Origin of the sequence: Amycolatopsis sp. MJM2582 (genome assembly GCF_000754115.1) — a bacterium.
GTDB classification, from domain to species: domain Bacteria; phylum Actinomycetota; class Actinomycetes; order Mycobacteriales; family Pseudonocardiaceae; genus Amycolatopsis; species Amycolatopsis japonica.
On the sequence record NZ_JPLW01000008.1, the window covers coordinates 115,344 to 201,550 of the forward strand.

General features: G+C 68.0%; 70 protein-coding genes and 2 CRISPR repeat arrays (1 of these 72 only partly in view). Of the genes, 38 read left to right on the top strand and 32 right to left on the bottom strand.

Features of this window, described 5'->3' with window-relative positions:
* The 3 genes in view from ED92_RS37950 to ED92_RS37960 are tightly spaced (at most 45 nt apart) and all read left to right on the top strand, a layout consistent with a single transcriptional unit that may run on beyond the window.
* A protein-coding gene (locus tag ED92_RS37950; protein ID WP_037347195.1) for a class I adenylate-forming enzyme family protein crosses the window boundary here: on the top strand, positions 1-544 show its final stretch. The gene continues 944 nt to the left of window position 1, outside the view; the window shows 544 of its 1,488 coding nt (coding positions 945-1,488); the start codon falls outside the window, past its left edge; the stop codon is at positions 542-544.
* The gene (locus tag ED92_RS37955; protein WP_037347196.1) at positions 541-1,332 is read left to right on the top strand and encodes an SDR family oxidoreductase; all 792 of its coding nucleotides are present in this window, start codon (positions 541-543) and stop codon (positions 1,330-1,332) included. The genes ED92_RS37950 and ED92_RS37955 overlap by 4 nt, the downstream gene beginning before the upstream one ends.
* Before the next feature lie 45 nt (positions 1,333-1,377).
* Positions 1,378-2,166: an LLM class flavin-dependent oxidoreductase gene (locus ED92_RS37960; RefSeq protein WP_037347198.1), complete on the top strand. Its 789-nt coding sequence runs from the start codon at positions 1,378-1,380 to the stop codon at positions 2,164-2,166.
* Positions 2,167-2,218: 52 nt separating this feature from the next.
* On the opposite strand, the gene ED92_RS37965 is transcribed toward ED92_RS37960, so the two are convergent.
* Together ED92_RS37965 and ED92_RS37970 are read right to left on the bottom strand one after the other, a co-directional pair.
* Positions 2,219-3,142, bottom strand: coding sequence for an alpha/beta hydrolase (locus ED92_RS37965; protein ID WP_037347200.1), 924 nt, complete (start codon positions 3,140-3,142; stop codon positions 2,219-2,221).
* Positions 3,143-3,157: 15 nt separating this feature from the next.
* Complete coding sequence (locus ED92_RS37970) at positions 3,158-4,072, bottom strand: alpha/beta hydrolase (protein ID WP_037347464.1); 915 nt, start codon at positions 4,070-4,072, stop codon at positions 3,158-3,160.
* A 174-nt stretch (positions 4,073-4,246) separates the two neighbouring features.
* Between ED92_RS37970 and ED92_RS37975 the strand changes: the two genes are divergently transcribed.
* Complete coding sequence (locus ED92_RS37975) at positions 4,247-5,110, top strand: helix-turn-helix domain-containing protein (protein WP_037347202.1); 864 nt, start codon at positions 4,247-4,249, stop codon at positions 5,108-5,110.
* Positions 5,111-5,117: 7 nt separating this feature from the next.
* On the opposite strand, the gene ED92_RS37980 is transcribed toward ED92_RS37975, so the two are convergent.
* Genes ED92_RS37980 through ED92_RS38030 form a run of 11 tightly spaced genes read right to left on the bottom strand, consistent with a single transcriptional unit; the run spans position 5,118 to position 16,485 of the window.
* On the bottom strand, positions 5,118-6,257 hold the full coding sequence (locus ED92_RS37980) for a CoA transferase (RefSeq protein WP_037347203.1): 1,140 nt from the start codon (positions 6,255-6,257) through the stop codon (positions 5,118-5,120).
* The gene (locus ED92_RS37985; protein WP_037347205.1) at positions 6,250-7,071 is read right to left on the bottom strand and encodes an enoyl-CoA hydratase/isomerase family protein; all 822 of its coding nucleotides are present in this window, start codon (positions 7,069-7,071) and stop codon (positions 6,250-6,252) included. Before ED92_RS37985 ends, ED92_RS37980 begins: the two co-directional genes overlap by 8 nt.
* Positions 7,068-8,762: a CoA-transferase gene (locus ED92_RS37990; RefSeq protein ID WP_037347206.1), complete on the bottom strand. Its 1,695-nt coding sequence runs from the start codon at positions 8,760-8,762 to the stop codon at positions 7,068-7,070. Before ED92_RS37990 ends, ED92_RS37985 begins: the two co-directional genes overlap by 4 nt.
* A complete protein-coding gene (locus ED92_RS37995) occupies positions 8,759-10,081 on the bottom strand; it encodes a phenylacetate--CoA ligase family protein (protein WP_037347208.1) in 1,323 nt (440 codons plus the stop codon). Before ED92_RS37995 ends, ED92_RS37990 begins: the two co-directional genes overlap by 4 nt.
* An 11-nt stretch (positions 10,082-10,092) precedes the next feature.
* Positions 10,093-10,545, bottom strand: coding sequence for a MaoC family dehydratase (locus ED92_RS38000; protein WP_037347209.1), 453 nt, complete (start codon positions 10,543-10,545; stop codon positions 10,093-10,095).
* Complete coding sequence (locus tag ED92_RS38005; RefSeq protein ID WP_037347210.1) at positions 10,542-11,756, bottom strand: acetyl-CoA C-acetyltransferase; 1,215 nt, start codon at positions 11,754-11,756, stop codon at positions 10,542-10,544. The genes ED92_RS38000 and ED92_RS38005 overlap by 4 nt, the downstream gene beginning before the upstream one ends.
* Positions 11,749-12,612 (bottom strand): MaoC family dehydratase N-terminal domain-containing protein, encoded by an 864-nt coding sequence (locus tag ED92_RS38010; protein WP_037347212.1) that lies wholly within the window; start codon positions 12,610-12,612, stop codon positions 11,749-11,751. Before ED92_RS38010 ends, ED92_RS38005 begins: the two co-directional genes overlap by 8 nt.
* Entirely contained in the window at positions 12,612-13,340 is a 729-nt protein-coding gene (gene fabG, locus ED92_RS38015) for a 3-oxoacyl-ACP reductase FabG (RefSeq protein WP_037347213.1), read from the bottom strand. The genes ED92_RS38010 and fabG overlap by 1 nt, the downstream gene beginning before the upstream one ends.
* A 9-nt stretch (positions 13,341-13,349) precedes the next feature.
* Positions 13,350-14,498 (bottom strand): acyl-CoA dehydrogenase family protein, encoded by a 1,149-nt coding sequence (locus ED92_RS38020; protein WP_037347214.1) that lies wholly within the window; start codon positions 14,496-14,498, stop codon positions 13,350-13,352.
* On the bottom strand, positions 14,495-15,331 hold the full coding sequence (locus ED92_RS38025) for a CoA ester lyase (RefSeq protein WP_037347215.1): 837 nt from the start codon (positions 15,329-15,331) through the stop codon (positions 14,495-14,497). The genes ED92_RS38020 and ED92_RS38025 overlap by 4 nt, the downstream gene beginning before the upstream one ends.
* Entirely contained in the window at positions 15,328-16,485 is a 1,158-nt protein-coding gene (locus ED92_RS38030) for an acyl-CoA dehydrogenase family protein (RefSeq protein ID WP_037347217.1), read from the bottom strand. Before ED92_RS38030 ends, ED92_RS38025 begins: the two co-directional genes overlap by 4 nt.
* A 10-nt stretch (positions 16,486-16,495) precedes the next feature.
* Between ED92_RS38030 and ED92_RS38035 the strand changes: the two genes are divergently transcribed.
* Together ED92_RS38035 and ED92_RS38040 are read left to right on the top strand one after the other, a co-directional pair.
* Positions 16,496-17,257: a GntR family transcriptional regulator gene (locus tag ED92_RS38035; protein WP_081976060.1), complete on the top strand. Its 762-nt coding sequence runs from the start codon at positions 16,496-16,498 to the stop codon at positions 17,255-17,257.
* A 29-nt stretch (positions 17,258-17,286) separates the two neighbouring features.
* Positions 17,287-17,547 carry a hypothetical protein gene (locus ED92_RS38040; RefSeq protein WP_037347219.1) on the top strand — a complete coding sequence of 87 codons (261 nt, stop codon included), beginning with the start codon at positions 17,287-17,289 and terminating at the stop codon, positions 17,545-17,547.
* 68 nt (positions 17,548-17,615) lie between these two features.
* On the opposite strand, the gene ED92_RS38045 is transcribed toward ED92_RS38040, so the two are convergent.
* The gene (locus ED92_RS38045) at positions 17,616-18,308 is read right to left on the bottom strand and encodes a GntR family transcriptional regulator (RefSeq protein ID WP_200882801.1); all 693 of its coding nucleotides are present in this window, start codon (positions 18,306-18,308) and stop codon (positions 17,616-17,618) included.
* A gap of 114 nt (positions 18,309-18,422) precedes the next feature.
* On the opposite strand from ED92_RS38045, the gene ED92_RS38050 reads away from it, so the two are divergent.
* Positions 18,423-19,610, top strand: coding sequence for a CaiB/BaiF CoA-transferase family protein (locus ED92_RS38050; RefSeq protein WP_037347221.1), 1,188 nt, complete (start codon positions 18,423-18,425; stop codon positions 19,608-19,610).
* Here the strand turns inward: ED92_RS38050 and ED92_RS38055 are convergent.
* The gene (locus tag ED92_RS38055) at positions 19,565-20,422 is read right to left on the bottom strand and encodes an alpha/beta fold hydrolase (protein ID WP_037347470.1); all 858 of its coding nucleotides are present in this window, start codon (positions 20,420-20,422) and stop codon (positions 19,565-19,567) included. The genes ED92_RS38050 and ED92_RS38055 overlap by 46 nt on opposite strands.
* A gap of 91 nt (positions 20,423-20,513) precedes the next feature.
* On the opposite strand from ED92_RS38055, the gene ED92_RS38060 reads away from it, so the two are divergent.
* From ED92_RS38060 to ED92_RS38075, 4 genes are read left to right on the top strand one after another with little or no spacing between them, the layout of a single operon-like run.
* Complete coding sequence (locus ED92_RS38060) at positions 20,514-21,407, top strand: CoA ester lyase (protein WP_037347222.1); 894 nt, start codon at positions 20,514-20,516, stop codon at positions 21,405-21,407.
* 37 nt (positions 21,408-21,444) lie between these two features.
* Entirely contained in the window at positions 21,445-21,906 is a 462-nt protein-coding gene (locus ED92_RS38065) for a MaoC family dehydratase (RefSeq protein WP_037347224.1), read from the top strand.
* A gap of 2 nt (positions 21,907-21,908) precedes the next feature.
* The gene (locus tag ED92_RS38070; protein ID WP_037347227.1) at positions 21,909-23,819 is read left to right on the top strand and encodes an AMP-binding protein; all 1,911 of its coding nucleotides are present in this window, start codon (positions 21,909-21,911) and stop codon (positions 23,817-23,819) included.
* 10 nt (positions 23,820-23,829) lie between these two features.
* A complete protein-coding gene (locus ED92_RS38075) occupies positions 23,830-24,990 on the top strand; it encodes an acyl-CoA dehydrogenase family protein (RefSeq protein ID WP_037347230.1) in 1,161 nt (386 codons plus the stop codon).
* A gap of 90 nt (positions 24,991-25,080) precedes the next feature.
* Here ED92_RS38075 and ED92_RS42630 read toward each other — a convergent pair whose 3' ends face one another.
* From ED92_RS42630 to ED92_RS38080, 3 genes are all read right to left on the bottom strand, one after another.
* Complete coding sequence (locus ED92_RS42630) at positions 25,081-25,533, bottom strand: hypothetical protein (RefSeq protein WP_152611134.1); 453 nt, start codon at positions 25,531-25,533, stop codon at positions 25,081-25,083.
* Positions 25,534-25,545: 12 nt separating this feature from the next.
* Positions 25,546-25,932, bottom strand: a complete 387-nt coding sequence (locus ED92_RS42635) for a hypothetical protein (protein WP_152611135.1) — start codon at positions 25,930-25,932, stop codon at positions 25,546-25,548.
* Between the two features lie 179 nt (positions 25,933-26,111).
* A complete protein-coding gene (locus ED92_RS38080) occupies positions 26,112-26,999 on the bottom strand; it encodes a helix-turn-helix domain-containing protein (protein WP_037347231.1) in 888 nt (295 codons plus the stop codon).
* 145 nt (positions 27,000-27,144) lie between these two features.
* Here ED92_RS38080 and ED92_RS38085 point away from each other — a divergent pair, with 145 nt between their 5' ends.
* The 10 genes from ED92_RS38085 to ED92_RS38130 all read left to right on the top strand — a co-directional run bounded on the left by ED92_RS38085 (position 27,145) and on the right by ED92_RS38130 (position 40,180).
* Positions 27,145-28,062, top strand: coding sequence for an alpha/beta hydrolase (locus ED92_RS38085; protein WP_037347233.1), 918 nt, complete (start codon positions 27,145-27,147; stop codon positions 28,060-28,062).
* A gap of 71 nt (positions 28,063-28,133) precedes the next feature.
* Entirely contained in the window at positions 28,134-29,237 is a 1,104-nt protein-coding gene (locus ED92_RS43570) for a LuxR C-terminal-related transcriptional regulator (RefSeq protein WP_052121186.1), read from the top strand.
* A gap of 166 nt (positions 29,238-29,403) precedes the next feature.
* Complete coding sequence (locus ED92_RS38095; protein WP_037347236.1) at positions 29,404-30,831, top strand: MmgE/PrpD family protein; 1,428 nt, start codon at positions 29,404-29,406, stop codon at positions 30,829-30,831.
* Positions 30,832-30,848: 17 nt separating this feature from the next.
* The gene (locus ED92_RS38100) at positions 30,849-31,859 is read left to right on the top strand and encodes an ABC transporter permease (protein ID WP_081976044.1); all 1,011 of its coding nucleotides are present in this window, start codon (positions 30,849-30,851) and stop codon (positions 31,857-31,859) included.
* A gap of 14 nt (positions 31,860-31,873) precedes the next feature.
* Complete coding sequence (locus ED92_RS38105) at positions 31,874-32,947, top strand: substrate-binding domain-containing protein (protein ID WP_152611136.1); 1,074 nt, start codon at positions 31,874-31,876, stop codon at positions 32,945-32,947.
* A 12-nt stretch (positions 32,948-32,959) separates the two neighbouring features.
* Positions 32,960-35,152, top strand: coding sequence for an SMP-30/gluconolactonase/LRE family protein (locus ED92_RS38110; RefSeq protein ID WP_081976045.1), 2,193 nt, complete (start codon positions 32,960-32,962; stop codon positions 35,150-35,152).
* A complete protein-coding gene (locus ED92_RS43575; protein ID WP_037347240.1) occupies positions 35,149-36,189 on the top strand; it encodes a hypothetical protein in 1,041 nt (346 codons plus the stop codon). Before ED92_RS38110 ends, ED92_RS43575 begins: the two co-directional genes overlap by 4 nt.
* Positions 36,186-37,673, top strand: coding sequence for a sugar ABC transporter ATP-binding protein (locus ED92_RS38120; RefSeq protein WP_037347241.1), 1,488 nt, complete (start codon positions 36,186-36,188; stop codon positions 37,671-37,673). Before ED92_RS43575 ends, ED92_RS38120 begins: the two co-directional genes overlap by 4 nt.
* 24 nt (positions 37,674-37,697) lie before the next feature.
* Entirely contained in the window at positions 37,698-38,747 is a 1,050-nt protein-coding gene (locus ED92_RS38125; protein WP_037347242.1) for a zinc-binding dehydrogenase, read from the top strand.
* Positions 38,748-38,764: 17 nt separating this feature from the next.
* Positions 38,765-40,180 (top strand): aldehyde dehydrogenase, encoded by a 1,416-nt coding sequence (locus ED92_RS38130; protein WP_037347244.1) that lies wholly within the window; start codon positions 38,765-38,767, stop codon positions 40,178-40,180.
* A 51-nt stretch (positions 40,181-40,231) separates the two neighbouring features.
* Here the strand turns inward: ED92_RS38130 and ED92_RS38135 are convergent, their stop codons facing one another.
* Together ED92_RS38135 and ED92_RS38140 are read right to left on the bottom strand one after the other, a co-directional pair.
* The gene (locus ED92_RS38135) at positions 40,232-41,611 is read right to left on the bottom strand and encodes an MmgE/PrpD family protein (RefSeq protein ID WP_037347246.1); all 1,380 of its coding nucleotides are present in this window, start codon (positions 41,609-41,611) and stop codon (positions 40,232-40,234) included.
* Positions 41,612-41,623: 12 nt separating this feature from the next.
* Positions 41,624-43,084, bottom strand: a complete 1,461-nt coding sequence (locus tag ED92_RS38140; protein ID WP_037347249.1) for an aldehyde dehydrogenase — start codon at positions 43,082-43,084, stop codon at positions 41,624-41,626.
* A gap of 88 nt (positions 43,085-43,172) precedes the next feature.
* On the opposite strand from ED92_RS38140, the gene ED92_RS38145 reads away from it, so the two are divergent.
* The 3 genes from ED92_RS38145 to ED92_RS38155 all read left to right on the top strand — a co-directional run bounded on the left by ED92_RS38145 (position 43,173) and on the right by ED92_RS38155 (position 45,588).
* Positions 43,173-44,348: a CaiB/BaiF CoA-transferase family protein gene (locus ED92_RS38145; protein WP_037347251.1), complete on the top strand. Its 1,176-nt coding sequence runs from the start codon at positions 43,173-43,175 to the stop codon at positions 44,346-44,348.
* An 86-nt stretch (positions 44,349-44,434) separates the two neighbouring features.
* Positions 44,435-44,797, top strand: coding sequence for a hypothetical protein (locus ED92_RS38150; RefSeq protein WP_052121192.1), 363 nt, complete (start codon positions 44,435-44,437; stop codon positions 44,795-44,797).
* 32 nt (positions 44,798-44,829) lie between these two features.
* Complete coding sequence (locus ED92_RS38155; protein ID WP_037347254.1) at positions 44,830-45,588, top strand: SDR family NAD(P)-dependent oxidoreductase; 759 nt, start codon at positions 44,830-44,832, stop codon at positions 45,586-45,588.
* Positions 45,589-45,805: 217 nt separating this feature from the next.
* Here ED92_RS38155 and ED92_RS38160 read toward each other — a convergent pair whose 3' ends face one another.
* Together ED92_RS38160 and ED92_RS38165 are read right to left on the bottom strand one after the other, a co-directional pair.
* Complete coding sequence (locus ED92_RS38160) at positions 45,806-47,290, bottom strand: helix-turn-helix domain-containing protein (RefSeq protein ID WP_052121194.1); 1,485 nt, start codon at positions 47,288-47,290, stop codon at positions 45,806-45,808.
* Positions 47,291-47,649: 359 nt separating this feature from the next.
* Positions 47,650-49,080: a beta-propeller fold lactonase family protein gene (locus tag ED92_RS38165; protein WP_081976046.1), complete on the bottom strand. Its 1,431-nt coding sequence runs from the start codon at positions 49,078-49,080 to the stop codon at positions 47,650-47,652.
* Positions 49,081-49,269: 189 nt separating this feature from the next.
* Here ED92_RS38165 and ED92_RS38170 point away from each other — a divergent pair, with 189 nt between their 5' ends.
* The 11 genes from ED92_RS38170 (at position 49,270) to ED92_RS38220 (ending at position 67,942) form a co-directional block, all read left to right on the top strand.
* A complete protein-coding gene (locus ED92_RS38170) occupies positions 49,270-50,496 on the top strand; it encodes an MFS transporter (RefSeq protein ID WP_063777649.1) in 1,227 nt (408 codons plus the stop codon).
* Positions 50,493-52,217 carry a fatty acyl-AMP ligase gene (locus ED92_RS38175; RefSeq protein WP_037347258.1) on the top strand — a complete coding sequence of 575 codons (1,725 nt, stop codon included), beginning with the start codon at positions 50,493-50,495 and terminating at the stop codon, positions 52,215-52,217. The genes ED92_RS38170 and ED92_RS38175 overlap by 4 nt, the downstream gene beginning before the upstream one ends.
* Complete coding sequence (locus ED92_RS38180) at positions 52,214-58,363, top strand: type I polyketide synthase (protein WP_037347260.1); 6,150 nt, start codon at positions 52,214-52,216, stop codon at positions 58,361-58,363. The genes ED92_RS38175 and ED92_RS38180 overlap by 4 nt, the downstream gene beginning before the upstream one ends.
* Positions 58,360-59,319, top strand: coding sequence for an alpha/beta hydrolase family protein (locus ED92_RS38185; RefSeq protein WP_037347262.1), 960 nt, complete (start codon positions 58,360-58,362; stop codon positions 59,317-59,319). Before ED92_RS38180 ends, ED92_RS38185 begins: the two co-directional genes overlap by 4 nt.
* A gap of 43 nt (positions 59,320-59,362) precedes the next feature.
* A complete protein-coding gene (locus ED92_RS38190) occupies positions 59,363-60,445 on the top strand; it encodes a LuxR C-terminal-related transcriptional regulator (RefSeq protein WP_052121198.1) in 1,083 nt (360 codons plus the stop codon).
* A gap of 95 nt (positions 60,446-60,540) precedes the next feature.
* On the top strand, positions 60,541-62,607 hold the full coding sequence (locus ED92_RS38195; protein ID WP_037347264.1) for a hydantoinase/oxoprolinase family protein: 2,067 nt from the start codon (positions 60,541-60,543) through the stop codon (positions 62,605-62,607).
* Positions 62,608-62,619: 12 nt separating this feature from the next.
* On the top strand, positions 62,620-64,536 hold the full coding sequence (locus tag ED92_RS38200; protein WP_037347267.1) for a hydantoinase B/oxoprolinase family protein: 1,917 nt from the start codon (positions 62,620-62,622) through the stop codon (positions 64,534-64,536).
* Positions 64,537-64,549: 13 nt separating this feature from the next.
* The gene (locus ED92_RS38205; RefSeq protein WP_037347269.1) at positions 64,550-64,810 is read left to right on the top strand and encodes a hypothetical protein; all 261 of its coding nucleotides are present in this window, start codon (positions 64,550-64,552) and stop codon (positions 64,808-64,810) included.
* A gap of 5 nt (positions 64,811-64,815) precedes the next feature.
* On the top strand, positions 64,816-66,384 hold the full coding sequence (locus ED92_RS38210) for a class I adenylate-forming enzyme family protein (protein ID WP_152611137.1): 1,569 nt from the start codon (positions 64,816-64,818) through the stop codon (positions 66,382-66,384).
* A 38-nt stretch (positions 66,385-66,422) separates the two neighbouring features.
* Complete coding sequence (locus tag ED92_RS38215) at positions 66,423-67,145, top strand: hypothetical protein (RefSeq protein WP_037347271.1); 723 nt, start codon at positions 66,423-66,425, stop codon at positions 67,143-67,145.
* A complete protein-coding gene (locus ED92_RS38220) occupies positions 67,145-67,942 on the top strand; it encodes an SDR family NAD(P)-dependent oxidoreductase (protein ID WP_037347273.1) in 798 nt (265 codons plus the stop codon). Before ED92_RS38215 ends, ED92_RS38220 begins: the two co-directional genes overlap by 1 nt.
* 41 nt (positions 67,943-67,983) lie before the next feature.
* Here ED92_RS38220 and ED92_RS38225 read toward each other — a convergent pair whose 3' ends face one another.
* A complete protein-coding gene (locus ED92_RS38225; RefSeq protein WP_037347274.1) occupies positions 67,984-69,297 on the bottom strand; it encodes an MFS transporter in 1,314 nt (437 codons plus the stop codon).
* Between the two features lie 238 nt (positions 69,298-69,535).
* Here ED92_RS38225 and ED92_RS38230 point away from each other — a divergent pair, with 238 nt between their 5' ends.
* On the top strand, positions 69,536-70,240 hold the full coding sequence (locus ED92_RS38230) for a DUF6218 family protein (protein WP_152611138.1): 705 nt from the start codon (positions 69,536-69,538) through the stop codon (positions 70,238-70,240).
* Complete coding sequence (locus ED92_RS38235; RefSeq protein ID WP_037347276.1) at positions 70,237-71,487, top strand: exonuclease domain-containing protein; 1,251 nt, start codon at positions 70,237-70,239, stop codon at positions 71,485-71,487. The genes ED92_RS38230 and ED92_RS38235 overlap by 4 nt, the downstream gene beginning before the upstream one ends.
* A gap of 74 nt (positions 71,488-71,561) precedes the next feature.
* Here the strand turns inward: ED92_RS38235 and ED92_RS38240 are convergent, their stop codons facing one another.
* Positions 71,562-71,960 (bottom strand): hypothetical protein, encoded by a 399-nt coding sequence (locus tag ED92_RS38240; RefSeq protein ID WP_052121202.1) that lies wholly within the window; start codon positions 71,958-71,960, stop codon positions 71,562-71,564.
* A 182-nt stretch (positions 71,961-72,142) separates the two neighbouring features.
* Here ED92_RS38240 and ED92_RS38245 point away from each other — a divergent pair, with 182 nt between their 5' ends.
* Positions 72,143-74,239: a UvrD-helicase domain-containing protein gene (locus ED92_RS38245; RefSeq protein WP_052121204.1), complete on the top strand. Its 2,097-nt coding sequence runs from the start codon at positions 72,143-72,145 to the stop codon at positions 74,237-74,239.
* Between the two features lie 455 nt (positions 74,240-74,694).
* Positions 74,695-76,002: direct repeats of the CRISPR family, unit length 28 nt; unit sequence GGACCAGCCCCGCTCGCGCGGGGAGAAC.
* A 60-nt stretch (positions 76,003-76,062) separates the two neighbouring features.
* Here the strand turns inward: ED92_RS38245 and cas2e are convergent.
* From cas2e to ED92_RS38285, 8 genes are read right to left on the bottom strand one after another with little or no spacing between them, the layout of a single operon-like run.
* Positions 76,063-76,413, bottom strand: a complete 351-nt coding sequence (cas2e, locus tag ED92_RS38250) for a type I-E CRISPR-associated endoribonuclease Cas2e (RefSeq protein ID WP_037347281.1) — start codon at positions 76,411-76,413, stop codon at positions 76,063-76,065.
* Positions 76,410-77,381, bottom strand: coding sequence for a type I-E CRISPR-associated endonuclease Cas1e (gene cas1e, locus ED92_RS38255; RefSeq protein WP_037347282.1), 972 nt, complete (start codon positions 77,379-77,381; stop codon positions 76,410-76,412). The genes cas2e and cas1e overlap by 4 nt, the downstream gene beginning before the upstream one ends.
* 1 nt (position 77,382) lies before the next feature.
* On the bottom strand, positions 77,383-78,042 hold the full coding sequence (cas6e, locus tag ED92_RS38260; RefSeq protein WP_037347284.1) for a type I-E CRISPR-associated protein Cas6/Cse3/CasE: 660 nt from the start codon (positions 78,040-78,042) through the stop codon (positions 77,383-77,385).
* Complete coding sequence (gene cas5e, locus ED92_RS38265; protein WP_037347285.1) at positions 78,042-78,752, bottom strand: type I-E CRISPR-associated protein Cas5/CasD; 711 nt, start codon at positions 78,750-78,752, stop codon at positions 78,042-78,044. The genes cas6e and cas5e overlap by 1 nt, the downstream gene beginning before the upstream one ends.
* Positions 78,749-79,882 (bottom strand): type I-E CRISPR-associated protein Cas7/Cse4/CasC, encoded by a 1,134-nt coding sequence (gene cas7e / locus ED92_RS38270; RefSeq protein ID WP_037347287.1) that lies wholly within the window; start codon positions 79,880-79,882, stop codon positions 78,749-78,751. Before cas7e ends, cas5e begins: the two co-directional genes overlap by 4 nt.
* Before the next feature lie 21 nt (positions 79,883-79,903).
* Positions 79,904-80,491, bottom strand: coding sequence for a type I-E CRISPR-associated protein Cse2/CasB (gene casB / locus ED92_RS38275; RefSeq protein ID WP_037347288.1), 588 nt, complete (start codon positions 80,489-80,491; stop codon positions 79,904-79,906).
* Entirely contained in the window at positions 80,488-82,116 is a 1,629-nt protein-coding gene (gene casA / locus ED92_RS38280) for a type I-E CRISPR-associated protein Cse1/CasA (RefSeq protein ID WP_037347290.1), read from the bottom strand. The genes casB and casA overlap by 4 nt, the downstream gene beginning before the upstream one ends.
* Positions 82,103-84,874: a CRISPR-associated helicase/endonuclease Cas3 gene (locus ED92_RS38285; RefSeq protein WP_037347292.1), complete on the bottom strand. Its 2,772-nt coding sequence runs from the start codon at positions 84,872-84,874 to the stop codon at positions 82,103-82,105. Before ED92_RS38285 ends, casA begins: the two co-directional genes overlap by 14 nt.
* A gap of 189 nt (positions 84,875-85,063) precedes the next feature.
* Positions 85,064-85,216: a CRISPR direct-repeat array (repeat unit 28 nt; unit sequence GGACCAGCCCCGCCTGCGCAGGGACGAC).
* The last annotated feature ends 991 nt before the right edge of the window (positions 85,217-86,207 follow it).

The following is an 86,207-nucleotide window of genomic DNA, read 5'->3' on the forward strand; positions in this document are numbered from 1 at the left end:
GATCACCCTGCCCGGTCAGGAAGTCGCCGTCGTTTCCCCCGACGGGGAACGGCTCCCGCCGGGACAGCGCGGCGAAGTCGTCATCCGGGGAGCGAACGTGATGCGCGGCTACCTCGGCAGGCCCGAGGAGACGGCGAGAGTGGTACGCGACGGCTGGTTGCACACCGGCGACGTCGGGATCCTCGACGACGAGGGCTACTTGATCCTCGTCGACCGGATCAAGGACATGATCATCCGTGGTGGCGAGAACATCTATCCCAAGGAGATCGAGGAGCGCCTCTACGGCCACCCGGCCGTTCTCGAAGCCGCTGTCGTCGGAAGGCCGGACGACGTCTACGGCGAGGTCCCGGTCGCCTTCGTCGCGACCAAACCCGGATTGACCGTGACCGCGGAAGAACTCGCCGAGCACTGCTCCCGTTCGCTCGCGCGGTACAAGACGCCCGCCGAGATCCACGTCAGGACCGAACTCCCCAGGAACTCCGTGGGCAAGCTCGTCAAAGGGCTTCTCCGCGAGCAGATCGACCGGAAGAGGACGAATCCGTGAGCCGCACCCTGGTGATGTCCGGCGGAAGCCGCGGGATCGGCCTGGCCACCGCCTTGGCCTTCGCGCGCCGCGGCGGTAACGTGGCGCTCCTTGCCAAGACCGATGTGCCCCAACCGAATCTGCCCGGCACGATCCACACCGCCATCGAGGCGATCCGGCGGGCCGGCGGCCGCGCGGTGGGGGTGGTCGGCGACGTCCGATCCGAAGAGGACACCGCCAAGCTGATCGCGACCGCCGTGGCGGAGTTCGGTGGCGTCGACGTCGTCGTCAACAACGCCAGCGCGATCCACACCGCGGGCACCCTGGAGACTCCGGCGAAGAAGTTCACGTTGATGCACGAGGTCAACATCCGCGGCACCTGGCTGCTCACCACGGCCGCCCTGCCCTATTTGCGTGAGTCCCGAGGCTCGATCATCACGCTCTCGCCGCCGTTGAACCTCGCGCCGCGCTGGCTGGGGATCCATCCGGCCTACACGACCTCGAAGTACGGCATGACCTTGCTGACCCTGGGCTGGGCCGCGGAGTTCGCCGCTGACGGGGTGTCGGCGTCCTGCCTGTGGCCGGAGACCCTGATCGACACCGCCGCCGTCCGCAACGTGGTGGGCGGTGCCGACCACGCCCGATCACCCGAGATCATGGCCGATGCCGCCCTCGCCCTTCTCGACCTGCCGCACGAGCGCAAGAACGGCCGCGCGTTCATCGATGCCGACGTCCTGCGCGAGACCGGCGTCACGGACCTGAGCCGATACGGCGATGCCAACGCGCACAAGGACATCTTCGTCGATTAGACGTGCGCCGGGCCGGCGATCTTGGACGGGACTAGCGTAGAGACCATGGCTCAGGTTCGTGTTGGTGTGGTGTTCCGTCCGCAATCGCCGCCAGAGGAGCTGAGGGAGACCGTCATCGCGGCCGATAAGGCCGGTATCGACGAGTTGTGGCTATGGGAGGACTGCTTTCTCGAAGGTGGTCTCACCAGTGCGGCGGCCGCGCTGGCGTGGAGCGAGCGGCTCACCGTCGGGATCGGCCTGATGCCGGTGCCGCTGCGCAACCCGGCTGTCGCCGCCATGGAGATCGCGACGCTGGCGCGGATGTTCCCCGGCCGGTTCGTCCCGACAGTCGGGCACGGGGTGCTCGACTGGATGGCGCAGGTCGGCGCCCGGGTCGCGTCGCCGATGACGTTGCTGCGCGAGCACGCCGACGCCGTCCGGCGGCTGCTGCACGGCGAGACCGTCAGCGTGACCGGACGCTATGTGAACCTCGACGCGGTGGCACTGGACTGGCCGCCGGTGCAGGTCCCGCCCCTGATCATCGGCGGGCGGGGGCCGAAGACCATCGCGCTGGCCGGCGAGGTGGGCGACGGCGTGCTCCTCGACTCCCTGCTGGCCACCCCGGACTACGTCGCTTCCGAGGCCACCCGTGCCGCCGAGGCCGCGCAGGCCGCGGGCCGACCAGCACCGCAGGTCATCGTTTTCGCGGAGATCGAGCCGGACGTCCCCGCCCTCGGCGATCGTGCTCGTGCTCTGATCGACGAGCTGGCCGCCGCCGGTGCCACCTCCGTCATCCTGCAAGGCACGTCGCAGCACCCGGACCCTGGTCCGCTCATGGCCGCACTTTCCCGCTGACAGCGACCGAAGGGGCGACCGCTTCGGCAGCCGCCCCTCCCGCACTGTCTGCTCAGAGGTTTTCCTCGAAGAAGGCGCCCAGCTTTGCCAAAGCCTGGTCGACATACTTCGGCTGGTCGTACAGGTCGTAGTGGCTCGCACCCTGGACGACGAAGATGTCCTTCTTCTCCGAGCGGGCCCGGTCGAACAGTTCGAAACCGTCCCGGTAGGACCCGAAGCCGCCCGGCACGTCGCCGACGATGACCTGCAACGGCTGCGTCAGCAACACCTCGGCCAGGTGGAAGGCGTCGAAGCCGACCGCCGCTTCGAGACCGGAGAAGCGCAGCTTGTTGGGAGATCCGGCGCTCTGGCCCCTGGGGGTGGTGTAGTACTCGACGGCGTTGACGATGTCGATGTCGGTGATTCCGGCCTTTTCCCGCTCCTCGACCGAGGTGGGGATGTAGGTGGTGATGTGCGGCTCCGCGCCGCGGGCCTCGGCGGTGCGCTGCTTGCCGATCGCCTCGAGCGTCGCGACCGCGGCGTTGGCGCTCATGTCGCCTTCGCGCAGGAGCCGTCCGTAGTTCGCGGCGACGACGGTGCCCAGCGCCTTGATCCGGTGGTCGGTCATCGTGGCGTTCGCGGCGTAGCCACCGCCACCGCAGATCCCGACCAGGCCGATGCGGTCCTCGTCGACGTAGTCCTGCGTCACGAGGTAGTCGATGGCGCAGCGGAAGTCCTCGACGCGGGTGGCGGGGTCTTCGAGGTAGCGTGGCTCGCCACCGCTCGCACCCTGGTGTGAGGCGTCGAACGCCAGCGTCACGTAGCCCAGTTCGGTCAGTCGCTCGGCGTAGATGCTGCCGGACGTCTGCTCCTTGCAGCTGCTGATCGGGTGGGCGCAGATGATCGCCGGGTACTTCTTGGCAGGGTCGAAGCCCTCCGGGAAGCGGACGTCGGCGGCGACGTCCCAGGTGCGGTTCTTGAAGGTCACGGATTCCATGGGATTTCCTCTCGTTCAGGCGGTCAGGTGCTCGCCGAAGAAGCCGGTGAGCTTGGTGACCGCGGGGGTGACGTGCTCGTCCTGGTCGTAGAGGGCGACGTGGGTGGCGCCGTCGATGACGAACAGTTCCTTGGGCTCGTCGGCCTTTTCGATGGCCTCGCGGCTGAAGTAGCCGGTGTCGGCGTCGGAGCCGATGATCATCAGCAGCGGCCGGGGCGCGATCAGCTTGATCATCGCGTAGGAGTCGTACTGGGCGATCTGGTCGATGCTGCGCAGCGGCCACTCGTTGGTGGAGTTGGTGTGCCCGCCGCGCGGGGTGCGGTAGTAGTCCTGAGCCTCGCGGTACAGGGTCGGAGCTTCCTCCAACCCTTCCGGGCTCTCCGGCGCCCAGTTCTGCAGAGCCGGAGCCTCGCCCCGCGCCTCGGCGGTGCGCAGCGCGCCCGCCTGGTCCAGCATTGCCTGCAGGACCTCGGGACCCTGAGTGCGGCCGAGGCCTTCGACCAGCAGGCTCCGGATGTCCACGGCGCTGACCGTGGCGACCGCCTTGATCCGGTGGTCGGTCTGCGCGGCGAACGGGACGTAGCCACCGGACGCGCAGATGCCCAGCGCGCCGATCCTGGCCGGGTCGATGTCGTCACGGGTGGTCAGGTAGGTGACCGCGGCCCGGACGTCCTCGGCGCGCTGGAAGGGGTTCTCCAGGCCACGAGGCAAGCCCTCGCTGTCACCCTGGTAGGCGGCGTCGAACACCAGGGTGGCGTAACCCTCGCGGGCCAGACGCTCGGCGTAGATCGACGCGGTCTGTTCCTTCACGCCGCCGCCGGGGTGGGACACGACGACGGCGGGAAGCGGGGCGCCGGTGTGGTCGTCCGGGGTGAACAGGAGACCGGCCAGCGCGAGCCCGGCGCTCGGGAAGGTGACGTTCGTCTTCATCTTCGGGATCTTTCTTTCGGCTTCTCTTCGGCCGGGGTATTTCATTCGGCCTCGTATTCGAGACTCACACGCGTCGCGTGCTCCTACAATGGGACGGTTCCAGCCCCGCACATCACTGTCCAGGGACACAATTGGCCCAGGCTCCCGAGTTGCACCTCTTGCGACAATGGCGTCATGAGCAGTGACGACCACGCCAATGAACTGGGGGAGTTCCTCAAGGCCCGGCGGTCCGAGGTGAGCCCCCGGACGGTCGGGCTGCCCGAGACCGGCGCCAAACGACGGGTCAAGGGGCTGCGCCGCGAGGAGGTCGCGCTTCTGGCCTCGATCAGTCCCGACTACTACACCCGCATCGAACAGGGCCGCAGGCAGGCGTCCGCGCCGGTGCTCGACGTCCTGGCGCGAGTGTTGCATCTGGACGACGACGAACGTGAATACCTATTCGAGCTCGCTGGAAAGGACGCCGAACGGCCACGTCGGCAATCCGCGCAGAAGGTGTCACCACAGTTGCTGCGGGTGCTGGACGAACTGACCACGAGCCCCGCGCTCGTGCTGGGCAGGCGAATGGACATTCTCGGCTGGAACCGAATGGCCTCCGCGCTGCTGGTCGATTTCTCGGCGATCCCGGAAAAGAAGCGGAATTACGTGTGGCTGATGTTCTCCGACCCTGCTTTCCGGGCCTTGCACGTGGAGTGGGAGGCCATGGCCCGCACCGCTGTGGCGATGCTGCGGATGGAGGCCGGCCGCAACCCGCACGACCAGCGGATGGCCGCCCTGGTCGGTGAATTGTCGGTGAAGGACGACGACTTCCGCACGTGGTGGGGTGACCATCGCGTCACCGCCCGCGAGCGGGGGAGCAAGACGCTCCGTCACCCCGTCGCGGGCGAGCTGACGCTCGATTGGGACGCGCTCACCTGTACGAGTGACCCCGAGCAGCAGCTCATCGTCTGGACCGCCGAGCCCGGCACCGCCGCCCACGACGGGCTTCGTTTCCTGTCGTCATGGGCGGCGAGCGAGGACCGCTCAGCTGCGGATCGCTGAGATCGAGCTACAGCAGTTCGGCGTTGTGCTGGCCGACAGACGGCGCCACGAGGGGAGCGAGGCGGCCGCCGTCGACGACGATCGGCGACTTCGGCGCGAGGTGGGGGCCGACACCGGGTTGGTCGATTTCGCCGAACAGGTCGAGGTCCCGCAGGGCGCCGCGGCCGAGTTCCTCGAAGGTGCGGTAGCGCTGCCACAGGATGCGATGGCGATCCAGCGCCGCGGCGGCCTCGTCGAACGTCGTGCTCCGGAACCAGCGGGCCAGCAGCGTCGAGATCACGTCGCGGTGTTCGAAGCGGGCGGATTCCCGCGAGAAGTCGATGCCCAGGGATTCGCTCAGTGCGGTGAACGCGGCGGTGAGGCCGGTGGCTGTCAGCAACTTCGTCCAGTGGCGCTCCGTCAGCACCACGAGCATGACGCGAACCCCGTCGGCGGTGAGGAAGTCGCGGCCGTACGTGCCGTAGACGTCGTTGCCGGATTTGGTGCGGTCGTGGTCGGTGACCTGTGCTTCCGCCAGGTAGCCGAGATTGCCCGCGGTCGCTAGAGCGACATCCTCGAGGGCGACGCGGATCGCGCGGCCCTGACCGGTCTCCTGCCGGTGCCGTTCCGCGGCGAGCAGGCCGATCGCGAGGTAAAGACCGGCGGCGACATCCCAGGCGGGCAGCACGTGGTTGACCGGTGCGGGGGCTTCGGCGGAGCCGGTGATCAACGGGAAACCACTGCCCGCCTGGACTGTGTAGTCCACCGCGGCGCCACCGCCGGGGCGTCCTTCGAGGAGCACGTGGATCACGTCGGGACGACGAGCGGCCAGTTCCGCGTAGCCGAGGTCGGAATGCCGTTCGGTGTTGCTGACGACGACGCACGGTCCACCGTGGACGATCAGATCCACGACCCGTTTCCGGTCCACTTCGGACTCCAGGTCGACGGCGACGGCGCGCTTTCCCTTGTTCAGCCCCGACCAGTAGAGACTGGTGCCGGAGTCGGCCAGCGGCCACCGCGTCCGATCTGCCGCGCCACCGAGCGGTTCGACCCGGACGACGTCTGCGCCGAGCTGGGCCAAAGTGAGGCCGCACAACGGAGTCGCGACGTAGCTCGAGATCTCGACCACTCGCAAACCCGTGAGCAGCGCCGGATTCGGGTCAGGCATCGCCGTCCTCCCGCCGCCGGGTGAAGTCGGGCTTGCGGCGCTCGCGGTGGGAGGCCAGACCTTCGCGGACTTCCGGCCCGCCGAAGCCGTAGAACTCCAGCGCCAGCGAGGAATCGAAGATCGCGCCCGCGACCTGCCGGTACCACGCGTTCAGGCTCTGCTTGGTCCAGCGGATGGCGTTCGGGGCGCCGAGTGCCAGCTCGCGCGCGACTTCCCGCGCGGTCGGCAGCAGGTCGGCGTCCTCGTCGACACAGAGGGAGACCAGGCCGATCCGTTCGGCTTCCTCGCCGGTCAGCGGACGGCAGGTCATCAGGTAGTACTTCGCCTTCGCCATGCCGCACAGCAACGGCCAGCACACTGCGGCGTGGTCACCGGCCGCGACGCCGAGGCGCGTGTGCCCATCGATGATCTTGGCGGTCTTCGTGACCACCGAGACGTCGGCCAGTACACCGGCGACGAGCCCGGCACCGACCGCGGGACCGTGGATCGCCGACACGATCGGCTTCGAGCAGTCGATGACGTTGTAGACCAGGTCTCGCGCCTCCCGCATCGTGCGGGTGCGCGTCTCGTAGTCGTTCGACAGCTTCTCGACCAGGTCGAACGAGCCACCGGCGGAGAATCCCTTGCCCTCGCCGCGCAGGAGGACCGCGTTCACGTCCGGATCCCGGTCGAACTCCCGCCAGATGTCGGCCAGATCGGCGTGCGCGGCCTCGCTGACCGCGTTGAGGTTCGGTGCGTCCAGGACGAGTTCGACGACGCCCGCGTCGTCTGGGCCGTCCACCCGGAGGTTCTCGAAACGTGCGTAGCGGCTCATGCGCTTCCCTTCTTGCTCTGACCGAGGAACAGGCCTTCGCCGTCGTACTTGCGCAGCTGGGCCAGGTCGTCGGCGCTCACCTCGGGCAGTTCCTTCAGATCGTCCGCCACCTTGAGCTCCCAGCCACAGCGTGAACGGGCGTATTCGACGCGATCGGTGAGCGGTTCGGGACCTGGTGCGATGTGGGTGAGAACGAGTTCGCCGTCGCGCCGGGTCAGGATCCCGACGTCGGTCACCACGGCACGTACGCGCGCGCCGGGGCTCGTGACGTAGTCGCAGCGCTCGACGAACCTGCGCGGGCTCATCGTCCCGACGACCAGCGTCTCGTCGGCGTTGGTGACCACGTCGTTCGCGCCACCCGATCCGACGAGGTGGGGGCCGCCGGTGATCCGGGTCGTGTTGATGTTGCCCAGCCGGTCGATCTCGGCCGCGCCGACGCAGGCGATCGACCGCGTGAACGGCCCGTTGACCACCGTGCCGAGCACCTGCTCGGTGTCGAGCAGCATCGACGACGTCGGGAAGTTCGCGAAGCTGAAGATGAACGGGTCGCCCGGCGTCGGCGTGTAGTCCCAGAGCCCCAGTTCGGCGGCGAGCGCGACACGGTGGCCCTCAGTCTTGGCCGTCTCGACGCCCACCCAGGCCGCGAGGTTCGCCAGACCCGCGCCGGCGAGGACGGCGTCAGCGCCGGTCTCCGCGATCCGCGTCCGGACGAGGCCGGCCAGCCAGGTGGCCGCGCGTTCGGCCGGCGTCGCGGGGCCGCTGTGCTCGCCCCGGCCGGTGAGTGGCGTCGGCTTACCCATGGAGCGGACCAGGGCGTCGAGCCGTGCCTTGCCGAGCTTCTCGAGGTATGCGTCGTGGTCGGCGGGATCGAGGATCCACTCACGGATCCAGTCGTCGAACTCCGGCGATCGGCTCGCTTCGCGTGCAGAGATCCAAAAAGTGACGTCTTCGGCGTATCCCTCCACTGGCAGCCGCGTCCCCACGGGCCCAGCGAAGACCCCGCCGGGATGCGCTCCGAACGGCGCCTCCACGACGGCGAGCACCCGGTGTGCCGGGACGCGGACCAGCGACGACCAGGGACGGAGATCGTCGACGACCTTCTCCACCGTGGCGAGGACGCCCCGACGGGCGGCGAACGCGCCGATCGAACCCTCGAACATCGGGGGAGCGATCGCGAGATTGCCCTGCCGGTCGGCGACCGCGGCGTGCACCAGCGCGACGTCCGGCACCAGCGGCGAGACCAGGCCCACCCGGCCGAACCGGGTATCGATCTCCTCGTAGCCCTCGTTCCCTGCCATCGAGGAGTCCCGCACAGACCCGGTGACGACGGCGGGCACACCGGTCGCCGCGGCCCGCAAACGCTGGATGTAGCTCAGGAACGACCAGTTCTCGACCTCGACGGAACCGTCTGCGTAGGCCTTCTGGAACACGGGGTTCGGTGTGAACACCGGGAACGAGTCGCCGGAGTAGACGGTGACGACCTTCTCGACGCAGCCGGAGCGGAACAGGACCGCGCCGAGCGACGACAGGCTCGCCATGATCAGGGTGAACTTCGATGGTTTTCCCCAGTGTTGCCGGGCCAGTTCTCGGACCAGCGCGCTCCAGCGGCTGTGGCCCATCATCACGTGCACGGCGTCACCTGGGCGGACGTGCCGCGCGATCGCCTCGTCCAGGCGGCAGAAGTCGGTCATGCGTGCACCCGCTCGACGAGGTTCACCTTGACGTGATCAGGACGCTTCAACGTGCCCTGGGGGACGAAGTCGACAACGGTTTTGACGTTGAGCGCGGAGCGGATCCGTTGTTCGATGCTCTCGCGGAGCCCGGTCTGCTGTTCTGGGGTCAGACCGGTGTCCTCCACGACGACCGGGAGTGGACGCTGCGTCGAGTGCCCCTCGAAGTCGGCGCGGATCCGCATCTCGCCAGGGGTCAATTCGGCGACGAGTTGCTTGATCGCCGAGGGGAAGACGTTGATACCGCGCACGATCAGCATGTCGTCGGTGCGGCCGATGCACCGGACCTTGTAGCCGGTACGGCCGCAGGAACACCCGGTCCCGGTGACGACGACGTGATCGCGGGTGCGGAACCGCAGCAACGGGGACGCCTGACGCCGCAACGCGGTGTAGACGAGTTCGCCTTGCGCGCCTTCGACCGGGGCGATCTGTTCGCCGGTGTCGGGGTCGATGAGTTCGGCGATCATCAAGTCGGGGGAGAGGAAGTGCATCCCGTCGGCGGCTTCGCATTCACCCCAGTACGTGCAGGCGATGTCCGTGCCACCCAGCATCTCCCGCGACGTTGCACCCCACAGCGATTCGAGCTTCTCTCGGACGGCGGGAAGCCCGCCGCCGCCGACGCTGATCGCGCGGACACCGAGGTCCCGTGCCGGACGGCCGACGATCTTCGGTGCCTGTTCGGCGAGGTGGGCGAGGAAGTACGGAGTACCGATCAAGGCGTTGGGGCGCTGATCGGCTTGGACGCGCAGGAGCCTTTCCGCGCCGGCCTCCGCCCCGACCGGGATGTCGACGATCCCCATGTACTGCAGGATCTGCACGATCGGCAGCCCGCCCACGAATCCCTTGCTCATGCCGAAGGCGTGCAGCAACCGGTCACCCGGACGGAATCCGTTGGCATACAACGCTCGCGCGCCGAGTTCACACCAGGTGGTGATGTCGCTCGTCGTCAGTCCGACGTAGGACGGGCTGCCCGTGGTGCCGGACGACGCCTGGATCTGCACGACCTCGGAGATCTCCGCGGCGACGTGTGTGCCCAGTGGCGGGGCGGCGGCGAGGCTGTCACGCAGTTCCTGCTTCTCGGTGAAGGGTAGCCCGGCGAGATCCTCGACGGTCCGGATCTTCGCCAGGTCGGCACCGAGCTTCGCTTGGTAGAACGCGCTGTGCGTGGCCAGGTACGAGACCTGCTCGCGCAGGCGTTCGTCCTGGACCGCACGGGCGGCGGCGGGGGAGAGGGTTTCGACCGCACTCCAGTGTCGTGCGGAAAAAGGTGCGACTGCCATTGTGATCACCTTCAGCTGACGACGACGAGGGTTTCGGCGACACAGGCCGGTTTGGCCGCGCCGTCGAGTTCGACGACGTAGCGGGTCGTCACCGTCACCCCGGCCGTTCCGGGCTGGAGGTCGGTGAAGGTCGCGCTGGCGCGCAGCCGGGAGCCGACAGGGACCGGAGCAGGGAAACGGACCTTGCCGAGTCCGTAGTTGATCCGCGCCGTGCCGAAGTCCAGCCGGTACAGCTCTTTCGCGAACCGTGGGATCAGCGACAGCGTCAAGAAGCCGTGCGCGATGGTCGCCCCGAACGGGCCTGAGGCGGCTTTCGCCGGGTCGGTGTGGATCCATTGGTCGTCTTCGGTGGTTGCTGCGAAGGCGTCGATCCGGAGCTGGTTGATGGTCAGCCATTCGGTGGGGCCGATCTCCTGACCGAGCGCTGCTTGGACTTCTTCGGCGGATGCGAAAACCCGGGTCACGATGTCACCTTCTCGAACACCGCGGCCAGTCCCTGACCGCCGCCGATGCACATGGTCTCCAGTGCGTAGCGCGCGTCGCGGCGGTGGAGTTCACGTGCCAGCGTGGCGAGGATCCGGGTGCCCGTGGCGCCGACGGGGTGACCCAGCGAGATACCGGAGCCGTGTACGTTGAGCCGCTCGAAGTCGGACTCACCGAAGCCCCATTCCCGCGTGCAGGCCAGGACCTGAGCGGCGAACGCCTCGTTCAGTTCGACGAGGTCCAGGTCCGCGAACTTCAGGTCGGCCTTCGCGAGCGCGGCCGCGGTGGCGGGAACGGGGCCGATGCCCATGATCTTCGGGGCGACCCCGGCGACGCCGTAGGAGACGAGCCGTACCAACGGGCGCAGGCCGAGCTCGGCAGCCCGCTCGGGATGGGTGACGACGCAGACGGCCGCCGCGTCGTTCTGGCCGCTGGCGTTGCCGGCGGTCACCGTCGCTTCGGGATCCTGCTTGCCCAGAACGGGGCGCAGCGTGGCGAGGGTCTCGGGGGTGGTGTCGGCACGCGGGTGTTCGTCGGTGTCGACGACGACGGTGCCCTTCTTGGTCTCCACCGGGACCGGGATGATCTCCTCGGCGAACACCCCGGACTTCTGCGCGGCGACCGCGCGCTGGTGCGAGGTGAAGGCGAGCCGGTCCTGTTCTTCGCGGGTGATCCCGTAGTCGCGCCGGAGATTCTCGGCGGTTTCCAGCATTCCTCCCGCGACCGGGTAGTGCTTGCCACCGGGTGTGGCGCGGCCGCGGTTGAGCGCGTCATGCAGCATCACCCCGCCGCCCTTGGCGCCCCAGCGCAGGTCGGTGGCGTAGAAGATGACGTTGCTCATGCTCTCCGCGCCGCCCGCCACGATCACGTCGCTGACCCCGGCCTGCACCTGGAGGGCGGCCTGGACCACGGATTGCAGCCCGGAGCCGCACCGCCGGTCGACCTGCATGCCCGGCACGGTCACCGGCAGCCCGGCGTCGAGTGCGGCCACGCGGCCGATAGCGGGCGCTTCCGCGCTGGGATAGCAGTGGCCGAGGATGACGTCGTCGATGGCTTCGGGGTCGATCCCGGTGCGCTCGAGCAGTCCGGTGAGCGCGATGGTGGCGAGGTCGGCGGCCGGGACACTCTTCAGCGAGCCGCCGAAGCGGCCGATCGGGGTCCTGACGGGTTCGCAGATGACGGCGTCACGCATGGGGAGTGCCTTCCTCGTACAGTTCGACTTCCAGGCTGGTCCGTGGGCCTGCGGGGACGCCGCCAGGACCGAAGAGACCGAGCTGCCCCGCTTCCGCCCGGAGCTGAGCGGGTTCACCGCAGAACAGCGGCGCGTTGTTGCGGTGACTCAAGCGCTTCACCCGGGCGCCGGGGTGGTCCAGGCGCAGGGTCTCGGCGAGGGCGAGGGACATCAGCGGGCCGTGCACGACCAGACCGGGGTAGCCCTCGGCGCGGGTGGCGTAGGGCCAGTCGTAGTGGATGCGGTGCGGGTTGGCGGTGGCCGCCGAGAACCGCATCAGCAGTGTCGGATCCGTGGCGAAGTCCCATGTGCCCGCCTCGGCGCGGCGGAACGGTGCGCCGACGGGGTCGAAGTCGGCCGGTTTCGGCTCGGCGGACGTGCCGCGGTCTCGGTAGATCAGGTCCTGCCGCTCTTCCACGCACAACGCGCCATCCTCCGTGGACAGACGAGTACGCACGACGACGATCACCAGACGACCCGATCGTCCCGACTTCTCCGTCACGGAGTCCACTGTGGATTCGCGACGCACGGTGGCGCCGATCTTCAGCGGGGCGTGGAAGGTCACCTCGCCGCCGGCGAACATCCGCCGCGGCAGGTCCACCGGCGGCAGGAACGTGCCGCGCGCCGGATGCCCGTCGTTGCCCAGCTCCGAGGAGACGGGCCAGCGGGGGAGAGCGACCCAGTGCCATAGCGGCGGCAGGTCGTCGCCGGGCAGCGGGGCGGGCAGCCCGTCGTCGAACAGGGCGGCGAGCGCCGCGACCGGCGCCGGATCGACCAGCTCGCGGGTGGTGACGGTGTGCGGAGCCCACTGCTCCATCACATGAACCTTCCGCCGGTCACTTCCAGCACCGTGCCGGTCATGTAGGACGACAGGTCCGAGGCCAGGAACAGGGCCACCGAGGCGATCTCGCCGACCTCACCGGCCCGGCCCATCGGGATCTCGGCCATCTTCTGGTCCCACACCTTGGCGGGCATCGCCTCGGTCATCGCGGTGCGGATCAGCCCGGGCTGGATGGCGTTGACGCGGACGCCGTGGTGGGCGAGTTCCTTCGCCGCGGCCTTGGTCAGTCCGACGATGCCCGCCTTGGCCGCGGAATAGTTCGTCTGGCCGACCATGCCGACTTTGCCCGAGAGCGACGAGATGTTCACGATCGAGCCGCGGCTGCGTTCGCGCATGATCGCCGCGGCCTTGCGGACGCCGTTCCAGCTGCCCTTGAGGTGCACGTTGATCACTTGGTCGAACTGGTCTTCGGTCATCTTGCGCAGCGTCGCGTCGCGGGTGATCCCGGCGTTGTTGACCAGGATGTCCACAGGAGAGAAGGTGTCTTCGGCGGCGGCCAGCAATGCGTCGACGTCGTCGGCTTTGGTCACGTCGCAGCGGACACCGATGCCGCCGAGTTTCTCGGCGGCGCGTGCGGCGGCGTCGCCGTCGAGGTCGCCGAGCACCACACGGGCGCCTTCGGCGGCGAACAGTTCGGCGATGGCGAGCCCGATTCCTTGGGCTCCGCCGGTGACGACCGCGGTCCGATCGGTCAGCAAGGACATTGTCGTTCCTCAGATCTTGTGGCGGGCGATGAGCTGGGCGGCGATGACGTTGCGCTGGATCTCGTTGGTGCCCTCACCGACGATCATCAGCGGCGCGTCACGGAAGTAGCGCTCGACGTCGTATTCCTTGGAGTAGCCGTAACCGCCGTGCACACGGATGGCATCGAGAGCGACCTGCATCGCCGATTCCGACGCGAAGAGCTTGGCCATCCCGGCTTCCATGTCGGCGCGCTCGCCCGCGTCGAGTTTCTCGGCGGCGTCCAAGGTGAGCAGGCGCGCGGCACGCATCTTGGTGGCCATGTCGGCGAGCAGGTTCCCGACCGACTGGTGCTTCCAGATCGGCTTGCCGAACGATTCCCGCTCCTGCGCGTACCGGACGGCGTCGTTCAACGCGGCCTGTCCGACGCCGAGCGCGCGGGAGGCGACCTGGATCCGGCCGACCTCCAGTCCACGCATCATCTGAGCCCAGCCCTGGTTCGGTGTCCCGCCGAGCACGGCGTCCGCGCCGACCTTGCGGCCGTCGAAGACGATCTCGCACGCCTCGACGCCGCGATAGCCGAGCTTCGGCAGCTTCTTCGAGATCGTCAGCCCATCTCCAGGCTCGACGAGGAGGACGCTCATGCCGCGATGGCTGGGGGAGGCGTCGCGATCGGTGATGCACAGCAGCCCGATGAGCCCGGAGTGGGCGGCGTTGGAGATCCACGTCTTGGAGCCGGTGATCGAGTATCCGTCGCCGTCGGGGGCGGCGTGGGTGCGCATCGCCTGCAGGTCGCTGCCGCCTGCGGGTTCGGTGAGCGCCATGGTGGCGCGGATCGTGCCTTCGGCCATCGCGGGCAGGTATTTCTCCCGCTGTTCCGGCGTGCCGAAGGTCTTGATCAGGTAGGTGATGACGGAATGGCCGCCGATCGCACCGGCCAGGCTCATCCAGCCTCGGGCGAGTTCCTCGGTGACCCGCGCGAAACAGGCAGTGCTGACGTCGACACCGCCGTACTCAGCTGGGGCGAGGAGTCCGAAGAAGCCGAGCTTCTTCATCTCGTCGATGAACTCGGCCGGGTAGACGTCGTCCTCTTCGAACTCGCGGACGCGCGGGCGGACCCGTTCGTCGACGAACTCCGCCACCAGGGCCACCATCTGTTTTTCGTCGTCGGACAGCGTCATCGCCGCAACCCTTCCCTTTCCTGCCGGAGGACGCGCCGCGCGCGATCCAGCACCGGCTTGTCGACCAACTGCCCCTCCACCGCGACCGCACCGTCCCCGGCCGTGGTGACCACCGAATGAGCCCAGCGGATTTCTTCCCGAGACGGGCGAAGCGCCGCCGCGGCCGCCGATACCTGCAGGGGATGCACACACAACTTCCCGGTGAACCCCAGTTGGCGGGCATAGCGGACGTCACCGGTGAGCCGTTCGGTGTTGCGCAGGTCGCCGGTCACCCCGTCCACCGGACCCGGAAGGCCGCCCGCCGCCGACGCGAGAACGAGCGCCCCGCGCGCCGGGGCGAGCGCGTCGACGTCCGCAGGATCGACTCCGAGTTCCGCCGCCAGGTCGAATGTGCCCAGCGCCAGCCGGTGCACATTCGGCACTGACGCGATCTCCCGCGCGTCGAGTACTCCTCGGGCGGTTTCGATCAAGGCAATGAGGACAGGCAACACGCCCAGCTCGCCCGCAGCGGTACGGGCGCTGACCGGGTCGGCTTTGGGCAGCATGACCACGCACCGGAACCGGGCCAGCGCGGCGAGGTCTTCGTCGTGCCACGGAGTGCCGGCCGCGTTGACCCGCACCGCGCAGTGCGGGTGCTCGCCCAGCCAGGCGACAACCTGCTCCCGCGCGTACACCTTGCGATCGGGTGCGACAGCGTCTTCGAGGTCCAGGATGACGAGGTCTGCTTCGGCGCGCTCCGCCTTGGCGAACCGCTCCGGACGATCACCGGGAACGAACAGCAGCGTGGCCGCGTCCCGCACCCGATTCACCAGGCGTTCGGCCCGAGTGGTCATCGCCGGGCTCCGCGCACCAGACCGCCGCCGATGATCAGCCGCTGGATCTCGCTGGTGCCTTCGTAAAGCCGCAGCAACCGGACGTCGCGATAGATCCTTTCGACGGGCATCTCGCGCATGTAACCGCTGCCGCCGTGGATCTGCACGGCGAGGTCGGCGACCTTCCCGGCCATTTCGGTGCAGTACAGCTTCGCCGCGGACGGCCCGATCCGCCGGTCCTCCCCGGACACGTACCGCTTCGCCGTTTCGCGCACCAGCGCGCGCCCTGCCAGCACTCCGGTCTGCTGGTCGGCGAGCATCGCCTGCACCAGCTGGAAGTCACCGATCGCGGTCCCGCCCTGGGTGGCCGTCGCGGCGTGGGCGACCGATTCGTCCAGGGCGCGCTGCGCGGTGCCGACCGCCAGCGCGGCGATGTGCACGCGCCCGCGGGCCAGCGACGTCATCGCGGCGCGATAGCCGGTGTCTTCGTCACCCCCGACCAGGCTTGAGCCAGGCACCCGGACGCCGGTGAACGAGACGTTCGCGGTCCAGGCGCCTTCCTGGCCCATCTTCTTGTCTTTGGCGGCGACTTCGACGCCGGGAGTGTCCGCCGGGACCAGGAAGACCGCGATGCCCGTCCCGGACGCGTCGGCGGGACGGGTGCGGGCGAACACGACGAACAATCCGGCGATGGGCGCGTTGGTGATGAAGCACTTCTCGCCGTCGATCACCCAGTCGTCACCGTCGCGGACCGCCTTGGTGCGCAGTCCCGCGGGGTTCGACCCGGCGCCCGGTTCGGTCAGCGCGAACGAGGCCACGACCTCGCCCGAGGCGATGCGTTCCAGCCACTCCGCTTTCTGCTCGTCGGTGCCGAAGTTCACCAGTACCTGCCCGGCGATGCCGTTGTTGGTGCCGAACATCGACCGCAAGGCCAGCGCGGTGTAGCCGAACTCCATGGCGAGCTCGACGTCTTGGGTCAGGTCGAGCCCGAGTCCGCCCCATTCCTCGGGGATCGCGTAGCCGAACAGTCCCATCTCGGCCACCTGCTCGCGCAGATCGTCGGGGATCGCGTCGGCGTCCATGATCTCCCGCTCGCGCGGCACGACCTTCGCGCGGACGAAGTCGCGAACGAGGGTCAGGATCGGCTTGAAGTCCTCGGGGGTCACGGCTGACATGCTCCACACTATGCATCATCCCGGCGACGAGTACAAAATATATTTTATCAAGTTCTGGTGTCAGAGTGTGCTCCCGAGCTATGTTCACAACGTGAGTCGAGGCAACCTGAACGCCCTAGCCGCCCAGGAGATCAGGCGGCGGATCTTCGCCGGGGAACTCCGGCCTGGTGTCAAGATCGACCAAGGTGCCGTCGCTGAAGCGCTGGGAATCAGCAAGCTGCCGGTTCGCGAGGCGCTGATCGCGCTCGGCCAGGAAGGTGTCGTCGAGCACATCGCCCGGCGAGGGGCATTCGTCGCCAAACTGGCCCGCGACGACATCCGGGATCAGTATCAGGCTTTCGGGCTCGTCTCCGGTTTGGCCGCCGAGCGGGCCGCGGAGAAACTTTGCCAGGAGGACCTTCAGGCACTGACTGATATCACCGACCGGGCGGACTCGGGTGTCGGCCCCGCAGAGCAGGAACGGCTCAACTTCGAGTTCCACCGGCGGATCAACCACGGTTCGGGCTCACGCAGGCTCATCTCGATCCTCGGGGTCCTTGCCAAGACGGTCTCGCACGGGTTTTACGAAGCCCACGAGGACTGGCCCGGGAAGGCGGGGGAAGATCACCGCCGGATCCTGGACGCGTTGTCGGCCCGCTCTGGCCCGCGAGTGCGGGAGGAAGTGGAGAAGCACTTCTCCGACGGCGCCGAGCGGGCTGTCGCCCTGCTGGAAGCGCGGGGATTCTGGGAGGAGGGCGACCTTGACCGCAAGGTAAGTACACGCATAATATAAAATATTATCCAGCAACGCGGGAGGCCCTCATGACCCCGGATCACGAACTGAGTTTCCGGGAGTTGGCGATCCTCCGTGCCGTCGCCGCCGGAAGAGCGGAGATCACCAACAGCAGCGAGCCGGACCTGTTCATCGACGGGCTGCCCTGCTGTGATCAGTACACAGCGCACGGATTAGCTCATCGCATGCTTATTGCGCAGGATCGGCCGGGGCCGGTCGGACGGCGTGTGAGCGCCCGGCTGACGGCGTCGGGGTTCGTGGCGATCGGCGTCCTGGACGAAGTGGCGTGAATTCGAGGGGAGGCGGCGTGCGGGGCGGCGGCCGAAGAGGTTGTCGTCCCGCACGCGACCAGCGACGTCTAGTCCTCGTCGGACCAGAGGCCGCGTTCCTCGAGCATCTTGATGACGCTGTCAGCGCCTTCGAGGATGTGTTGTTCGGCGATGGTCCTGGCCTTGCGGACGTGACGGCCGCGCAGCGCCTGGACCAGTTCCGCGTGGTCGTTGCGGGTGGCCGTGACATGCTCCTCGATCGAAGCGTAGAAGCGGTTCGGCAGATGCTTGACCACTGAACTGAGCAGCAGTGTCAGGCGGTGCGAGTCGGCCGCGAGGTTGATCTGCCGGTGGAAGTCGTGACCGAGGCGGACGAGGGTCTCCTGGTCGCCGGCCTCGACAGCTTTCTCGAAGTCTTCGTTGATGGCTTCGAGGCGGGCGATCTGCTCGGGGGTGATCTTCTTGGCGGCCCGCGCGGCCAGCTCGGAGGAGAACTGTGCCTGCGCCCAGAAGAGGTCACGGATGTCCTGGCGTGAAACCGGAGCGACGACGAAACCGCGGCGCGGCACCAGATCGACGAAGCCTTCGCTGCGTAAGGAGAGCAGGCCTTCACGGACGGGGGTGTTGCTGACGCCCACCGCTTCGGCGATCGGCTCCGTGCGCAGGAACTCACCAGGCTTCACTTGACCGGACATGATGAGTTCGCGCACGTAGGTGGCGACTTCTTCAGGCAGCTGCTGCCGTCCTTCGCCGCTCCGCAGCCTGATCGAGTGGTCGGCCACCCGGCACCTCCCCAAATCGGATGCGAACATCATATACAACGTTCTGTCGATTATGGCACGGCGCCAGTGCCTGGCACGCAGTAACAAACATAATATTTCACCAGGAGGAGTGCGATGACGACCGAGGTGAGCGGGCCGTTGAGCGGGGTGCGTGTGGTCGCGCTCGCCGGAATGGGGCCGACACCGTTCGCGAGCATGCTGTTGGCGGATATGGGGGCCGAGGTCGTGCGGGTGGCGCGTCCGGCGAACCGGCGAGGACGCGCGCTCGGGCAGACCGAAGGGCTGGCGCCGGAGCACGACCTCGCGAACCGCGGTGTCGGAACGATCGAAGCCGATCTCAAAAGTCCCGCCGGAGTCGAATCGGTGCGACGCCTCGTCGAGGTCGGCGACGTGTTCATCGAGGGATACCGACCTGGCGTGGCCGAACGTCTCGGCCTCGGACCGGAAGTACTGACCAGGTGTAATCCCGCGCTCGTGTATGCCCGGTTGACCGGCTACGGCCAGACCGGCCCGCTCGCTCAGCAGGCAGGCCATGACATCAACTACGTCGCACAGTCCGGTGTCCTGCACGCGATGGCCAGAGCGGGGGAGCCACCCCGGCCGCCGATCAACCTGCTCGGCGACTACGCGGGGGGTGCGTTGGTGGCGGCCTACGGCATCGTGTGCGCCCTCCTGGAAGCTCGTATGTCAGGTCGTGGCCAGGTCATCGACGCGGCGATGCTCGACGGTGTCGCGTTGCTGACAGCCAAGTTGCAGGGGTTGCGGGCCGCGGGCCGCTTCAGTGATGAGCCCGGCACCAATTACCTCGACTCCGGCGCGCCGTTCTACGACACCTACCAGTGCGCGGACAGGCGCTTCGTGGCGGTCGGGGCGTTGGAGCCCGACTTCTACCGCGAGTTCGTCACGCGACTCGACGTCGACCTGGTGGAATGGCCTGAGCAGGATGACCGAACAGAATGGCCGCGCCTGCGAAGGCTGATCGCCGAGGCCTTTTCCGCGAAGAGCCGTGACGAGTGGGCCCGGATCTATGAGGGCACCGATGCCTGCGTCACGCCGGTGCTCACGTTCGACGAGGCCGCGGAGCATTCGCACAACGCCGAGCGGGAGGTCTTCCGCCGCGTCGGTGGCGTGTTACATCCGAACCCCGCGCCCCGGCTGGGACGGACACCCGCCCGCGAACCGCAGGCGCCGGCGCCGCGCGCGCTGGATGTGCAAGAGCTGATCAGTGCATGGACGGGCGCGCCGTCTCCGGACAGTCAGGCGCTTTCCACGATATCCGTGGCCAGGAACTCGCGCAGATGAGCGGTGAAAGCGTCGTTGTCGTCCCCGGTGATCATGTGGTCGGCGGGGACGACGACCTGCCGCGCCGTCGGGACCAGGCCGAGGAATTCCGTGGCCGACTCGGCTGTCACGACGTCGGAGTGCAGGCCGCGCACCAGGAGGGTCGGCACTCCGATGCCGTGGGCGGCGCGGTCGAGCCGTTCGGGGGAGTAGTACCCGGCGTCGGCGGTCGGGCCGAGGAACCGCGGATCCCAGTGCCAATACCAGCGGCCGTCCTCACGGCGGCGCAGGTTGCGTTTGAGGCCGTCGAGAGTGCGCGGCCGGGGTCGTCCCGGCCGGTAGGCGGCGATGGCGTCGGCGGCTTCGGCGAGGCTGGCGAAGCCGTGCGGGGCGCCGGTCATGAATCGCTTGACGCGGGACTGGCCGGAGTGCTCGGTGCGGTGGGTGATGTCGACCAGCACGAGCCCGGCCAAGGTGCCAGGTCGTTCGCCCTCGGCGGTGAGCGCGGTGCGCCCGCCCAATGATGCCCCGACCACCACCGGCTTCGTGTCCAGTTGCGAAACGACCGCGTAGAGGTCGGCGGTGAAGTCGTCGAGGGTGTAACGGCCGTCCGGGGACCATTCGCTGTCGCCGTGGCCCCGGGTGTCGAGCGTCCAAGCCTGCCAGCCATCTTCGGCAAGCGAGCGCGCGGTGCGGTTCCAGGAGTGCCGGGTCTGCCCGCCGCCGTGCAGCAACAGCACGGTGCCGCGTCGTGATCCGGATCGTTCCCATCGGTCGGCGCTGAGCCGGAGGTCGTGAGCGCCACGGAAAGTGGTCGCCTCGCGGTGGAGCATGACGGTCACCTCTCGCTTCAGGGCAGGGCCGTAGTATATATTTTATATTTAACGACGGCGAACTGCTCGAGGAAGTCAAGGGAGACGCACGATGAAACCGTATCGCTCGATGCTCTTCGTCCCCGGCCACAAGGCGGCCTGGGCGGACAAGGGCATCGCCTCGGGGGCGGACGCCTTGATCCTCGACCTCGAGGACTCGGTCCCGGCCGCGGAGAAGGATCAGGCGCGTAAGACCGTCGCCGGCACCATCGAACGGCTGACCGCGGACGGGGTGCGCCCCGACCTCTGGGTGCGGGCCAACCCCGAGGTGAGTGGCCTGCTGAGCGCCGACCTCGAAGCCATCGTTCGTCCCGGTCTGGCGGGGCTGTTCCTCGCGAAGGTGTTCACCGCGCGGGAGATCGTTCGCCTCGACGGCGTCCTGACCCATCTCGAGCAGCGGGACGGACTCGAACCCGGTTCGGTGAAGCTGATCCTGAGCTTCGAGACGGCCACGTCGATGGCGCACTGCGAAGAGATCGCTGCCGCCAGCCCGCGGGTGGCGTCGTTGCTGGGTGCCACGGGGCCGAACGCCGACGTCGGACGTGAGCTCGGTTTCGAGTTCACCCCGGCCGGCTTGGAGACGCTCTACCTGCGCAGCAGGCTGGTGCTCGCGGCCCGGTCGAATGGCCTGCACCATCCGGTGGCCGGCGTGTGGCAGGACATCAAGGATCTAGACGGCTGCCGCCGGTTCTGCCTGGACAACCGCGGGCTCGGCTACCGGGGCCTGGTTGCGATCCACCCGTCGCACGTCGCGGTGGCGAACGAGGTGTTCGCGCCGTCGCCGGAGCAGGTCGAGCAGTCACGTCGGATGATCGCCGCGTTCCGCGAGGCGGAGGCCGCGGGCAGCGCGGCAGTCGACTTCGAGGGGCAGCACATCGACATCGCGCACGTGAAGACGGCCGAAGGTGTCATCGAGTTGGCGGATGCCTTGTCGATCCACGCGTGACGCCAGACATATATAATATTTTTGAAAGGATCATCCAATGGCAGGCCTGTACTTCGAGGAGTTCGAACCCGGGATGGTCATCGACCACCCGACCCGCCGCACCGTCACGGAGGCGGACAACACCCTGTTCAGCGTGATGACGCTGAATCTCGCGCCACTGCACCTGGACGCCGAGTACAGCAAGAACTCGATCTACGGTCAGCGGCTGGTCAACAGCCTGTTCATCCTCGGGCTGGTGTCCGGGGTGACCGTGCCGGAGACGACGCAGGGGACCACGCTCGGCAACCTCGGGTTCGAGCAGATCAAGTTCCCCAAACCGGTGTTCCACGGCGACACCATCCACGTGCGCACCGAGATCGTCAGCAAGCGCGAGTCCAAGAGCCGCGACGACTCCGGCATCGTGATGTTCCGGCACTTCGGGATCAACCAGCGCGACGAGATCGTCTGTGACGCGCTGCGCGCCGGGCTCATGATGAAGCGCCCCGTGAAGCAGGACTGACCATGCCTGACATCGCTTGGGTCCCGGACGACGCGGTCCGGGAACGCAGCCGCCTGCTGGCCGCGCTGCGCCGATGGGGCTTCGCCGGGGTGGAGGACCTGAATCGCCGGGCCATCGCGGACCCGGAGTGGTTCTGGCGCGAGGTGGTCGACGACCTTGGTGTCGAGTTCGCCGAGCCGTTCACCCGGGTGCTGGACGAATCCGCAGGCAAATCGTTCCCTCGGTGGTTCCCCGACGGCCGGATCAATGTCGCGACCTTGGCAGCCCATCGTCACGCGCACTCCGAGAAGCTAGCCGTGGTGTACGAAGGCGACTCGGGACAGCGTCGGACGTTGACCTTCGCCGAGCTGGACGAGCAGGTGCGCCGGTTCGCCGCGAACCTGGCCGCGCTCGGGGTGTCCCGAGGTGATCGGGTCGTGCTGTTCATGCCCGTCGTCCCGGAAGCCGTCGTCGCCTTCCTGGCGATCGCGATGCTCGGCGCGGTGTCGGTCCCGGCCTTCAGCGGCTACGCGTCCGACGCGCTGGCCACCCGGATGCAGGACTCCGAAGCCGTCGCGCTGATCACCGCGGACGGCACCACCCGGCGCGGCAAGCAGATCGGGCTGAAGGCCACCGCCGACGCCGCGGTCGCCGACGCGCCGTCCGTCCGCGCGGTCGTCGTCCTCCGGCACCTGGGCATCGACGTGCCGATGAGCCTCGGGCGCGACGTCTACTACGACGAACTGGACACCGATCCCGCGCCGGTCGAGACCGCGGCCACGGAGTCGAATGACCCGCTCACCATCGTCTACACGTCCGGGACGACCGGGCGGCCGAAAGGCATCGTGCACTCGCACGGCGGGTTCGCGGTCAAGACCGCCACCGACTTCGCTTATGGCTTCGACGTGCATGCCGACGACGTCGTCTGCTGGATCACCGACCTCGGTTGGCTGGTCGGCCCGATGCTGATCGCCGGACCGCTGCAGCTCGGCGCGACGATCGTCATGATCGAGGGGCTGCCCACCCATCCGACGGCGGACCGGCTGTGGGACGTCGTCGAGCGCAACGGCGTGACCGTGCAGGGCATCGCCCCGACAGCAGCGCGCGCCCTGCGGTCCGCGGAGGAGCGGCCCGCGCACGCTCTTGCGACGCTGAGGTCGTTCGTCTCCACCGGTGAAGCGTGGGACGAACCGACCTGGTGGTGGCTGTTCGACCAGGTCGGGAAGCGGCGTATCCCGATCGTCAACTACAGCGGCGGCACCGAGGTCGGCGGCGGCATCCTGATCGGCTATCCGTTCCTGCCCGCCGCGCCGGCGGCGTTCACCGGGCCGCTGCCCGGCGTCGACGCGGCGGTGCTCGACGACGACGGGAAACCGGTCGTGGACGCGATCGGCGAACTGGCGGTCCGCAACACCTTCCCGGGGATGACGCACGCGTTCTGGCAGGACCGGGAGCGCTACCTCGACGCCTACTGGGCGCGGTTCGACGGCGTGTGGGTCCACGGTGACCTGGCGAGTGTGGACGATGAGGGTTCGTGGGTGATCCACGGCCGCTCGGACGACACGCTGAAACTGGCGGGGCGCCGGGTCGGTCCGGCCGAGATCGAGGCCGCGCTGCTGAAGGACGGGCGAGTCGCGGAGGTCGCGGTCATCGGTGCCCCCGACGAACGCCGCGGTCAGCGCGCGGTGGCCTTCGTCGTGCTCCGGGACCAGGACGTCGACCGCGACGACCTGCGCGCGACGGCGCTGGCAAACGCGGGCAAGTCGTTCGCGCCGGCCGTGTACGTCGTGAAGACGTTGCCCAAGACCAAGAACGGCAAGATCATGCGCCGCGCGATTCGATCACGGTTCACCGGCACGCCAGTCGGCGACCTGTCCTCTTTGGACCCGGCGACGCCGTTGGAAGACATCCCCGTCCTCGCGGACGAAGACTAGGAGAGCAGCAATGGCGGAAACCGAGAACACCGTCGAAATCGTCCGGACGGCCACCCGGGAACTGGCCCGGAAGTTCGACAACGACTACTGGCTGGACAAGGACCGCAAGCACGAGTACCCGTGGGACTTCATCAAGGCGTTCGCCGCAGGCGGCTGGCTCGGCGCGATGATCCCTGAGGAGTATGGCGGCATCGGTCTCGGTCTCCGTGAGGCCGCTGTGATGATGAACGAGATCTCGTCCTCGGGTGCGGGGATGAGCGGCGGTTCGGCCATCCATTTCTACGTCTTCCCGCCCGCACCGGTCGTCAAGTACGGCTCGGAGGAGATGAAGCGCGAGTTCCTGCCTCAGCTGGCCTCCGGCGAACTGCTGATGGCGTTCGGCGTCACCGAGCCCGACGCCGGCGTCGACACCTCGCGGATCAAGACCAAGGCCGTGAAGGTGAACGGCGGCTGGAAGGTCAACGGCCAGAAGGTCTTCATCACCAACGCCCAGAACGCGCAGAAGATCCTCCTGCTCGCGCGGACGTCGCCCCGCCGCGACGACAAACCGCTCTGGGGGATGTCGCTGTTCCTCGCCGACATGGATCGTGAGCACATCGCGGTGCGGGAGATCGACAAGCTGGGCCGTGCCGCCATCGACACCAACGAGCTGTTCATCGACGACCTGTTCGTGCCCGAGGAGCGGCTGGTCGGTGAGGTCGACAAGGGGTTCTACTACCTGCTCGACGGCTTGAACCCCGAGCGCATCGTGGTGGGCATGGAGGGCATAGGTCTTGGCCGGGCCGCTTTGGAGCTCGCATCGGAGTACGCGAAGAACCGGGTGGTGTTCGATCGGCCGATCGGGCAGAACCAGGCGGTCGCCCACCCGCTGGCCGACTCGTGGATCCGGTTGGAAGCGGCCGAGGGCATGGCGATGCGCGCGGCGGAGTTGTTCGACGAGGGGAAGCCGTGCGGCCCGGAGGCCGCTGCCGCGAAGTACCTCGGAGCGGAGGCCGGTTTCGAGGCGTGTGACCGGGCGTTCTCGACCCTCGGCGGTTACGCGTACGCCAGGGAGTACCACATCGAGCGGCTGTGGCGGGAGGTCCGTTTGCTGCGCAACGCGCCGTTCTCACAGGAGATGGTGCGCAACTACATCTCGCAGCAGGTGCTCGGCCTGCCGCGTTCGTACTGACTGGTCACCTGAGTTCGGGAGTGGGCGATCTCATCTATCGAGGATCGCCGCTCCCGACCTCGACGGATGGGCGTGGTCCACATCGTGACGTCAATCAGTCAATGTGGTCGCTCCTGCGGTTATGTCTTTGTCCCACACCCTCGGAGAGCTGTAAAGAGCGTCGATGTGGTTGTCGTTGAGGGCGGTTGCGCTCTGTACCCATCGCCGTTCCAGGGATTGCAGTTCGTGTGAGGTCTCCCACGACGGTACGCGACGGCGTTCCAAAATTCGTCGGCAATAGCCTGAGCTGTTGTCGATGCCCACGCTCAGTCGGAGATCGCAGTGTGGCTCCGGGGAAGCAAGATCTATCTCGATCTGCAAGACCAGGTAGCGAAACGGCTCTGTTGTGCCCTCGGGTACCGTCGGCTGCTTCTTCACAGCGCGCCATTCGAGTAGTCCATGGCGCTCGACTGCTGAATACACCGGCTCGTAGCCGGCTTTCTGGTACATCGCCTGAAGCGTCTCCGTCACGCCGTGCAAGAAGCCTGAAATTTCGAAGCCCATCTCATTGCCCTTCTAGCGAACCTCGTGAGCCCAATGTGGGGCCAGGACTGCGTCCAATGGATATCCGCGCGGAAGCAGGTACTGAATACCGAGACCCAGGCCGACCCATTGTGGTCCGCGAATTTCATCGATATATCGTGGATCGATGCGCACGACGTGTGTGCGCGGTATATCGGGTGACGGCAGGTCCAGGTAATGATCGAGATCATCGCAGGACAGTGGGGTCGGGGTGACCCATGTGGGAAGGTTGTCCCGCCCGGTCTCCGGTTCATGGACATGGTAGATGTCGACGTAGCGCAGGAGTTGGCGATTTCCTATCTCTTTGAATACCTGGTCGCCTGACTTTCGCGGCAGGTTCTCAGAAGGCACGGCGTGGTGCGCGATGAGCTTGTCCAGCATTTGCTGATCCATTTGAGTGGCGAGCCAGGCCGCGGAACCCATAATCCACCTCGCGTCATGAGTCTTGATCGATGCCTACAACCGAAGGGTCGGCGAAGTGGAACTGACCGTTTCGGCCGATATTTCATCGTCACCCGACCGCTACCTGGCTGTCGAAGTGGTCGGCAGGGACGCCCCGTTCAGTCCGCCGGGACGGGATTTTCTCCCTGTCGGGTCTTCTCGGTCGCTGCCCAGCTGGCGAGCAGTTGCAGTGCCTCCTGCGACGGCGAGCCCGGTTCCGCGGTGTAACCGATCAGGGTGAGTCCCGCGCTGCCGAGGACGTCGAGGCCTTCAAATCGCAGCGTCAGGTCGCCAACCGCCTGGTGATGGAACGTTTTCGTGCCGCGCCGGTGCGCGACGACGTCGTGTTCGGCCCAGCGGGTGCGGAACGGCTCGCTCCTGGTGGCCAAAGCGCCGACGAGACCGGTCACGTCCTTCGAATACGGCGCGCGGGCGGCCTCGACGTGCAGGAGTGCCACGGAGTCGTCGGCGGCCTTCTCCCAGTCGGGGAAGGTCTCGTCTGCGCGGTCGTCGAGGAAGATGAATCTCGCCAGGTTGGGTGTCCCGGTCGTCCGGTCGAAGACCTCGGAGTAGAGGGCACGGCCCAGGGCGTTCGCGGCGACGATGTCGAGGTGGCCGTTCTGCACGATCGCCGGCGCGGTCACCATGCTGTCGAGCAGCGTCTGGAGTCCTTCCGGGACGGTCTGGCGTGACGACCGTACCCGGCCCGGGCGCTTGCCCGCGTGTTTGGTGGCCGCCCTCGCCAGGTCGAACAGATGTGTCGTCTCGACGTCGTCGAGTTGGAGCGCGGTGGCGATCGAGTGCAGGATCTCGTCGGAGACGCCGGCGACCTGGCCGCGTTCGATCTGGACGTAGTATTCGGTGCTCACTCCGGCCAGCATCGCGACCTCTTCACGCCGCAGACCCGGGACCCGGCGCCGCCTGCCGGACACGAGTCCCACCTGGTCGGGCGCGATTTTCGCACGGCGTGTCATCAGGAAGTCCCTGAGGTCCTTGGCGATCTCCATGACCTGAGCGTAAGCCTGGACCGGACCCTGATGCAGGGGCTGCCAGTACCCCCGATAGAGGGCATCTGCCACACGCGCCCGCGAAGCCGCAATGTGGAGTCGTAGCCCGGAGCGGCCGGGCATGACGACTCTAGGAGCCTTGAGAATGGAAGCCATCACCTTCCCCAACGGCCCGATCACCATGGCGGGCAACCTGTACCTGCCCGCCGACTTCGATCCGAAAGGCAGCTATGCGGCGATCGTCACCGTGCACCCCGGTGGCGGTGTGAAGGAGCAGACCGCCGGCCTTTACGCCTCGAAGCTGGCCGAGCAGGGCTTCGTGGCCCTGGCCTATGACGCCTCCTATCAGGGCGAGTCCGGTGGCGAGCCGCGCTTCCTCGAGGACCCCGCCGCCCGTGTCGAGGACATCCGCGCCGCGGTCGACCACCTGCAGTCTCTCGAGTACGTCGACACGGAGCGGATCGGTGTGTTCGGCATCTGCGCGGGTGGCGGCTACGCCGTCAATGCCACCATGACCGACCACCGGATCAAGGCTGTCGGGACCGTCAGTGTGGTCAACATCGGAAGCGCCTATCGCAAGGGCTGGTTCGGCTCGGATCCCGACTCCGCGGCCGTCCCGACCCTCGACGCCGCCGCGCAGCAGCGTGCCGCCGAGGCGCAGGGCGCGGATGCGGCCTACATCCCCTACGTTCCGGCGGAGACCGACGAGAACACCCCGCGCGACATGGTCGAGGCGCACGACTACTACCTGACCCCCCGCGCCCAGCACGCCAACGCGCAGAACAAGAAGCTCTTCGCCAAGAGCATCAGCCGCATCTTCGCCTTCGACGCCTTCCATCTCGTCGAGGACCTGCTGACCCAGCCGCTGCTGGCGATCGCCGGTGGGGATGCGGGTTCGCTGTGGCACACCACCGAACTGCACGCTCGCGCTCGAAGCCCGAAGAAGCTGGTGGTCGTCGAAGGTGGCACGCACCTGGACTTCTACGACGTCCCGCAGTACGTGAAGCGCGCCGTAGACGAGGCCACGCCGTTCTTCGAGGAAAACCTGTCGAAGGCGGAGTGATCCGTAGTCAGGTTGACCCGGGCGCGGACGCAATTTATATTGTGTATTTTCCGCTCGTCGTGGAGTGAGCAATGAGGCTCGAACGTCTTCGCGGGCTACCCGACGGTGCCGTGCTCGGCGGCGACCTCGGCGCCCGGCTCGAACAGTTGGCCGCCGAGGTCGGCGCGGTGCTGGACCGGGAGTTCACCCCACCGCGCGGTCCGGCGGGTAACACGGCGAACGCGCTGCGCTCGCTGTCGGCGATGTGGGACGCGGTTTTGGCGGAGACCATGCGGTCGGCCGATTCGCCCGTCCCGCCGGAGCGTCGGCGACGGTTGACTGGACTGCTCGCCCGCATCCGAGCGGCAGAGTCGGCCGTTACCGACTTCCGGCTCGCCGCCGGGGCGGGCCTCCTGGACCGCGTCCGTTCCGCGCTGGCCGAGGTTCGTGACGTGACCGGTGTGGAGGAGTTACTCACTCGTGCTCCCGAGGCATGCTGCAGTCTCGGCTTCGACCGCGCTCTGGTGTCGCAGGTGGAGGATTCGGTCTGGAAGCTGCACACCATGTGCATCATCCGCGATCCACGCATGGCCGAAGAGATGGTCGCGGCAGGGCAGGCGAATCCGCCCCGGCTCGACGGCACACTCGTCGAGACCGACGTCGTCTCGCAGGCGAGGCCAGGGCTGGTGTACGACGTGCAGAACAACCCCCGCGTCGCGCGGAACCTGGTCCGGATCTCTGGTTGTAGCTCCTACGGCATCGCGCCGCTGACCGTCCAAGGTCAGGTGGTCGGTCTGGTCCACGGTGACTGCTATCACCAGCGCCGCGACGTCGACGCGACCGACCGAGCGATGCTCAATCTCTTCGCGGAGGGGCTCAGCCAGATCCTTGCCCGAGTGACCATCCTGGATGGACTGTCCACAGTGGCCGACGGGATAGAGCGACTCGTCGCGCCGGGCGGTCGTCCGCCTGTGCGGGCGCCTGAGATCGCGCGAGAGGACTTCGGGCTCACTCAGCGCGAGACCGAGATCGTCCGGCTGCTGGCAGCGGGTGCGTCGAACCAGCAGATCTCGGGGCGACTCTTCATTTCCGAGGGGACCGTGAAATCCCACGTCACCCATATTCTGCGCAAACTCGGCGCTGCCAACCGGGCCGAGGCGGTCTCCCGCTGGCTACGCCGGACGAACGCCAATTGAGTGGCCGCGCATCATATGTAGTGCGCGATCCACTGTCCAGCCCAATCCGTGAAATCGGCCGCCGGTAAGAAAGGAACTCCGACCGGCGACAGATGTGGCCTGGTCCGATCGGCGGTCACACTGACTCCCGCAACGTGGCACAGATCACCGAGGGAGCGCGCAGAAGATGCCGACGATCATCGAGCAACTCGCGGAATTCGCGGCAGAGACCGAAATCCGGAACTTGCCGGACGAGGTGGTGAGCGAGTCCCAGCGCATCCTGCTCGACTCGCTCGGCTGCGCTGTCGCCTCCCTCGATGACGAGGGCGCTCAACGCGGCGTCGCATACGGCCGATACCTCGGTGGTACCGAGGGATTCGCGTCGATTCTGGGCACGGGGACCACGACGTCGGTTCCGGGTGCGGCCTTCGCCAACGCGGAACTGATCAACGCCCTCGACCAGGACGCCGTCCTGCCGCCCGGCCACGTGACGCCGTACGTCCTGCCCGGAGCGCTGGCAACGGCCGAGTCCTTGCGGAGTAGTGGTGAAGACCTCCTGAGAGCGATCGCGGTCGCGCACGAGATGTCCTTCCGCATCGGCAAGGCGACCGACTACCTGCGCGACATCAAGGACGGCGTCGTCACTATCCCTGAGGTCATCGGCTACAGCAGCACGCTGTTCGGCGCGGCCGCCGCGATCGGTGTGGTCAAGGGATTCTCCGGCGAGACCCTGGCCGACGCGCTCGGGATCATGGGTTCCACGGTCCCCACGAACACCCAGCGGGCGTGGATGATGCATGCCCCGTCGACCACGATCAAGTACCAGCTCGCCGGCGGCATGGCGCTGTCCGCCGTCACGGCTGCAAACCTCGCCGAACTCGGGCACACCGGCGACCGGGAGATGCTCGACGACCGTCAGTACGGCTTCCCGCGCTTCATCGGGACCTCCCGGTGGGAGCCGGCACCGATCACCGCCGGTCTGGGTACCGACTGGACCTTCACGCCGTTCCAGTCCTTCAAGCCGTACCCGCACTGCCGCGTGATGCACGCGCTGTTCGACGCGCTGACCGAGATCGTCGAGACCCACGACATCCGCCCGGACGAGATCGACGCCATCGACGCGTGGGGCGAGAGCTTCGTGCTGCAGCCGGTGTGGGTCAACGAGAACATCCGGAATCCGCGTGACGCCCAGTTCGGCATGACGCACGGCTTGGCGATGGCCGCGCACCGGATCCCGCCGGGCAAGGACTGGCAGACACCGGAAGCGGTACTCGACCCGTCCGTGCTCGAGCTGACCAAGAAAGCCACCTTCCGGGAACACCCGGACTACACCGCGGCCCTGCGGGGCGACCCGGCGGCGCGGCGATCCCGCGTCGAGGTGCAAGCTCGCGGTACCACCTTCACCGGTGAACGCGCCTATCCGAAGGGCAGTCCTTCGCCCGACCCGGCGACGTTCATGGCCGACGGCGAACTGATCGCCAAATTCCGGCACAACGTCGAGGACGTCCTCACCGACGCCGACGCGGACGCCGTCATCGAAGCCGTCTTCGACCTGCGGAATGTCGAGGACGTCACCGAGTTCACGAAACGGCTCCGCCCGGTCCTTCCCTCCTGACCGAATACGGGATTTCCATGACTACTGTGGCAACGAAGCCACGCGGGTCGCTTCGTGCGCGCCTGGGTGGCTACGACCAGACCTATCCGGTCCTCGCGATCACCGTCTTGCTGGCGCTGGCCGGCGGCCTGACCACGGCGAACTTCCTGAGCACCGGGAACTTCGCCAGCATCCTGAATCTGTCGGCGGCGTTCGGCATCCTGGCCATCGGCCAGGCGATCGTGATCCTTGGCAAGGGACTCGATCTCTCCGTGGCGGGCATCGGACTCGGCTGTGCCCAGGCGACGCTGGCGTTCATCGACCGGGGCATGCCCGAATGGCAGGCGATCGCCCTGATGACCGCGCTGGCGCTGGCGATCGGCCTGGTCAACGGCGTCCTCGTCGCCCTGTTCGAGGTGCCCGCGTTGTTCGTGACGCTCGCGACCGGCATGCTCGCCATCGGCGGCATCGACATCCTGTTCCTCACCGAGAACGTCTACGGCGTGCCGCCGGCGTCGTTCCTGGCCGAGCTCAGCGGCGGCTCGGTGTTCGGGGTGCCCCGCCCGGTGCTGATCGCCGGTGCGGTGTTCCTGCTCGCGTGGTTGTTCGTCTCCTTCACTTCGCCGGGGCGGCTGATCCGCGCGATGGGGGACAACTTCGCGACGGCACGGTCGACCGGCGCCCCGGTCCGGCCGTTGCAGATCCTCACGTACGTGCTCTCCGCGTTGCTGGCCGCACTCGCCGGCTTCGTCACGGTCTCCCTGCAAGGGAGCGTGCAGACCACGGTCACGTCCTTCGCCCCGATCCTGTTCACCGCGCTGACGGTGGTCGTGATCGGCGGGGTGTCGCTCTCCGGTGGCCGCGGAACCATCCTCGGCGTCCTCGCGGGCGCCCTCTTCGTCGGCGTGCTCAACAACCTGCTGGTACTGCACGGGTTGAGCACCGCGGTGCAGGACCTGATCCGGGGCGGCGTCCTCGCCGCCGCGATTGCGTTCGACGCGTGGCTGCATCCGCGCAACGACGAAACCGAGAAATCCGGCGAACTGTGAACGGGAACGGAACCATGAAACTCACCAAGAAGATCGTCGCCCTCGCGCTGGCCGCGGTGACGGCCACCGCCGTCGCGAGCTGCTCCGTCGACAGTGGTTCCTCGGAAGCCAAGTCCGGCAACGGCAACCAGGCGTTCGGGTCCACTGTGGAACTGATGCCCGCGCGGCAGAAGGCGCTCGACACGATGAAGGGCAAGAAGATCGCGTTCGTGCCGATCCTCTTCAAGGGCTATCAGCTCACGGAGAACTGGGGCACGACGATGCAGCGCACCTTCGACAAACTCGGCGCCGAGTTCAAGGTGTACGACTCGAACTTCAGCAGCGACCGGATGATCAGCACCATCAACGACCTGATCGCCCGTAAGGCCGCCGACGTGTTGGTGCTGCAGAACCAGGATCTCGGCCTGCTCGACAACGCCATCGACCGGGCACAAAAGGCCGGTATCTACACGGTGGTGCTCAACATGATGTCCGCCCGGCTCGGCGACGCCTTCGTCGGTGTCGACGTCTACGGTGCGGCACAGTCGATCGCCAAACGCGCGATGTCCGATTGCGACGGCCGCAACGCGCCGAAGACCCTTTCGATCATCGACGGTCCCGGCAACGACCCGGCGTCGATCCTGTGGAACCAGGGAATCAAGGACGTCGTGGAGCCGGCGGGCTACAAGGTCCTCGTCGCCCACTCGCAGTTCCAGAACGCCCAGGCGCAGGCGGCCGCCGAATCGGTGCTCCAGCAGCAACAGGGCAAGCTCTGCGGCTTCATGGTCACCTTCGACCTCAACTCGATCACGGTCGGGCAGACGGTCAAGGCCGCCGAATCGCGCGGCCAGGTGCAGCCCGGCTCGGTCGGCGTCTACACCCTCGACGCGGACAGCAACTGGTGCGCCGCCCTGAAGCAGGGCCTGGTGACCGCCTCGGCCGCCTACGACGTCCAGGGCATCGGCGCGGCGGGCGCGGTCGCCGCGCAGAACCTGATCATGAACGGCGCGCAGCCCGGCAGCACCCACTCGGTCGCCTACGTGTCGGACACGATCGTCGACAAGACCAACATCGACAAGACCACCATCGCCTGCTACGAGAGCCAGTAGGGGACGGCACCGATGACGACTTCGTCTCCAGTGCGCCCTCGCGGGTTCTCCCCGCTGCGGCGCGGGCTCGACGCCTTCGGCATGACCGGTGGCAGGCCCACCGAAAGGATCGCGCGGTTCCGCACGATCTCCGACCTGTTCGAGAAGCGGTGGATGGAAGGCGCCGTCCCGCTGGTACTCGCGCTCGCGCTGTGCCTGTACGTCCTGATGACCACGAACGTCGGCGCCGACAACGCGCCGCTGGTGCTGGACGAGATGGCCGAGTTCGGTCTGCTGGCGATCGGCCTGACGGTCGTCCTGGTAGGCGGCGGCATCGACCTGTCGGTCGGCTCCATGGTCGGGGTCTGCGCGCTCGGCGCTCTGGTCGCGGACCGGGTGTGGCTGTGGCCGACGGCCGTGGTGGTCCCGGCGGCGATCGTGACCGGTGCCCTGCTCGGGGCGGTCAACGGGTTCTTCATCGCGATCCTGCGAATGCGCCCGTTCATCACCACCCTGGTCACGCTGATCGCCTTCGGCGGCGCCGCTTCGGTCTTGCAGAACGCGAACAGCACCCGGATCGGGATAGCCAAGGACTCCCTGGTGTGGGACTTCCTGAGCAACGGCCGGATCATCGGTGTCCCGGCCGCCTGGTTCCTCTTCGCGGTGGTGCTGCTCGTCGTGCATCTCGCGCTGACCCGGTCCCGCTGGGGCTGGTGGGTCACCGCGACCGGCTCGGACCGGCGTTCGGCCCGGCGCAACGGCATCCCTGTCACCGCGGTGACGTTCTGGACGTACGTGCTGTCCGGCGCGCTGGCGGGCACCGCGGCGATCCTGACCTCGGCGCGGCTGGCCAGGACCGACCCGAACGTGGGACACGGGTGGGAGATCATCGTGCTCACCGCCGTCGTCCTCGGCGGGGTGAGCATCCAGGGCGGGCGCGGTTCGGTGCTGCGGGCGACCGTCGGGGTCGCGGTGGTGGCGATCATCCAGCAGGCGACCGTCGCCGACGGGGCGCAGGGCTCGTTCTACACCGTCGTCCTCGCGGCCGTGCTCGCCGTGTTCACCATCCTGGACCTGAAATGGGGCAAGTACCGGCAGCGCGCGGTCGAGAAGCTGAAGATCGACCCCGCCCGGCTGTCCCTCGGTCCGCTGATCGACGTCACCGAACCGGGCACCGTCTGGTCCCCGAACCGGCGGCTCACCGACGCGCCACCGGTCGGGCTCGGGAAGATCCGCGGCGCGGAGGACTGCGCCGTCGATGCCGAGGGCAACGTGTACTGCGGCGACCAGCGTGGCTGGGTGTGGCGCTTCCGCGGGCTGGAGGACACCGAAGGCGAGGTCTTCTCCCGCACCGGCGGCTTCCCGTGCGGGCACGTCTGGGACGCCGAGGGCAGGCTCGTCGTCGCCGTCGGCGGCATGGGGATCTACCGCATCGGCCAGGACGGCGAACCGGAACTGGTCGCCAACCAGGTCAAACGCAGCCCGCTGTCACTGATCGACGACTCGGGCCTGCGCGCGATCGACGACCTCGACATCGCGCCCGACGGGTCGATCTACGCCTCGGACTTCTCCACCCGGACCAACACCGCGGACTTCCTGCTGGAGCTGGTCGAGTTCCGGCCCAACGGGCGGATCGTGCGGGTGCGGCCCGACGGAACCACCGAGGTGGTCGTGTCGAACTACGTGTTCCCCAACGGGGTCTGCACCTCCCACGACGGGGAGTCGATCCTCATCGCCAGCACCGGCCTGTGCCGCGTCGACCGGCTGTGGATCTCCGGCCCCAAGGAGGGACGGCTCGAACCGGTGCTGGAGAACCTGCCCGGCTACCCGGACAACATCAACCGCTCCTCGGACGGCAACTACTGGATGCCGCTGTGCGCCATGCGGACCCAGATGTCGGATCTGCTCGGCCGGTACCCGTCGGCCCGGCGGCGGATGACCCGCGAGGTGTCCGTCGACAACTGGGTGGTGCCGCAGCTGAACGTGTCGTGCGCGATCAAGTTCAGCGACAGCGGGGAGATCCTCTCGGTGCTGTGGGACGAAACGATGGAGAACTATCCGATGGTCACCGCGGTCAAGGAACGCGACGGGCATCTGTACCTGTGCGGGGTGAGCAACAACCGGATCGGCCGGCTGGCGCTGGATCCGGCCGAGATCGGCGACATCGATCCCTCGGCCGTACCCGGCACGGCAGGTGCGCGTCCGGTCGCGGAGGTGACCCGATGAGTCTTTCCACGCTCAAGGAGCTGATCAATCCGAACTGGGCACGGCGCCGGGGTGTGCCGCCCATGGACACCGGGCTGCGGCCGAATCTCCGGCTCGACGAAGCCACCGAGCTGCTCCCGTCCGGTGAATTCGAGCCGGACGACGTCGTGGTCACTGGTTCCGGCGACGTGGTGTTCAGCAGTGGAAACCTGATCCTCGCGCTGCGCGGCGGCGACGTGGTGCGCGTCGCGGACGTGGGCGGCCGCGTCGCGGCGCTTGCCGTACGCGGCGACGAAATCCTCGCCGCGGTGGACGGCGTCGGGATCGTCTCGGCCGCCACTTCGGAGGAGGTGTGCGCTGCCGCACCGGTCACGTCCTGCGTGACCGATCTGTCCGTGGCGCCGGACGGTTCGCTGCTCGCCACCGTCGGCTCGACGACGGAGCAGGAGTGGGCCCGCGCGCTGGTCAGCGGAGACCGATCCGGGGCGATCGTGCGGGTGGACGGCACCTGCACCGAGGTGGCAGCCGAAGGGTTGGCCTGGCCGTCGGGGATCGAGGCTACGGACGAAGAAGTGCTCGTGTCGCTCAGTCTCGAACACCGCGTCGAGACGCGATCGCCCGACGCGCTCGGTAGGCCGGGGAAGGCACTGATCGCGAATCTGCCCGTCTACCCAGGGCGGATCTCCGGTCGATGGTTCGCCGCGCCCTACATCCGCAACCGGGTCACCGAGATGCTCCTCGACGAGCCCGAAGTGCTCGCCGAGATGACCGGGACGATCAGTCCGGAGGAGTGGTTCGTACCTCGCCTGCGCGGTGGGAGCCCGTTCACGGAAACCATGCAAATGGGGCAGCTGCGCGTACTCGGTGTGGTGAAGAGCTGGGCGCCCGCCCGATCGTGTGGGCTCGTGTTCCGGGTGGACGGTGCGGGCCGGGTGGCCGAAAGCGCGCACGCACGCGTCGACAGCGCTCGACACGGAGTCACCGGCGTGGCCGTGCGCGACGACGGCGTGCTCGCGGCGACGCGTGGCTACGGAAATCTTCTGGAGGTGCGAGGGTGAAACCGGTGATCCGGCTGACCGACGTCAGCAAGCGTTATGGCGGGACCTATGCCCTCGACGGCGTCGACTTCGACGTTCGGCCGGGCGAGATCCACGCGTTGCTGGGGGAGAACGGCGCCGGCAAGTCCACGCTGGTGAAGATCATCTCGGGCGCGGTCGCGCACGACTCCGGCACGCTGGAGATCGAGGGGAGCAAGCGGTCCTTCACGACGCCGCGCGACTCGGTCGAGGCCGGGGTGGCGATGGTCTACCAAGAGGGCTCGCTCGTCGAGTCGATGACGGTGGCGCAGAACCTGTTCATGGGCGACGAGAAGGTGTTCAACAACCTCGGGCGCCTCAACGTCGCGGCCCGCGAACTGCTGGAGTCGCACAACTTCCACATCCGGCCCGACGTTCCCGCCGGAGCGCTCGGCATCGGGCAGAAGCAGATGGTCGAGATCGCGCGGGCGGTCCACCGGAACGCAAAACTCGTCATCCTCGACGAGCCGACGTCCTCGGTCACGCCCGAGGAACGGCTCCAGCTGTTCCTCTCGATGCAGCGGCTCAAACGCCGCGGGATCGGCGTCATCTTCATCACCCACATGCTCGACGAGGCGTTCGAGCAGGCGGATCGCATCACGGTGCTGCGGGACGGCGTCGTCCAGGGAACCCTCTCGCGTCTCGAGTTCAGCCGGGAACGCGTGGTCAAGATGATGGTCGGGCGCACCGTCGAAATGGGACGCGTGCTGCCCGGCCGCGCACCGGAACCCGTTCCGGCGCTGCAGGTGGAGGACGTCACGCTGCTGCCCGTGGTACGCAACATGGCGTTCTCGGCGTACGCGGGCGAGATCGTCGGCATCTACGGTCTGGTCGGCGCCGGCCGCAGTGAGACCGCGATGATCGTCAGCGGTGTGATGAAACGGCGACGGCTGCGCGGCGGAACGGTGCGGCTGAACGGGAAACCGGTCCGCTTCCGCACACCGCGCCACGCCCGTAAGGCGGGCATCGTGTACATCACCGAAGACCGCAAGGCTTCGGGGTTCTTCAGCCACCTGACGATCGCCGACAACATCTACCTCGGCCATCTGTGCAGCGCCCTGCGCCTGCCGTTCTTCTATCGGCCGGGCAACCGCACGTCAGTGGCGAAACGGTTCGTCGAACGCTTCCAGGTGCGTACCCTGCAGCCCGGTAAGGCGACCGTCGAAGAACTGAGCGGTGGCAACCAGCAGAAGGTCGTGCTGGCCAAGGGACTGACCCGCAAACCGCTCGTCGCGATCATCGACGAACCCACGCGCGGCGTGGACCTCGGCACCATTCCCGAGATCCACGCGATGATCCGCGCGCTCGCCGACGACGGCGTCGCGGTCGTGGTCATCTCGTCCTACCTCCCGGAGATCCAGGCCCTGTCCGATCGCGTGCTCGTGGCGCGCGCGGGCAGTATCGCCGCCGAGTTCTCCCCGGAGGAAGCCGACGAAGAAAGCCTGATGTTCGCCGCCGTCCACTGACCCTCACTACCCCTAGGACGAGACATGCGTGGAGTTGTTTTCAAGGGCGACCGGGTCGTCGAGATCCAGGATTTCGACGACCCCGCTCCGGGCCGCGACGAAGTGGTTCTGGAGATCAAGGCGTCCGGGATGTGCGGCAGCGACCTGCACTTCTACCGGGCCCCGGCCGGGCAGGCGCTCGCCGCGTTCGGCCTGACCGGCGACGACGCCGGCATCATCGGCGGACACGAACCGTGCGGCGTGGTCGCCGCCGTGGGCGCGGACGTCGACCCCCGCGCGGTCCGGGTGGGGGACCGGATGATGGTCCACCACTACGACGGGTGCGGGTTCTGCGACCAGTGCCGCACCGGCTGGCCGCAACTGTGCGAACGCGGGAACGTCATCTACGGCGCGACCGCGCACGGCGGACACGCCGACTTCCTCAAAGTGCCCGCCCGTACTCTCGTCCCGTTGCCGGACGAACTGAGTTTCGCCGCCGGCGCGGCGATCTCCTGCGGGACCGGCACGGCGTTCGGTGCGCTGACCCGGCTGCACGTCGGTGCCGGCGACTCGATCGCCGTGTTCGGGCAGGGCCCGGTGGGCCAGGCGGCGGTGCAACTCGCGGCCGCGATGGGCGCCCGGGTGATCGCGGTCGACATCGAGCGGGCACGAGTCGAGCGGGCGACCGACTTCGGAGCCGCGGACACCGTCGACTCGAGCGCCACCGATCCCGTAGAAGCCATCCGGGACCTCACCGGTGGCAAGGGCGTGACGAAGGCTCTCGACTGTTCCGGAGCCCCGCCCGCGCGGGCCGCCGCGGTCAAGTCGGCGGCGAAATGGGGCACGGTCGCCTTCGTCGGCGAAGGCTCGAACGTCACCCTGGACGTCAGCCCGGATCTGATCCGCAAACAGCTGACCGTCCTCGGCTCGTACACGTTCTCCCTGGTCGGGCAGGTCGATTGTGCCCGGTTCATCGCTGCTCACGAGGTCGAGGCCGACCGCGTCTTCACCGACCGCTGGCGACTCGACGACGCGGTCAAGGCTTACGAGGCCTTCGACCGGCAGACCGGCGGCAAAGCCGTCATCGAGTTCTGAGAATCCCTGGAGTCCCCATGACGAACCATTTCATCGACGGCAGACTGACCCCCGCTCATTCGGCGGGCCGTATCGCGGTGACCAACCCCGCGACGGAGGAAGCGTTCGCGTCCATCGTGGACGGCGACGCCACGGACATCGACACCGCTGTCGGGGCGGCGACCGCGGTGGGGGAGCAGTGGGCTGCCCGGACGCCCGCCGACCGCGCCGGATACCTGCGCGCGATCGCGGACGCCTTCGAAGCCCGGTCCGAGGAGATCTCGGAACTGGTCACCCGGCAGAACGGCACACCGATCAGCATCACCCGTGCGATGCAGAGCCAGGTCCCCGTCACCTATCGGTATTTCGCTTCGCTGGCGGAGAAACTGGAGACGGAGAGCCACGTCGAGACCGCGAGCGGGGACGCCGTCGTCCGCCGGGAACCCGTCGGAGTGGTCGGCGCGATCACGCCCTGGAACGGGCCGCAGCCGCTGATCGCGTGGAAGCTCGGCCCCGCACTGGCGGCGGGCTGCACGGCGGTGATCAAACCCGCGCCGGAGACCTCGCTGGACGCGTTCGTGTTCGCCGAGATCCTGACCGCAGCGGGGATCCCGGACGGTGTCGTCAACATCGTCACCGGCGGGCGTGAAACCGGTGCAGCCTTGGTCGCGCATCCCGGCGTGCACAAGGTCGCGTTCACCGGCTCGACGGTCGCGGGCAAGGCGATCGCGGTCGAATGCGCGAAGCAACTCAAGCACGTCACCCTCGAACTCGGTGGCAAGTCCGCCGGGATCCTGCTCGACGACGTCGATCTCGACGCCTTCCGGCCGCTGGTGATGTCCGCCTGCGCGCCGAACACCGGGCAGACGTGCCGGGCGCTCACCAGGGTGCTGGCGCCTGCTTCGCGGTACGAAGAGATCGTCGAGATGCTCAGCGAGACGATGAGTGCGATCCCGCAGGGAGATCCGACGGATCCCGGGAACTTCTTCGGACCGCTGGTGAACGCGGCGCAACGCGACCGCGTCGAGTCCTACATCGCGCTCGGCCGGTCCGAAGGCGCGGAGCTCGTGCTCGGCGGTGGGCGGCCGGCCGGGCTCGACCGCGGCTACTACGTCGAGCCGACGATCTTCCGCGGCGTCACGAACGACATGCGGATCGCGCGTGAGGAGATCTTCGGGCCGGTGCTGGTCGTGATGCCCTACGAGAGCGTCGACGAGGCTGTCGCCATCGCGAACGATTCGGACTACGGGCTGGGTGGTGGTGTGTTCTCGCCGGATGTCGACCGGGCGACGGAGGTCGCTCGCCGGATCGTGAGCGGCAGCGTCGGGGTGAACACGTCGACCCTGCCCATCGAGACGCCGTTCGGCGGGGTGAAGCAGAGCGGGATCGGCCGTGAGCTGGGACCGCAGAGCGTGGACGCGTACCTGGAGTACAAGACGATCTTCCGCGCCTAGCAATTAGTCCTCTACTTGCGATTCCATCGCAAGTAGAGGACTAATTGCGGTTCAGGCCTTCAGCAGGGCGGCGAACTCGACCGCAGGCTGGTCCGGATCCAGCGTCTGGATCGCCCGCAGCAGGGCGTCGCTTCGTTCCCGCCCCAGAGCTCCCACGGTGACGTCGCGGAACTTCGCGTCCAGATCCTCTTGCGACATCGGGTTCTCCGCCGTGCCGGCGGGATTGTCGACGAACACGTGCTCGGTGGTGCCGTCCCGATAGGTGACGGCGATGTCGCCGACCCAGCGGCCCGGGTACGCCCGGTCCAACTCCGGTTTGACCTCGATCTTGACCCGGCGCGCCATCGCGTCGACGTCGCTTCCCTCACCGAGGTCGAGCCGCCCGGCCAGATAGTCGTGATGGGTCGTGAACCCGTTGCCATACCCCAAGACCGACAACGCGAACTGGAACGGCAGGCTGTATTGCAGATGCTCGATGATCTTTGGCGCATAGGCGTTCGCATTCTGATTGCCGATGATGACGTCACCACCGGTCTGGATGCCCAACAGCACCGAGTCGATTTCCGAGACGCGCGAGGCGAGCCGGCGGGCGCCGTCGATGTAGGCGTGGTTGATCCCGCAGCAGCAGTACGGCTTGATCCACACTCGCGTGATCTCGAAGGGCTGGTCCGGGTCGAAGGCGTCGGTCTCGGTCACCGAGCGTCCGGCGAAAGTCTGGAAGAAGCCTTTGCGGCCGCTGAGGAAGGTCGTCGGGCCGGTGATGCCTGCCGCGGCAAGCTCGGCGGCCCGGATTCCGTTGCGGGTGCCGATACCGGAGTGCGCGCGTTTGATCGAGCCGCCGGAAGACGTGTACTCCGTAGTGCCCGAGGTGTGGCTCAGGGCGATCGAGAGTGCGTGGACCGTGGTCTCGACGTCGAACCCGCGCAGTTTGGCCGTGGCCGCGGCGGCGCCGAAGTTCGACAACAGGCCGTGCGGGTGGAAGCCGCGCTCCAGCAGTTCGGGGGCGGCGAGGTTCCCGATACGGGTGTAGACCTCGTAGCTGGCGACGACGGCGGTGACCACGTCGCGCAGGGTGGCGCCGAGCTCCTCACCGACGGCGAGCGCCGCGGAGACCACGCAACTGCCGGGGTGAGACGAGCTCGCGCGGTGCGCGTCGTCGTACTCGAAGCCGTGGCCGAACGTCGCGTTGACGAAGGCGGCGTCGGCCGCGCTCATCGCGTCGCCGGTCGCGGTCACGTGCGCGGTGCCCGGCGCGTGCGCCGACTTGGTGAGGTCGAGGATCGCCTGGCTCCACGGAAGGGCCGCACTGCCGACCTGCAGACCGAGCTGGTCCTGCAGGAGACGGCGGGCACCGGCGAGCGCGTCCGCCGGGATCCGGTCGTAGGTGAGGTCGGTGACGAGCCGGGCCGCCGCCGTTTCGAGTGTTCCCATGCTGGTCGCCTTTCAGTGGGGGAGGCCGTAGGACTTCAGCTCGACGTAGGCGTCGAACCCTTCGAGGCCTGCCTCGCGGCCGATACCGCTGTTCTTGAAGCCGCCGATCGGTGCCGTGAAGCCCACCGGGTTGCCGTTGACCTCCACGGTCCCGGTCCGGATCCGACGGGCGACGGAAAGTGCGCGTTCAGGGTCGGCGGCGAACACCGAGCCGTTGAGGCCGTACTCCGAGTTGTTGGCGATGGCCACCGCCTCGGCCTCGGTGTCGAAGGTGTGCACGGTGAGCACCGGGCCGAAGATCTCTTCCTGCGCGATCTTCGCGTCCGGATCCACATCGGCGAAGACCGTCGGCGCGACGTACCAGCCGCGGTCGAGCCCCTCGGGGCGCTCGCCGCCGACGAGCACTGTCGAACCCGACGCCTTGCCCTCGGCGATGTACCCCTCGACGCGGGTCCGCTGCGCCGCGCTCACCATCGGTCCGACCTCGGTGGCCGGGTCGAGCGGGTCGCCCACGGGCATCGAGGAGATCAGATCGACGAGCCGGTCGTGCAGTTCGTCCCGCCGCGTACGCGCCACCACGATCCGCGTCTTGTTGCTGCACACCTGTCCGCTGTTGCGCAGCGAAACCGCGCGGACGGCGGCGATCGCGGCGTCGAGATCGGCGTCGTCGAGCAGGACGGCGGCCGATTTGCCGCCCAGTTCGAGTGTCACGCGCCGCAGATCCTGCCCGCACAGGGCGGCGATCCGGCGGCCGGCCGCCGTGGACCCGGTAAAGGACACCTTGTCCACGCCGCGATGACGCACGAGATGTTCACTGACTTCCCGCTGTGCCGGAACGATGTTCACCACGCCCGCGGGCAGGCCCGCCCGCTCCAGGAGGTGGCCGAGCAGATACGCGTCGAGCGGTGTCTCCGGCGACGGCTTGACGACCATGGTGCAGCCGGCGAGCAAGGCCGGGGCGAGTTTGATCATGGTGATCAGCAGCGGCGCGTTCCACGGCACGATCGCCGCGACGACACCGACCGGCTCGCGGGTGACGAGGGCATGCCCCGTGGCGGACCGTCGGGTGTCCGACCACGGATAGGCGGGCGCGAGATCGAGGAACGCGTCGAGCAGCAAACGCGGGCCCATCGCCTGCATCTTGGTCGACAGTGTGATCGGGCAACCCATTTCGGCACTCACCAGATGGGCCACGTCCGACTCGTGCGCGGCGAGTTCCGTGCTGAGCTTGCGGAGAACGGCGATGCGCTCGTCGAGCGGCAGCCGGGGCCACGGACCGTTGTCGAACGCTTCGCGCGCCGCGGCCACGGCTGCGTCGACGTCCGCCTCGACGGCCTCCGGTACGCGCGCCACCGCCTGCTCGGTCGCGGGGGAGACCACCTCGATGACGCGGTCGGACGCGGGCGTCACCCACTGGCCGCCGATGAACAACTTGTCGTAGTGACCTTGCCAAAGTTCGGTCGGCGCACTCATCGCGTTCGGCTCCTTTGTCGCTCGCTACCTTGACCGACCTTACCGTAGATTATATAAAATATGTAGAATTCTCCGGAAGGCAGGAAGCATGCAGCACAAGCCGCTCGACGGCATCCGGATCCTCGAAATCGGCGGCTACATCGCGCTCCCGTTCGGGACGTCGATGCTCTGCGCGCTCGGCGCCGAGGTGGTCAAGGTGGAACGCCCCGGCTCCGGCGAGGACTTCCGCCGTCACCAGAACGACCGCAGCCCGTATTTCCGGCAGTACAACACCGGGAAACGCAGCCTGGCGGTCGATCTCAAATCCGCCGACGGGGTCGCCGTGGTGAAGGCGCTCGTGCCGCGTTTCGACGTCGTGCTCGAGAACCTCCGGCCCGGCAAGGTCGCCGCGATGGGCCTGGGGCCCGACGACTGCCGGGCCCTGCGTCCGGATGTCATCTACGGATCCGTCACCGGCTTCGGATCCGGGGGCCCGCTGGCGAACCGGCCCGCCTACGACACGATCGGCCACGCGTTCGGCGGCCTCTACTCGTTGTTCAGCGACGGTGACCATCCGCAGCTCGCCGGCGGTCTGAGTGCCGATCTGGTCACCGGGCTCAGCACGGCGACCGGTGTGCTGGCCGCGTTGGTGGGCAGGCTCAAGACCGGGCAGCCGCAGCGGATGGAGACCTCCATCATGGAGGCGGTGAGCGTCCTCATCACCGACGGCGTCACGCAGGCCTTCGAGCTCGGCCATGATCCCAGCCGTACGAGCCGTCATCCGCAGGCGCAGAACTTCTGTGTGCCGACGTCCACGGGGGAGTACCTGGCCGTGCACCTGTCGTCGTCGCAGAAGTTCTGGACCTCGCTGTGCCGGGCGATGGGCCGGATGGACCTCACCGAGGACCCGCGTTTCGCCGAGTATCGGGCCCGCGAGGCGAACTACTTCGAGCTGGTCCCCATAGTCGAGGCGGAGTTCGCGGCCAAACCGGAGAAACACTGGGAACAGGTCCTCACCGATCACGATGTTCCCTTCGCCCCGGTGCTGTCGATGAACGGCTACCTCGACCACGAACAGGTGCGGCATCTGGATCTCGTGGAACGCCAGGACGACGGTCTCGCCCTGCTCCGTCCACCGTGGACCTTCGACGGCGAACGCCCGGATCGTGCCGGTCGCGCGCCGAAGGTCGGTGCCGACACCCGTGCGGTGGCCGGTGAAGTGCTCACCGCGGAAGAGATCGAAGAATTGATCACGGCCGGAGTGCTGTACGCGGACGAGTCCTGAGTGTCCAGATTCTTGGACAGTGAGGCACTCCTCAGCTCCCTATCGTCGGAGCAGATCCCCGTGACCCCAGGAAAGTGAGGACGACGATGTCCGAAGCCACCAAGGAAGAACTCGCCCAGGGCTGGCTCAAGGCCCTGACCGATGTCGATCACTTCTACGAGATCTGCGCGCCGGATTGCCGGGTGTGGCACAGCGCCGACGACAAGTGGATGTCTCTCCAGGCGGCCATCGACGCGGTGCACGACCGAGGCGGCCTGCCGGAGTTCATCAACTCCCGCGTGACCTTGACCGAGAAGGGTTTCTTCGCCCAGACCTCGGGTGTGCTCAAGCCGCAGGGGGAGGACGGCCCCGAGGTCAAGGTCCACCTCATCCAGATCGCGACCGTCGAGGGCGGCAAGGTCGTCCAGGCCGAGGAGTACATCGGCCCCGAGACGGACCTCGCGGTCTGAAATCCCACCAGGTAAGGCAGAAGGAGCACGACATGTCCGGAATCGCGGGCAGATCCGTCATCGTCACCGGTGGGGCCAGTGGTATCGGCGAGGCCGCCGTGCGGCTTTTCGCGGAGAACGGCGCCAAGGTCACCATCGCCGACCGCACGGAGGACGCGGGGGAAACCCTGGCCAAGGAATTGAAGGGCCAGGGACACGAGGTCCAGTTCATCACGACGGACGTGACCGACGAGGATCAAGTGAAGGCGATGGTCGACGCCGCCGTGTCGGCCTACGGCAGGCTCGACGGCGCTTTCAACAACGCCGGTGTCCCGAACACGGGCAAGCTGCTCACCGACATCGACCGCGCGGAGTTCGACCGGATCTTCGCCATCAACGTCACCGGGCCGTTCCTGTGCATGAAGCACGAGATCCCGGCGATGCTCGAAACCGGCGGGGGATCGATCGTCAACACCGCGTCCGTCGGGGCCTTCATCTACATTCCGAAGGCGGCGGAGTACACCGCGTCGAAGCACGCGCTGATGGGGCTCACGAAGGCGGCCGCGGCCGAATACGGTGAGCGGGGCATCCGGGTCAACGCGATCGGTCCGTCGACGGCGAAGACTCCGATGTACCTCGAGTACATCAAGCTCAATCCGGACTACGTGAAGACGGTCGAGGCGACGCACGCGTTGCGCCGGGGCAGCGAACCGGTCGAGCAGGCACAGGCGGCGATGTGGCTGCTGTCCGACGCGGCATCGTATGTCACCGGTGTGACCCTCGCGGTCGACGGTGGCTACACGCTTTACTGAGCGAAGGAGGGCTCGTGCCGGGTACTCGTCCCGGTACGAGCCTTCTTTCGTGCCTAGGCCGTGGCCTGTAAGTCTTGTTCGCGGTCTTCGCGCCCAGGTGGTCCCTGACGGCACGGGCGGATGCGGCCGAGTACGACCCGGTACGAGGCCGATCCGCCCGCACCGCCAGGAACCACCTGGACCACGAAGCCCATCGAACAGACTTACAGGACACGGCCTAGCCGATGCGCAGCGCGCGTATCCGGTTGTAGAGCGTCGAACGACTGACTCCCAGCGCGGTCGCGGCCCTCTGCTTGTTCCCGCCCGCGGCCTGTATCGCGGCCACGATGACTTCGCGTTCGGCTTGGCGCAGCGGGGAATCCGGCGACCATCTTCCGCGATGCGAGTCGGGGAGGTCCGACGGGAGGACGTCCCCCGCGGAACGTACCTCGACGATCGCCTGTACGACTCGCCGGAGTTCGGACAGGTTCCCCGGCCAGGGCTGTGCGGTGAGCACGCTCAACGTATCGGCGGTCAGTCGCGTGCGCCCCTGGCCTGCGACGTCGTCCAGCATGCGCTGTGCGAGCCGGGGGATCTCGTGCTGGCGGCGGCGCAGGGGGACCAGGTCCCGGCGTCGGGCGCACAGCCCGGCCAGCGGCGCGGGCAGGCCGTCCGGAGTCGAGACCACCACGACCTGACGTGGGGTGACGCGCAGGCGCTCGACCAGCAGCGCGGTCATCCGTTCGGACAGCAGCTGGGCATTCTCCACGACGACGGCTTGTCCCGGGCTCGTCAGTGTCTCGTCCATGGTGGTGGCCCACGACCGCTCGCCGCTCCGCACGATCTCGGCGGCGTCGAGCGTCGTCGGCTCGTGGCTGGTGGCCGCCTTCGCCGTGGTGGTGCGGCCGCTACCGGCTTCGCCGACCACGAGGAGCGGCCAGCCCTGTTCGCGGTCGCGGTCGTGCCGGTGCGCGGGTGCGTCGGCGAGGATGTCCACCAGCACGCCGTGCCCTCCGTCGATCGGGGCGCAGCGCACCGCGACGGCCCGGCCGGAAGCAAGGTCCAGGTGTTGTGTCTCGCCGGGACGCGCCGGTGCCTGTTCGGCACAGGCCCGGACGGCCACGTGATCGGCGGGTTGCAGGAGGTCCAACGCGGCGGGGGTGGCCAGCACCAGACCTTCGCCGAGCACGATCACTGGGCGGTCGCGCCGGCGTGCGGCCCGCTGGAACGCGGTCAGCAGCCTGCGCTGGGTGCTGGGTGAGGCCAGTTGCAACCGGTCTTCGATATCCCGGACCATCCGCTGGACGAGAGGCGGGAAGAGCCGGTCGTCCTCGCCGGACGGCCTGCCGATCCCGAGTACCCCCTCGAGCCTGCGGGTGATCGGATGGACGATCGGATGCCCGTAACAGGTGAACGTGTGGAAGGAGGCCAGCGAATGCTCGGCGCCGCGGACGAGCAGTCCATGCCTCGTTTCCACCGGCGTGCCCACCGCGTTGACCCCGATCTCGTCCTCGTTGAACGAGACGCCCGGTGTGATGCCGAGCCCCTCGATGGTCCGATGGAACGACCGGTTCGCCGATCGCACACCGACGACCTTGGCCGTGTGATCGGCCAGGACCAGCGCGACAGGGGAACCGTCGAGTTCGGCGGCGAATCGCTCGAGGACCGGTTCGGCCGCGCGGCTCAGCGGAGTTGTGTCGTGCGGTGCCGTCCGGTCTGTCATCGCGACTCCTTCGGCACGGTCGACAGGGAAGCGGAAGTTAAATATATAATGCCTCTAAGTTACGGAAACAACCACGATCGAGGGAGGGACAACTCCGGCCCTCCCCGACGCGGTCGCGCTTCGTCACACTGGCCTGAACGAGCTGGGTATGTGCCGTTCCATGTTCAGGTGAGGAGTTCCTCCTATGAGCGCCCGTTGGGTGGACTTGCGGCCATCGCGTCCTCTCAGGCGGTCCCGGCTCCTTATTCTCTCCTTCGGGTTCCTCACCTTGCTGGCCACGAGAACCCGCCGCCTCCCTGAAGACGAAAGTGGCCCACCGTCCATACCGGACGGTGGGCCACTTTCGTCTTCCGAACGGGTTACGACGTCGTGACGCTCGCGGTCGCCCGCGGCCCGCCGTTACAGCTGACGGTCTGCCCGGTGAAGACGGCCTTCGTCGAGCACCCTTCGTCGTCGGTCACGGTGACCTTGACGGTCCGCGGCCCGTCGCCGGTGAACGTGTGCGCGACCTCGGGCTCGGTCGTGGTCACCCGCTGCCCGTCACCGAATTCCCAGTCGTAGCGCACGATCCGTCCGTCCGGGTCGGACGACGCCGCCGCCGAGAAGAAGCCGCTGCCGCCTTGAGCGGACACGACGCGCAGTGCCGCGGTCGGCCCCTGGTCCGGGGTCAGCACGGCGGACGGTCCGTCGTTCATCAGCACGCCCGTGTTCGTGGCCGGCAGCCCGGTCGGTGCCAGCCCGCCGTTCTCGCCGACGTTGTAGCTGTGCACCCGCGACGTCACCCCGGGGGAGAAGACGTCGGCGAGGAACAGCACCTTCCCGTCCGGGCTCAGGATCGTCCGGCCCGGCATACCGTCCGGAGCGTCGTAGGGCGAACCCGGCAGCGAGGTGAGCGCGCCGTCCGCGCCGATCCGGAATCCTTCGACTGCACCGCTGCCCGCTGTGGGTACGTACAGACGGTCGCTGTCGGCGGTGATCGCCGCACCGTGCGGAAGATCCCCGGTCGGATACGGACCTCCCGGTGTCGGGGTGAGCGTGCCGTCCCCGCCGATGGAGTACCCGACCATGCTGGCGCCCTGTTCGTTGCTGATGTACAGGAACCTGCCGTCGGGAGTCACCGCGGGCAGCGCCGGGACGTTACCTGTGGCGTACTGGGCGATCAGGGTGAGACGGCCGTCCGGCGCGACCGCGAAACTGGTCACCTTGGACAGCGTGGTGCTGGTGACGAACAGGAACCTTCCGTCCGGGGTGAGGGCGGGGAGACTGAGTGCGCTGTCGCCCGGGACGGCCGCCGGGGGTGCGGCGGTCTTCGTGATGGCGCCGGACGCGGCGACGTCGTAGGAGCGGACCTCGTTCTCACCGCCGCCCATGGTCGCGAACAGCCGCGAGCCGTCGGGGGTGAGCGCCAGGCCGATGACGACGGCGCCGGTACCGATCTTGCCGCCGGGGATCGCCGTGAGCTTGCCGTCGGGGCCGATCCGGTACCCGGTGATCGACGAGCCGGTCAAGCTGGCGACGTAAGCCTTCTTCCCGTCGGGGGTGACGACGATCGAAAAACCGGCGGACGCGGAGAACGGCGATCCGGCGACTTTGGACAGGGTGCCGTCCTTGGCGACACCGTGCACAGCGACGTTCTGGGAAAGCAGACCGCCGACGAGCAGGAACCTGCCCGGTGTGGCGGTGGCGGCACTCGCCGGTGACGAGGCCAGGAGCCCGCCGGCGAGGAGCGTCATGACGGCCGTGAGACCGGCTGCCACGCGGCGGGGGCGGCGGAGAGGGTTTCTGGACATGAGCGCGTGAAACCTCCGTGTTGGTGAACTTCTCGACGTTGAGCCGATCAGCGGAGCAAGGGCTCACATCGAAGTTAAGAAGCTTTGATCGCCGGTGACTGTCCAAGAAGTTGGACAGCCGGTGACGGGACAGCTCCATACCGTCGTAGCGAGGAAACGCCGCCCGGCTCGACGAAGAGTGGAGTGGATATGGGAATCGGCCACTCGAATGTGCGAACACTCCACAGTGGACGAACGACTGTCGTACTCGTACTGATCACGACGGTTGGTTTCCTGGTGGCGATGGACAACACGATCGTCGCGGCGGCCGCCGGGTCCGTTGTCACGGATCTCGGTACCGGGGTCGGCATGGTGCCTTGGCTGGGACTGGGTTACGCGTTTCCTTTTGCCACGCTGCTGGTGTTCACCGGACCGGTGATCGATCGGTTCGGCGCACGGGCGGTCCTGCGGTGGGGTGGTGCCGGATTCGTGCTCGGGGCGTTTCTCGCCGCGACGGCTTGGGCGAGTGTCCCGCTGCTGGCCGGCCGGGTGCTGCAGGGGGTGGCGGCCGCGGCGATCGTGCCCGCCACCTTGACCCTGCTCCGGTCGGCACTGCCGCCAGCCAGCCGGACCACGGGGGCGACCGGCTGGCTGGCGGCTCTGGCCTGCGGCCTGGCCGGTGGACCGGTGCTCGGCGGGGCACTGAGCCAGTACCTGCACTGGCGGTGGGTGTTCTGGGCGGTGCTGGCCTGCGCCGTGATCGTGCCGCTGCTCGCCGGGGCCGCTCCCGCCGGAGCCGGCGACGTGGCGCCACGGTTGCGGCGGGCCGTGCCGGAACTGGTGCGGTACCGGATGTTGACCGGTTCCTTGCTGCTGCAAGCGCTCTGGGGAATCGGCGTCACCGGCGTCGCGTTCTTCACGCCACTGGCGTACGGGGCGTTGTTCGACGCCGGGCCCGGAACCGCGGCGCTGCCGCTGGTGATCGTGGCGCTGGCGCTGATCGCGGCGACACCTCTCGTCGGACGAGCGGTGAGCGGCCTGGGTGCCGGTGCGGCGGTCGCCGGCGGACTCGCCTCGGTAGCCATCGGCCTGGGAACGCTCGCGATGATCGGAAGTGAGCTCGCGATCGTCCTGAGACTCGCCGCGCTCGCACTGGTCGGGTTCGGCTCGGCGTTCACCGCCCCGCTGGCCACGCAGGTACTGGACGTCGTCCCGGCGCGGCTGGCGGGCACCGCGGCGGGGCTGCTGTCCGCCTCCCGTGAATTGTCCGGCGCCGTCGGTGTCGGCCTGGCCGGGGCGTTGGTCGCCCTCGGCCCGCTCATCGACGGCTACACCCGCGCCCTCGCCATTTCCGCAGTTCTGACCGCCGTGGCCGCCTTGCTGGCCAGGCGCCTGCTCCTTCCCCGGCATACCGACGAAGTGAGGAAGATTCGATGATCACCGGCACGATTGCCCCTGCTTCGACAACCATCGCGCCGTTGCCAGGCCAGCTCGCGGCTTGTGCCGCCATGCATGGCGACGCCGTGGCGCTCACGTTCCTGGACCATCGGCATCACCCGGCCGGGCGCGCGGTTTCGCTGACGTGGCGCCGGCTCGACGACCGGGTCACCGACATCGCGGTATGGCTGCGGTCGAGGGTGGACGCGGGGGAACCGGTGGCGATCATGGCGGACCAGAGTCCCGGGTACGTCGCGGCGTTCCTGGGGATCCTGCGCGCGGGCGCGGTGGCGGTCCCGCTCTTCGGCCCGGATCTGCCGGGCCACGGAGACCGGCTCGCCGCCGTGCTCGGCGACTGCTCGCCCCGGCTGGTCTTGACCGGCGCGGACCAACTCGGGCAGGTCCGCGCCTTTCTCGGCGATCGGGGGATGAAGAACGTCCCGGTCCACGCTGTCGAGGAGGTTCCGGACGCGGGCGGAAAAGCCGCGGCGGTCGCCCTGACCCCCGACGACGTCGCCTACCTGCAATACACCTCCGGGTCCACCGGCACACCGCGCGGCGTGGTCATCACCCACGGGAACGTCGTCGCCAACGCGAGGCAGGCGTGCTCCGCCTACGGGGTCAGCAGCGGGCAAGGCGTCACGGTGAGCTGGCTGCCGCTTTTCCACGACATGGGCCTGATGCTGTCGGTCGCCGGGCCGCTGGTCAGCGGAGCACGCACAGTCCTGATGCGACCGCTGGCGTTCCTGGAGCAGCCGCTGCGATGGCTTCAGGCGTTGTCCGACAACCCCGGCGCGGTGACCGCGGCACCGGGCTTCGCCTATGCCTACGCCGCCGCGCGGATACAAGGACACGAGAAGGCACTTCTGCGGCTGGACACCGTGCTCGCCCTCGTCGACGGCAGTGAACCCGTCCGGTCGGCCGCGATCGAGCGCTTCCGGGAGGCGTTCGCGGAGTGCGGGCTCAGAGCCGAGGCGCACCGTCCGTCCTATGGACTGGCCGAGGCCACGGTCTACGTCTCGGCCAGCACCGCGGGTTCGGTGGCGCGGGGGCGGCGGTTCGACCGGGCGGCACTGGCGGATGGGCGGCTCGTCGAGGCAGCGGACGACGGTATCGAACTTGTCTCCTGTGGACAGTCGATCGACCAGCGGGTGCTGGTGGTCGACCCTGGAACCGAGCGGGAGGTGCCGGACGGCACGGTCGGCGAGATCTGGGTGAACGGGCCCAACGTCGGGCGCGGCTACTGGAACCGCCCGGTGGAGACCGCCGCGGTGTTCGGTGCGCGGCTGGCCGACCGGCCCGGCCTCGGCCGCTGGCTGCGCACAGGTGACCTGGGAGCGCGGCACGAGGGCGAGTTGTACGTGACCGGACGGATCAAGGACCTGATCATCGTCGACGGCCGCAACCATTACCCGCAGGACGTCGAAGACACCGTCGAGGGCGCCCACGAGGCCGTCCGGCCTCGCAACAGCGTCGCGTTCGCCGTGAGCACTCCCGGTGGTGAACGCGCGGTCGTGCTGGCCGAGCGCAACCGGCGGATCGAACCGGGTGGTGTGGATCCGCTGCGGTTCGCCGTGACCATCCGTGCCGCGGTCGCCCAGCGGCACGGGTTGGCCCTGCAGGACGTCCGGCTCGTCGAGCCGGACACGCTGCCCCGTACCTCCAGCGGGAAGATCGCCCGGTCGGCCTGCCGCGACCGCTACCTGGCGGAGCAGGCATGACCCCCGCCGAGCTCACCGCGTGGCTGGTCACCCGCTTGTCGGACCTGACGTCCCTGCCACCCGGTCTGATCGACGTGGACCGGCCGCTGCGCGACCTCGGTGTCTCGTCACGTGACGCCGTCGGAGTCGCCGGCGAACTCGGTGACGTGCTGGGCAGGCCCGTCGCCCCGGATCTGGTCTACCGGCATCCGAGTGTCACCGAACTCGTAGAGGCATTGCTCGCGCCCGATGCCGACGCCGGAAGGACCGGTCCGATCACCGCTGCGGAACCGATCGCGGTGATCGGGGTCGGTTGCCGCCTGCCGGGCGGGATCGACTCTCCCACCGGGTTCTGGGAGCTGTTGGCCGCCGGACGGGACGTCATCGGCCCGAGGCCCGCCGGTCGTGAAGGACCGGAGGAACCAGGTGGCTACCTTGACGACGTCGCCGGGTTCGACGCGGAGTTCTTCGGCGTCACCGCCCACGAGGCCGCGGCGATGGACCCGCAGCAGCGGATCACGGCGGAGGTCGCTTGGACGGCCCTGGACCACGCGGGTATTCCGCCGGGTGAGCTCCGGGGCAGCCGGACCGGGGTCTTCATAGGCGTCTCGGCCGCGGAGTACGGGGCGTTGACCATGGCCGACCCCGGACGGGTCGACGCCTGGTCGGGTACCGGGGCGTCGGCCGCGATCGTGGCCAACCGGCTGTCGTACCTGCTGGACCTGAGAGGCCCATCGGCGGTCGTGGACACGGCGTGTTCCTCGTCGCTGGTCGCGGTGCACCAGGCCTTGGTGAGCCTGCAGCGCGGGGAGTGCGAGCTCGCGCTGGCGGGGGGAGTGAATCTTCTGCTCAGCGAAGGCCCCTTCACCACTTTCCGGCGCGCCGGCCTGCTCGCCGCCGACGGGCGCTGCAAGACTTTCGACGCCGCGGCCGACGGGATCGTCCGTGGCGAGGGGTGCGGGGTGGTCGTCCTGCGGCGGCTCGCTGACGCTCGGTCGGCGGGTGACCGGATCCTGGCCGTCCTGCGGGGAAGCGTCACCAATTCCGACGGCCGGTCCAATGGTTTGATGGCACCCAATCCCGCGGCACAGGCCGAGCTTTTACGAGAGGCATACGAGGTCGCGAGGGTCGAAAGGTCCACTGTGGACTATGTGGAGGCGCACGGCACCGGGACGTTGCTGGGTGACCCGATCGAAGCGGGCGCTCTCCGGGCCACGCTGGGCTCCGAGAGGCCGTCGGACGCCCCACTGCTTCTGGGATCGGTGAAGACGAACCTCGGGCATCTGGAAGGGGCGGCGGGGATCGCCGGCCTGATCAAGGTCGTGCTCGCTCTCGATCACGGCACCGTCCCGGCTTGCCTGCACTTCCGCGAGCCCAATCCGCACATCGACTTCGACGGCCTGCAGGTGGTCGGCGCTCCCGTGCCTTGGCCGCGTTACTCGGGCCGTGCGCGAGCAGGCGTTTCGGCGTTCGGCTTCGGGGGCACCAACGCCCACGTCGTGGTCGAGGAATGGCCCAAGTCACCGCCACTGCCGTCGGCCGAGGAACATCGGACCGAACTCTTCGCCGTGTCCGGTGCGGATTCCACCCGGCTCGCGGCTTACGCCGCCGATCTCGCGGACTGGATCGAAGATCGGCCCGATGTGCCACTGGCGGATGTCGCCGCCGCGCTGGCTCGTCGGCGCGACCACGGCCGGGCCCGCGGCGTCGTGCGCGCTGAGGACCGTGCCGCGGTCGTCGCCGGGCTGCGGACGATCGGGCGCGGTGCTCCCTCCCCGGCGGTGATCACGGGGCCCGTCCGCTCCGACGTGACGGCACCCGTGTTCGTCTTCTCCGGGTTCGGGGCGTCCTGGTCGGGTGTGGGGGCCCGGCTGGCGGCGGCCGAACCCGAGTTCGCCGCCGCCGTGGCCGAACTGGATCCCGTGTTCGCAGAGCTGTGCGGGTTCTCGTTGCGCGAGGCATTGGATGGCGACGACGGCGATCTGCGGGTGATGCAGCCGGCGTTGTTCGGTATCCAGGTCGCTCTCGCGCGTTACTGGGAAACGCGCGGTGTCCACCCGGCCGCTGTGGTGGGGCATTCGGTGGGAGAGGTCGCCGCCGCCGTCGTCGCGGGAGCATTGGAGGTCCGGCAGGGACTGCTGGTGGTCCGCGAGCGTGCGCAGCTCCTCGCCGCGCTCGACACGACGAGCTCGGGTGCGATGGCGGTGGTCGGACTTGCGGCGTCCGAAGTGGACGGACGCTTTCCCGGGGTCGAAGTCGCGGTGTACGCGTCACCGGACCAGTGCACCGTCGCCGGGCCCGCGTCGGCTGTCGACAGCCTGGTGGCCTGGGCGGTGGCCGAGGGGCGGTTCGCCCGTCTTCTGCCCATCGGGGCTGCCGCGCACACCGCCGCGGTCGAGCCGGGGCTACGCCGGTTCCGTGACGCCGTCGGGACGGTGACCTCGTCGGCGCCCTCGGTCCGGGTGTTCTCGAGCGTGCTCGAAGACCCACTGGCCGAGCCGAAATTCGACCTCGACCACTGGACGGCCAACCTGCGCCGCCCGGTCCGCTTCGCACAGGCCCTGCGCGCCGCAGGCGAGCGCGGACATTCGGTCTTCCTGGAGATCGCGCCGCATCCGGTGACCCTGAGTTCCATCGAGGAGACGTGCGGCCCGGAGGTGCTGGCGCTGGCGAGCACGAGCCGCGACGCCGACGGCTTCCTGCCCGCGCTCGCGGCACTGCACGTCGCCGGGCATCCCGGCGCCCTGCGCGGGCACTACCCGGTGGCGCCGGTCCTGGACCTGCCCGCGCCGCGCTGGCGGCACACCCGGTACTGGCGTGCCACCACGGCCTCTTCCACCCGGCATCCGCTGCTCGGAGAACACGTCGAGGTGCCCGACGACGGCCGCCACCTGTGGCAGGCGGAGATCTCGGCCGATCGCCTGCCGTGGCTGACCGACCACGCCTTGGACGGCATCCCGGTCCTCCCGGCGACCGGCTACCTGGAACTCGCTCTGGCCGCGGGAGGCAAGGCCGTCCGCGAGCTGACGCTGGAGGCCCTCCTGCACCTGTCGGCCCCTGTCACGATCACCTCGAGCCTCAGCGGTGACGAGTTCACGGTGCTGGCGCGTTCGGCGGGCGAATGGATCACCCACGCCCGGGCCACGGTGGTGGACGACCACACCGCCGCCCCAGCGCCGCTGCCACGCGTCGAGGGTCCGGACATCGACCTCTACCGCCGTTTCGCCGACGCCGGCCACACGTACGGCCCGGCTTTCCGCGCACTTCACGAAGTGCGCGCGGCGAACGGAGCCGCGTCCGCCCGCCTGACGCTCCCCGAGGAAGCGACGCACCATCCGGCGTACGTAGTGCATCCAGCGCTGGCCGACGCCTGCCTCCACGTCCTCGCTGCGGCCGCGGCGAGCGCCGGGGTCGCTTCCGGACGATACGTGCCGACTGTGCTCGGCTCGGTCCGTGTGCTCGGAGATCCCTCGCGGGGTACCTGGTGCGCGGCCGAAGTCACCGGCTCCACCGCGGACGACGTGACCGGCACCGTCCACTTGCTCGCCGACGACGACACCGTGCTGGTCGAGTTCGCGCGGGTCCGGGCCTCGCGGGTGAAGGCACCGGTCACCGCGCTGGAACCGCGATGGGAGCCGGTTCCTTTGCCTGTAGCGAGTCCCGGCCCGAAGACCTGGGCATTGGTGTCCGAAGTGGATGAACCCGAGCTGGCCGCCGCCCTCATGGACGCAGGGGACACCGTCCACATTGATCCCTCCCACCCGGCCGGCGCGGTGGTAATGATCATCGGTGAGGATGCCGGCCTCGACGCGGCCCAGAGAAACGTGCTCAAGGTGTCCGCTCTGGTACGGGACCTGGCCGAGCTGCCTGAACCACCCCGGCTGTGGATCGTCACCAGGGGAGCGCACGCCGTGATCCCGGGGGAGCCCGGACGCCCCGGGCTCGCTTCGCTCCGAGCCTTGATCCGGGTTCTCGCCTTCGAACATCCCGAGCTGCGCGCGACCCAGGTGGACGTGGATCGAACTGCGCCGCTGATCGCGGAACTCCGTGCGGACCAGCCGGAGGACGAGGTCGTCTGGCGTGACGGCCGCCGCTTCGCCGCGAAGCTGACCCGGGTCGTCCCGGTGCCGGGGCCGGTCCCTGTCGGGCCGGGCGCCTACGTGATCACCGGCGGTCTGGGCGAACTCGGTCTGCTGACCGCGGCCTGGCTGGCTGATCACGGGGCCACCCGGCTGGTCCTCAACGGGCGGACCGAGTCGGCTCCCGGGGTACTCGACGGTCTGCGTGCTCGCGGGGCGCACGTCGACGTCGTGCTCGGTGACCTGGCCGAACCGGGGGTGGCCGAACGGCTCGTCGAACGCGCGCAGGAGGACGGTGTCCGCCTCCGGGGCGTGGTGCACGGAGCAGGGCTGCTGGCGGATCGTGTCCTGACCGAACTTGCTGCGGACGACCTGGCCCGAGCGTGGCGGCCCAAGGTCCTCGGCGGGCTCTGGCTCCACGAAGCGACGAAGGGTGTCGAACTGGACTGGTGGCTCGCGCAGTCCTCGCTGGCCGGGCTGGTCGGTTCGCCCGGGCAGGCCGCGCACGCGACGGCCAACGCCTGGCTGGACGCGCTGGTGGCCGCCCGGCGGGCCGCCGGACTGCCCGCGACCACGGTCAACTGGGCCGCGTGGACCCGCGACGGTGCCGAAGACCGGCTCAACGCGGGCCTGGCTTCGATCGATCCCGCCACCGCTCTGGACGCGCTCGGCGCGGTTCTCGCCGATGGACGTCCGGCGTTCGGTCTGCTGGACAGTGATCTGAACGCCGCCGCCGAAGCCTTTCCGGCACTGGTGGATCGGCCGTTCCTGGCTGATCTCGTCACCCGTTCCGCGCCGGCCGGGAGAAGCGGCACCGTCCAAGAACGGCTGCTCGGGTGTGTCGCCGACGTTCTCGGGATCGTGCCTCCGGATCCGCGGACACCGCTGCTCGAACTCGGCCTGGATTCGTTGTCTGCCCTGCGGTTGCGTACGGCGGTGCTGAGGGAGTTCGGAACCCAGCCGTCCACCGCCCTGCTGCTACGTGGGGCGGGAACGGCGGAGATCGCCGCTGCCATCGCCGCGGACCTCGGCGTCGAGGTAGGCGCCGCTCCCGTCGTCATCGGAGCCCGCGACCACGCGGAACGCTGGTTGTCTTCGCTGTGGCGCGACATCCTGGACGTGCCCGAGATCGGCGTGCACGACGATTTCGTGGGCACGGCCGAGGCCGCCGGGAGGTTGCTTGAGGCCGTCACCCACCGCCTCGGCACCGAACCTGCCGGCCTGTTCGACACCCCCACCGTGGCCGGCATGGCGGACGTCGTCCGTGACCTGCTCGACGCCTCTCCCGAGGGCACCGTCCGCACACTGCGCGACGGTGACGGTCCGCCGCTGCACCTGTTCCATCCGGCGGGCGGGGCCACGAGCGTCTATCAGCCCCTGGTGACGGCGCTCGGCCGCCCGTGTCTCGGCTACGAGCGGGTCGATCACCTCGATTCCGTCGAAACGAAGGCGGCGCACTACGCCGATCTGATCGCCGACCGCCAACCGGAGGGACCCTGCGCGGTGGCGGGCTGGTCTTTCGGCGGCTACCTCGCCTACGAAGTCGCCCGGGTGCTCACGGACCGAGGCAGACTGGTGGGGCCGGTAGTGCTCATCGACTCCATCCTCCCGCTCCCGGGTCCGGACACCGCGCCACTCGACCGGTTCATGCGATTCGCCGAGCACATCGAACGGACCTACGGCGTCCCGCTCGGCCTGGCCCACGACGAACTGGCCGCGGCTGAGGACGACGACCGCATCGGGCTCGTGCTCGACCGGGTCCGTGCCGCCGTGCCCGGGATCGGCGAGGGCGTACTGCGCCACCAGTACACGTCCTATGTGGACGCTCAGCTGGCCGAGCGGTACACCCCGCGCCCGTGGGACGGGCCGGTCGTGCTGCTGCGGGCCGAACAGCCGCATCCGCTGACCACGACACTGGATCCGCGGTATCTGCGGACCGACGAGGCGCTCGGCTGGGACGCGTTGTGCCCGCACTTGCGGGTGGTGCGGGTGCCCGGCGACCACGTCTCGATGATCGACTCGCCGCACGTCACGGCGCTCGCGGCCGCCTTGTCCGCCGCGCTCGATTTCCCGGAGGAATCCCGATGAGACGGTTGTTCAGGATCGTGATCGTTCTGCTTGTCGTCGTCGCGGGCGTGTCGATCCCGCCCGCGTACGCCGACGGGGCCCGCATAGTAGGCGAAGTGCGCGTCGACGAGCGGACCACGGATCTCGTGATCGATTCGCCCGCGCTGGGCACCACCGCCAAGGTAAGGGTGCTGGTGCCGTCGAACTACGCCACCCAGCCCGAACGCTCGTTCCCGCAACTGTGGCTGCTGCACGGATGTTGCGCGGATCAGGACACCGTGCCGACGCCGGACTATCTCGGCTGGGCCGCGCATACCGACGTCGAAGAATTCACCGCGGACAAGGACGTCGTCGTGATCATGCCGGCGGGCGGGTATGCCGCGTTCTACTCGGCGTGGCGGACGGGAAAACCGGACTGGGAAGCGTTTCACACCAGCGAAGTCCGGCAACTGATCGAGAGCACGTATCGCGTGAACCGGACCCGGGCGGTGGCCGGACTGTCCACCGGAGGCTACGGCGCGATGGCGTACGCCTTCCGGCACAAAGGAATGTTCGCCGGGGTCGCGTCCTACAGCGGCCTTCCCAACACGTTGCTGCCGGCCGCGGCCCAGTTGATCCAGCTGATCCTAGTCCGCCAAGGCCACGGGCCCGAGGATCTGTGGGGCTCGCAGTGGTGGGATCACGCTGTCTGGAGCGCCCGCAATCCCTTCGACCACGTCGACGATCTTCGCGGCACCGCCTTGTACGTCTCTTCGGGCGACGGACGCCAAGCGGGAGCCTCCTGGCCGTCCGATCCCATCGAGGCCGCCGCCTCGGCTTCGTCCCGCACCTTCACCGACCGGTTGCGGCTTCGCGGGATTCCGGTGACCGTCGACTACTACGGCGACGGTACGCACAGCTGGCCGCACTGGGAGCGGGAACTGCACACGTCCTGGCCGTTCCTCGCCACCGCGCTGGGCCTGGCAGGGAGCGAATAGATCATATATTGTCGGCAGGATCGCGGGATTGTCGAGGTGGACGATGGAAGCGGACAAGGTCGTCTCGCCGTCGGGATCGGTCGCGGTGCTCGCCCGGCGGTACCGCGAGCTGTGTGCCGACGTGAAATCCATGCTGGACCTGGACATCCCTCCGCCTCGGCCGGACGGTCCCTGGGCGGACGAGGCGAAGGCGGTACTCGGGAGGCTCTGGAACGCCGTCATGGGCGAAACCCTGCGTCGCACGGGCGAAACCGCGTCACCGGCCCTGGTTGAACTGCTCGGGCGTATCCGAGCCTTCGAGAGCGAACTCGCCGAAGCCAGGCTTGCGGACAGACACGTCCTCCTCCGCAGTGTCGCGGAATCACTGGCGTCCCTGCGCGACGCGAAAACCGTGGACGACTTCCTCAGCCGGGTTCCGGAAGCGGGCTGCCGTCTCGGCTTCGACCGGGTTCTCGTGTCCACAGTGGAGGATTCGGTCTGGCGTCTGCACACCATGTGCGTGACCGAGGAACCACGGTGGGCAGACGAGATCGTGGCCGTGGGGAAGGCCTCGCCGCCGCAACTCGGCGCAGGCCTCGTCGAAGGCGAGGTCGTCGAATCGGGCAGGCCGCGGTTGATCTTCGACGCGCAGCGGAGCAACCGCGTGGACAAGGACCTCATCCATGTCACCAAGTCCACTTCGTACGGTGTCGCGCCACTGACCCTGCACGGTGAGGTCGCCGGGCTGTTGCACGGCGACTGCTACCACCAGCGCCGCGATGTCGACGAGACCGACCAGGCCCTGCTGTCGGTACTGGCCGAGGCACTGAGCCATTCCCTCGGCAGGCTGACCGTGCTCGAAGGTGTGGCCTTTCTGCGAGGAGCCGCAGACCGCCTGCTGACCGATCCGTCCGCCGTCCCCCGGCAGGCGCCACCAGCCCCGCCTGCCCCGGATCCCGGACTTACCGCGCGCGAGATCCAGGTGATGGAACTGCTCGCGGCGGGGCACGCGAACCGGCACATCGCCCAGCGGCTGGTGATCTCCGAACGCACGGCGAAGTCGCACATCACCAGCATCTTGCGCAAGCTCGGCGTCAGCAGCCGCACCGAGGCGATGGCGTACTGGCTGCGCCGGGACCTGCCCTAAGGTCGCACGAAATCCCTGACCCTTGGCCGATGCCGGCCCGGGTGCCCCGTTCCCAGAATGAACGCCTCATACACGGACGACCGTGGAGGCGTGAAGTGACTGAGCAGCGTGGCTCAGCCGACTGGCTGGTCGGCATCGACGTCGGGGGAACCTTCACCGACATCATCGGGCTCAACCGCACGACGGGGGAGATCCGCGACGGGAAGGTGCTCTCGACCAGGGAACAGGAGACGGGGGTGTTGCAAGCCCTCAGCGCCATCGATGTCACCGTCCCCGAGGTCGCGGAGATCGTGCACGGGCATACCGTCGGGATCAACGCCCTCCTGAGCAGGGCGGGTGCGACGACTGGGCTCCTGGCTACGCAGGGGCACCGCGACCTGCTCGACATCGGCCGGATGCACCGGGAGTTCGGCGACCGGTTCTACGACCCCACCTGGCTGCGTCCGCACCAGGAGCGGCCCATCGTGGAGAGGCGGAACCGGATCGGGGTCCCGGAGCGGATCGCCTACGACGGGTCGGAGCTGCTCCCGCTGGACGAAGGGGCGGTCCGCGCGGCGGGACGCGCCTTCGCCGAGCAGGGTGTCGAAGCGGTCGGCGTCTGCTTCATGAACTCCTACCAGAATCGCGAGCACGAGCGGCGCGCCGCGGAGATCCTCGCCGAGGAGGTCCCGCACGCCTACATCCAGACGTCCGCGCTGTATCCGGTCAGCAAGGAACACGAGCGGACCACCACCGTCGCGCTCGACGCCTACGTCGGACCGGCCGTGGTCGGCTATCTGGAACGGCTGACGACCGCGCTGGCCGATCGCTCGTTCGGCGGCACGCTGTGGATCATGATGACCAACGGCGGCGTCGCCACCGTGCAGGACGCCGGCCGTGCCCCGGTATTCCAGCTGGTCTCCGGCCCGGTCGGCGGGGTCACCGGCAGTATCGGCCTCGCCCGCGACGCGGGAAGGCGGCACCTGCTGACCATGGACGTCGGCGGGACCAGCACCGACGTCGCCGCGATCGTGGACGCCAAGACCCCGCTGACCGACCTCTGGACGCTGGAGACAGGGCTGACCCTCACCCTGCCGCTGGTCGACGTCGAAAGCGTCGGCTCCGGCGCGGGCAGTGTCATCGGGCCCAACGCGCTGGGTCAGATCGCCGTCGGGCCGGCGTCGGCGGGCTCCGACCCGGGCCCAGCCAGCTACGGGCGTGGAGGTGTCGAGGCCACGCTGACCGACGCATGCCTCGTGCTGGGGGTCCTGCAGCCGGATCTGTTCGCCGACCGGCGGATCACCCTCGACGTCGAGGCCGCTCGCGCAGCCCTGACCCGCGCCGGTGAGCGCTGGAACCTCACAGCGGAGGAACTGGCCGGAGCCGCCTACCAGGTCGCGTGCGAGGACATCGCCGCCAAGATCCGGACCATCTCCGTCTACCGGGGACTCGATGTCCGCGAGTTCGCGCTGCTGCCGTTCGGCTCCGCCGGGCCGATGCTCGCGGACCGCGTCGCCCGGATCCTCGGGGTCGACACAGTCGTCGTCCCCACCACCCCCGGTCAGTTCTCCGCGCTGGGACTCCTGCAAAGCGATCTGCGCACCACGCGCGCCCAGTCCCTGATGGTCCCGCTGTCGCCGGACAACGCCACCGCGATCGAAGACGGGTTCGCGGCCATGGAACGGAACCTCCTCGAGGAACTGACCGCGCAGGGCGTCGACGTCGACGGGCTGACCTTCGACCGCGCGGTCTTCGCGATGTACCGCGGGCAGACCTGGGACAACCGGCTTCCGATCCAGGGAGAGCAGGTGACCGCCGACAGCGTTCCGGAGATCGTCACCGACTTCCATGCCTTCTACCAGGAGTCGTACGGCTTCTCCGCCGCCGAGATCCCGGTCGTCGCCTCCACTCTGGAGGTGACCGCGGTGATCCCACGTCCGCACAAGGTCCCGAGCGCGGCTGCGGAAGATGGTGAATCCCTGCTGGGACACCGCGACCTCCGTGTGCCGGGCGCCGACCGAACGGTTTCCGTCCCCGTACACGTCCGCGAACGACTCGAAAACGGTGCCGTGATCGAAGGCCCCGCGATCGTCTCGGAGAAGTTCGCCACGACGGTCGTCCTGCCGGGCCGCCGCGCCCGGCTCGGCGAAGACCGCCTCCTGATCATCGAGAACAACGGCTGAGGAGCAGCGATCATGACCCTGTCCGCTGAACACACGACGGCCGAGTCCGAACTCGACATCCTGAGGTACGGCCTGATCGAGGTCGCGCGCGAGATGAACGAGGCGCTGATGCGCAGCGCGTTCTCCCCGGTTTGCCGGGACATCCTCGACTGCACGACGGCGATCCACATCCGCAGCGGCGACGCGTGGGAAACCGCCGCGCAGTGGGAAGGCTGCATGCAGCACGCCTTCACCTCGCCGCACATCGTGAACTTCGTGATGGACGAGTTCGACCTCGACACGCTGCAGCCCGGCGACGTCATCTTCGTCAACGACCCCTGGCGCGGAACCATCCACCAGTCCGACGTGAACCTGCTGCGGCCGGTGTTCGTGGACGGCCGCGTCGAATTCATCCTGCACTCGACCTCGCATCTGGTCGATCTCGGCGGACCGATCCCCGGTGGCTTCTCCAACGGCACACAGACCTCGTTCGAGGAGCAGATCAAGCTGCCACCGTCACTGCTGTACGCCAACGACGTTCCCGTGCGGCCGTTGTTCAACTACATCCTGGAGAACAACAGGGTGCCGCAGCTGGTGCTCGGGGATCTGCGGGCGTTGCACGGCTGCCTCGTGGTGGGGGAGCGGCAATTGCAGGCGCTCGTCGCGCGCGGCGGACTGGACAAGGTCAAGGCCGCCGGTCACTACGCGATCGAGGCCACCGAGGCGAGCATGCGCCGCGGCATCGCCACCATCCCGGACGGCGACTACACCGCCGAGGACTTCCTCGACGAGGACGGCGTCACCGACGAGCCGATCCCCGTGCGGGTCACGGTGAAGGTCCGCGGCGACAGCATGGAGATCGACTTCTCCGGATCGGGACGACAACCTCTCGGCAACTGCGGCACCGCCTGGTGCGAGGCCACTCGCTGCATCGAAGCGGTGAAACTCATGGTCGACCCGGGGACACCGGTGAACAGCGGCACCCTCCGCCCGATCGAGACGCTACTACCCCAGGGCAGCGTGGTGTGCGTTCTCCCGCCGTCGAGCTGCTCCAACCACGCCGACATCGGCGCGCGGGGGATCAACGCGGTCGCGAGCGCGCTCAGCGAGGCCGTCGGTGACCGGTCGATCGCCTGCGACACCGGGACCGCGCTCGTCATCAGCCTCGGCGGCATCGACACCCGCACCGGACACGAGGGAATGCCCTGGGGCGCGTTCGCGCTCACCGGCGGCGGGTGGGGCGGTACCTGGAAGGAGGACGGCATCTCGTTCTGCGTCACCCCGATCGGGAACTGCCGGACCTCGGTCCAGGAGCACGTCGAGATCGAAAGCCCGCTGATCGTCGCGCAACACGAAATGGTCCTCGACACCGCGGGCGCCGGCCAGTACCGCGGCGGCCTCGGCTCGGTGTACACGCTCACCGCCCAGTCCGACACGATGGTCACGGTCACCTGCGACCGCATCCGGATCGGCGCGCCCGGCGCGGCAGGCGGAGGCGCGGGCGCACCCGCCTTCGGCTGGTACATCAAGGACTTCGACCTGGCTCGGCATTCCGATCCACTCGACCTCCGCGCCGCCGAGCCCTTGTTCGGCATGTTCGACGACGACGGCAGGCCCGATCCCAACGGTGGAGGTTTCTGCCGAGGTGCACGGTACTCGACCGGCAAATTCTCCGGCCTGGTGCTCAAGGCGGGCGACGCGATCCGCTTCGTCATCGGAGGCGGAGGCGGCTGGGGCGACCCGCTCGAACGCGACCCGGAACGGCTCCAGCGCGATCTCGACGACGGCCTCTACAGCGAAGAATTCGCGGCGCTGGCGTTCGGTGTCGTCGTGACTGGCGGCCGGATCGACCGGGAAGCGACCGCCGGACTCCGTGCGCAGCTGTCCGCCCGTCGCGCGACGGGAACCTGGTCGGTTCCCGTCGCGACACCCCTGAACTGGATTCTCTGAGAGGAGCAACCCCATGTCCGTCGACCGACTCCTCTTCCCACGGCCGGAGACCGAGCGCGTCTCCGTCGAACGGCGGCCCGTCGAGGCCACCTGCCCGTCCTGCCAGGGAACGAACATCGCCCGCTACCCGGTGGCCAACCACCTCGGCCCGCGCATGGTCGTGAAGTGTCAGGACTGCTTCACCCATCTGTCGGTGACCCGCCCGGAGCCCGAGGACCACTGGCCGGCGTGGCGGTCACCGACCCGCGACTGGGCCCCTTCGCGGCTCGGGTGATCCGGATGAATCCCGAACCACTCGCCCACGTCTACGCGCGTGTGCATCGTGACCACGGGAGCCGTCCGGCGATCCGGGACGGCACGCGGCAGCTGAACTACAGCGAGCTGGGCGCCCGCGCTCGCCGGGTCGCGCAGGCGTTCCGGTCCCTCGGCGCGGAGCGGGGGGACAGGGTGGTGATCCTCTCCCCGAACAGCTGTGAATGGGCCGAGGCGTATCAAGGACTCGCGCTGGGTGGACACGTCCGCGTCGGTCTCCTGCCCCGGCTGCACCCGGCCGAACTCGCCCAGATCGCCGCGGACGCGGACCCGTCGTTCGCGCTCGTCGACGGTGCCTGGCTCACCGAGCACGGCACGGAATGGATACCGCCGCAGGTCAGGGAGATCGTCGTGCTGGGTGGTGGCGAGCCGCCCGGCCGGATCGCCTACGAGGAATTCGTGGCATCCGGAACGGACGACGAACTCCCGCTGCCGGACGCCGAAGACGACGCCTGGCTGCTCTACACGTCGGGTTCGACCGGGCGGCCGAAAGGGGTCCGGGTGACGCACCGGACGGTCGGCGCGCTGATCCGCAACGCTCGCGAGGTGCTTCCCGACCTCGGGCCTGGGGACGCCGCTCTGCACACCGCGCCGATCAGCCATTTCAGCGGCGGTATCGCGGACGTCGTCACCGCGAGCGGCGGGCTCAACGTCTACGAACGGGCTTTCGACGCGACACGAGTGGCCGACGCTGCGCAGGGCGGAGAGATCACCGTCCTGCCGCTGGTCCCGACCATGATCACGATGCTGCTGGAGGAACTCGCCGTCCGAGGGAAGCCTGCCGGGCGCGTCGGAAACATCCGGGTCCTGCCCTACGCGGGATCTGCGATCCAGCCCGATCGCGCGGCGAAGGCGCGAGCCTACTTCGGCGAGGCGATGCAACAGCTCTACGGCGCCAGTGAGGCCCAGCTGCCGATCACCACTCTGCTGCCCGAAGACCACGTCGAGATCACCAACGAACGCGGGCTGCCCAGGCTGGCTTCCGCCGGGAAGGTCACCCCGCACGTCGAGGTCGAGATCGTCGACGCTAACCGGCATCCGGTCGCGCCGGGGACGTCCGGAGAGATCCGGACGCGGGGCGACCACGTCAGCGCCGGGTATTGGCGCCAGCCGGACGCGACGGCCGAGACCTTCGCCGAGGGATGGGCTCACACCGGCGACGTCGGCTACCTCGACGAAAACGGCTTCCTGTTCCTGCTCGACCGGAGAAAGGACATGATCATCACCGGCGGGTTCAACGTCTATCCGCGAGAGATCGAGAACGTCATCTCCGCGTTGCCGGGCGTGCGTGAGGTCGCGGTCGTCGGTGCCCCCGACGACCGCTGGGGCGAGGCCATCACGGCCTTCATCTCGACAGAGCCCGGGCCGATGCTCTCGCCGGAGGGAGTGCTCGCTCATTGCCGGGCGCATCTCGGTGGCTACAAGGTCCCGAAGAGGGTCGTCTTCGTCGACGAACTACCCAAGACCGGGACCGGCAAGATCCAAAAACAGGTTCTGCGCGAAAAGCTGTGGGACGGCCTGCAGCGTCGCGTCTGAACGATTTCGCGGACCAGTAACGAAAAGGAGCCAGCGACATGGCGTCAGGCGTGCCGACCCCGAAGAACCGCAACCTGTTCTTCGCGTGGAGCACTTACAGCACCGACTACGGCACCTACGCGCGGTGGTACGACGAGGAGCACATCCCGCAGGTGATGGACGTTCCGGGAATGGTTGGCGCGCAACGGTTCCTCATCTCCGACACCAAGCCGTTGCCCGGTGTGAACTCGCTCGACTTCGGCCACCTCGCGATCTACGAGATGGACGGTTCGGCCGAGCCGTTCCGAGCCGAGGTCAAGCGGAAACTGATGTCGGAAGAGATGGTGCTCCCGGACTTCATGGACAGGCCGTTCAAGGCGCTCTTCCTGACCGCGGTCAGCGAACCTTTCCACGCCGACGGGTTCGCCGACGCGGATGACCTCGACGACAGGCATCTGTTCTTCGCCTGGAGCCGCCACACCGGCGACGACGCGACCTTCGCGAAGTGGTACGACGAGGAGCACATTCCGCAGATCATGTCGGCGCCCGGCATGCTTCGGGCCCAGCGGTTCGAGGTCTCCGACGTCAAACCGCTGCCGGGCGTGGTGACACCGGATCTCGGGCATCTCGCGATCTACGAGACCTCAGGGGACCTGGAGGGGTTTCGCGCCGAGGTCAAACGACAGCTGATCTCCGGCGAGATGGTCCTGCCGGACTTCATGATCCCGCCGTTCTCGACCATGTTCCTGAAGCCCGCCAGCTCGTTCTTCCTGGCCGCGTGATGGTTCATTCACCGCGTCGGCCTGCCAGGGCACTGATCACCGGAGCGGCGGGAGGTGTCGGATCCGCCACCGCGCGTCGTCTCGTCGAGGATGGGGCGAAGATCGCGATCACCGACATCGACGAAACCCGGCTCGCCAGGCTCTCACAGGAAACCGGAGGACTCGCCCTACCGGCAGACGGCACCGATCGCGAAGCCGTCCGCAACGTCGTTGCGCGGGCGGCAACCGAACTCGGCGGCTTGGATACGGTCATCGCGATCCAAGGCGCTGCGATCGGCGGTGGTGCGAATCCGAAGCACTTCGACTCGTATCACCGCGCGCTCGACGTGAACCTGCACGGATCCTTCTACCTCGCTGGTGAAGTGCTGCCGCATCTGGTGAAGAGCGGTGGATCGCTGGTCCTGTTCACCTCGACCGCCGGACTGATCGCCGGCCCGCCCGGAGCGGCCGGGTACACCGCGGCCAAGGCGGCGATCATCGGCCTCACGAAATGGCTCGCCCGCGACTACGGCCCCAAGGGAGTGCGGGTGAACGCCGTCTGCCCGGGTTTCGTCCGGACGCCGCTCGCGGAAGGGAGCATGGCCCACCTCGCCCAACGCGAGGGCATCACGCTCGACGAAGCCTATGCGGCGAGTGCGGCCCACGTGCCGTTGCGGCGGGTGGCGGAGCCTGAAGAGATCGCCGCCTGCTGCGCGTTCCTGGCCTCCGGCGACGCCTCGATGGTGACCGGCCATGTGCTGGTCGCCGATGGCGGAGGCGCCGCGGTCGATGCCTCCACCGTGGCCTTCGACAGCTGAGCCCTTGTGGTGCCGCCCCTCTCCGGGGCGGCACCACAAACTCAGTGGACCGCAGCCTTCGCCGGTTCGCTCATCTCCGCGTGCCTGGTCTCGCGGAGGGCGAGCGTGCAGCCGAGGCTGATCAGACACAGCACGGTGAGGAAGATCCCGAACGCAAAGCCGCCGTACGCAGCGGTGATCGCCGCTGCGACGAGAGGCGGCACCGCGCCACCGAGGACGCCGGCGATGTTGTAGCTGAATCCGGTGGCGGTGTACCGGTAGCGCGTGTGGAACAGCTCCGGCATGAACGCCCCGACCGGCCCGTAGGCGAAACCGGCGATGAGCGTCGTCACGCAGGAGCCGATCGCGAAGGTGACAGCCGAAGCCGAGTCGAGGATCGGGAACAACGCCAGCGCCCACACCACCGCCACCGCGTTCCCGGCGACGATGACCTTCTTGCGTCCGACACGATCCGAGCACGCGGCTCCCAGCACGATCGCCAGCCCGAACACCAGGCCCGCCGCGATGCCGATCAACAGCACGGTCGTCCGGGGCAGCTTGAGCACAGCGGTGCCGTAGTTGATCAGGTACCCGACGGCTAGGTAGTAGAAGGCGAAGGTCATCACGAGCACGCCGGAAGCGAAGGTGATCTCGCGCGGCTGGCTCTTGAGCGCCTCCACGAACGGCGCCCGGGCGGTGCCGCGCTGGGACACCTCGCCCTTGAACACCGGTGTCTCGTCGATCTTCAGCCGGACGAACAGACCGATCGCGATCAGCAGGAGGCTGGCGATGAAGGGAATCCGCCAGCCGTAGCTGTGGAAGGTCTCGTCGGACATCGTTTCGCCGATGATCAGGAAGGTCACGCTCGCCAGCACGAAGCCGATCGATCCGCCCAGCGCGCCGAACATCGACCAGAAGCCGCGCTTGGCCTTGGGTGCGCTCTCCGCGGCCATCAGCGTCGCACCGGTCCATTCGCCGCCGACCGCGAGCCCCTGCAGGAACCGCAGAATGACGATGAGGATCGGCGCGACGACACCGATCTGGTCCGCAGTCGGCATCAGGCCGACCAACGCGGTGGCCAGGCCCATGACCAGCAGCGTCGTGACCAAAGTCCGCTTTCGCCCGAGCCGGTCACCGAAGTGCCCGAAAAGAACCGAGCCGACCGGCCGCGCGACGAAGGCCACGCCCAGCGTCGCGAACGAGGCGACCACCCCGGCGGCGGAGCCCAGCGCGGGAAAGAACACCTTGGGGAACACGAGGGCCGCGGCCGTCGCGAAGATGAAGAAGTCGTAGTACTCGATGACGGTGCCGGTTCCGCTCGCTATCGCGATGCGGCGCATCGTCCGGTTCGTCACCTGGGGCTCGGTGGCCGCCATGGACACCTCTTTCGCTCGGCTAGGGGAGGGCGAGCTGAAAGCATTATGCACAAAATTTGATGTGTCAAGACCGTTATGCCTGATCAAGACAGGTGTCGAAGCGGAGGGTTGACCATCATGGGGTGTGGGACCCTGAACCTGCGGCCACAACTTTGTCTCGGTCGGAGAACTTCGCGTAACAAGTTGATCCGCTCCACGACTTGTTGAGTCGTTCGACTGATTCGAGGGTGGGTGGCGCGTGAGCGACGTTGACGGGCTGGAAGGCGTGGTAGCGGGGGGCTCGGTCGCCTTGTCGGCTCCTGCGAGCGCTGTGGTGGTGGTCGGTCCTGGAGTGGCAGGAGAGGAGTCTGTCGCGGTCTGGCATGTGAGTCCGCAAGGGATGCCGGTCGGAGCGTGGATCTACCAGCTCGATCGTTTGCTGGTGTCGCGGGACGAGGCGCGTCGCTTGTTGACCTTGGTGGAGCGACGGTCGATCGCCGCGGTCGTTCCGGGGGAGCTGGATGAAGTGCTCGACAGAGTCACAAAGGCCGCTGGTATCGAGGCGGAGAAGTGGTGGACAGCGCAATTGTTTTCGCCGCTTCAGTGTTTCGTGGATATCGTTGGCCGTCGGGTGGCGTACGACAGCACCGTGTCGGTGGCGAAGCGTGAGCTCAAGAACGTAGCCGACCTGGAATGGAGCCGCGACCTCTCAGTCGAGCAGGTCGTCGGATTCGATGACCTACGGTCCTTGTCGAAGGTGTCTGCCGTCGTAGGATCGACAGTGGTCGGTTCCGCTGCGTTGACGGCGGTCGGGGTACTGCGATGGCTGGTCCGGCAATGGGCCGAGACCGAAGGCGTGAAGAGGCGAAGCTACGTCCGGGACGCGCACGGGGAAGCAGAGCCGTTGCCGCCGTCCTGGCTTGCGTCGGTGCGGGCTGGCATGACTACTCGGCTGCCGCTATGACGTCGCTTCGTGGGTTCGCGGTCGTCGACACCGAGACAACGGGGATACGGCCCGGTTACCGACATCGAATCGCCGAGATCGCGGTCGTCCATGTCGATTTCTCCGGCGAGGTCACGGACGAGTGGTCGACCCTGGTGAACCCGGATCGTGATCTCGGCCCTCAGGCCATTCATGGCATCCGCGCCGCTGAGGTGCGTCGTGCTCCGAAGTTCGAGCAGTTCGCCGGCGACGTGCTCGAGCTCTTCCGAGGTCGTGTTCCTGTCGCGCACAACCTGCCGTTCGATGCCATGCACCTGCGTGCCGAGTTCGCCCGCCTGGATGTGGATCTGTCCCGGTACCTGTCCGGCGGCGTGTGCACCATGAGGCTCGCAGGCGACGTTTTCCCTGGGACGCCAAGGTCACTCGTCGAGTGCTGCAAGGCTGTCGGCGTGGACGGCGTGCGGTTCCATACTGCGCTCGGTGATGCCCTTGCCACGGCCCAGCTATTCGGTCGACTGGTAGAAGGCGCCCCAGACTCAGCCTCATTTCGGCTTCGCGGCTTGCCGGATGTGCATGGGGACCTGCCTTCCATGCCTCAAGGTCTGGTCAAGCCGGTACATCGGCAGGCGGCCGGTCACGCCGAGCCGCACTTCCTTGCCCGGTTGGTGGATCGTGTCCCTCGTGAGGGGAAGCCCGAGGTCGACGCGTACCTCGCCGTCCTGGATAGAGCCTTACTTGATCGGCAGATCTCGGCTTCGGAAGCCGATGCGCTGATCGATGTCGCTCATGACCTAGGCCTGCACAAGGCGGAGGTCGTCCAGTTGCACCACGGCTACTTACGCAGCCTCGCGCAAGCCGCTTGGGCGGACGGGCACGTGTCCGTGGGAGAGCGACGAGATCTGGAAGCGGTAGCTGCCCTTCTCGGCCTAGTTGCCGATGAGGTCGATCTCGTTGTCCGTGAGGAACAGCCCACGCGGATGGGGCGATCTCGGTCCCAGGTCGTAGAGGTCAATATTGGAGGGCTTGTGCTGCGCCCTGGTGACCGGATCGTTCTGACCGGGACGATGCGCCGTCAGCGCAGCGAGCTCACCGCAGAAGCGCTGACTCTCGGTCTCCAGGTGATCAGCTCGGTGAGCAGGAAGACCCGAGTCGTTGCCGCCGCGGATCCGGATTCGTTATCCGGCAAAGCGAAGGACGCGCGGGCTCTAGGAGTTCCCGTCGTTACCGAAGATGCCTTCGTGCGAGCGCTTGAAGCGATGAAGACGTGAATGGGTGCCGTAAATCAGACGAACCGGAAGCGTCCGCTCATGCCGATCAACGACAGGCGGCAGTGGCCGGCAGGTCATGTCTGGTAGGGATGGATTTTGATCTTCTCGGGTCTTAGGTTGATCTCGACCCATGTGCCGGCCATCCCTTGGGGCAGGCCGGCAATAGGGCCGAGGTCGATCACCGCGCCGGCCATTTCCAGGTGCGCGAGCGGCTGCGCCGCCTCAATCTCGGTGAGGCCGAGTCGTCCTCGGTAGAAAACTTCGCGTTCGTCGTTGTAAAGGCGCGGTTCCTCGATTGCGACTGGCGAGCAGTTGGATCCCCACCGGAACTCTTCGTCCAGTTCCCATTCGATATGGTGCTCGCCCGTTGCCGTCTCCGGGTTTCCGGCCCAGGACGCCGGCACGGTTCCGACCGAGGTTCTCACGGTGACCAGACCGGCATCGTCGGGATGTCGCTCCACCTGAACCAGCACTGGATCATCGTTCCGTACGGCACGCGCCCTGCCAACTATGCCCTCATACCGAGTCGAGGGTGTTCAGTCGCTGCGGTTGTAGTCGGCCATGAGCGGGTTGTGTTCCGGCGACTACTGTCCCGGCGGCTGAGGTCGCGGGAAAGAACAAGACTGTTTCTCCGTGAGGTCGCTGTGCATCCTCGATGTCACTGATCATCGATGGCGGGGGGAGTGCTGGAGTGACTGTCACTGAGATCGACGTCGAGCAGGAGTACCTGGCGGTCTTGTACGCCCGGGTGGATGCCCTGCGCGAACAGGCGGCCGCGCGGTTGGCGGCGGTGCGGCGGGCCGGTGAAGACCACGTGGCGATGGCTACCTGGCAAGCGGAAGTGGCCCGCCTCGACGGGGTCGAACAGGGGCTGTGCTTCGGGCGGCTGGACATGTGCGACGGCCGCCGTGTCTACGTGGGCCGGCTGGGGTTGTTCCGGGACACGGATGACGAACCTTTGATGGTGGACTGGCGCGCACCGGCGGCGCAGCCGTTCTACGCCGCGACCGCGATCGAGCCGCACGGCGTCCGCCGGCGGCGTCGCATCACCACGCGGGGTCGCAGGGTCGTTGCGCTCGACGACGAGTTGCTCGACCCGGACACCGCCGCCGACGGCAGCCTGGTCGGTGAGGGCGCGCTGCTGGCGGCGGTGACAGCGGAACGGACCGGGAGGATGCGCGACATCGTCACGACCCTGCAGGCCGAGCAGGACCGGGTCATCCGGAGTGAGCACCAGGGAGTGCTGGTGGTGCAGGGTGGCCCGGGCACGGGAAAGACCGCTGTCGCGTTACACCGGGTCGCCTACCTGCTCTACACGCATCTCCACCTGCGTGCCCGCGGTGTCCTGGTCGTGGGCCCCAGCCGCCTCTTTCTGGACTACATCGGCCAGGTTCTGCCCGGTCTCGGCGAGAACTCCGTGGTGACGGCGACGATCGCCGACCTGTGTCCGGGTATCGACGTCAGCCGGGTCGATCCACCTGAGATCGCTGAGCTGAAGGGCCGGGCGGACATGGCCGAACGGTTGAGGGCAGCGGTGCGCGCGCGGGTCCGGATTCCCGGCGAGCCAATGGACATCGCGTTCGAGCAGCAGGAACTGCGGCTCGAACCTGAGACCTGCCGCCTTGCCGTGCAGAGAGCCCGGCAGACCGGACTGCCGCACAACCAGGCCAGGCTGGTGTTCGCGCGGGAGATCGTGGACGCACTTGCTCAGGGTTTGATCGAGGACCTGGAGATGGTGGTGTTCTCCGATACCGGCGAAGCGCTGGATGGCGGCAGCCCTGATGGCCGGCTGAGCGAGGCCGACCTGCGCGCGTTGGCGGCCGCGGGTGTCGTGATCGGCCAGGACGATCACGACGGACCGAGAACCCTGCTGGACGAGACCGACAAGGCCCGTCTCCGGGACAGCCTGCTGAGTGATGTCGGCGTCCAGGACGTGCTCGACGGCCTGTGGCCGCTGCTGACTCCGCAGCACGTGGTGTCGGACGTCGTCGACGGTCCGGGCGCCGGCTGGAGTGTCGCCGACGTCCCGTTGCTGGACGAGGCCGCTGCCTTGGTCGGCCAGGGCGGCAGCCCGGCGACGTTCGGGCACGTGGTCGTCGACGAGGCACAGGAACTGTCCGCCATGGCCTGGCGGATGCTGATGCGCCGCTGCCCCAGCAGATCGATGACCGTCCTCGGTGACCTCGCTCAAACCGGGAATCCGGCTGGCGCGTCCTCGTGGGAACGCGTGCTGCGGCCGCACCTGGACGACCGTTGGCGGCTGGCCCAGCTCACCGTCAACTACCGCACACCAGCGGAAATCATGGCCGCGACCGCGGACCTGCTCGCGGCCCACCATCCCGGACTGCGGCCACCCCGGTCGGTCCGCTTCACCGGCCGGCCCCCGTGGCGCCTGCGCACCACCCCCGCCGGGCTGCCGAAGGTCGTCGCCGACCTGGTCGCGACACACACCGAGGGCAGGCTGGCGATCATCGCGCCGGGCAGGCATCTCGGACGGCTGGCCGCCGAGTTGTCCCTGGCTGCGCTGCCGGACCTGACGGACAAGGTGGTGTTACTGGCTCCCCAGCAGGCCAAGGGACTGGAATTCGACTCGGTCCTGATCACCGACCCGGCGGCGATCCTGAGCGCGGCACCGCTGGGGCACAACGACCTGTATGTCGCCATGACCAGGGCCACCCACCGGCTGGGCATCGTGCATCCCGGTCCCTCACCGGACGAGCTGTCGGCCATCCCGGAACTCACATCCCGATGACATGCGCTCGACCTCCTGGTCCCGTCGTCTCCTCCGGCGCTGAGGGCCTTCAGAAAGCTGGCGAGACCTCGCATAAGCTGCCGAGTTGGCATCCGCTGCGTAAATTGCCGCTCCGCCTCCGGAGAGCGGTCGCAGGCCTCTGAAATAGAAGAAACCTTCACTCGGTAGTGTTGAGTGAAGGTTCTTGCAACTGGTGAGATCTCACCTAAAGCGGTGTCCGAGGGGGGATTGAACCCCCACACATGGCAGCTCTCCCAATTTCTGGGAGGTCATGGGGAGATCGTAGCAGGAGATCCGTTGACGGGTTGAGAGTCGGTCTTACCGCAGTTGCGGCTGTAGTTGTGCCGGTCGTCAACGGCGGAAGCGGGGCGAGCAGGAGTTGCTGGCCTTCGTTCGTGTCCATGCGAAGGTGCCGGGGAGAACCTCGGCGAGCTCGGTCTGGTTCAGCCCAACAGCAGACCAGCCCCGGTCGCGTGGGGAGAACCATCATGAGGCGTGTGCCCGAGTCAACCGCGCGGGACCAGCCCCGCTCGCGCCGGGAGAACTCCCTTGGGACAGCTGGGACGCCGGTTCCGAAGGGGCCACCCCTGCTCGCGCGGGGGAGAACCGAAGCGCCTGCACCGCGGCGGCGATCTCGACGGGACCAGCCCCGCTCGGGCGGGAGAAACTAGGGCGTCCTTCCTCGTTCTACTGCCGCATCGGACCAGCCCACTCGCACGGGGAGAACTATCTGTCGATTCAGGATTTCTCGCTGGACTGGGGACCAGCCCCGCTCGCGCGGGGAGAACTCCAGCATGTGGTTGGGGACGACCAGCGTCGGCGGACCAGCCCCGCTCGCGCGGGGAGAACGCGGCTTCGTTCAACACGGCGTTGCCGCAGCCGGGACCAGCCCCGCTCGCGCGGGGAGAACAGCGCCCCGCGTGCCAGGTCTGCGGCCGCAGCCGGACCAGCCCCGCTCGCGCGGGGGAACCCCGATTGCAGGAGGTCTATCGGCCAGAAACCGGGACCAGCCCCGCTCGCGCGGGGAGAACTCGGGCTCGGACATGCCCGCGACCGTCCGGACCGGACCAGCCCCGCTCGCGCGGGGAGAACTTCAACGTGAAGAACCCGATCACCGGCAACACCGGACCAGCCCCGCTCGCGCGGGGAGAACGGCCGCCACCGCGCGCCCGCCTACGGGCTCGTGGGACCAGCCCCGCTCGCGCGGGGAGAACCCGGGCTACGAGACGCGGTTGGGCTACCTGCCGGGACCAGCCCCGCTCGCGCGGGGAGAACTTGGTGACCCAGCCGTCCGGGCCGAAGCGGGAGGGACCAGCCCCGCTCGCGCGGGGAGAACGGCCGCCACCGCGCGCCCGCCTACGGGCTCGTGGGACCAGCCCCGCTCGCGCGGGGAGAACAACTCGCCGCCGAGGAGGACGACTCCGGACGGCGGACCAGCCCCGCTCGGGCGGGGAGAACTCGGCGGCGGGGGAGGCGAACCAGAAGCTGTCCGGACCAGCCCCGCTCGGGCGGGGAGAACCCGACGGCGGCCCGGCCGAAGACGAACCGGTCGGGACCAGCCCCGCTCGGGCGGGGAGAACCTGCTGCCGGTGTAGAGGTTGATCACCGGCACCGGACCAGCCCCGCTCGGGCGGGGAGAACGCACTCTTCCTGAGTGGTGGCGGCCCAGTGGACGGACCAGCCCCGCTCGGGCGGGGAGAACGCGAACTGGAGATCTCGCCGGGGCTGCCGGTACGGACCAGCCCCGCTCGGGCGGGGAGAACACATGCTGACCTGCAGGTTTAAAGGCTGTAACGGTGTTTTTGGTTCACTTTGAGGCTGCGCTAACGGCTTCCGTACCTGCGGCGCTTGCTGGCGTTGCTCCAGCCGGTCTTGCGGTCGCCGGTGATGGGTGTTTGTCGGGGTGCTGGCCGGAGCATGAGGTTGATGCCGTCGAAGTCGACGGGGGTCCAGTCGTGTGCGTGGACTTCGAAGGCGAGTCCTTGTTCGTTGTCAGCGTTGTAGACCATGATGGCGCGTCCTGTTTTGACCATGTCGATGACGCGTTGCCACATCAGTGTTCGTACGCGGGCGGAGACTTTTCCGACGAAAACACCTGGGGAGATCTCGAGGAGCCATCGGGTGAGGTGCCCGCGCAGACCGACAGGGCAGGCGGTGACCACGATGACGGTCATTCGGGTTCCTCGGGGAGGTCGTCGCCGTACGCTGTGCCGCCGGTGACGTTGCGGCCGTTGTAGTCCCAGAGCATGACGACATCGGGGTTGTCGAAGGCGTCCGGCCCGTATTCGACGGTCTCGTTGCTGGTTGTGAGCAAGGTTTTGATGTCGCGAACGCAGGTTTCGAGGAAGGCGCCGTCTTTCATGTGGTCGCGAATGGTTCGGCGTGTTTCCGCGCCGATGTCGGCTACGTCGCGGGTGGCGATGTCGAACGCGATCGGGATGGTCAGGTTGGCCTTGTAAAGATCGGCGATATCGTAGACGAAGGATTTGATGTGTCCTGTGTGGACGAAGCCGAGTCCGGGTGCGCAGCCGAGTGCGACGATGACGGCGTGGACGACTCCGTAGAGGCTGGTGTTGGCCGCGGACAGGGCTTGGTTGACGGGTGTTCCGCCGGCGAAATCGCTGGTGTCGTAGTCGCGTCGTTCCCACGCGACGCCGGTGCGTTCGGCGTGGAGCCGGTAGAGCCGGCGGACTCGGGCGCCTTCTTTTCCGCGGAGCTGTTGCATGGTCAGGGCTTGAGTGTCGTCGTCGGGGAACCGCATCGCGTACATCTGCCGTGCGACGCGTAGTCGGGAGGTGCGGTTGGACACGAGCGACGCTTGTTGTTCCAGCAGGCGTGAGGAGTTGGCGAGGGTGCGGCCGTGGGCGTAGTAGCGCACTCCGTGTTCGCCGACCCAGACGGCTGTCGATCCGCTTTCGGCCAGGAGCACCATGGCTTGTTGACTGATGGTGGTGCCTGGGCCCAGCAGAAGGGCGCCGAGTGTGGCGGCGGGGATGTGGACGGTTCCGCGGGCGTCTCGAGCGGTGATGGCGTTGGCGTCGCGGTGGACGACGCTGTGTTCGAGGTAGACGAACGTCAGCCGGTCTTGGGCTCGGGTGAGTTGTGAGAGGGGAACGGGTTTCGCGCCGGGTATCTCGCGCATGTCAGGTCATTCTGGCGATGGTGAGCAAGCCGCAGCCGTATCCCTTCGCGGGGCCGATGCCGTGGGTCAGCGCGTGGCGGAAGGTGTCGGGGTCGGTGATCTCGAGTCGGCCTTCGAACGTCGCGGTGGCGAGAGTGACGGCTTTCCCCTGCCGTTGGAAGCGCCAAGTGCGTCGGTTGTGGACCGCGACGTCCGGCTCTTTGCCGGTCCCTTCCGGGATGGTGAAGCCTTGTCCGCCGGCGCGGTCGAGCAGCCAGGTTGTCTGCTGCTTGACGGTCACGTGGCCGAACCGTTGAGATCGTGTCGCGTCGTCGGTTTTGCGTGTACTGCGCACGGGGTTCGCGGTCAGGCGAAACGCCCACACGTCGCCGGCGGTCAAGCGGTGGAGTAACGGTGTGTAGGGGCGCGTGTCGCCGGGGGCGGCCGCCCAGCCCGCGGCTTCGACGAGGTGGGTGAGTTCGGGTTCGTGCGGGCTGACGATGTAGAGCGTGGTCTGGTGTGCGCGCTGGTCGAGGCGCCAGAGCACGCGTCCGTCGGCGGTGGCGTCGCGTCGGTCTGGCGGGAACGCGGCCAGCACTGCTCCGTGCATGCGGTGCGGCGAGGCGAGCAGCTCGCGTGCGCCTCGGCGTGCGGGGTTGATCTGAAAGCGGGTGAGGTGCATCAGCTGACACTTCCCAGCAGGTCCATCGGGTCATGCACGTCTTGGTTGTTGATGTGGTAGTCGGGGTTGGGGACGGTCACGGGCCGGTGCGCGACGGTGCGCCACCCGTACTGGCGGTGGCGGGGGTCGAAGCTGATCGGGTCGTCCCGGACGACTTCGCTGCCCGCTGAATCTGGTGGGCAATCGATGATCATGTCCAGCTCGACCTGAGGGTGGCGGTGACGCTGGCGTATCCGTGGTGAGGCCATCCACGGCACGGTGCGCAGGACTTGCTCGACGTCGCCCTCGTGGATGCCGTGTTCGAGCCTCCCGGCAGGAGGGCAGGAGCGTCGCCCGAGGAACAGCGGGAATGCGGGCCGTTTCAGGGCGGCGCTGAGCCCGTCCAGAGTGGACCGCTCACCTTCGACCGCGACGGCGAATACCGCGTCGGCGAGGTAGAACCGGTAGGACAGCGGCATCGAATCGGATCCGTCGCGGGTTCTCGCGGTCTGAAAGTCCCGTTCGAGCTGGCCCGGTTGTTCGACGCGGACGCCGATGCGGAGTTCGAGCAGGTCCTGGATCGGGTCTATGCGGCGGATCCCTTTGGCGGCCGCCAGGAGACCGATGATCCCGCTTCTGCTCGGTGCCCGGTCCGTGTTGCGGCGGACGAACCGGCTGCTGGTTCCCCATGATTGCAGGGGCGCGGCCAGCCGCAAAAGCAGAGCGGTCATGATTCCAGCCGTTCAGCCACGAGGGCGCCGACGGCACGCACAGTGGAGTCGAAAGTCGATCGTGATCCGAGTTCGGTCAGGGGCTCGACCCGTTCCCCCGCTCCGAAGGCCCACGCCTGAACGGGCGTTTCATCGAAGGCATCGTGCAGTTCGGTGGCGTGGGTGGCGAGGCGATAGATGGATGCGGCGATCCTGCCGCCTTTCTCACCTTCCCTTACCGTGTCCTCGAAGGCGCCGACGAGGTTGACCGGCTGGGTTTCGCGGGCGACGACGAGTACGGCGTCCGGGAGTGTGCGGTTGGCGAAGGTGTTCTGTTTCCCGCTCGGCATGCTCGACACGAAAGCGCGAAGGAATGCTTCGACAGCGCGTCGGGTGACCTCGGTGTCGCCGAGATTCCCGAAGAGCTGATCGACGTCGAGCGCGGCGTAGCGGTAGAGGGTGGAGGAGTTGAACTCGACGGTGCCGATCATCCCGGCGCCCGCGTCTTCCTCTTCGTCGGCGCGTTTGTGGTCGTCGACGGCGGTGAAGTAGTCGTATTCGTTGGCGACGGCGTGGACACTGAGCGCGTGCGCGACCTGCACGGCGGCTTCGACGTTGAGGTCGGGCAAGTTCGCGACCATGCGCCCGAAGAGTGACACGTCGACGGAATGGTCGCTGTCGGCGCGGGTCTTGGCCTCGTTCTTGGGAATGGTCAGCTTGCCGTCACCGGCGTCACGCGCGGCGTCGACGGCGAGCGCGGCCAGGTTGGTGACCTGGTGATTGCTCAGGAACAGCAGGAATTCTGACTCCTGCGGTGCGTCCTTCTTGTTTCGCGCGTCCTTGAGCTTGAAGCCGGCCGAGGTCAGGACCGCGGTGGCCAGTTCCGGGGCGCGATCGGCGAGATCTGGTGCCTGGCGCGTGATTTCGTCACCGATGAGTTCGACCACGCGTTTGGTCCGGACGCCCAGGTGCTCTCGGTCGAGGAGTTCGTCGAAGGCGTCGCGGGTGGCGCGTTTCCATGCCTGGCTGGACACTCTCGCGCGGCGGGTGCCGCCGTAGACGGCGGTTTTCGGGCTTCCGGTGTCGTCGCGGTTGATGTTGCTCGGTGGGACAGTCTGAATGATGTGGACGTCGATAATGGTGCGAGGCATGGGGGTGTCCTTTGCTCAGGGTTATTCGGGGTCGGCAGGCCGGGTCTTGGGCGGTACGTGGAAGTCGCGGCCCCATCGCAACCGCACACGGTCGGGGCCACCGCTGTGCTGCCATGTCAGGAGATCTTCGGTGAGACGGCCGTAGTCGAGGGCGATCCCGGCGGCTCGGAGAAGCTGCACCATCCCGCGCAGATGGTGAATCAACTCAGACAGTTCGTCTGCGGTGCCGAGGATCGCGAACCGGCGGGCGACGGCATGGTCGGGCTTGTAGTCGTCTGCGGGGATGAGGCGTCGGATCGCGGTGCCCAGCGATCGATCACGCACGTGCATCGGGGTGCGTTGCGATTGCTGGTGGATCGAGTACAGCGACATCGCGTGGTGCGCCGCGATCTCGGCCCAGCTCGGCTCGTCTCCACGCCAGCCGTCGACGAACTCCTCGGCCGTCGTGTAGTCGAGGATTTCGAGCACGCTGCCGGGCGGTTTGCCGAGAGCACGCCGAAGCCGCGCCAAGGTCGCCACCGAGTCCGAACGGTTTGCCAGATAGCCCTTCTGCAAGGCGCTGATCCGGGCACCGACAACGGCGCCGGGACGAGCAGTGGTCTCGGTCATGCACTGTCCTTCACAGGATCGCGGTCGGCGAGAGGGAATACGGCGTTCAAGTCCCGGCGGAACCAGACGTCGGCGTGACTGCTGGTCATCCACTTCTTGTTGACGACGCGGCCGGTCCACGCCTGCGGCGAACTGTCGCTCACCAGCTGGGCGCCCAGCGCGCCTATCACGGTGTGTCCGGTTGTGTGCCAGTCGATCTGGCTGCTCACAGCGTCGGTGTCCGGTCCCAGCGATGCCAGCCAGGAACGGAACAACGGATCCAGAGCGGCGTATGCGGATTCGATCGCTCGCGAACGATGCCCGTCCAGCGGGCTGCCTGGTTGGGGTTTGGGGTCTCTGAGACCGCTGGCTTGGGCCAGGTTCGCCGCGAGCTTTCCCAGCGCTGACGCTGCGTTCTCGGCAGCGGCGGCGCACGCCACAGCCGCTTGTTTGAGGTGTCCGGCGTCCTGCGCGAGGAGAACCGTCTGCAGGGTCATCGCGTCGTCGACTATGTCGGCCGTAGTGGAACTCTGGTTCCCGTACGTCATGCCGATGGTGCGCAGGTGGAGCGGGAAGTTCTTCGGGATCACCCTGTCGTTGGTGAGTTTGCTGATCCATTCCAGCACTGCAGGAGCCAGTCGCGGTGCCGCGTCAGCGCTGGGACTCGACGAGCTCATCGGCAGCAGCGCTTGCAGTCCCCGCCACACCACCCGTTCGGGATCGTGGGCCAGCGGCATGTACACGGGGGTCGATGATTTGAGTTGTCGTTCCTGGTTGAGGCTGCGTCTCCACGCGGTGTGTGTCTCGGTGTCGAACTTGTTTTGCGGGGTGAGGCGGTCGCCGTTGCAGATGAGCGCTCCGTCCACACGTCCCTGGGAGCGGCTCAGCCGTATCCGACGACTCTGCCAGGTGAACAGATCGACTGGCCCTGCTGGTTCGCGGTCGTCACAGCGGGGGCCTGCCTGGTCTCGTTCCCAGGCGGGACGGTCGGCGGGGTCGTAGCCGGGAATGAGGTTGAGCAGCAAGGTTTCCACGAGGGTGGTGCCTTGAGGCAGGACTCCACCGAGATAGCCGGACCAACCTGTGCCGATGGGGTACCCCTTGCCGTTCTTCACCCGCGGATCACCCACCGCGCCCGACTTGATGCCGGACGGGTCGAACGCGTGGCAGTGGACCAGCCACCGCGCGGCTTCGGCATAGGACAAGGTCACGTTCTTCTCCATCCGGACGGAGAAGAACAGGTGCCCGTTGGGGACGTCGGCGATGAACTTGCTCAGCTCCGGGACGTCGCCATTTGCCGTCTGCAGGTCGGCGACCTGCAGAAACGGTACGGCTGGGTGGAAGAGGTCGAACCGGCTCCGGTGGGCGGACACGTAACGCTCAAGCTCGTCTCCCGGGAATGCGCGATCTCGCCACATGCCCTTCCACAAAGCCATGTCCAGCCGCTCGCCCAAGGCGCGGTGCAGCACAGCCAGCAGCAGGCGGTTCAGAGCGAACACCTGTGTCGGCACATCACCGAGCAAGCCGGCGAGACTGTCTGCGCGGCGGAAGACATCCACCAGAGACATCTCCCGTACCTCGCCGTCAAGGTCCCTGGCCTGCAGCCAGGGAGCGTCGAACAGGTTGAACTCGTCAGAGTCGCTCATGAATCAGCCCTCGCCGCAGGTCGTAGGTCAACGCATAGCCGTGCAGTTGAGCGCGGAGGTCGATGTCGAGCGGCAGAACCAACTGCCCTTTCAGCCAAGGGTTGAGCTCGAAACTGGAAAAGCGATGGCGTTCCAGTTCGGCAATGACGGCATCGATGACACCGCCATGACTCAACGCCACCGGTAGCCGCAGCGCGCACGCCGCGATCACCTTCGCCAAGTCGAACGGCACCGCATCGAGCAACGGAATCTGCTGGCCACCACCGGGAATCCACGAGGGCGTCAAGAGACCACCGTCGGCATCTCGCTGGACAACCAGTACTTCCAGCGATTCCGCGCCATCCCGTACCTGCGCCGCACCTTTCGGGCTGTCGTCGTGCACGTCGCCGACGCCTGCCCGCATCCAACCCACGAGCGAGTCGGAATCGCCGACCTCACCGAGCAGGAACTCCCGAGCACGGTGGATCCGGTGGCCGGAATCGGCTCGTGCTGCTTCGGCGGCCGCACGCATCGCGGGCTGCCACCCGGCCGGCCCGACGGCGTCCTCGGCGTAGGCCTGCTGAACCAGAGGAGCGATGTCGTCGGGGAGGCGGAGCGACTCGCGGCCGGCAAGCAAGGCAGCCGAGCGCAGCAGGAGGTGCTCATCGTAGACGCGGCGGGAACCACGAACCGCGGTCGCCGGAGCGGACGACCAGTCCTCGACCCCGACCAGCCCGCACCGCGGATTCACAACGCCTGCCGGTCTCGAACGAGTATGCCGATGCAGCCGGCCCAGCCGCTGCAAGACCAGATCGGCAGGGGCGAGGTCGCTGACCATCAGATCGAAGTCGACATCCAAGGACTGCTCCACCACCTGCGAGGCCACCACGATGTGGAAGCCCGGCCGATCAGACTCCGAACCCGGCGGTCCGAACCGCCGGACCAGGTCTGTGTCGATAAGGGCACGGTCGCATGCCAGGAAACGCGAATGCGAGATCGTGACAGCGTCCTCGCCGAACTCGGTCATCAACCGTTCCGCGGCCTCCTGCACCCGGCCCACCGTGTTGCGCACCACGACCGCGCATCCGCCGGCGCGCAGGTGCAGCCTGAGGTAGGCGACGAGCGTGTCGAGATCGTCGGCCAGGTGATCAAGAGCCACGTCCGTGGCGTCCGCGGTCAGCTCGATCGGCCGCGGGGACAGGCCACCGGAGCCGCACACCACTGGGTATCCCGGATGTCCACCCAGCGGCCCCGTCTCGACACCGCGACCGCTGTCATAGGCAGCCAGAAGACCGGCCCGCCGCTCGTCGGGCAACGTCGCTGACAACAGCACGACGGGAACTCCGTAGGCGCCGAGCCAATGCAACGCCCGATGCAGGTACTGCGACATGTACACGTCATAGGCGTGCACCTCATCGATGATCACGACCTTGCCCGCCAGCCCGAGATGCCGCAGCATCACGTGCCTGCTCTTCAACGCCGCGAAGAGCACCTGATCGATCGTCCCGACGACGAACGACGCCAGCCCGGCCTTCTTCCGCCCGCTCAGCCACCAGTGCGCCACCACCGACTCGTCCGCACTGCCGACACCGTTGAACCTTCCGCTGCGGACCAGGCCGGCGTGCTGGTCGTTGAGGTGCGCTTTGCCGTGCGCGAGGCTCAAACTGTGCTTGCCCTCTACGGGAAACCGGTTCAGCCATGCCCGCACCCGCCCGTACATGGCATCCGTCGTGGCCTGTGTCGGCAACGCGAAGAACACACCGCTCGCCCCCGAGCGATACGCCAGGACCTCCGCAGCCAGCAACGCAGCCTCGGTCTTCCCCGACCCCATCGGCGCCTCAACGATCAACATGCCGGGCCCCGGCTGCTCAGCCGCAGCCATCGCAGCGGCGGCCTGCACCGGCCGCGCGACCGTGTGGACGGGCCCGAACCGGGCACGAAACAGTTGATCGATGTCGCCCTCGAAGGGCCCGGCAACCCATCGAGGTGGGAGATTCAACTGGTCCCACGCAGCGGCCGTTCTTTCGGATTTTGCCGCAGGCGAAAGGTCGAGAGCAATCTCGGAAATTGGCAGCAGCGGGAACAAGTCAGAATTCGACGCGATCCAGTCCGCGACGATGACAACGGCGGTCAGCAGCACCTGCGTCGGCATCGAGAGGTTCATGCTTGCGTAGTTCTTCAGGACGTCGGGTCCGCCGATCTCACCGGTCACCCGGGCGAACAGTTCGGCTCGTATACGCCCCCAGACGCCTGACCCCGTGAGGTGCGGAGATCCGTCGACGAGAGCCAGCTGAGATTCCTCGGGAGCGACGCCATGATGACTGCCGATTACCGAACCCCACTGCGCCGCGGTTCCAGCGAAGTCGAAGCCCGCCTCGTCGGCTAGCCAGTCACGCGCGGCCCACTGGCCCACCAGGGCATGATTCGCAGCTCGACGGTCGGGATCCTCGCTCAGACGTGAGTGCATCGGAAAACCGCGCTGACGCATACGATCCGCAAGCACATCAACCTGACAGCTGAACGCCGGACTGGCCTTCCCCACGTCATGACACCCTGCCAGCCAGCACACAACCGCTCGAAAGGCAGCGCCGTCTCCCGCGAGATCGCGCTCGACCATCGATGAGACCAGCGGAGAAATCCAATGGTCAATCAGTAGCCGGGCAACGGAAACCGTATCGGCCAGGTGCTGTTGCAAAGGAAGCCATTCCGTGACAGCTCCAGCTTCGTCCCGGTTGGACTTCGCCCACACCGAGGACAGGATGTCCTCCTGGATCCGCAACGACCCACCTCCCTCGCCCAAAGATCCTCACCAGCCTCGCGTCCGTTTCGGTCAGCGAACCGATTCATTCAAATGGCCTAGCTGTTCGGGGCGTGGTCGACCGGCGGCTTGGGTTTGAGTGAGTGAAAGAGCAGCCTTGATCGTTCCGGACGAGATTTCGTAGGGACCAACCGGCCCGTGGGTCGTTACGGACCAGCCCCGCCTGCGCAGGGACGACCCGACCACGGTTTCGAGTACTGATCGCCCCTGGGGACCAGCCCCGCCTGCGCAGGGACGACTCGTTCCCGTACGGCGTCAGCAGCCCGGAGGCGGGACCAGCCCCGCCTGCGCAGGGACGACTCTGCTTGACCTAGTTGTTTGAAGATCGTACTGACGAGTTTCATCTAGTTTTCTAACTGTCGCGTCGGATCCCAACGCTTGACCAGGTGGTCCGGCCTTCTTTGGACGAGCTGGTTCGGCAGGGACTTGGTGTGGATACCAACCCGGCTCGCGCAGGGACGGTCGTCGCGAACCCGAGACCTTCCTCATCCCCGCCGGACCAACCCCTCTCACGCGGGACGACGAACGGTTTTACCAGGCCAACGCGGGGGCGGCCGGACCAAATCCGCTAACGCGGGGACGACCGCTGTTTCCACATGTCCAGTGCGGTACCGAAGGGATCAACCCCGCTTGCGCGAGGACGACTGCCAGAGACCGTAGTCTTTAGTCTTTTGAGCCGTTAGAAGGATCAACCCCGCTCGCGCGGGGACAACCCGCGGTTGTCTCGGACAGCCCCGCCGACCCTGGGACCAACCCCGCTCGCGCGGGGACAACCAGGTCGGCGTGACGCCGAAGGGCTCGTTCGCCGGACCAACCCCGCTCGCGCGGCGACAACCTGGTAGTTCGCCACCGACGCGAACAACAGCGCCGGACCAACCCCGCTCGCGCGGGGACAACCGCCGCTGGCAAGCGGCATCACGGTAACCGCGGGGACCAGCCCCGCTCGCGCGGGGACAACCCGCTCACGCTCGCCTGGGGACCGCAAGCGACGGGACCAACCCCGCTCGCGCGGGGACAACACGCCGACGATGAAGTTCGCGGCCGTCGTCGGGGGACCAACCCCGCTCGCGCGGGGACAACCCAGGGCGAGCAGGGTGGTTCGTTGCGCGGCCCGGGACCAACCTCGCTCGCGCGGGGACAACCGACGAAGGACACCTTCACGATCCGGGACCTGTGGACCAACCCCGCTCGCGCGGGGACAACGAGGTGCCGGCCGAACTGCTGCCGTTCATCGACGGACCAACCCCGCTCGCGCGGGGACAACAAACGGGTTCTGGTGGGGTGTCGGGGACAA

Bases quoted from the DNA above. Each gene is read 5' to 3' on its own strand.
- ED92_RS37960 (WP_037347198.1), top strand. From the start codon at position 1,378: ATGGCTCAGGTTCGTGTTGGTGTGGTGTTCCGTCCGCAATCGCCGCCA.
- ED92_RS37965 (WP_037347200.1), bottom strand. From the start codon at position 3,142: ATGGAATCCGTGACCTTCAAGAACCGCACCTGGGACGTCGCCGCCGAC.
- ED92_RS37970 (WP_037347464.1), bottom strand. From the start codon at position 4,072: ATGAAGACGAACGTCACCTTCCCGAGCGCCGGGCTCGCGCTGGCCGGT.
- ED92_RS37975 (WP_037347202.1), top strand. From the start codon at position 4,247: ATGAGCAGTGACGACCACGCCAATGAACTGGGGGAGTTCCTCAAGGCC.
- ED92_RS37980 (WP_037347203.1), bottom strand. From the start codon at position 6,257: ATGCCTGACCCGAATCCGGCGCTGCTCACGGGTTTGCGAGTGGTCGAG.
- ED92_RS37985 (WP_037347205.1), bottom strand. From the start codon at position 7,071: ATGAGCCGCTACGCACGTTTCGAGAACCTCCGGGTGGACGGCCCAGAC.
- ED92_RS37990 (WP_037347206.1), bottom strand. From the start codon at position 8,762: ATGACCGACTTCTGCCGCCTGGACGAGGCGATCGCGCGGCACGTCCGC.
- ED92_RS37995 (WP_037347208.1), bottom strand. From the start codon at position 10,081: ATGGCAGTCGCACCTTTTTCCGCACGACACTGGAGTGCGGTCGAAACC.
- ED92_RS38005 (WP_037347210.1), bottom strand. From the start codon at position 11,756: ATGCGTGACGCCGTCATCTGCGAACCCGTCAGGACCCCGATCGGCCGC.
- ED92_RS38010 (WP_037347212.1), bottom strand. From the start codon at position 12,612: ATGGAGCAGTGGGCTCCGCACACCGTCACCACCCGCGAGCTGGTCGAT.
- fabG (WP_037347213.1), bottom strand. From the start codon at position 13,340: ATGTCCTTGCTGACCGATCGGACCGCGGTCGTCACCGGCGGAGCCCAA.
- ED92_RS38020 (WP_037347214.1), bottom strand. From the start codon at position 14,498: ATGACGCTGTCCGACGACGAAAAACAGATGGTGGCCCTGGTGGCGGAG.
- ED92_RS38025 (WP_037347215.1), bottom strand. From the start codon at position 15,331: ATGACCACTCGGGCCGAACGCCTGGTGAATCGGGTGCGGGACGCGGCC.
- ED92_RS38030 (WP_037347217.1), bottom strand. From the start codon at position 16,485: ATGTCAGCCGTGACCCCCGAGGACTTCAAGCCGATCCTGACCCTCGTT.
- ED92_RS38035 (WP_081976060.1), top strand. From the start codon at position 16,496: ATGCATCATCCCGGCGACGAGTACAAAATATATTTTATCAAGTTCTGG.
- ED92_RS38040 (WP_037347219.1), top strand. From the start codon at position 17,287: ATGACCCCGGATCACGAACTGAGTTTCCGGGAGTTGGCGATCCTCCGT.
- ED92_RS38050 (WP_037347221.1), top strand. From the start codon at position 18,423: ATGACGACCGAGGTGAGCGGGCCGTTGAGCGGGGTGCGTGTGGTCGCG.
- ED92_RS38055 (WP_037347470.1), bottom strand. From the start codon at position 20,422: ATGCTCCACCGCGAGGCGACCACTTTCCGTGGCGCTCACGACCTCCGG.
- ED92_RS38060 (WP_037347222.1), top strand. From the start codon at position 20,514: ATGAAACCGTATCGCTCGATGCTCTTCGTCCCCGGCCACAAGGCGGCC.
- ED92_RS38065 (WP_037347224.1), top strand. From the start codon at position 21,445: ATGGCAGGCCTGTACTTCGAGGAGTTCGAACCCGGGATGGTCATCGAC.
- ED92_RS38070 (WP_037347227.1), top strand. From the start codon at position 21,909: ATGCCTGACATCGCTTGGGTCCCGGACGACGCGGTCCGGGAACGCAGC.
- ED92_RS38075 (WP_037347230.1), top strand. From the start codon at position 23,830: ATGGCGGAAACCGAGAACACCGTCGAAATCGTCCGGACGGCCACCCGG.
- ED92_RS42630 (WP_152611134.1), bottom strand. From the start codon at position 25,533: ATGGGCTTCGAAATTTCAGGCTTCTTGCACGGCGTGACGGAGACGCTT.
- ED92_RS42635 (WP_152611135.1), bottom strand. From the start codon at position 25,932: ATGCTGGACAAGCTCATCGCGCACCACGCCGTGCCTTCTGAGAACCTG.
- ED92_RS38080 (WP_037347231.1), bottom strand. From the start codon at position 26,999: ATGGAGATCGCCAAGGACCTCAGGGACTTCCTGATGACACGCCGTGCG.
- ED92_RS38085 (WP_037347233.1), top strand. From the start codon at position 27,145: ATGGAAGCCATCACCTTCCCCAACGGCCCGATCACCATGGCGGGCAAC.
- ED92_RS43570 (WP_052121186.1), top strand. From the start codon at position 28,134: ATGAGGCTCGAACGTCTTCGCGGGCTACCCGACGGTGCCGTGCTCGGC.
- ED92_RS38095 (WP_037347236.1), top strand. From the start codon at position 29,404: ATGCCGACGATCATCGAGCAACTCGCGGAATTCGCGGCAGAGACCGAA.
- ED92_RS38100 (WP_081976044.1), top strand. From the start codon at position 30,849: ATGACTACTGTGGCAACGAAGCCACGCGGGTCGCTTCGTGCGCGCCTG.
- ED92_RS38105 (WP_152611136.1), top strand. From the start codon at position 31,874: ATGAAACTCACCAAGAAGATCGTCGCCCTCGCGCTGGCCGCGGTGACG.
- ED92_RS38110 (WP_081976045.1), top strand. From the start codon at position 32,960: ATGACGACTTCGTCTCCAGTGCGCCCTCGCGGGTTCTCCCCGCTGCGG.
- ED92_RS43575 (WP_037347240.1), top strand. From the start codon at position 35,149: ATGAGTCTTTCCACGCTCAAGGAGCTGATCAATCCGAACTGGGCACGG.
- ED92_RS38125 (WP_037347242.1), top strand. From the start codon at position 37,698: ATGCGTGGAGTTGTTTTCAAGGGCGACCGGGTCGTCGAGATCCAGGAT.
- ED92_RS38130 (WP_037347244.1), top strand. From the start codon at position 38,765: ATGACGAACCATTTCATCGACGGCAGACTGACCCCCGCTCATTCGGCG.
- ED92_RS38135 (WP_037347246.1), bottom strand. From the start codon at position 41,611: ATGGGAACACTCGAAACGGCGGCGGCCCGGCTCGTCACCGACCTCACC.
- ED92_RS38140 (WP_037347249.1), bottom strand. From the start codon at position 43,084: ATGAGTGCGCCGACCGAACTTTGGCAAGGTCACTACGACAAGTTGTTC.
- ED92_RS38145 (WP_037347251.1), top strand. From the start codon at position 43,173: ATGCAGCACAAGCCGCTCGACGGCATCCGGATCCTCGAAATCGGCGGC.
- ED92_RS38150 (WP_052121192.1), top strand. From the start codon at position 44,435: ATGTCCGAAGCCACCAAGGAAGAACTCGCCCAGGGCTGGCTCAAGGCC.
- ED92_RS38155 (WP_037347254.1), top strand. From the start codon at position 44,830: ATGTCCGGAATCGCGGGCAGATCCGTCATCGTCACCGGTGGGGCCAGT.
- ED92_RS38160 (WP_052121194.1), bottom strand. From the start codon at position 47,290: ATGACAGACCGGACGGCACCGCACGACACAACTCCGCTGAGCCGCGCG.
- ED92_RS38165 (WP_081976046.1), bottom strand. From the start codon at position 49,080: ATGTCCAGAAACCCTCTCCGCCGCCCCCGCCGCGTGGCAGCCGGTCTC.
- ED92_RS38170 (WP_063777649.1), top strand. From the start codon at position 49,270: ATGGGAATCGGCCACTCGAATGTGCGAACACTCCACAGTGGACGAACG.
- ED92_RS38175 (WP_037347258.1), top strand. From the start codon at position 50,493: ATGATCACCGGCACGATTGCCCCTGCTTCGACAACCATCGCGCCGTTG.
- ED92_RS38180 (WP_037347260.1), top strand. From the start codon at position 52,214: ATGACCCCCGCCGAGCTCACCGCGTGGCTGGTCACCCGCTTGTCGGAC.
- ED92_RS38185 (WP_037347262.1), top strand. From the start codon at position 58,360: ATGAGACGGTTGTTCAGGATCGTGATCGTTCTGCTTGTCGTCGTCGCG.
- ED92_RS38190 (WP_052121198.1), top strand. From the start codon at position 59,363: ATGGAAGCGGACAAGGTCGTCTCGCCGTCGGGATCGGTCGCGGTGCTC.
- ED92_RS38200 (WP_037347267.1), top strand. From the start codon at position 62,620: ATGACCCTGTCCGCTGAACACACGACGGCCGAGTCCGAACTCGACATC.
- ED92_RS38205 (WP_037347269.1), top strand. From the start codon at position 64,550: ATGTCCGTCGACCGACTCCTCTTCCCACGGCCGGAGACCGAGCGCGTC.
- ED92_RS38210 (WP_152611137.1), top strand. From the start codon at position 64,816: ATGAATCCCGAACCACTCGCCCACGTCTACGCGCGTGTGCATCGTGAC.
- ED92_RS38215 (WP_037347271.1), top strand. From the start codon at position 66,423: ATGGCGTCAGGCGTGCCGACCCCGAAGAACCGCAACCTGTTCTTCGCG.
- ED92_RS38220 (WP_037347273.1), top strand. From the start codon at position 67,145: ATGGTTCATTCACCGCGTCGGCCTGCCAGGGCACTGATCACCGGAGCG.
- ED92_RS38225 (WP_037347274.1), bottom strand. From the start codon at position 69,297: ATGGCGGCCACCGAGCCCCAGGTGACGAACCGGACGATGCGCCGCATC.
- ED92_RS38235 (WP_037347276.1), top strand. From the start codon at position 70,237: ATGACGTCGCTTCGTGGGTTCGCGGTCGTCGACACCGAGACAACGGGG.
- ED92_RS38245 (WP_052121204.1), top strand. From the start codon at position 72,143: ATGTCACTGATCATCGATGGCGGGGGGAGTGCTGGAGTGACTGTCACT.
- cas2e (WP_037347281.1), bottom strand. From the start codon at position 76,413: ATGACCGTCATCGTGGTCACCGCCTGCCCTGTCGGTCTGCGCGGGCAC.
- cas1e (WP_037347282.1), bottom strand. From the start codon at position 77,381: ATGCGCGAGATACCCGGCGCGAAACCCGTTCCCCTCTCACAACTCACC.
- cas6e (WP_037347284.1), bottom strand. From the start codon at position 78,042: ATGCACCTCACCCGCTTTCAGATCAACCCCGCACGCCGAGGCGCACGC.
- cas5e (WP_037347285.1), bottom strand. From the start codon at position 78,752: ATGACCGCTCTGCTTTTGCGGCTGGCCGCGCCCCTGCAATCATGGGGA.
- cas7e (WP_037347287.1), bottom strand. From the start codon at position 79,882: ATGCCTCGCACCATTATCGACGTCCACATCATTCAGACTGTCCCACCG.
- casB (WP_037347288.1), bottom strand. From the start codon at position 80,491: ATGACCGAGACCACTGCTCGTCCCGGCGCCGTTGTCGGTGCCCGGATC.
- casA (WP_037347290.1), bottom strand. From the start codon at position 82,116: ATGAGCGACTCTGACGAGTTCAACCTGTTCGACGCTCCCTGGCTGCAG.